This is a genomic window from Micromonospora parva, from assembly GCF_000718515.1.
Taxonomy (GTDB): domain Bacteria; phylum Actinomycetota; class Actinomycetes; order Mycobacteriales; family Micromonosporaceae; genus Micromonospora; species Micromonospora parva.
The window spans coordinates 1-100,536 of record NZ_JNZS01000031.1 but is presented as its reverse complement, the minus strand read 5'-3'; the positions used below and the strand labels follow the sequence as shown (position 1 = coordinate 100,536).

Annotated in this window: 96 protein-coding genes and 2 pseudogenes; 45 read left to right on the top strand and 53 right to left on the bottom strand. The window is 71.7% G+C overall.

The annotated features are described in order from the left end of the window. Positions 1 to 231: 231 nt before the first annotated feature. A complete protein-coding gene (locus tag IF22_RS0129450) occupies positions 232 to 762 on the bottom strand; it encodes a M48 metallopeptidase family protein (protein ID WP_030337586.1) in 531 nt (176 codons plus the stop codon). A 513-nt stretch (positions 763 to 1,275) separates the two neighbouring features. On the opposite strand from IF22_RS0129450, the gene IF22_RS35235 reads away from it, so the two are divergent. From IF22_RS35235 to IF22_RS0129435, 3 genes are all read left to right on the top strand, one after another. Further along, positions 1,276 to 1,446 carry a DUF5679 domain-containing protein gene (locus IF22_RS35235; RefSeq protein WP_167457767.1) on the top strand — a complete coding sequence of 57 codons (171 nt, stop codon included), beginning with the start codon at positions 1,276 to 1,278 and terminating at the stop codon, positions 1,444 to 1,446. 224 nt (positions 1,447 to 1,670) lie between these two features. Next, positions 1,671 to 2,783, top strand: coding sequence for a TOMM precursor leader peptide-binding protein (locus IF22_RS0129440; RefSeq protein ID WP_030337585.1), 1,113 nt, complete (start codon positions 1,671 to 1,673; stop codon positions 2,781 to 2,783). Further along, complete coding sequence (locus tag IF22_RS0129435) at positions 2,780 to 4,126, top strand: ABC1 kinase family protein (protein ID WP_030337584.1); 1,347 nt, start codon at positions 2,780 to 2,782, stop codon at positions 4,124 to 4,126. The genes IF22_RS0129440 and IF22_RS0129435 overlap by 4 nt, the downstream gene beginning before the upstream one ends. A 357-nt stretch (positions 4,127 to 4,483) precedes the next feature. Here the strand turns inward: IF22_RS0129435 and IF22_RS0129430 are convergent, their stop codons facing one another. The 3 genes from IF22_RS0129430 to IF22_RS0129420 form a co-directional block, all read right to left on the bottom strand. After that, complete coding sequence (locus tag IF22_RS0129430) at positions 4,484 to 4,849, bottom strand: WhiB family transcriptional regulator (protein ID WP_030337583.1); 366 nt, start codon at positions 4,847 to 4,849, stop codon at positions 4,484 to 4,486. Positions 4,850 to 4,979: 130 nt separating this feature from the next. Further along, a complete protein-coding gene (locus IF22_RS0129425; RefSeq protein ID WP_030337582.1) occupies positions 4,980 to 5,228 on the bottom strand; it encodes a hypothetical protein in 249 nt (82 codons plus the stop codon). A gap of 121 nt (positions 5,229 to 5,349) precedes the next feature. Then, a complete protein-coding gene (locus IF22_RS0129420) occupies positions 5,350 to 7,515 on the bottom strand; it encodes an ATP-dependent DNA helicase UvrD2 (RefSeq protein ID WP_030337580.1) in 2,166 nt (721 codons plus the stop codon). Positions 7,516 to 7,607: 92 nt separating this feature from the next. On the opposite strand from IF22_RS0129420, the gene IF22_RS0129415 reads away from it, so the two are divergent. Then, the gene (locus tag IF22_RS0129415; protein WP_030337579.1) at positions 7,608 to 7,850 is read left to right on the top strand and encodes a mycoredoxin; all 243 of its coding nucleotides are present in this window, start codon (positions 7,608 to 7,610) and stop codon (positions 7,848 to 7,850) included. A 9-nt stretch (positions 7,851 to 7,859) separates the two neighbouring features. Here IF22_RS0129415 and IF22_RS0129410 read toward each other — a convergent pair whose 3' ends face one another. Next, positions 7,860 to 9,212: an MFS transporter gene (locus IF22_RS0129410; protein ID WP_051708858.1), complete on the bottom strand. Its 1,353-nt coding sequence runs from the start codon at positions 9,210 to 9,212 to the stop codon at positions 7,860 to 7,862. A 213-nt stretch (positions 9,213 to 9,425) separates the two neighbouring features. Here IF22_RS0129410 and IF22_RS0129405 point away from each other — a divergent pair, with 213 nt between their 5' ends. The 3 genes from IF22_RS0129405 (at position 9,426) to IF22_RS0129395 (ending at position 11,229) form a co-directional block, all read left to right on the top strand. Beyond that, entirely contained in the window at positions 9,426 to 10,406 is a 981-nt protein-coding gene (locus IF22_RS0129405) for a helix-turn-helix domain-containing protein (RefSeq protein WP_030337576.1), read from the top strand. A gap of 72 nt (positions 10,407 to 10,478) precedes the next feature. Continuing rightward, positions 10,479 to 10,718, top strand: coding sequence for a DUF397 domain-containing protein (locus tag IF22_RS0129400; RefSeq protein WP_030337575.1), 240 nt, complete (start codon positions 10,479 to 10,481; stop codon positions 10,716 to 10,718). 235 nt (positions 10,719 to 10,953) lie between these two features. Continuing rightward, entirely contained in the window at positions 10,954 to 11,229 is a 276-nt protein-coding gene (locus IF22_RS0129395) for a hypothetical protein (RefSeq protein WP_030337574.1), read from the top strand. A 126-nt stretch (positions 11,230 to 11,355) separates the two neighbouring features. Here the strand turns inward: IF22_RS0129395 and nudC are convergent, their stop codons facing one another. Genes nudC through IF22_RS0129380 form a run of 3 tightly spaced genes read right to left on the bottom strand, consistent with a single transcriptional unit; the run spans position 11,356 to position 14,959 of the window. After that, positions 11,356 to 12,315 carry an NAD(+) diphosphatase gene (nudC, locus tag IF22_RS0129390; RefSeq protein WP_030337573.1) on the bottom strand — a complete coding sequence of 320 codons (960 nt, stop codon included), beginning with the start codon at positions 12,313 to 12,315 and terminating at the stop codon, positions 11,356 to 11,358. After that, on the bottom strand, positions 12,312 to 13,652 hold the full coding sequence (locus IF22_RS0129385; protein WP_030337571.1) for a M16 family metallopeptidase: 1,341 nt from the start codon (positions 13,650 to 13,652) through the stop codon (positions 12,312 to 12,314). Before IF22_RS0129385 ends, nudC begins: the two co-directional genes overlap by 4 nt. Further along, positions 13,649 to 14,959 carry a M16 family metallopeptidase gene (locus tag IF22_RS0129380; RefSeq protein ID WP_030337570.1) on the bottom strand — a complete coding sequence of 437 codons (1,311 nt, stop codon included), beginning with the start codon at positions 14,957 to 14,959 and terminating at the stop codon, positions 13,649 to 13,651. The genes IF22_RS0129385 and IF22_RS0129380 overlap by 4 nt, the downstream gene beginning before the upstream one ends. Positions 14,960 to 15,314: 355 nt before the next feature. On the opposite strand from IF22_RS0129380, the gene IF22_RS0129375 reads away from it, so the two are divergent. The 4 genes from IF22_RS0129375 to IF22_RS0129360 are packed head-to-tail and all read left to right on the top strand — an operon-like array spanning position 15,315 to position 18,477. Continuing rightward, entirely contained in the window at positions 15,315 to 16,379 is a 1,065-nt protein-coding gene (locus IF22_RS0129375; protein WP_030337569.1) for an ABC transporter substrate-binding protein, read from the top strand. Next, positions 16,376 to 17,155 carry an ABC transporter ATP-binding protein gene (locus IF22_RS0129370; protein ID WP_030337567.1) on the top strand — a complete coding sequence of 260 codons (780 nt, stop codon included), beginning with the start codon at positions 16,376 to 16,378 and terminating at the stop codon, positions 17,153 to 17,155. Before IF22_RS0129375 ends, IF22_RS0129370 begins: the two co-directional genes overlap by 4 nt. Then, a complete protein-coding gene (locus IF22_RS0129365; RefSeq protein ID WP_030337566.1) occupies positions 17,145 to 18,029 on the top strand; it encodes an ABC transporter permease in 885 nt (294 codons plus the stop codon). The genes IF22_RS0129370 and IF22_RS0129365 overlap by 11 nt, the downstream gene beginning before the upstream one ends. Before the next feature lies 1 nt (position 18,030). Continuing rightward, complete coding sequence (locus IF22_RS0129360; protein WP_030337565.1) at positions 18,031 to 18,477, top strand: RrF2 family transcriptional regulator; 447 nt, start codon at positions 18,031 to 18,033, stop codon at positions 18,475 to 18,477. Between the two features lie 245 nt (positions 18,478 to 18,722). Here IF22_RS0129360 and IF22_RS33440 read toward each other — a convergent pair whose 3' ends face one another. The 7 genes from IF22_RS33440 to IF22_RS0129320 form a co-directional block, all read right to left on the bottom strand. Then, positions 18,723 to 18,923 carry a hypothetical protein gene (locus tag IF22_RS33440; RefSeq protein ID WP_036412564.1) on the bottom strand — a complete coding sequence of 67 codons (201 nt, stop codon included), beginning with the start codon at positions 18,921 to 18,923 and terminating at the stop codon, positions 18,723 to 18,725. 228 nt (positions 18,924 to 19,151) lie between these two features. Next, the gene (locus IF22_RS0129350; protein WP_030337563.1) at positions 19,152 to 20,465 is read right to left on the bottom strand and encodes a DEAD/DEAH box helicase; all 1,314 of its coding nucleotides are present in this window, start codon (positions 20,463 to 20,465) and stop codon (positions 19,152 to 19,154) included. A gap of 223 nt (positions 20,466 to 20,688) precedes the next feature. Continuing rightward, positions 20,689 to 20,892 (bottom strand): transcription antiterminator/RNA stability regulator CspE, encoded by a 204-nt coding sequence (gene cspE, locus IF22_RS0129345; RefSeq protein ID WP_007464836.1) that lies wholly within the window; start codon positions 20,890 to 20,892, stop codon positions 20,689 to 20,691. 226 nt (positions 20,893 to 21,118) lie between these two features. Then, on the bottom strand, positions 21,119 to 24,610 hold the full coding sequence (locus IF22_RS0129340; protein WP_030337562.1) for an ATP-dependent helicase: 3,492 nt from the start codon (positions 24,608 to 24,610) through the stop codon (positions 21,119 to 21,121). Positions 24,611 to 24,696: 86 nt separating this feature from the next. After that, positions 24,697 to 28,251, bottom strand: a complete 3,555-nt coding sequence (locus tag IF22_RS0129335; RefSeq protein ID WP_036412555.1) for an ATP-dependent helicase — start codon at positions 28,249 to 28,251, stop codon at positions 24,697 to 24,699. Between the two features lie 138 nt (positions 28,252 to 28,389). Further along, entirely contained in the window at positions 28,390 to 28,833 is a 444-nt protein-coding gene (locus IF22_RS0129325; RefSeq protein ID WP_030337559.1) for an LOG family protein, read from the bottom strand. Next, a complete protein-coding gene (locus IF22_RS0129320) occupies positions 28,833 to 29,699 on the bottom strand; it encodes an LOG family protein (protein WP_030337558.1) in 867 nt (288 codons plus the stop codon). The genes IF22_RS0129325 and IF22_RS0129320 overlap by 1 nt, the downstream gene beginning before the upstream one ends. A gap of 154 nt (positions 29,700 to 29,853) precedes the next feature. Between IF22_RS0129320 and IF22_RS35230 the strand changes: the two genes are divergently transcribed. After that, positions 29,854 to 30,021 (top strand): hypothetical protein, encoded by a 168-nt coding sequence (locus IF22_RS35230; protein WP_156057972.1) that lies wholly within the window; start codon positions 29,854 to 29,856, stop codon positions 30,019 to 30,021. Between the two features lie 42 nt (positions 30,022 to 30,063). On the opposite strand, the gene dapE is transcribed toward IF22_RS35230, so the two are convergent. Then, on the bottom strand, positions 30,064 to 31,137 hold the full coding sequence (dapE, locus tag IF22_RS0129310) for a succinyl-diaminopimelate desuccinylase (protein ID WP_030337557.1): 1,074 nt from the start codon (positions 31,135 to 31,137) through the stop codon (positions 30,064 to 30,066). A gap of 78 nt (positions 31,138 to 31,215) precedes the next feature. Here dapE and dapD point away from each other — a divergent pair, with 78 nt between their 5' ends. Beyond that, complete coding sequence (gene dapD / locus IF22_RS0129305) at positions 31,216 to 32,175, top strand: 2,3,4,5-tetrahydropyridine-2,6-dicarboxylate N-succinyltransferase (RefSeq protein WP_030337555.1); 960 nt, start codon at positions 31,216 to 31,218, stop codon at positions 32,173 to 32,175. A gap of 51 nt (positions 32,176 to 32,226) precedes the next feature. On the opposite strand, the gene IF22_RS0129300 is transcribed toward dapD, so the two are convergent. After that, positions 32,227 to 35,583 (bottom strand): S8 family serine peptidase, encoded by a 3,357-nt coding sequence (locus IF22_RS0129300; RefSeq protein ID WP_030337553.1) that lies wholly within the window; start codon positions 35,581 to 35,583, stop codon positions 32,227 to 32,229. A gap of 138 nt (positions 35,584 to 35,721) precedes the next feature. Here IF22_RS0129300 and IF22_RS0129295 point away from each other — a divergent pair, with 138 nt between their 5' ends. Next, positions 35,722 to 36,279 (top strand): sugar O-acetyltransferase, encoded by a 558-nt coding sequence (locus IF22_RS0129295; protein ID WP_036412563.1) that lies wholly within the window; start codon positions 35,722 to 35,724, stop codon positions 36,277 to 36,279. Positions 36,280 to 36,324: 45 nt separating this feature from the next. Next, the gene (locus IF22_RS0129290; RefSeq protein WP_030337550.1) at positions 36,325 to 36,963 is read left to right on the top strand and encodes a dihydrofolate reductase family protein; all 639 of its coding nucleotides are present in this window, start codon (positions 36,325 to 36,327) and stop codon (positions 36,961 to 36,963) included. A 21-nt stretch (positions 36,964 to 36,984) separates the two neighbouring features. Here the strand turns inward: IF22_RS0129290 and IF22_RS0129285 are convergent, their stop codons facing one another. The 5 genes from IF22_RS0129285 to fdxA form a co-directional block, all read right to left on the bottom strand. Further along, complete coding sequence (locus IF22_RS0129285; protein WP_030337549.1) at positions 36,985 to 37,632, bottom strand: nucleoside/nucleotide kinase family protein; 648 nt, start codon at positions 37,630 to 37,632, stop codon at positions 36,985 to 36,987. Further along, on the bottom strand, positions 37,632 to 38,279 hold the full coding sequence (locus tag IF22_RS0129280; RefSeq protein ID WP_030337548.1) for an SIMPL domain-containing protein: 648 nt from the start codon (positions 38,277 to 38,279) through the stop codon (positions 37,632 to 37,634). Before IF22_RS0129280 ends, IF22_RS0129285 begins: the two co-directional genes overlap by 1 nt. Positions 38,280 to 38,289: 10 nt before the next feature. After that, positions 38,290 to 39,309 (bottom strand): prephenate dehydrogenase, encoded by a 1,020-nt coding sequence (locus tag IF22_RS0129275; RefSeq protein WP_030337546.1) that lies wholly within the window; start codon positions 39,307 to 39,309, stop codon positions 38,290 to 38,292. Between the two features lie 135 nt (positions 39,310 to 39,444). Next, positions 39,445 to 40,548: a succinyldiaminopimelate transaminase gene (gene dapC / locus IF22_RS0129270; RefSeq protein WP_036412562.1), complete on the bottom strand. Its 1,104-nt coding sequence runs from the start codon at positions 40,546 to 40,548 to the stop codon at positions 39,445 to 39,447. After that, positions 40,545 to 40,871, bottom strand: a complete 327-nt coding sequence (gene fdxA, locus IF22_RS0129265; protein ID WP_007464872.1) for a ferredoxin — start codon at positions 40,869 to 40,871, stop codon at positions 40,545 to 40,547. Before fdxA ends, dapC begins: the two co-directional genes overlap by 4 nt. Positions 40,872 to 40,950: 79 nt before the next feature. Between fdxA and IF22_RS0129260 the strand changes: the two genes are divergently transcribed. Then, on the top strand, positions 40,951 to 42,036 hold the full coding sequence (locus IF22_RS0129260; RefSeq protein WP_030337543.1) for a GNAT family N-acetyltransferase: 1,086 nt from the start codon (positions 40,951 to 40,953) through the stop codon (positions 42,034 to 42,036). Between the two features lie 192 nt (positions 42,037 to 42,228). Here the strand turns inward: IF22_RS0129260 and IF22_RS0129255 are convergent, their stop codons facing one another. From IF22_RS0129255 to mshB, 3 genes are all read right to left on the bottom strand, one after another. Beyond that, on the bottom strand, positions 42,229 to 42,693 hold the full coding sequence (locus IF22_RS0129255) for a hypothetical protein (RefSeq protein WP_030337542.1): 465 nt from the start codon (positions 42,691 to 42,693) through the stop codon (positions 42,229 to 42,231). A 105-nt stretch (positions 42,694 to 42,798) separates the two neighbouring features. Continuing rightward, positions 42,799 to 43,257: a hypothetical protein gene (locus IF22_RS0129250; RefSeq protein ID WP_030337541.1), complete on the bottom strand. Its 459-nt coding sequence runs from the start codon at positions 43,255 to 43,257 to the stop codon at positions 42,799 to 42,801. Next, entirely contained in the window at positions 43,254 to 44,180 is a 927-nt protein-coding gene (gene mshB / locus IF22_RS0129245) for an N-acetyl-1-D-myo-inositol-2-amino-2-deoxy-alpha-D-glucopyranoside deacetylase (protein WP_030337540.1), read from the bottom strand. Before mshB ends, IF22_RS0129250 begins: the two co-directional genes overlap by 4 nt. Before the next feature lie 86 nt (positions 44,181 to 44,266). On the opposite strand from mshB, the gene IF22_RS0129240 reads away from it, so the two are divergent. Continuing rightward, the gene (locus IF22_RS0129240; protein WP_030337539.1) at positions 44,267 to 46,411 is read left to right on the top strand and encodes a S9 family peptidase; all 2,145 of its coding nucleotides are present in this window, start codon (positions 44,267 to 44,269) and stop codon (positions 46,409 to 46,411) included. Between the two features lie 10 nt (positions 46,412 to 46,421). On the opposite strand, the gene IF22_RS0129235 is transcribed toward IF22_RS0129240, so the two are convergent. Next, a complete protein-coding gene (locus IF22_RS0129235) occupies positions 46,422 to 46,805 on the bottom strand; it encodes a nuclear transport factor 2 family protein (protein ID WP_245233763.1) in 384 nt (127 codons plus the stop codon). 96 nt (positions 46,806 to 46,901) lie between these two features. Then, positions 46,902 to 47,300, bottom strand: coding sequence for a winged helix-turn-helix transcriptional regulator (locus tag IF22_RS0129230; protein ID WP_030337537.1), 399 nt, complete (start codon positions 47,298 to 47,300; stop codon positions 46,902 to 46,904). Between the two features lie 107 nt (positions 47,301 to 47,407). Between IF22_RS0129230 and IF22_RS0129225 the strand changes: the two genes are divergently transcribed. Then, complete coding sequence (locus tag IF22_RS0129225; RefSeq protein ID WP_030337535.1) at positions 47,408 to 48,310, top strand: NADP-dependent oxidoreductase; 903 nt, start codon at positions 47,408 to 47,410, stop codon at positions 48,308 to 48,310. Positions 48,311 to 48,446: 136 nt separating this feature from the next. Here IF22_RS0129225 and IF22_RS0129220 read toward each other — a convergent pair whose 3' ends face one another. The 10 genes from IF22_RS0129220 to IF22_RS0129175 form a co-directional block, all read right to left on the bottom strand. Then, complete coding sequence (locus IF22_RS0129220; RefSeq protein WP_030337534.1) at positions 48,447 to 48,818, bottom strand: DUF805 domain-containing protein; 372 nt, start codon at positions 48,816 to 48,818, stop codon at positions 48,447 to 48,449. A 307-nt stretch (positions 48,819 to 49,125) separates the two neighbouring features. Continuing rightward, the gene (locus IF22_RS0129215) at positions 49,126 to 49,506 is read right to left on the bottom strand and encodes a VOC family protein (protein ID WP_030337533.1); all 381 of its coding nucleotides are present in this window, start codon (positions 49,504 to 49,506) and stop codon (positions 49,126 to 49,128) included. Continuing rightward, complete coding sequence (locus tag IF22_RS0129210) at positions 49,506 to 50,030, bottom strand: SRPBCC domain-containing protein (RefSeq protein ID WP_030337528.1); 525 nt, start codon at positions 50,028 to 50,030, stop codon at positions 49,506 to 49,508. The genes IF22_RS0129215 and IF22_RS0129210 overlap by 1 nt, the downstream gene beginning before the upstream one ends. Beyond that, the gene (locus IF22_RS0129205) at positions 50,027 to 50,344 is read right to left on the bottom strand and encodes an ArsR/SmtB family transcription factor (RefSeq protein WP_030337527.1); all 318 of its coding nucleotides are present in this window, start codon (positions 50,342 to 50,344) and stop codon (positions 50,027 to 50,029) included. The genes IF22_RS0129210 and IF22_RS0129205 overlap by 4 nt, the downstream gene beginning before the upstream one ends. Before the next feature lie 104 nt (positions 50,345 to 50,448). Beyond that, positions 50,449 to 51,318, bottom strand: a complete 870-nt coding sequence (locus tag IF22_RS0129200) for an AraC family transcriptional regulator (RefSeq protein WP_030337525.1) — start codon at positions 51,316 to 51,318, stop codon at positions 50,449 to 50,451. Between the two features lie 157 nt (positions 51,319 to 51,475). After that, complete coding sequence (locus IF22_RS0129195; protein WP_030337523.1) at positions 51,476 to 53,218, bottom strand: ABC transporter substrate-binding protein; 1,743 nt, start codon at positions 53,216 to 53,218, stop codon at positions 51,476 to 51,478. Positions 53,219 to 53,364: 146 nt separating this feature from the next. Further along, positions 53,365 to 54,351, bottom strand: coding sequence for an ABC transporter permease (locus IF22_RS0129190; RefSeq protein ID WP_030337522.1), 987 nt, complete (start codon positions 54,349 to 54,351; stop codon positions 53,365 to 53,367). A 10-nt stretch (positions 54,352 to 54,361) separates the two neighbouring features. Further along, on the bottom strand, positions 54,362 to 55,369 hold the full coding sequence (locus tag IF22_RS0129185; RefSeq protein WP_030337521.1) for an ABC transporter permease: 1,008 nt from the start codon (positions 55,367 to 55,369) through the stop codon (positions 54,362 to 54,364). Beyond that, positions 55,366 to 56,367: an ABC transporter ATP-binding protein gene (locus IF22_RS0129180; RefSeq protein WP_036412552.1), complete on the bottom strand. Its 1,002-nt coding sequence runs from the start codon at positions 56,365 to 56,367 to the stop codon at positions 55,366 to 55,368. The genes IF22_RS0129185 and IF22_RS0129180 overlap by 4 nt, the downstream gene beginning before the upstream one ends. Further along, positions 56,364 to 57,419, bottom strand: coding sequence for an ABC transporter ATP-binding protein (locus tag IF22_RS0129175; protein ID WP_030337518.1), 1,056 nt, complete (start codon positions 57,417 to 57,419; stop codon positions 56,364 to 56,366). Before IF22_RS0129175 ends, IF22_RS0129180 begins: the two co-directional genes overlap by 4 nt. Before the next feature lie 543 nt (positions 57,420 to 57,962). Between IF22_RS0129175 and IF22_RS0129170 the strand changes: the two genes are divergently transcribed. The 6 genes from IF22_RS0129170 to IF22_RS0129145 all read left to right on the top strand — a co-directional run bounded on the left by IF22_RS0129170 (position 57,963) and on the right by IF22_RS0129145 (position 65,349). Next, entirely contained in the window at positions 57,963 to 58,433 is a 471-nt protein-coding gene (locus IF22_RS0129170) for a Uma2 family endonuclease (protein WP_081884146.1), read from the top strand. Between the two features lie 31 nt (positions 58,434 to 58,464). Continuing rightward, a complete protein-coding gene (locus IF22_RS0129165) occupies positions 58,465 to 59,901 on the top strand; it encodes a TldD/PmbA family protein (protein WP_030337515.1) in 1,437 nt (478 codons plus the stop codon). Then, positions 59,898 to 61,295: a TldD/PmbA family protein gene (locus IF22_RS0129160; RefSeq protein ID WP_030337514.1), complete on the top strand. Its 1,398-nt coding sequence runs from the start codon at positions 59,898 to 59,900 to the stop codon at positions 61,293 to 61,295. The genes IF22_RS0129165 and IF22_RS0129160 overlap by 4 nt, the downstream gene beginning before the upstream one ends. A 245-nt stretch (positions 61,296 to 61,540) precedes the next feature. Beyond that, positions 61,541 to 62,347 carry a hypothetical protein gene (locus IF22_RS0129155; RefSeq protein ID WP_030337513.1) on the top strand — a complete coding sequence of 269 codons (807 nt, stop codon included), beginning with the start codon at positions 61,541 to 61,543 and terminating at the stop codon, positions 62,345 to 62,347. A 12-nt stretch (positions 62,348 to 62,359) separates the two neighbouring features. After that, positions 62,360 to 64,288: a fumarate reductase/succinate dehydrogenase flavoprotein subunit gene (locus IF22_RS0129150; protein ID WP_030337511.1), complete on the top strand. Its 1,929-nt coding sequence runs from the start codon at positions 62,360 to 62,362 to the stop codon at positions 64,286 to 64,288. Then, on the top strand, positions 64,285 to 65,349 hold the full coding sequence (locus IF22_RS0129145; protein ID WP_030337510.1) for a succinate dehydrogenase/fumarate reductase iron-sulfur subunit: 1,065 nt from the start codon (positions 64,285 to 64,287) through the stop codon (positions 65,347 to 65,349). Before IF22_RS0129150 ends, IF22_RS0129145 begins: the two co-directional genes overlap by 4 nt. A gap of 80 nt (positions 65,350 to 65,429) precedes the next feature. Here IF22_RS0129145 and IF22_RS0129140 read toward each other — a convergent pair whose 3' ends face one another. Beyond that, a complete protein-coding gene (locus IF22_RS0129140) occupies positions 65,430 to 65,870 on the bottom strand; it encodes a (deoxy)nucleoside triphosphate pyrophosphohydrolase (protein WP_036412550.1) in 441 nt (146 codons plus the stop codon). A 183-nt stretch (positions 65,871 to 66,053) separates the two neighbouring features. On the opposite strand from IF22_RS0129140, the gene IF22_RS0129135 reads away from it, so the two are divergent. After that, a complete protein-coding gene (locus IF22_RS0129135; protein WP_030337506.1) occupies positions 66,054 to 66,362 on the top strand; it encodes a 4a-hydroxytetrahydrobiopterin dehydratase in 309 nt (102 codons plus the stop codon). On the opposite strand, the gene IF22_RS0129130 is transcribed toward IF22_RS0129135, so the two are convergent. Both IF22_RS0129130 and IF22_RS0129125 read right to left on the bottom strand, forming a co-directional pair. Continuing rightward, on the bottom strand, positions 66,349 to 66,765 hold the full coding sequence (locus IF22_RS0129130; protein ID WP_030337505.1) for a VOC family protein: 417 nt from the start codon (positions 66,763 to 66,765) through the stop codon (positions 66,349 to 66,351). The two genes, IF22_RS0129135 and IF22_RS0129130, sit on opposite strands and share 14 nt — an antisense overlap. Then, complete coding sequence (locus IF22_RS0129125; protein ID WP_030337503.1) at positions 66,762 to 67,115, bottom strand: DUF1801 domain-containing protein; 354 nt, start codon at positions 67,113 to 67,115, stop codon at positions 66,762 to 66,764. Before IF22_RS0129125 ends, IF22_RS0129130 begins: the two co-directional genes overlap by 4 nt. 114 nt (positions 67,116 to 67,229) lie before the next feature. Here IF22_RS0129125 and IF22_RS0129120 point away from each other — a divergent pair, with 114 nt between their 5' ends. The 4 genes from IF22_RS0129120 (at position 67,230) to IF22_RS0129105 (ending at position 71,056) form a co-directional block, all read left to right on the top strand. Beyond that, entirely contained in the window at positions 67,230 to 68,150 is a 921-nt protein-coding gene (locus IF22_RS0129120) for a LysR family transcriptional regulator (RefSeq protein WP_051708855.1), read from the top strand. A 63-nt stretch (positions 68,151 to 68,213) separates the two neighbouring features. Continuing rightward, on the top strand, positions 68,214 to 68,576 hold the full coding sequence (locus tag IF22_RS0129115) for a PH domain-containing protein (protein ID WP_030337500.1): 363 nt from the start codon (positions 68,214 to 68,216) through the stop codon (positions 68,574 to 68,576). Between the two features lie 220 nt (positions 68,577 to 68,796). After that, on the top strand, positions 68,797 to 69,531 hold the full coding sequence (locus tag IF22_RS0129110) for a class I SAM-dependent methyltransferase (RefSeq protein ID WP_030337499.1): 735 nt from the start codon (positions 68,797 to 68,799) through the stop codon (positions 69,529 to 69,531). Positions 69,532 to 69,778: 247 nt separating this feature from the next. Continuing rightward, the gene (locus tag IF22_RS0129105; RefSeq protein WP_030337497.1) at positions 69,779 to 71,056 is read left to right on the top strand and encodes an MFS transporter; all 1,278 of its coding nucleotides are present in this window, start codon (positions 69,779 to 69,781) and stop codon (positions 71,054 to 71,056) included. Between the two features lie 18 nt (positions 71,057 to 71,074). Here the strand turns inward: IF22_RS0129105 and IF22_RS0129100 are convergent, their stop codons facing one another. Further along, the gene (locus IF22_RS0129100; RefSeq protein ID WP_030337495.1) at positions 71,075 to 71,422 is read right to left on the bottom strand and encodes an ArsR/SmtB family transcription factor; all 348 of its coding nucleotides are present in this window, start codon (positions 71,420 to 71,422) and stop codon (positions 71,075 to 71,077) included. After that, on the bottom strand, positions 71,419 to 71,877 hold the full coding sequence (locus IF22_RS0129095) for an SRPBCC domain-containing protein (protein ID WP_030337494.1): 459 nt from the start codon (positions 71,875 to 71,877) through the stop codon (positions 71,419 to 71,421). Before IF22_RS0129095 ends, IF22_RS0129100 begins: the two co-directional genes overlap by 4 nt. 116 nt (positions 71,878 to 71,993) lie before the next feature. Here IF22_RS0129095 and IF22_RS0129090 point away from each other — a divergent pair, with 116 nt between their 5' ends. Next, the gene (locus IF22_RS0129090; RefSeq protein ID WP_030337493.1) at positions 71,994 to 72,368 is read left to right on the top strand and encodes a VOC family protein; all 375 of its coding nucleotides are present in this window, start codon (positions 71,994 to 71,996) and stop codon (positions 72,366 to 72,368) included. Positions 72,369 to 72,407: 39 nt separating this feature from the next. Here the strand turns inward: IF22_RS0129090 and IF22_RS0129085 are convergent, their stop codons facing one another. The 3 genes from IF22_RS0129085 to ychF all read right to left on the bottom strand — a co-directional run bounded on the left by IF22_RS0129085 (position 72,408) and on the right by ychF (position 74,862). After that, the gene (locus IF22_RS0129085; RefSeq protein WP_156057966.1) at positions 72,408 to 72,752 is read right to left on the bottom strand and encodes an HflX GTPase family protein; all 345 of its coding nucleotides are present in this window, start codon (positions 72,750 to 72,752) and stop codon (positions 72,408 to 72,410) included. 48 nt (positions 72,753 to 72,800) lie between these two features. Beyond that, positions 72,801 to 73,571, bottom strand: coding sequence for a class I SAM-dependent methyltransferase (locus IF22_RS0129080; RefSeq protein ID WP_030337489.1), 771 nt, complete (start codon positions 73,569 to 73,571; stop codon positions 72,801 to 72,803). Between the two features lie 205 nt (positions 73,572 to 73,776). Next, complete coding sequence (ychF, locus tag IF22_RS0129075) at positions 73,777 to 74,862, bottom strand: redox-regulated ATPase YchF (RefSeq protein WP_030337488.1); 1,086 nt, start codon at positions 74,860 to 74,862, stop codon at positions 73,777 to 73,779. A 143-nt stretch (positions 74,863 to 75,005) separates the two neighbouring features. On the opposite strand from ychF, the gene IF22_RS0129070 reads away from it, so the two are divergent. Continuing rightward, positions 75,006 to 75,596: a hypothetical protein gene (locus IF22_RS0129070; protein ID WP_030337487.1), complete on the top strand. Its 591-nt coding sequence runs from the start codon at positions 75,006 to 75,008 to the stop codon at positions 75,594 to 75,596. 46 nt (positions 75,597 to 75,642) lie between these two features. Here IF22_RS0129070 and IF22_RS0129065 read toward each other — a convergent pair whose 3' ends face one another. Together IF22_RS0129065 and IF22_RS0129060 are read right to left on the bottom strand one after the other, a co-directional pair. Continuing rightward, the gene (locus tag IF22_RS0129065) at positions 75,643 to 76,377 is read right to left on the bottom strand and encodes a Type 1 glutamine amidotransferase-like domain-containing protein (RefSeq protein ID WP_030337486.1); all 735 of its coding nucleotides are present in this window, start codon (positions 76,375 to 76,377) and stop codon (positions 75,643 to 75,645) included. Between the two features lie 153 nt (positions 76,378 to 76,530). After that, positions 76,531 to 77,034 (bottom strand): hypothetical protein, encoded by a 504-nt coding sequence (locus IF22_RS0129060; protein ID WP_030337485.1) that lies wholly within the window; start codon positions 77,032 to 77,034, stop codon positions 76,531 to 76,533. 138 nt (positions 77,035 to 77,172) lie between these two features. On the opposite strand from IF22_RS0129060, the gene IF22_RS0129055 reads away from it, so the two are divergent. The 9 genes and pseudogenes from IF22_RS0129055 (at position 77,173) to valS (ending at position 88,357) form a co-directional block, all read left to right on the top strand. Further along, positions 77,173 to 77,682 carry a SigE family RNA polymerase sigma factor gene (locus IF22_RS0129055; protein WP_030337483.1) on the top strand — a complete coding sequence of 170 codons (510 nt, stop codon included), beginning with the start codon at positions 77,173 to 77,175 and terminating at the stop codon, positions 77,680 to 77,682. Further along, positions 77,679 to 78,179: a hypothetical protein gene (locus IF22_RS34055; protein WP_051708854.1), complete on the top strand. Its 501-nt coding sequence runs from the start codon at positions 77,679 to 77,681 to the stop codon at positions 78,177 to 78,179. The genes IF22_RS0129055 and IF22_RS34055 overlap by 4 nt, the downstream gene beginning before the upstream one ends. A 251-nt stretch (positions 78,180 to 78,430) precedes the next feature. Continuing rightward, on the top strand, positions 78,431 to 79,864 hold the full coding sequence (locus IF22_RS0129040) for an FAD-binding oxidoreductase (protein ID WP_081884143.1): 1,434 nt from the start codon (positions 78,431 to 78,433) through the stop codon (positions 79,862 to 79,864). A 78-nt stretch (positions 79,865 to 79,942) separates the two neighbouring features. After that, a pseudogene (locus tag IF22_RS0129035) lies at positions 79,943 to 80,965 on the top strand (bifunctional transcriptional activator/DNA repair enzyme AdaA); the annotation flags it as partial. A 72-nt stretch (positions 80,966 to 81,037) separates the two neighbouring features. After that, positions 81,038 to 81,421: pseudogene (locus IF22_RS36510) on the top strand (DNA-3-methyladenine glycosylase family protein); the annotation flags it as partial. Next, a complete protein-coding gene (locus tag IF22_RS0129030) occupies positions 81,418 to 81,927 on the top strand; it encodes a methylated-DNA--[protein]-cysteine S-methyltransferase (protein WP_030337477.1) in 510 nt (169 codons plus the stop codon). The pseudogene IF22_RS36510 and the gene IF22_RS0129030, both read left to right, overlap by 4 nt. A 38-nt stretch (positions 81,928 to 81,965) precedes the next feature. Further along, positions 81,966 to 83,822 (top strand): ABC transporter ATP-binding protein, encoded by a 1,857-nt coding sequence (locus IF22_RS0129025; RefSeq protein WP_030337476.1) that lies wholly within the window; start codon positions 81,966 to 81,968, stop codon positions 83,820 to 83,822. Next, positions 83,819 to 85,699 (top strand): ABC transporter ATP-binding protein, encoded by a 1,881-nt coding sequence (locus IF22_RS0129020; protein ID WP_051708852.1) that lies wholly within the window; start codon positions 83,819 to 83,821, stop codon positions 85,697 to 85,699. Before IF22_RS0129025 ends, IF22_RS0129020 begins: the two co-directional genes overlap by 4 nt. Positions 85,700 to 85,792: 93 nt before the next feature. After that, positions 85,793 to 88,357 carry a valine--tRNA ligase gene (valS, locus tag IF22_RS0129015; protein WP_030337474.1) on the top strand — a complete coding sequence of 855 codons (2,565 nt, stop codon included), beginning with the start codon at positions 85,793 to 85,795 and terminating at the stop codon, positions 88,355 to 88,357. A gap of 44 nt (positions 88,358 to 88,401) precedes the next feature. On the opposite strand, the gene IF22_RS0129010 is transcribed toward valS, so the two are convergent. The 5 genes from IF22_RS0129010 to IF22_RS0128990 all read right to left on the bottom strand — a co-directional run bounded on the left by IF22_RS0129010 (position 88,402) and on the right by IF22_RS0128990 (position 92,574). Next, positions 88,402 to 89,046 carry a hypothetical protein gene (locus tag IF22_RS0129010; RefSeq protein ID WP_030337473.1) on the bottom strand — a complete coding sequence of 215 codons (645 nt, stop codon included), beginning with the start codon at positions 89,044 to 89,046 and terminating at the stop codon, positions 88,402 to 88,404. Positions 89,047 to 89,139: 93 nt separating this feature from the next. Continuing rightward, positions 89,140 to 89,850 (bottom strand): ABC transporter permease, encoded by a 711-nt coding sequence (locus IF22_RS0129005; RefSeq protein ID WP_030337472.1) that lies wholly within the window; start codon positions 89,848 to 89,850, stop codon positions 89,140 to 89,142. Further along, positions 89,851 to 90,762: an ABC transporter ATP-binding protein gene (locus tag IF22_RS0129000; protein WP_030337470.1), complete on the bottom strand. Its 912-nt coding sequence runs from the start codon at positions 90,760 to 90,762 to the stop codon at positions 89,851 to 89,853. Further along, complete coding sequence (locus IF22_RS0128995; RefSeq protein ID WP_051708851.1) at positions 90,762 to 91,667, bottom strand: ABC transporter permease; 906 nt, start codon at positions 91,665 to 91,667, stop codon at positions 90,762 to 90,764. Before IF22_RS0128995 ends, IF22_RS0129000 begins: the two co-directional genes overlap by 1 nt. Next, positions 91,660 to 92,574 carry an ABC transporter ATP-binding protein gene (locus tag IF22_RS0128990; RefSeq protein WP_030337468.1) on the bottom strand — a complete coding sequence of 305 codons (915 nt, stop codon included), beginning with the start codon at positions 92,572 to 92,574 and terminating at the stop codon, positions 91,660 to 91,662. Before IF22_RS0128990 ends, IF22_RS0128995 begins: the two co-directional genes overlap by 8 nt. A gap of 237 nt (positions 92,575 to 92,811) precedes the next feature. On the opposite strand from IF22_RS0128990, the gene IF22_RS0128985 reads away from it, so the two are divergent. From IF22_RS0128985 to galT, 4 genes are all read left to right on the top strand, one after another. Next, on the top strand, positions 92,812 to 94,326 hold the full coding sequence (locus tag IF22_RS0128985) for a glycosyltransferase family 2 protein (protein ID WP_030337467.1): 1,515 nt from the start codon (positions 92,812 to 92,814) through the stop codon (positions 94,324 to 94,326). Between the two features lie 88 nt (positions 94,327 to 94,414). Further along, positions 94,415 to 95,944 carry an adenylyl-sulfate kinase gene (gene cysC, locus IF22_RS0128980; RefSeq protein ID WP_030337466.1) on the top strand — a complete coding sequence of 510 codons (1,530 nt, stop codon included), beginning with the start codon at positions 94,415 to 94,417 and terminating at the stop codon, positions 95,942 to 95,944. Positions 95,945 to 96,056: 112 nt separating this feature from the next. Continuing rightward, a complete protein-coding gene (locus IF22_RS0128975) occupies positions 96,057 to 96,866 on the top strand; it encodes a DeoR/GlpR family DNA-binding transcription regulator (RefSeq protein ID WP_030337465.1) in 810 nt (269 codons plus the stop codon). A gap of 12 nt (positions 96,867 to 96,878) precedes the next feature. Further along, the gene (gene galT / locus IF22_RS0128970) at positions 96,879 to 97,955 is read left to right on the top strand and encodes a galactose-1-phosphate uridylyltransferase (RefSeq protein WP_030337463.1); all 1,077 of its coding nucleotides are present in this window, start codon (positions 96,879 to 96,881) and stop codon (positions 97,953 to 97,955) included. Between the two features lie 316 nt (positions 97,956 to 98,271). Here galT and IF22_RS0128965 read toward each other — a convergent pair whose 3' ends face one another. Next, positions 98,272 to 99,489 (bottom strand): NADP-dependent isocitrate dehydrogenase, encoded by a 1,218-nt coding sequence (locus IF22_RS0128965; protein ID WP_030337461.1) that lies wholly within the window; start codon positions 99,487 to 99,489, stop codon positions 98,272 to 98,274. A 137-nt stretch (positions 99,490 to 99,626) separates the two neighbouring features. On the opposite strand from IF22_RS0128965, the gene IF22_RS0128960 reads away from it, so the two are divergent. Beyond that, positions 99,627 to 100,439, top strand: a complete 813-nt coding sequence (locus IF22_RS0128960) for an MBL fold metallo-hydrolase (protein WP_030337459.1) — start codon at positions 99,627 to 99,629, stop codon at positions 100,437 to 100,439. Positions 100,440 to 100,536 lie beyond the last annotated feature (97 nt).

Sequence of the window (100,536 nt, the reverse complement as noted above, 5' to 3'; positions counted from 1 at the left end):
CCCGACCCGACCCACCCGGCCCGACCCGACCCGACCCACCCGGCGCGGCCTGGCGGCATGATCGACTCGGTTTCATTGAAGTCGCGGTGTCCCAGGGCCATCAATAGCGCGATATTCAGGAACCCGAGTGGATCTAGGCTGATCGCGCCTCAGATGGTGTCCGGCGCGGCACCCGACGGGGCCTGGTGCGCCGGAACCCACGCGCCCCGGGGGGGGGTGGGAGGGTGTGGATCAGGTGGGGAGCGGTGCGCAGGAGGCGGCGGCGACCCCTTCGAGGTAGCCGCGGGCGCGTTCCGCCTTGGGATAGCGACCGACCAGCGCCCAGAACCGGGCGTTGTGGCTGGGCACGATGAGGTGCGCCAACTCGTGGAGCAACACGTAGTCGATCACCCACTCGGGCATCTCCTGGACGCGGTGCGAGATGCGGATGCTGCGGTCCGCCGGGGTGCAGGAACCCCACCGGCCGTTCTGGTTGGTGACCCACCGGACGCTGGCCGGGACCGCTTTCGCGGGGTACTCGGCGAGATAGAGGTCGATGAGCCGGTTGGCGCGGGCCAGCAGCTCGGCGTCGGAGCGGGCCAGTCGCCCCTCACGCGCGGCGAGTCGGGCGAGCATCCGGTCGACCCACTCGCTCTCCTCGGCGCGGGAGAACTGGTCGGGGATGAGGACGACCACTCGCTCACCGTCACGGTACGCGGACACCGTGCGTCGTCGACGCTGGCTGCGCCGCACCTCGACGACAGGCTTGCGCGTCCCCGCCATCACTGGCCCGCGCAGCCTCGGCTACGTGTCACGAAGGAAAGCTAATGCCCACTGACCAGGGGTCCGCAAGAGTCAACCGCACGACACGCGCCCAGAAAATGGTGATTGGTCGCCAGGCGTCCCGAAAATTTCTTGACGGATGCGCCATCGCGCCATCTCGTCACCCTTCGTGAACGCCGATGACGCGGGTACGCGGCACGTCCCCACCGTAGGTGATCACCGTCCCGGATGCCCCTGCGGGGGCACTCGCACGGGTGGCTGTCAGGGTTTGGTCGGCGTGTCCCCGCCAAACTGACTTATCCGACCTATTTCGCCATGCACACTCTCGACGTCGACTTGCTCACAGTGTCGATGCACAGCTGACATGGAACTGCCCAGACCTGGGTAGGGTCCGCGAACCAGCGGTCACGAAGGTGGCCGCGGAGTGAGACCCAGCGCCGGCGCCCCGTGTGGCCCGCCGCCGGGCACCCCGCCGGAACGGCATTGACCGGCGGACGAGACGAGGAGGGCACCGTGGCCGACCAGGCCCAGACGACCTACAACGGTTACTGCGTGAAGTGCAAGGAGAAGCGGGACTTCGAGGGGCACGTCGAGGTCTCGAAGACCGGAATGAACATGGCCAAGGGCAAGTGTCCGGTATGCGGAACAACAGTGAACCGCATCCTGGGCAAGGCCAAGGTCTGACCCGAACGGGGTGAACGGGGGTGGGGTGGCCGGTGGCCACCCCACCCCCGTTGCCGATCGGCGCTCGACGCCACCGGCGTCGGGGGCGGCCCTGTCGGTTGGCTGACAACACGGCTCGCGGGCTGTGGAAAACCCGCCAGATCCTGTGGATAGCGCTGGACAGCGGCCTGACCGCCTGTGGACAACGATCGACCGAGCGCGAAGACGCGGTCACGATTCGTGACATGAGCCGCACCGCACTGCTCCGCCCCACCCTGCTGCCCGGCCTCAACCGGCTCTGGCGGGACCGGCACACCCTCCAGCTCGGCGTCGGCCCCGGTCCGGCAGTCCTGCTGGAGTTGGCCAACCCCCGCGCGGCCCACCTGCTCGACCTGCTCGACGGCACCCGCAGCGAGCGCACCGTGCTGGCCGAGGCGACGACCGCCCAGGTCAGCGCCAACGACGCGCGTACCCTGCTCGACGCGCTGCAAGCTGCCGGCCTGTTGGTGCCGGCGCACAGCCTGGTCCCCCGCGACCTGACCGGCCCGGTCCGGGCCCGACTCGCGGCGGAGGCCGGCGCGCTGGCCCTGACCGCCACCCGGCTGCCCGGCACCCCGGCTCAGGTCCTGCGTCGGCGGCGGGCGGCCCGCGTCCTGCTCACCGGTGTCGGGGCGCTCGGCGGGCCCCTGACGGTGGCGCTGGCCCAGTCCGGCGTGGGCCAGGTGATTCCCCAGCTCACCGGCCCGGTACGCGCCGTCGACCTGATCGGCACGGGCATCCCCGCCGCCGACCTGGGTCGCCCGCTGGCATCGGCGGTACGGGCCGCGGTCGATCGCGTCGCGCCGGGCACCGGCACCCACCCGAGCCGCGCCGGGCGGGTCGACCTGGTGATCCAGCTCGGCATGGACCGGCCTCCCGCGCTGCTCGCCGCCGGTTTCGCCCAGCGCCGGCAGCCGCACCTGCTCGTCACACTCCGCGAAGGCGTACCGGTGATCGGGCCCTTGGTCCGCCCGCCCGCCGGGCCCTGCCTGCACTGCGTCGAGCTGCACCGGGCCGACCGCGACCCGGATTGGCCGCGGCTCGCCGCTCAACTCGCCGTCGCCGACCCGGTGGCCGCCGGAACGACCGGCACCCTGCTCGCGGCCTGCGGGTACGCGCTGGCCGAGGCGCTGACACAGCTGGACGGGGGCCAACCGGAGACGCTTGGTGGTGCCGTGGAGATCGCCGGTGCCGGCCGTTTCCGTCGTCGGGGTTGGCCGCCACACCCGGCGTGCGGGTGCTCGCAGGGTCGAGTGTCCGCACCAGCCCGGCCGCAGAGCAGCAGGGGGGCCCTCCGGTCGGTAACAATGACCGGGTGACCGACATCCCGCGCCGCGCCGTGTCCCGCACCGCCAAGCTCGCCGCCCTGCCGCTCGGCTTCGCCGGCCGGACCGTTCTCGGGATGGGAAAGCGCGTCACCGGGCTCGCCTCCGACGTGATCTCGGCGGAGATCCAACAGCGCACCGCCGAGCAGCTGTTCAGCGTCCTGGGTCAGCTCAAGGGCGGGGCGATGAAGTTCGGCCAGGCGCTGTCGGTCTTCGAGGCGGCTCTGCCGGAGGAGATCGCCGCGCCCTACCGGCAGGCGTTGACGAAGTTGCAGGAGGCCGCGCCGCCGCTGCCGGCCGCCAGCGTGCACAAGGTGCTGGCCGAGCAGCTCGGCCCCGACTGGCGGGACCTGTTCGTCGAGTTCAACGACGTTCCGGCCGCCGCCGCGAGCATCGGTCAGGTGCACCGGGCGCGCTGGCGCGAGCCGGGGTTCGACGCGGCGGGCGCACCGAACAGCCGCGACGTGGCGGTCAAGATCCAATATCCGGGGGCCGGCGACGCCCTGCTCGCCGACCTCAAGCAGCTCTCCCGACTGGGCGGGATGTTCCGGGCCATCCAGCCCGGCCTGGACGTCAAGCCGCTCCTGGCCGAACTGCGCGAACGGATCACCGAGGAGTTGGACTACGAGCTGGAGGCCGAGTCGCAGCGCGCCTTCGCGTCCGCGTACGCCGACGATCCGGAGATCTACATCCCGGAGGTGGTCAACGCCTCGCCGCGGGTGCTGGTCACCGAGTGGGTGACGGGCACCCCGCTGGCCGACATCATCCGGGAGGGCACCGAGGAGGATCGGAACGAGGCCGGCCGGTTGATGGCCACCCTGCACCTCTCCGCGCCGCAGCGGGCCGGGCTGCTGCACGCCGACCCGCACCCGGGAAACTTCCGGCTGCTGCCCGACGGTCGGCTCGGCGTGATCGACTTCGGGGCGGTGGCCCGTATGCCGGAGGGCACTCCGGAGCCGATCGGTCGGATCGCCGCGATGGCCCTGCGCGGCAACGCCGACGAGGTCGTGGCGGGGCTGCGGTCGGAGGGGTTCATCGGCTCGGCCGACGAGATCGACGCCGAGGGGGTGCTCGACTTCATCCGTCCCATGCTGGAGCCCATCGCGGCGGACGGCTTCCGGTTCACCCGAGCCTGGCTGCGGGCCGAGGCGGGTCGACTGGCCAGCCCTCGCTCCCCCACGTACCAGCTGAGCCGGCAGCTCAACCTGCCACCGTCGTACCTGCTGATCCACCGGGTGACGCTCGGGTCGATCGGGGTGCTCTGCCAGTTGGAGGCGAAGGCCCCCTACCGGAGCATCCTCGAGCGCTGGCTGCCCGGCTTCGCCCCGGTCGCCTGAGCAGGTCGAGGCCCGGTCGCCTGAGCAGGCCGATGCCCGGTCGCCTGAGAACGTGAGGGGCTGAGAACGTGAGGAAGGGCGGGTGCCGGTCGGCACCCGCCCTTCTGAGTGGAGTGGTACTAGAGAACGCCCAGGTCGCGAGCCGCCTGATTGCGGCCGGTCATGGCGACGGTACGGGCGGATCGGGTTGCCTCAGTGCTCGTGGTGGTACGACCGGCCTGAGGCCGGCGCATTCGAGCCCTGGTCAACGCTTCGTTGAGTAGTTGCATCTCGAAGGCTCCACTCGGAATGTTCAACATCGTTTTCTCACTCACTGCCGGTAGGACACCGGCGTCGTTGGAACGGGTCGGGAACATGTCAGGCTGCCAGCCGGACCGCGCCACGCACCTCGGACAGCCCACTGGCTGCCAGGCGCGCCTCGGCCTCGACCCGAAGCGCGGCGTCTCGGGCGACGTCCTCCTTACGCGGACGGCCACGGGGCCGCTTACGCGGGACAACCGCGCCACGCTCGAAGATCTCGCCGCCCCAGACGCCCCAGGGCTCCGCTCGCTCAACGGCTCCGGCCAGGCACTCGACGCGCAGCGGGCAGTCCCCGCAGAGCGACTTGGCCAGCTCGAGCTCGGTGGGCGAGTCGGAGAACCACAGGTCGGGGTCGAACTTCCGGCAGGGCAGGTTCGCCTCCATCTCGACGCTCATGTCGAGGGGGGCCAACGCCAGACTCATCTCCCGGTCACCTCTCTCTCACTTCGATCTCGTGGATCGCATTCCGACGTACTTACGGCGGGCAAAAAACTGAGGCCGCGGATCCCGGTAAGCGGGTTCCGCGGCCTCGAGGTGAGCCGGAGTCTGATGGTCAGACCGGTTTACCTCGAGGTGGAACGCCGCGGACATCCATGCGCTTCTTGACGTCATTGATGCCCATGCCCGTGAAGCCACTGGTCCCCTCGACTCCGACGGGCGCGACGGTCAGGGTCAGCTCGGCCTGAACCTGGTGCACCTGCGGAACCGACGGTCGTGCAGCCGTGAGGGCCACCCGGACAGCCGACAGCGGAGCGCAGACAGACGGCATCGCCGTCAGACGCTCATAGGTGAAGATCTTCACGGTGGCCACCTCCCTCACGTTCCTCGAATCGACTGGACCGCCCCCGTGAGCAGCCGGAATGGCGCCGCTCGCGTGGTGTGTCCTGAGGCTATTCCTCGCGCCGGGGCGAGGGCAAACGAATTTACGACGAGATTTCGAAAGTTTTCTCCGGGCAGACATCGTCCACCCCGGCACCTGCCACGAGGGCCAGCACCGACTCCCCGTAGAGGCCCAGCTTGCGGGGGCCGATACCGGCGATGGCGATCAGCTCCTCCGACCGGGCCGGTCGCCGCTCGGCCAACGCGACGAGCGTCGCGTCGGTGAAGACCACGTACGCCGGGACCTTCTGCGCACCGGCCACCCGCTGCCGCCACTCGCGCAGCCGTTCGTGCAGCTCATCGTCGATGTCGGACGGGCAGGTGGGGCAGCGGCCGAGCTTTCGGTCCGGGCCGGCGAGCAGGGTGGCACCGCAGATCCGGCAGGAGACGATCTGGGTGCGTCGCCGCTCGGGACGGCGGGCCGGACCGGTGCCGCCGCTGGCCCGTTCGGTGCCGCCGGAGCGGTCCAGTTGGGGCAGGAACCGCGACGGACGCCGGGCCCGTCCGCCCGGCGACCGCGCGGCCGCGTACGACAGCCAGAGCCACTCGCGTGCGCGGGTGATCCCGACGTAGAGCAGCCGGCGCTCCTCCTCGACCTGCTCGACGGTCTTCGCGTACGTGGTGGGCAGGGTGCCCTCGGCGAGACCGACCAGGAAGACCGCGTCCCACTCCAGGCCCTTCGCCGAGTGCAGGGACGCCAGCGTCACGCCGTCCACGGTCGGTACGTGCTGCTGGGCGGCCCGGCGGGCCAGTTCCTCGGTGAAGTCGGTGAGGGTGACCGGGCGTTCCACCGAGGCGGCCTCGCCGATCGGCACGACCTCGGGGGTCGCCGCGTACTCCTCGGCGAGCTGGACCAGCGCGGACAGCGCCTCCCACCGCTCGCGGGCGGCACCGCCGGTCGGTGGGGTGTCCGGGGTCCAGCCGACGGCGGTGAGCGCCTCGACGACGGCGGCCGGCAACGGTGTCTCTCCCGGGATCGAGCGGGTGGCGGCACGCAGCGCGACCATCGCCTGGCGCACCTCGGCTCGTTCGAAGAACCGCTCCGCGCCCTGCACGACGTACGGCACCTCGGCCTCGGTGAGCGCCTTCTCGTACGCCTCGGACTGCGCGTTGACCCGGAACAGCACGGCGATCTCCTTCGCCGGGGTGCCCGCGTCGATCAGGGACCGGCAACGCGCGGCCACCGCGTTCGCCTCCGCCGGCTCGTCGGTGAAGATCCGCAGATCCGGTTCGGGGCCCGGGGGGCGCTGGCCGCTCAGTTCCAGGCGCAGGCGCGCCTCGGTGCCCCGGGCCTGGGAGATCACCGCGTTGGCCAGCCCGACCACCTGCGGGGTGGAGCGGTAGTCACGGACCAGCCGGACCACCGTGGCGTTGCGGTGTCGGCGCGGGAAGTCGACCAGGTACGCCGACGTCGCCCCGGTGAACGAGTAGATCGTCTGGCTGGCGTCCCCGACCACTGTCAGGTCGTCCCGGCCGCCGAGCCAGGCGTCCAGCAACCGCTGTTGGAGGGGGTTGACGTCCTGGTACTCGTCGACGACGAAGTGCCGGTACTGGCCACGGACCTGCTCACCGACGTCCGGGTGCTCCTCGATCCCCCACACCGCGGCCCGCAGCATGTCCTCGAAGTCGATCACACCGTTCGAGCGCTTGAGCTGCTCGTACGCGGTGAACACGTCGGCCACCTTCGCCGGCTCGTGGGGTGTGTCGCGCAGCGCCCGGGCCGCGGCCACCACGTAGTCCGTCGGTTCGACGAGCGACGACTTCGCCCACTCGATCTCGCCGGCCAGGTCGCGGGCGGCGGCCCGGTCGGTACGCAGGCCGACCCGGGCGGCAGCGAGGGTGACCAGTCGTACCTTGCTGTCCAGCAGTTCGGGCATGGCACGCCCGGCCAGCAGCCGGGGCGCGAAGTACCGCACCTGACGCAGCGCGGCGGCGTGGAACGTCCGCGCCTGGACGCCACCCACCCCGAGCACCGTGAGACGACTCCGCATCTCGGCGGCGGCGCGGGCGGTGAAGGTGACAGCGAGCACGTGTCGGGGGGAGATCTCCCCGGAGAGCGCCCGGTGGGCGATTCGGGAGGTGATCGCGCGGGTCTTGCCGGTGCCGGCGCCGGCCAGGATGCAGACCGGGCCGGCGGGTGCGGTCACCGCGGCGCGTTGCTCCGGGTCCAGCCCGGCGAGCACCTGTTCCGACGCTGAGTGAACCGCCACAACCAGGAATCATCTCAGCTCCTCCCAGCGTTGCAGCGAACAGCCTCGGCTTGATCGGCAAGCCGCGGCCGGAGGAGTTGGAGGATCCGACCATGTTGACGATGTATTCCACCCCCTGGTGCGGCTACTGCCACCGGCTGAAGTCGCAGCTCGACCGGGAGGGCATCGGTTACGAGGTGGTCGACATCGAGCAGGACCCGAAGGCCGCGGAGTTCGTGATGAGTGTCAACGGCGGTAACCAGACGGTGCCGACGCTGCGCTTCGCCGACGGCAGCGCGCTGACGAATCCCTCGATCACCCAGGTCAAGCAGCACCTGGAAACCCTCAACGCCTGATCTGCCGGTTCATCCTCGGCGCACGGCCGCCCCATCGGGGCGGCCGTTCGTCGTGTCCGGGCACGAGTCACGGTGGCGACGGTCGGCGGGCGTTGGAAGCCCGGGTCGGTCGGTGTCCTCAACCGGTCGGCGGGGTGCCGGGAGCGTCGGGCGGGTGGGTGGCGTCGGTGCGGGTGCCCCGGGCGGCGCGCTCAGGTGGCGGCCCCGCCACAGGTAGCTACCGGCGGCCAGGGTGGCCACTCCGACCAGCGCGAACAGCAGCCGGTAGTCCAGTAACCCGACCAGCAGGGCACCCGCCCCGATGGAGAACGCCTGCGGCCCGCTGACCACCGCCTGGGTGGCCGCGGCGACCCGGCCGACCAGCGCGGGCGGGGTGCGGCGCTGGATCAGCGTGTGCAAACCCACCATCGTCAGCGGGAGCGAGACCCCGGCCAGCAGCACCGCCGCGAACCCGAGCCGCAGATCGGGGTACGCGAGCGCGAGCGCGGCCGGCGAGAAGAAGGCGACCCCGGCGGCCAGCGTGCCGACCTCGCCGAGCCGGCGGACCAGCGTCGGTGAGCAGAGTCCGCCGAGCAGACCACCAACGCCCTGCACGGTGACCAGCACACCCACGAACGCGGCATCCCGGTTCAGCCCCTGGTCCACGTAGGCGAAGATGAGCGACTCGCTGAAGCCCATCACCAGTGAGCCGAGCCCGTAGCCGAGCAGGGCCCGCCGCAGGGCCGGCTCGCCGGCCAGGTGCCGCAGGCCGGCGCCCAGCTCGGCCGGCCACCGCAGCCGTACGGTCGGCGGCACCTGTTGCGGGGCGGGCAGCGCGGTCACCACCGCAGCCGCGGTCAGAAATCCGACCATGCCGATTCCGGCCAGCGCCCAGCCGCCGAGCGCCGCGTAGAGAGCCGCGCCCACCAGCGGGCCGACCAGTCGTATCCCCTGGCGTACGGTCTGCAGCACGCCGTTCGCCTCGGCCAGCAGCTCGACCGGCACCAACTCGCGGATGAGCCCGCTGAGCGCCGCACCGAGCGTGATGGACGAGAGTCCGTAGAGGGCGGCCACCAGGTAGACGACCCAGACGTCGCCCGCGTCGTGGACGGTGAACAGCGGGGTGAGCAGGGCGGCGGTCGCCACGTTCGCGGCGACGAAGAACGGTCGGCGCGGGTAGCGGTCCACGACCCAGCCGACCAGCGGTGCCAGCGTCATCGGCGCGATGACCGCGAAGATCGTGGCACCGGCCAACCCGTTCGAGCCAGTCAGATCCTTGACCCAGATGGCGAGCGCCAGCAGCAGGATCGACTCGGCGGTCATGCTGGCCAGCAGGCCGCCGAAGAGCAGACGGAAGTCGGGTCGGCGCAGGATCGTGCGCATGGGTCCCTCCGGCGGGATGGCGTGCCCAGGTGGGCGAGGTCGACGGCCGCGACCGCGGGTCCGTCGTCGTCCGGCATTCCCGTGGTCCGATTTTCGCAAGACACGCCCTCGCCGGAACCTCCGACACCGGTCGCGCCGTCCATACTGACCGTGGGGGGCGAATTTCATACAGTTACCGTCGCGTCTGCGGCGGTCGACGGGAAAGAGGACACTGTGCCTCCTGCCGCACCCAGCCCGATCCTGCGTCGTCGCCGGTTGGGCATCGAGCTGCGCCGCCTGCGTGAGGCCGCGGGCCTCACCGGCGATCAGGTCATCGAGCGTATCGGTTGGGCCTCCGCGTCCAAACTGTCCCGCCTGGAGAATGGCCGCAGCCGACCGGACCCGCAGGACGTCGGCGACCTGCTCGACCTCTACGGCGCCGACCAGGCGCTGCACGACGAGCTGCTGGGCATCACCAACGAGGCCGGCGACATGCGCGGCTGGTTGAAGAACTTCCCGGTGATGACGCAGCAGCAGCGCGGCTGGGCCGAGTTGGAGGCGGGCTGCGCGGAAATCTCCGAGTACAACCCGGTGCTGGTGCCGGGCCTGTTGCAGACCCCCGGGTACGCCCAGCTGCGGATCGTGTCGGCCCGCCAGGTGAGCGCGGGCGCGGGCGAGCCGGAGCCCGGCGACGAGCCGGAGACCGAGGTGCAGGCGCGATTGGCCCGCCAGTCGCTGCTCACCCGGGAGCCGCACGCTCCCCGCTACACCGCCGTGCTGGAGGAGGCCGCTCTCGGCCGCCGGGCCGGGCCGCCGGAGGTGCTGCACGAGCAGCTGCTCCAACTCTGCGAGCTGGCCCTGCTGCCGAACGTGACCCTGCACGTGCTGCTCCGGGACACCCAGATCGGCAGTTGGTTCCTTCCGCCGACCGCGTTCTCGGTCTATCGGTTCGCCGATCCCCTCGATCCGGAGACATTGGCCATCGAAGGTGGCTTCACCGACGTCATGTCGACCGAGGCAATCACGCTAAATCGCTATAAAGTGGTGTTCGAGTGGCTATGCACGGCGGCACTTAACGCCTCGGACACCCTCTCCTGGCTGATCGAGGCGGCGGGACGGCTGACCGAGGCGACGCCCCCATCCACAGTGGCGTTCGGGCCGGCAACGGCGCCGACCCAACGCCGCCAGGGTTCGGGGCGACTGACGGACCGGTGATCCACGGGGGACCTCCGTCGGGCGTGCGGCACCACTCGTCCCATCGGATCGCTGCACATCAGGAGCAGAACCATGAACGACATCCGCAACACGCCGTCCGTCTCCGCCCACTCGTTGGCGGACGCCCCGTGGCGTACCAGCACCCGCAGCCAGACCTCCAACTGCGTGGAGGTCGCCCCGCTCGCCACCGGCCCGTCGGCGGTCGCCCTACGCGACAGCAAGGACCGGGGCGGCCCGGTGCTGCTGTTCAACCGCGCAGGGTGGCTCGGTTTCATCACCGGCGCCAAGAAGGGCCAGTTCGATCTGAACTGACCCGGTCATCGGGTACGGGGCCGTCGGCGTAGCGCCGGCGGCCCCGTCTCGTCACACCCGTCGACCCGTCGCCCGGTGACCCGCCAACCCTGCTGAGCAGCCATCGACTGATCGGACGAGGCTCGAAACCGATAGGCGCGTTTCAGTTGCTGAGACGAACACGGGGCGTAACATGGCCCTCGGATACGTGGAACTTCCACACTGCTCATCCGTCGCGGTTCATCCGGAGACCCACATGCGGTTCCTGATCGTTCGCACCGACATCCGCGCCGTCGCCGACGGGGACATCGCCGCCGCCTGGGCGGACGGCCATCGACTTCGCGACGAGACGACCGCGCCCGAGCCGCGACGGCAGATCGTGCACGCCGAGGACCGGGACGCCGCACTCCTGCTGGCCCGCGCCCTCGCCACGGTCGGCGCGGTCCGCGCCGGCAAGCAGCGGGTCAAGGTCCTCCCGCTGATCGAGCCACGGCCCGCCTTCCGACAGAGACCGGGCCGCCTCGGCACCTGATTCACAGGTCGTCCGTCGTGGTCGGATCGGCTCCCCCGCCGCGTTACTCGCACCCACCGACCACGACGGCCCGTGTTCCCGGCCCGTGACCGTCGCGGCAACGGCGGTCGCGGGCCGGGACCGCGCTCAGCGGTCGGCGTCCACCCAGCCGTCCAGCCACCGGTGAATGAGGAAGAGCGCGATCGACGACGGCGGCGGCAGGACCAGTCGGGCCCCGTCGCCCACGTCGACCGTCTGCCCGGCCAGTGCCGCCCCGATCTCCTGGCGGGAGAACCACCGGGCGTACGCGATCTCGGACGGGTCGACCCGCACCGGCTCGGCCGGGTTCGCGGTGGCAAGGAAGCCCAGCATCAGCGAGCCGGGGAACGGCCAGGCCTGGCTGCCCACGTACCCGATGCGCTCGACCCCGATGCCCACCTCCTCGCGGACCTCGCGCAGCACTGCCGCCTCCGCCGACTCCCCCGGTTCCACGTAGCCCGCCAGGCAGGAGTAGCGGCGACCACCCGGGGTGCCCTGCCAGCCGGCGTTGTTGCCGAGCAGGCAGCGACCGTCCGGGCCGTCCACGCCGTCATGGACGAGCACGATCATCGCCGGGTCGGTACGCGGCCAGATCCGCCCGCCGTTGCGGTCCACCCGGGACCAACCGGCCTCGTCCATCGCGGTCGGCGCACCGGTGCTGGTCGAGTAACCGTGCCGGGTGTGCCAGTTGACGAGTGCCAGCGCGGTGGTGAAGATGCCGGCCTCCCGGTCGGCGAGCAGGTGACCCACCTCGCGGAGGTGGACCGCCCGGGTCCCCGGGATCGCCGGCAGCGGCGCGTCGACGGCGAAGACCGGCACCCCGTCCGGCTCGACCCCCAGGAACATCGCCGCCGACTCGGAGCCGGCGGGCACGTCAGCCGCACCGAACAGCACCAACGTCGGCGGCGACGTCTCGGTGCGGGCCAGCGTCCGACCGTCGTCCGTCGAGTCGATCAGCAGCACCCGGGCGCGCAACCACGCCTCGGTCAACCACTGCGAGTCGCCCCGCCGGTGCGCCGCCCGATCCAGCGTGGACCGCGCCAACGGCGGCGCCGCCTCCCCGCTCACGCCTGTCGCTCGGTGTGGACAGCGGTCAGCGCGGCCAGCCCCGGGGTGATCCGCTCCGCGTCGCCGAGCACCACGATCGCCGCCCGAGCCGGTGCCAGGTACCGGGCCGCCGCCTGCGCCACGTCCTCGATGCTCGCCTTCGCCAACCGCGCCGCGTACTCGGCGAGGAAGTCCAGGCGCAGCCCGTTGCCCGCGTACGCGCTGGTCAACGCGGCCAGCCCGGCCTGGGTGGACATGCCGAGCTGAAGGGTGCCCAGAGCGTACTGCCGGGCCTGCTCCAACTCCTCGGGCTTCGGTGGCAGCGACGCCAACCGGCCCAGCTCGTACGTCGTCTCCAGCAGCGCCGGACCGGTGACCTCGGTGGCCACGTCGGCGGCGGCGACCAGCACCGACCCGGCGACGGAGTGCTCGATACCCGAGTGCGGGCCGTACGTGTAGCCCTTGTCCTCGCGGATGTTCTCCACCCACCGGGAGGAGAAGTAGCCGCCGAAGATCAGGTTGGCCAGTTGCAGCGGGGCGTGGTCCGGGTCGGTGCGCGACACCGCCGGAAGCGCGATCCGCAGCGACGACTGCACCGAGCCCGGCCGGTCGACAAGCAGCAGCGGCCCCGGCTCCAGCGGCGGGGTCGCCGGCAGGTCGGCCGTACGCCCGGCACCCGACCAGCCGCCGAGTGCCCGCTCGGCGGCGTCCAACGCCTTCTCCGGCTGCACGTCACCGACCAGCACCAACTGCGCGCCGGTCGGATGCACCCGCTCCGAGTGCAGGGTGCGCAGGGCCGCCGGTCGGACGGCCCGGATCTGGTCGGGCTCGGGCGTCTGCGTCGCGTACGGGTGCCGGCCGTAGATCCGCTTGAGCAGCGCCTCCCGGGCCAGGTGCGCCGGTTGACTCTGCGCCACCTGGATCCGGTCGACCAGTCGGTCCCGTTCGGTGGCCACCTCGTCGCTGGGGTAGCTGGCGCCCATCAGCACCTCGGCCAGCAGCTCCAGCATCCGGTCCAGACCGGTGACCAGGCCGGCGCCGGAGAGCATCAGCCGGTCCGGGTCGACGCCCGCGGAGAGCCCGCCGCCCACCTTCTGCAACTCGGCGGCGATCTGCACGCTGGTCATCGACCCGGTGCCGGAGAGCATGGTCTGCGAGAGCATCGCGCCGCGGGCCAGGTGCACCCGTCCGAACGGCACCCAGAGCCGCAGTTCGACCAGGGGCACGGCGGGCCGGCGTACCGCGATCACGGTGAGCCCGTTGGGCAGCGTCCGCTCGGCCTGCTTGGGCACCTTGAGCTTGCGGGTCGGACCGAGCGGGGGAAGCGTGCGCGGCGCGGCGGCCACAGTCCCGGTCATCGGGCACCTCCGGGGATGACTTCGATGGCGGCGCGACGCTCCGGGCGCACTGTGGCCGCGGCGGCCCGGACCTGCTCCTCGGTGACCTCGCCGACCAGCCGGGGCAACTCGTTGAGCAGGCCCGGCTCGCCGCGTTGCTGCTCCAGCACTGCCATCCGCAGCGCCCGACCGAGCACCGCGTCGGTGTCCCGCAGCAGGTGGGTCGCCATCCGGGCCTGGGTGCGGGCCAGCTCACCGTCGGTCAGCCCGTCGGTGGCCAGCCGGTCCAGCTCCTCGTCGATGGTGCGCAGCACCTTGTCCACGTCACCCCCGGGCGGCAGGTGCGCCTGCAACAGCAGCGCGGTGGGGTCGCGGACGTCGAACGGGTCGCCCATGAAACCGAGGTATCCGCCGAGGCTGGTCACGGTGCGGTCGCGCTGCACCAGCCGCTCGACCAGCCGCGACGCGTCGCCGTCGGTGAGCACCTCGGCCAGCACCACGTACGGCAGGTAGCCGGCGAAGTCGGTGACCGGGTCGGGCACCCGCCACGCGCCGGCCACCGCCGGCAGCGGCGCCAGGGCGTCGGTGTACGAGGTGCGCCGCTCGGCGCTCAGGTCGGGTTCGGTGAAGTCGGGCCGTTGCGGTGCCGGCCGGGCCGGCACGTCGCCGAAGTGCCGGCTGACCAGCTCGGTCGCCTCGGCCACGTCGATGTCACCGCTGACGGCGAGCACGGCGTTGCCGCTGGCGTAGTAGCGGCGGAAGAAGTCCGCTGCGTCAGCGACGGTCGCCGACTCCAGGTCGTCGAAGGAGCCGTAGCCGTCGTGGGCGTTGGGGAAGGTGTCGAACATGACCGGCGGCAGGGTCAGCCAGGGGAAACCGCCGTACGGCCGGTTGAGGACGTTGACCCGGATCTCCTCCTTGACCACGTCGACCTGGTTGCGCAGGTTCTCCTCGGTCAGCCGGGGGCCGCGCATCCGGTCCGCCTCCAGGAACAGTGCGCGTTCCAGCGCGTTGCTCGGCAACGTCTCGAAGTAGTCGGTGTAGTCCAGGTGGGTGGAGCCGTTGAAGGTGCCGCCCGCGCCCTGCACGTGCCGGAAGTGAGCCAGCTTCTCCAGGTTTTCCGAGCCCTGGAACATCAGGTGCTCGAAGAGGTGGGCGAAGCCGGTGCGCCCCTCGGGCTCCGAGCGGATGCCGACGTCGTAGACCACCGCCACCCCGATCACCGGGGCACTGCGATCGGGGGTGAGCACCACCCGCAGGCCGTTGTCGAGGGTGAACCGCTCGACCGGATACTTCGTCGCTGGAATTCTGGATCTCCGCGCCGCCACGGAGTCGACCCTAGCGCGTCGACACGGTCGCCACCCGCGACCTTCCCGGAGCCGCCGCGACGGGGGCGGTCACCAGGGTCAGCACCTCGTTGGCGACCCGTTCGGCCTCCTCGCGGTGCGGCCGAGTCGATCCGACGGAACCGGGCCTTTGCGGCGGCGAGCCCGCTCCGGGCTCGTCCCGGCCAGCAGCCGGTCGCTCCCCGCCAACGCTACGCCGCTTATCACAGCAAGCTGGTAGGAAATGCCGACATAACTGAGACGCGCCATCCCGCCATGTGGATGGGTCTTGACGCTGACCACGGCCTGGCCCACTCTTCCTACCAACTAAGTAGGAATACTGCGGATTGGATGGACGATGAGACGGCTCCCCCTGCACCGGACGGTCACGCTGATGACCCTCGCCGCCCTCGGCGCGGCGACCCTGGGCAGCACCGCCGGGTGCGGCGACGACAGCGGGGGCGCGGGCGGCAGCTCCGGCCCGGTGACGCTGCGCCTCGGCTACTTCCCCAACATCACCCACGCGCCAGCGGTCGTCGGCGTGGAGAAGGGCATCTTCGCGGAGAAGCTCGGCACCGACGTCAAGCTGGACCCGAAGACCTTCAACGCCGGGCCGGCCGCCATCGAGGCGGTCTTCTCCGGCGCGCTGGACGCCACCTACATCGGTCCGAACCCGACAGTGAACGCCTTCTCCAAGTCCAAGGGCGAGGCTGTCCGGGTCATCTCCGGAGCGGCGTCCGGCGGCGTGGCGCTGGTGGTCAAGCCCGGCATCACCGGGGCGCAGGACCTGAAGGGCAAAAAGATCGCCACCCCGCAGCTGGGCAACACCCAGGACGTGGCGGTCCGGTACTGGCTCAAGCAGCAGGGCCTCACCACCACCAAGGAGGGTGGCGGTGACGTCAAGATCGTGCCGCAGGAGAACGCCCAGACCATCGAGACGTTCACCAGTGGCGCGATCGACGGCGCCTGGGTGCCCGAGCCGTTCGTCTCCCGCCTGGTCAACGCCGGCGGCAAGGTGCTGGTCGACGAGCGCGACCTGTGGCCGGACAAGAAGTTCGTCATCACCAACCTGCTGGTGAGCACGAAGTTCCTCAAGGCGCACCCGGACGTGGTGCAGAAGCTGGTCGACGGCCAGGTGGCCGCCAACGAGTTCGTCAACACCAAGCCGGAGGAGGCGCAGCAGGCCATCTCCGACGCGATCGGCAAGATCACCGGCAAGCCGCTGGACCTGAAGCTGATCAAGCAGGCGTGGCCGACGTTGGAGTTCACCAACGACCCGATCCCGTCCTCCCTCAAGGCCGGGCTCGACCACGCCGTCGACGTGCAGCTGACCGAGCCGGTGGACCTCAAGGGCCTGTACGACCTGAAGTACCTCAACAACGCGCTGAAGGCCGCCGGCAAGCCCGAGGTCGTCCAGCCATGACGTCGACCACGACGACGCCGCGGAGCGCGACCACAGCCGTCGCGCTCTCCGGCGTGACCAAGGTGTACGGACGCGGGTCGAGCGCCGTCCTGGCCCTGGACGGTGTGTCGCTGGACGTCGCGCCCGGCGAGTTCGTCTGCCTGGTCGGCGCGTCCGGCTGCGGCAAGAGCACCCTGCTCAACCTGGTGGCCGGGCTGGACCGGGTCAGCGGTGGCCAGATCACCCTGGCCGGCGACGTCAACCCGGGCCTGATGTTCCAGGAACCGGCGCTCTTTCCGTGGCTGACCGTCGACGCCAACGTGGAGGTCCCCCTCAAGCTGCGCCGGCTCCCCCGGGCCCAACGCCGCGAGCGGGTCGCCGAACTGCTGCGGACGGTGCACCTGGGCGACTTCGGCCGCAAGCGCCCGCACGAACTCTCCGGCGGGATGCGGCAACGGGTCGCGCTGGCTCGCACGTTGGCCCTGGACACCCCGGTGCTGCTGATGGACGAGCCGTTCGGCGCGCTGGACGCGATGACCCGGGACATCCTGCACGACGAGCTGGAACGGATCTGGTCCGAGCGCCAACTCTCGGTGCTCTTCGTGACGCACAACGTCCGCGAGGCGGCCCGACTGGCCGACCGGATCATCCTGCTCTCCAGCCGACCCGGCCGGATCATCTACTCCACCGAGGTGACCATCCCGCGCCCCCGTCGGATCGACTCCCCCGAGGTCGCGGCCATCGCCGCCGAGGTCACCGAGCGGCTCCGTACGGAGGTGGGTCGCCATGGCCAGTGACACCCTCACCAGTTCGGCGCGTACCGACGCCGAGATCACCGGCCTGGACGCGCTGGAGATCGCCGGTCGGGACAAGGACGTCTCCCGGGGCACCCGCCTCTGGGCGGCCACCTGGCCCAAGCTCGCCGCGCTGGCCATCGCCATCGCCGCCTGGCAACTCGTGGTCCTCTCGGGCTGGAAGCCGCCGTACTCGCTGCCCGGCCCGCTGGAGGTCGGCCGCGAGCTGATGGCCCAGGCCCAGAGCCCGCAGCTCTGGGACGGCCTGGTCACCACGTTGCGCCGGGCCGCCCTCGGATACGTCTTCTCGGTCGCCGTCGGCCTGCTGCTCGGCCTCGCGGTGGCCCGGTCCACCGTGCTGCGCGCCGCCATCGGCTCGATGATCACCGCGTTGCAGACCATGCCGTCGATCGCCTGGTTCCCGCTGGCCATCCTGCTCTTCGAGCTGAGCGAGAAGGCGATCTTCTTCGTGGTGGTGCTCGGAGCGGCACCGTCCATCGCCAACGGGGTGATCTCCGGAGTGGACTACGTGCCGCCGCTGCTGCTGCGCGCCGGCCGCAACCTGGGCGCCCGTGGGCTCAACCTCTACCGGTACGTCATCGCTCCGGCCGCCCTGCCGGCGATCGTCGCCGGGCTCAAGCAGGGCTGGGCGTTCTCCTGGCGCAGCCTGATGGCCGGCGAGCTGCTCGTGGTCGGCATCTCGCAGACCTCACTCGGCGCCCAGCTCACCTACTCCCGCGAACTGTCCGACGCGCCCTGGCTGCTCTCCACGATGATCGTCATCCTGGTCGTCGGCCTGGTCGTGGACGCCGCGTTCGGCGCTGCGGACAAGGCGATCCGGCGCCGCTGGGGCGTACTGGACCAGGCTGGTCAGTGACGTGTTCGTCTCCGCGCGCAGCGACTACGCGCTCCGGGCGATGCTCGCTGTCGCCGCCGCCGGTGGTGGCGACGGCGACGGCGACAGGGCCGGCGAGTTGGTGAAGGCTGCCAGCCTGGCCGAGGTGCAGGGCATCCCGCTCAGCTTCCTGCAGGGCATCCTGCTCGACCTGCGCCGGGCCGGTCTGCTGCACAGCCACCGCGGTGCCGACGGCGGGTACGCGCTGACCCGCCCGCCCCACGAAATCACCGTCGGGGACGTGCTGCGCGCGGTCGGCGGTTCGCTCACCACGGTGCGCGGCCTGCCGGCCGAGCGGGCCGACTATCACGGAGTGGCCGCGGGGCTCACCGACGTCTGGCTGGCGGTGCACGGGGCGATCGCCACCGTCGTCGACAGCACCACCCTCGCCAACCTGCTCACCCAAACCCAAACCCCCACAACCCCCTAGCCCGCCCCGCCCCGCCCCGCGCCCCCGCGCCCCCGTGTCCCGTCGATCTTGCACTTTCTGTCGCGGCAAAAGGGACGTATCCTGCTGAATTGACAACCGAAAGCGCAAGATCGGCGCATGCGTGGGTTGCGGTGGGTTGCGGCGACGGTGATGTGGTCGGGCCGGTGCCCCGCCGACCCGACCACACCTCGCACCGATCCTGACCGGGCCTGCCCCTCCGCCGGCACCGGTAGGCCGGTCGCTGCTCAGCCCACGTGTGCGTCCGCCGGGCCGGAGCCCGGGCCGCCAGGACTGTGCAGCTCCACCAGACCGGCGGGAGCATTGCCCGCCGGGGTGGCATGCCAGGGCGCGAAGGCCGCGACCATGGCGAGCAACAACCCGGCGAGCGCGACCGCGACCACCAGGATCAGTTCACGCAGTGCGCCCGAGCCGGCTTCGCCCGCCATGGTCACCCCTCCCGTGTCGGGCCCCCCGCCCGACTTCCCCCGTCCGTCAGCCTCGACCACCACCGGCTGCGGCGCAGTCGGCCAGCCGACCCAGCGGAGGCTGATTACCGACTCAGCCGAACGGGTGACCGAGCCCTCATCACGAGGCGGCCCCGAGGGCGCGCGATGGGCGGGAACGACACCGACCCGCCCAGCCGAAGCGGGACGGGTCGGTCGACGAGCGGAAAATCAGACGGTACGGGGGCGACGCGGGCGCCGGGAGCGTCCCGACGCGCGGTGCGCCGGCCGGGCGCCGCCGTCGGAGGCCGAACCACCGGAGGTACGCGTCCGAGAGGCGGGCACCGGCGGCGCGACGATGGTCACCGGCACACCGGACGGCTCACGGGCACCGGTCACCCGGGCCAACGCCGCGTCACCGGGGCGCACCTGGACCGACTCGGGTCGGATGCCGGCAGTGGCCATCAGCCGGGACACGTCCCGGCGCTGCTCCGGCAGGACCAGGGTGACCACGGAACCGGACTCGCCGGCCCGGGCGGTACGGCCGCCCCGGTGCAGGTAGTCCTTCGCCTCGGTCGGCGGGTCCACGTTGACCACCATGTCCAGGCCATCCACGTGGATGCCACGGGCCGCCACGTCCGTGGCGACCAGGGCGGTCACCTGACCGTTGCGGAACTGCTCCAGGATCCGGGTGCGCTGCGGCTGGGACTTGCCGCCGTGCAGCGCGGCAGCGCGTACGCCCTTGGAGAGCAGCTGACGGGCCAGCCGGTCGGCGCGGTGCTTGGTGCCCATGAACAGGATGGTGCGGCCCTCACGGGCGGCGATCCGGGTCAACGCGTCGGGCTTGTCGGCGGCGTCGACGTGCAACACGTGGTGGGTCATCGCGGTGACGGTCGCGGTGCCCGGGTCGACCGAGTGGGTGACCGGGTTGCTCAGGAAGCGGCGGACCAGCCGGTCCACGCCGCCGTCCAGGGTTGCGGAGAAGAGCATCCGCTGCCCCTGCGGCGCGACCTGCTCCAGCAGCTTGGTGACCTGCGGCAGGAAACCCATGTCGGCCATCTGGTCGGCCTCGTCGAGCACGGTGATCTCGACCTGGTCGAGCCGGGCGTCGCCACGGTTGATCAGGTCGTGCAGCCGGCCGGGGGTGGCGACGACCACCTCGGCACCGGCACGCAGCGCGTCCGCCTGCCGTTGCAGCGACAGCCCGCCGACGACGGTGGCGCAGCGCAGCCCGACGGCGCGGGCGTACGGGGCCAGGGCGGTGGTGACCTGCTGGGCCAGTTCGCGGGTCGGCACCAGCACCAGGGCCAGCGGGCGACCCGGCCGGGCCTTACGGCCGGCGGTGCGCGACAGCAGGGGAAGCCCGAAGGCGAGGGTCTTGCCGGAGCCGGTACGGCCCCTTCCCAGCACGTCCCGGCCGGCGAGCGAGTCGGGCAGCGTCGCCGACTGGATCGGGAACGGCTCGGTGATGCCCTGCGCGGTCAGCGCGGTGAGCAGCGCCGGCGCCAGACCGGTATGGGCGAAAGAGGGAATAACTGTGGTCATGCGGAAGCCTTCCTCGACGCGGCACGTGTCGAGGGAGGGCGCCGAAGTCGGCGCTGTCAACCAGCGGAAAGAGACCGCCAGGACTCACAAGCACGAACCGAAGGGAGTACAGGCCGGCCCGCCGCCGGGCCGCCGCCTGCGGACGCAGGCGGCGGCGGGGCGGGCCGGTCCCGTCACCGTCACACCCGGAGGGCGCGACAGGTAATGCTGACCGATCCGAAGATCAGAGCGGGCGGATGTTCTCCGCCTGCGGGCCCTTCTGGCCCTGGGTCACCTCGAACTCGACCCGCTGGTTCTCGTCCAGGCTCCGGTAGCCGGAGGACTGGATCGCCGAGAAGTGGGCGAAGACGTCAGCGCCGCCGCCGTCCGGGGTGATGAAGCCGAAGCCCTTGTCAGCGTTGAACCACTTCACGGTGCCAATAGCCATGTGTTTCGTCTCCTTGACGGAACGTCGGACGCGCACTTGTTGCACGCCCGAAGAGGAGCGCTCCGCGCGGGGATGCGCGAATCGCCTGTCGCTTCTGGTCGCCCCGCCCGGAGAACTCCGGACACAACAAAGAGCGCCTGGGGCCACAATCCCGCCAGGCGCACACAGAGTCTCTGGTAACCAAAACTGCAACCCGGTCAACCTACCACGGTTTTCCCCGCAGTGGTCAATGTTGGGCAGAATCCTCGGGCAACTGGGCGATCATGGCCGTGAGGCCCGCCACATCCAGCAGGTCGGCGGGCCGTACGGTCACCCCGTGCCGGACGTAGTGGAACGCCGCGCCCACCCGCTCGACCGGCACACCGGCCAACTCCGCCCAGGCCAGCCGGTACACGGCCAGCTGCACGGAGGCCACCTCAGCCGCCGGCCCGGTGGGCTGCGCGCCGGTCTTCCAGTCGACCACGTCGAACCGGCCACCCGGCCGGGCGAAGACCGCGTCCATCCGGCCCCGTACCACCACCCCGGCGATCACCGTGGCGAACGGCACCTCCACCTCCACCGGTGACCGGTCGGCCCACTCGCTGGCCAGGAACCGCTCCTGAAGCTCGACAAGCGCCTCGTCGGGTGCGGCATCGGCATCGGCAGCGCCGGGCAGTTCGTCCAGGTCCAACAGGCGGTCCGCGCCGAAGCGCTGCTCCAACCAGGCGTGGAAGGCGGTGCCCCGACGCGCGTACGGGTTGGGTTCGGTCGGCACCGGCCGGCGCAGCGTACGGGCCAGCGCCGCCGGATCGCGCCGCAACGCGACGAGCTGGGTGACGCTCAGCGCCCCGGGCAGCGCCACCTCTACCGCGCCGGAGAGCCGGGTCAGCTCGGCGCGCTCGGCCAGCAGCAGATCCGCCTCACGCTGCCAGCGCGCCACCTCCGGGTCCACCTCCGGCTCGGCCGCCTCGACAGTCGGCCCGCCCGGCATCACCGACCCGGCGGGCGCCGAGCCGGCCGCCGCCACCGATCCGGCGGGCACCGAGCCACTCGACCCGACCGGCCCGGGGAGGACCGGCCCGACCGGTCCCGGGAGCGCCGCCGCCGGACCGTCGGCCATCAGGCGACGCACCAGCCCGGCAGCCTCGGCCAGCGCCGGCCGGCGACCACCCAACGGGTCGGCCGGCCACTCCGCGCGGAGCACCACCTCGGCCGTGGGGTTCGTCGCGTCCGGGGTCGGCTCCGGTGCCCACACGTCGATCAGGTGCCCCGGCCCACCGTCGAGGCAGGCGTCGTACACCTCACGCAGGAAGACCGACGGACCTCGCGGTCGCTTCGTGCCCTCCCCCCACCAGTAACCGGAGCAGAGCAGCAGCCGGCGCGGCCGGGTCACCGCCACGTACGTCAGCCGGCGTTCCTCCCGCTCGTCGTGGGCCCGCCACGCGTCGGTGAAGTCGGTCACCGCCCGCGCCACGGCCCGCTGGTCGCCCGCCTCGTCGAGCGCCAACTCGGGCAGCCCGTCGGCGTCACCGCGCAGCGGGAACGGCAGCACGCCCAGCCCGCCCAACCAGTGGTCGGAGTTGCGGACCGGCCCGGGCCACAGCCCGCGACTGAGCCCGGCCACCGCCACCACGTCCCACTCCAGACCCTTGGCGGCGTGTGCGGTGACCACCTGCACCGCGCCCTCCACCACTTCGACCTCGCCCGGCGCCAGACCACGCTCCTCGTCCTCGGCGGCGGTCAGATAGGACAGGAAACCGGACAGGGTGGCGCCGGGCGTCTCCCCGCTGAACCGGGCCGCCACGTCGCCGAGCGCGTCCAGGTGCCCCCGGGCCAGGCCCGCGTCGCCGGCGCCGTCGCGGCCGGCCCGCACCGCGACCTCCACGTCCAGGCCGATGGTCCGCTCGATGTCCGCGATCAGGTCCGGCAGCGCCTGGTCCAGTCGGTAGCGCAGCAGCGCCAACTCCCGGCCGTACGCGCGCAGCCGCGCGAACCCCTCCGCCGAGTACGCCTGCGCCGGCCCGAGGTCGGCCAGCGCCTCCACCAGAGTCGCCTCGTCCAACAGGTCGGGGCTGATCTCCGCGTCGTCGTCGGCGGCCACCTGCCGTCGAGCTGTAGCGATGGCCCGAGCCCGGCGGTGCAGGGCCACCAGGTCACGCGGCCCGATCCGCCAACGGGCACCGGTGAGCAGCCGCAACAGCGCGGCCCCGTCGGTCGGGTCGGCCAGCACCCGCAACGTGCACACCACGTCGCGCACCTCGGGAGTGTCCAGCAGGCCGCCCAGCCCCACCACCTCGACCGGCAGACCACGCTCGCGCAGCGCCGACTCGATCGCCGGGATCTGGCTGCGTACCCGAACCAGCACGGCGGTCGTCGGGCGCCGCGCCACCGGGATGTGCTCCGGGGCCACGCCCGGCATCCCGGCCGCCCCACGCCAGGCGGCCAGCACGCTGTCGGCGATCCAGTCGGCCTCGTCGGCGTACGTGGGCAGCATCGCGCAGTGCACGGTGCCCCCGGCCGCACCGGCCGGGCTGCGGTGCGGGATCGGGTCCCGGACGGTCAACGCCGAGCGCAGCTCCGGCACCCGGGCACCCGCCGCCCGCAGCGGGGTGGAGAGCGCGTTCGCCACCCGGAGGATCTCCGGACGGTTGCGCCAACTCGTGGTGAGCCCCAGCGCCGGGGCCGGCTCACCGTCGGCGCGGGCGAACTCGGTGGGAAACCGGTCCAGGGTGCCCGCGCTGGCCCCCCGCCAGCCGTAGATCGACTGGCACGGGTCGCCCACCGCGGTCACCGGGTGCCCCCCACCGAACAGCGCGTTGAGCAACACCACCTGGGCGTGGCTGGTGTCCTGGTACTCGTCGAGCAACACCACCCGGAACCGGTCCCGCTCGATCGCGCCGACCGCCGGATGGTCCCGGGCCACCCGCGCCGCCCGGGCGAGCTGGTCGGCGAAGTCCATCGCCTCGAAGTCCACCTTGCGCCGGGCGTACGCCCGCACCAACGGCAGCAGCCGCAACCGGGTCTGCTGCAGGGTGAGCGCCTTGCGCACGTCGGCGTACACCCGACCCGGCCGGGACTGCACCTCGGCGAAGAACCGACCGGTCCAGGCCGCCAACTCGTCCGGCGCGACCAGGTGCTCGTCCAACTCCCCGGCGAGCGCCAGCACCGCGTCGGTGATGGTGCTCGGCATCCGGTCCACCTCGGACATGTCGCCGTCGTAGTTGCGCACCAGCAGGTCCACCAACTGCCAGCGGGACGCTTCGGTGAGCAGCCGGGTGGACGGCTCGTAGCCAGCCCGTAGCCCGTGCTCGGTGACGATCCGCCCCGCGTACGAGTGGTAGGTGGAGACGGTGGGCTCACCGGCGAGCGGATCGTCCAACGGGTCCCGCCCCTGCCGGCCGACGCGGCGGATCAGCTGGTCGAGCCGGGTGCGTACCCGATGGGCCAACTCGCCGGCCGCCTTGCGGGTGAAGGTCAACCCGAGGATCTGCTCCGGCCGCACGTACGAGTTGGCCACCAGCCAGACCACCCGCGCGGCCATCGTCTCGGTCTTGCCCGACCCGGCACCGGCGACCACCAGCAGCGGCTCCACCGGAGCGGCGATGATCGCGGCCTGCTCCCGGGTCGGTGCCGGCAACCGCAGCAGCTTGGCCAGCTCCACCGGCGTGTACCGGGGGCCGGAGTCCGCGAGCCGGGGCGTCGGTGCGGGACCCGCGCCGAACAGGGTGGGCTGACTCACGGTGTCGTCACAGGCTGCAACACCGGCTCACTCCTCGCCCTCACTGTGCCGTCTTGGTTCGTGACTGCGGGGCTCGCAACACCGGCTCACTCCTCGCCCTCACTGGTGCGCCGGACGGTGGGCGGCTCGACGACCTGGCGCCCCTGCCCGGAGACCGGGCAGCTGGTGCGCACCGGGCAGACCCGGCACTTCGAGTTGGCCACCGCCGCGAACGTGGCGGCTGCCATCGTATCGGCGGTTCGCCGGACCAGCGCGGTCGCCCAACCGGCCGCCGGCCCCTCGCTGGCCGCCGGTTGGTTCTGCTCCCTGGCGTCCTTGGCGGTGGTCCCCAGCTGCACCAGCGCGGCGCCCCCGGACTCGTCACCGAACTCGGCGAACGCCCCCGCCTCCACCGCCGCCTGGTAGGCGCCAAGCTGCGGGTGCTCCGCCAGGTCGGCGCCGGTGACAGCGGTGGACTTGCCGGTCTTCAGGTCGATCACCACCAACCGCCCGGCCTCGTCGACCTCCAGCCGGTCGACCCGACCGGTCAGCTCGACGGGCCGGTGGGGATCGTCCAGGCGGACGGCGAACTCGTGCTCGATGGCGAGCAACCGACGCGGGTTGGTGGCCAGCCAGCGCAGCAGCTTGTCGACCATCGCCTCGGCGCGCTCCCGCTCCGGCCCGGCCATCCACCGGGCCGCCAGCTCGATCGCGTCGAACCGGGCGGCCACGTAGTCGAGCAGCGCGCCCCGGTCGGCACTGGCGTCCTCGGCGAGCATCGCGGCGGCGTGCACCAGGTTGCCCACCCCCTGCGCGGTGCTGGTCGGCCCGCTGCCGCCATGCCGTTCCAACAGCCACCGCAGGCTGCACCGCAGCGCGCTCTCCATGGCCGACGGGGTGACCCGCACCGGGTCGCCGTCGTCGACGAGCGGCCGGTCGTCGGAGAGCGCCCGCAACCCCCACCAGTCGTCGGGGTGCGCGCCGGGCACTCCGGCGGCGGCAAGCCGGGCCAGTTCGGCCGCCGCGGCGCGCCGCCGGGTCGCCGGGGCGGCCGGGTCGGTGATGGCGGTACGGAGTTCCGCCACCAACGCCGGCAGGGTGAGCGCCCGGGGTGGACGGGTCACCGGCAGCGCCCCCGGATGGTCCGGCCCCTCGTCGCCGGCCTCACCCGCGGTGGTGCCACCGGAGGACGGCTCGGTGCGGGGACCGGGCGGCGGGCCCGGCGCTGTCGGCGGGGTGCCGGGCGGCGGCGTGCCGGGCGGGGTGTTCGGGATCAGCTCGTGCAGGAACCGGCTCGGCTGCTCCTCGTGATCGTCACCGCCGACGGCGGCCGACGCCACCGCGCTGACCAGCAACCGGTGCCGGGCCCGGCTGACGGCGACGTGGAAGAGCCGACGCTCCTCGTCCAGCAACGCCGAGGTCTGACCCACCACGTTCGCCGCTCTCGCGCCGTCGACCGACCGGCCGGCCAGCACGTCGACCAGCCGCTCGGAGCCGAGCAGGCTGCCGCGCAGCCGCAGGTCCGGCCAGATGCCCTCCTGCACGCCGGCCACCGCGACCAGGTCCCATTCCAGGCCCTTCGCCGCGTGCGCGGTGAGCAGGCGTACCGCCGCACCCCGGTCGGCGGTCGGCGCGATGGTGTCGGCCGGCAGATCCTGGGCGAGCACGTGATCGAGGAACACCTCGGTACGGGCACCGGGCAGCCGGTCGGTGAACCGGGCCGCCGCGTCGAAGAGGACCAGCACGGCGTCCAGGTCACGGTCGGCCGCCTCGGCCCGCCGTCGCCGGGCCAGGTCACCCTCGCCGGCCTCCGGGCGGCCCTGGTTGATCGCGCCGGCCCAGCGTTCGGCGAGACCACTGGCCTGCCAGACGGCCCAGAGCACGTCCTCGGCTGTCGAACCCGGCCGATCGGCGGCCTCGCGTGCGATGGCCAGCAGCCCGGCCACCGCCTGCGCCGGTTCCGCCCAGCGACGGTCGATGCCGGCCAACTCCTCCGGATCGCGCAACGCCTCGACGATCAGCTCACCGGAGGGACGTCGGTCACCGGCAGCCAGCGCGAGCGCCCGCAGGCCCTGCCGCAGTCGCCGCTCGGCCAGCGGGTCTGCCCCACCCAGCGGCGAGTGCAGCAGTGCGACAGCCGACTCCTCGTCGAGGCGTTCCGGCTCCAGTGCGCACCGCAGCAGGAGCAGCAGCGGCGCGACCGCCGGTTGCAGGTGCAGGGGCAGATCCTCACCGTGCACCACTGTGGGCACCCCGGCCGCGTGCAACGCCCGTCGCAGGGTGGGCAGCTGCAACGCGGTGGACCGCACCAGCACCGCCATCCGGGACCAGGGCACGCCGTCGAGCAGGTGCGCCGAGCGCAGCGCGTGGGCCAACCAGGCGGCCTCGCTGGTCGCCGAGCGGAACGTGTGCACCTCGACCACACCAGGCGGCGCGTCCGGCAGCGGGTGCAGCCGGCGGTGCGCGGCCGGACCCCGCAACCGGCGACCCAGCCGGGCGATCGCCGCGAGCAGACCCGGCCCGGCCCGGTACGACGTGGACAGCAGCACCTGTGCGGCGGGCGCACCGGAGGCCGTCCGGAACCGGTGCGTGAACGTCGTCACCCCGGCCGGGTCGGCGCCCCGGAAGGCGTACGTGGACGAGTCGGGGTCGGCGAACGCGACAAGCGACTTGCCGCCGCCCGCGATGACCGAGAGCAGCTCCAGTTGGGCAGGGTCGGTGTCGGCCAACTCGTCGAGGTAGACGTGGGCGAGCCGGCGGCGCTCGGCGGCCAGCAACTCCTCGTCGTCGCGCAGCAGCCCGGTGGCCGCCCGGACCAGCTCCGCCGGGTCGTACGCGATGGAGCCGCGGTTGCTGACGTCGCGCAGGGCGAGCACTGCCACGTACTCCCGCAGGAAGCGGGCGGCAGCGGGCCAGTCGGCGCGGCCGAGCTTCTCACCCAGCCGGGCCAGGTCGGCCGAGCCCACCCCGCGTTCGGCGGCGCGCATCAGCAGGTCACGCAGCTGGCCGGCGAACGCCCTGGTCCGCAGGGCTGGGCGCAGGTCGGTCGGCCAGCCGACCGGGTCGTCCTCGGGCTCCTCGCCCACCACGTCCAGCAGCTCACGGATGATCAGATCCTGCTCGGGGCCGGTGAGCAGCCGGGGCGACGGTTCCCCCCGCTCGGCGGCGGCGCGGCGGAGCAACCCGAAGGCGTACGCCGGGAAGGTGCGCACCAGCGGCTCCCGCAGCACCCGGTGGCCGTCCTGCGCGATGCGGGCCTCGATGCGCTGCCGCAGTGCGGTGGCGCCTCGGCGGCCGAAGGTCAGCACGAGGATCCGTTCGGGGTCGACCCCCTCGGCCACCCGGGCGGCGACCGCCTCGACCAGCGTGCTGGTCTTGCCGGTGCCCGGACCACCGAGCACGAGCATCGGCCCGTCGGTGTGCCCGACCACCTCGGCCTGCACCGGATCGGCCCGCCAGCCGCCGCCGACCGCCACCTCAGGCCCGACCACACGCTCGGCCCCACCGACGCCGGTGGACCCACCCGGGCGCGCGGACCCACCCGCCGCCCCGACACCGCCGCCGGACGTGCCGTCGCTGGCAGGCACGGAAGCGCCGTCAGGCGTCGCCCCGTCCCCCCGCGCCGGCCCACCGGGCCGCCGCACCAACCGGTACGCCTGCATCAGCTCATCCCATCAGACCCATCCGACACCAACCCACCCACACCCCAACCCACCTCGTCGATCATGAAGTTAGCGGCGCGACACGCCGACAGCGACGTCGACAACTTCATGATCACCGCAGGGGCGGAGGGGTGCGGGTCAGGTCAGGTGGGATTCGAGGATGTCCAGGGCCTCGGTAACGGTGGTGGTCACGGTCAGCAGGTCGCGGCCGGCGGGCTTCAGGAAGGTCTGATCGGCCAGCGCGTCGAGCCAGTCCAACAGGGGGCGGTAGAACCCGTCGGTGTCGTCCGACTTGTCGATCATCACGGTCTTGCGGGTGGCCATCGAGTCGGTCACCAGCAGCTCGTCCGAGGCCAGGTCGGCGACCTCCAGGTCGACCAGCGACTGCGGGATCACGCCGAGGGTGCGCCCACCGGCGGAGCGGGCGCCGTCGGCCAACGCGCCCATCATGCCGACGCAGCCACCGCCGCTGACCAGCGTGTGCCCGCGCCGGGCCAGCTCCGCACCGGTCTCGGCGGCCAGGTCCAACCAGCGCTGGTCGAGGGTACGAGAGGAGGCGCAGAAGACGCAGATCGCCGCCATCAGTCGTGATCCCGGGGCTGCTCGGTGGCCTGGACGGCGGCGGCCTGCTGGTCCGCCCCGGTCCGGGCGACGGCCTCCTCGCGGACCGCCTCCTGCTCGGCGGAGAGCACGGCCTCCGCCTCGACGATGTACCGGACCGCCTCGTTGACCTCGTCGGTGAGACAGATCAGGTCCAGGTCGACCGGCCCGATCTTGCCGGTGGCGGCCATCGTGTCGCGCAGCCAGTCCAGCAGGCCCTGCCAGTAGGCGACGCCCATCAGCACCACCGGGAACCGGGTGACCTTGCCGGTCTGCACCAGGGTGAGCGCCTCGAACAGCTCGTCCATGGTGCCGAACCCGCCGGGCAGCACGACGAACGCCTGGGCGTACTTGACGAACATCGTCTTGCGGGCGAAGAAGTAGCGGAAGTCGATGGCCAGGTCGACCCACTCGTTGATGCCCTGCTCGAACGGAAGCTCGATGCCGAGGCCCACGGAGAGCCCGCCGGCCTCGCTGGCGCCGCGGTTGGCGGCCTCCATCACTCCGGGCCCACCTCCGGTGATCACCGCGTAGCCGGCTCGGGCCAGCGCGCCACCCAACTCCTCGGCCAACTGGCACTCGGCGCTGTCCGGCGCGCTGCGCGCGGAGCCGAAGACGCTGACCGCCGACGGCACGTCGGCGAGGGTGTCGAAGCCCTCGACGAACTCGGCGAGGATGCGCAGCGCGCGCCAGGCGTCCTTGGTCTTCCAGTCGCCGCGCCCCCGCGAATCCAGCAGACGCTGGTCGGCGGTGCTGCTCGGGATCGCCCCCCTGCGCAGGGTGACCGCACCGCGATGCCGCTCCTGGCCCGGACCGCGACCGGCCTCCCGCCCGTTGCTCTGGCTCATGGAGCAACCGTAGTGGAGCAGCACCGGCCGGGTGCGCGGGGCGGGGACGCCGAGAAATTGTTCGCGATCAAGGGCAACTATTCGACGCTCCCGTACGTCTTACTATTCACATACCGGGTATGCCCCGGCGCGCGCCTTCGGGGGAGGAGACAGCGTGATCAGCAACAGCGAGATGATCCGGATCCGTCGCCAGATGCAGCGACGGATCCGAGACGTGGTGGCCGAACGCCGCCGCACCCGCCAGCAGAACCCGATCCCCACCTCCCCCACCCCGTCCGGAGCCGATCAAGAGGTTTGCGTCGCCGACAACGGGCCAGGCTGACGCAAACCTCTTGATCACCGACGGAAGCCGGGCCGCGACCGGTCAGGCTGGGGCTAGCCAGCGGTGCAGGGTTGCCGCGCCGTCGCGGATCTTGCTGATCTCGACGTGCTCGTCGGGGTGGTGGGCCAGGTTCGGGTCGCCGGGGCCGAAGTTGAGCGCGGGGATGCCCATCGCCGCGAACCGGGCCACGTCCGTCCAGCCCAGCTTGCCGATCGGCGCGGCGCCGACCGCCGCCAGGAACTCCTTCGCGGGGGCCGCTTCGAGCCCGGGCGCGGCACCGGCAGCCATGTCGGTGACCGTCACCTCGAAGCCGTCGAAGACCTCCCGCAGGTGCGCCTCCGCCTCGGCCGGCGTACGGTCCGGCGCGAACCGGTAGTTGACCTCGACCTCGCAGTGGTCGGGAACCACGTTGCCGGCGACCCCGCCGTTGATCCGTACCGCGTTCATGCCCTCGCGGTAGTCGCAACCGTCGATGGTGACCCGGCGGGCCTCGTACGTCTGGAGACGCCGCAGCACCTCACCGGCGGCGTGGATGGCGTTCACCCCGTGCCAGGAGCGCGCCGAGTGGGCGCGTACCCCGGTCGTGGTGACCACCGAACGCATGGTGCCCTGGCAGCCCGCCTCGACGATGCCGTAGGTCGGCTCCAGCAGCACCGCGAAGTCCGCCTGCAGCCACTCCGGGAACGCCTGGGCGACGAGGTTGAGACCGTTGTACCGGGACTCGATCTCCTCGGCCTCGTAGAAGAAGTACGTCACGTCGTAGCGCGGCTCGGGCAGGGTGACCGCCAGGTGCAGTGCGTACGCGGTGCCGGACTTCATGTCGGAGGTGCCGCAGCCGTACATCAGGTCGCCGCGCATGGTCGACGGGAAGTTGTTGTTCAACGGCACCGTGTCGAGGTGCCCGGCCAGCACGACACGCTGCGGCCGACCGAGGTCGGTGCGCGCCATCACCGTGTTGCCGTGCCGGTGGGTGGTCAGGTGCGGTACGCCCCGCAGCACCTCCTCGACACAGTCGGCGATCGCCTTCTCGTTGAGGGACACGGACTCTATGTCGACCAGAGCGCGGGTCAGCTGCACCGGATCGGCGAGGACCTCGGGGGTCAGCGGGTTCTCCATGGTTCGCACGGTACCTTCAGGTCTGTCAGTGCGAGGAGCGAGCCGAGGTCAGCCCGGCCGTGACCGAGAGGTGTAACAGTGACGTCCGCAGATTCCGCCTGGGGCATCGGCCTGGCTACGGTCACCGCAGACGAGCAGGTGCTCGACACCTGGTACCCGACCGGCAAGCTGGGCCTGGGCGAGCTGCCGCTGGTCGCCGGCGAGGACAAGGCGGACGTGCTCGACCTGCCGCCGGCCGCGCTCGGTGACCGGCCGCTGCCCGGTCTGCGTACCGTGCAGGTGGTCACCGTGATCGGCTCGCTGGACGACCCGATCAAGGACGCCTCCGACGCGTACCTCCGGTTGCACCTGCTCTCGCACCGCCTGGTGCGACCCAACCAGGTCAACCTGGACGGCATCTTCGGCAAGCTGGCCAACGTGGCCTGGACGTCCGCCGGGCCGTGCCCACCGGAGCGGGTGGACGAGCTGCGGGTGATCGAGCGGGCGGCCGGCCGGCACCTGTCGGTGTACGGGGTGGACAAGTTCCCCCGGATGACCGACTACGTGGTGCCGTCCGGGGTGCGGATCGCCGACGCCGATCGCGTCCGCCTGGGCGCGCACCTGGCGGCCGGCACCACAGTGATGCACGAGGGCTTCGTCAACTTCAACGCCGGCACCGTGGGCACCTCGATGGTCGAGGGGCGGATCGTGCAGGGCGTGCTGGTCGGCGACGGCTCCGACATCGGCGGCGGGGCCTCCATCATGGGCACCCTCTCCGGCGGCGGCACCGACAAGATCAGCATCGGTGAGCGGAGCCTGGTCGGCGCGAACGCCGGCGTCGGCATCTCGCTCGGCGACGACTGTGTGGTCGAGGCCGGCTGCTACATCACCGCCGCGTCGAAGATCACGCTCCCCGACGGCCGCGTCGTCAAGGCCCGGGAGCTGTCCGGCGTCGACGGGCTGCTGTTCTGGCGCAACTCGGTCACCGGCGGGCTGGAGGCCCGGCCGCGCACCGGCCGGGGCATCGAGCTGAACGCCGCCCTGCACGCCAACGACTGACGGCCCCGCCGGGTCCGCGGCGTTCGGCCGCGGGCCCGGACGGGGTACGCCTCAGCGCAACCGGTACGCCTGGATGATCCGTTGGGTCACCGTGTTACCGGCGGTGTCCCGGGCGGTGGCCCGCAGCGACACGTGGCCGGTGCCGGCCGGATGCCGCAACAGCGCCGACCAGCCGTCGGCCGAGGTGCGGACCAGCTTCGCCCTGCCCCAGGTCTTCCCGCCGTCATAGGAGACGTCGACGGTGAGCTTCTCCACCCGGGCGCTCGGCGCGCCGGGCTGCCGCTGCACCCGTACCGGGATGACGAAGCCCTGACCGGCCGGAGCGCTGTTGTCGACCCGCAGCGGCGGCGCGAAGCGCACCACCGACAGTGGCAGTCGGGCCGGCGTGTCACCGGCGACGTGCCGCGACCGGAAGGTCCAGCTGGACTCCACCTCGGTGCTCAGGTCGGTGAAGCTGCGCTTCGCCGACGTGACGAGCCGGTAGTCCGCCTTGCCCGGCGGCACTGCGAACTCGCCGTAGCCGGCGTACTCGCTCTCGCCGACCAGCTTGCCGTTGCGCCAGAGCTTGGTCTGCTCGCTGTCGTTCAGTGAGCCGCCCGGGTGCCCGGCCGCGTCGCTGTGGATCGGCACGTCGACCACTATCGTGTCGCCGTCGCGGGTGACGCTCTGGTGCGGCCAGCGCGGCTTCGGGAACGACGGTCCGTACGGGCCCTGGTTCCAGATCTCCTGCACCGTCCGCCCAGCCCGGTACGCGGTGGGGACGGAGAACAGCACCGTCTGCGGGTTCAACCAGCCTTCGTCGTCCACCGTCCCGAAGGAGACCTCGGATTCCCACGTCACCCCCTTGGTGTTGTAGTGCTCGACCCGCTGGCCGGGCACGGCGGTGGGCAGGATCAGGGCGGAGCCGCCGACGTTGTACTCCAGTACGGGGTACACGATCCGCTCGGCCTGCATGCCCGGGTAGCCGCCACGGAACCGGTGCACGACGGTTGCCAGGTCCCGTCGGGTGTAGTCACGGACGAACCCGGTCGGCATCCGGCCGGGGATCGCCTCGGCCAGCGCGTACAGGTACGGGCTGTTGGTCGGGTCCGGCGTGGTCCACTGGCTGCTGACGGTGGCGACGAACCGGTCGGCGGGGCTCGGCTTGCCGAGCTGACCGCTGGTCAGGTCGGCGAACGTCTCGGCCCAGAGGCCGACGGTGTACGCGCTGCCGTCGTCGGCGGTGAAGTTGCCGCTGACGTCGATCAGGAGCGGTACGGCGGTCCGGTCCGGAATGGTCGTCCGCACCGGCTTGGCGCGGCGGGCGTCCACCACGATCCGGGTGTCCCGCTCGACTGTCACCTCGGGCTGCGCCAACAGGGACATCCCGCGCGGCTCATCCTCCGGACCGGGCTCGAAGACCAGACCGCTGAGGCCGTAGCGCCCCTTCGGCACCCGAACGCTGGCCACCCCGTCGGAGCTGACGACGTCCCAGGCGCCGAAGGTGTCCATCCCGAGCAGCAACGTCCAGTGGTCAGCGGTGCGCTCACCGGCCCGGTTCAGGTGCTCCACTGTCAGCGTGTAGCTCTCCACCTCCCGGTTCACTGCCAACGGGGTGACCGCGACCGCCGCCCCGGATCGGGCCACGATCCGCCCGGTCCAGTAGCCGTCGGCGTCGCCGAGGCGGGTGTCGGTGGTGACGGTCGTGGCGGCCGTGCCGCCGGCCGGCACGGTGAGTTGGTTGGCACCCAACTGGAACAGGCCGGCTGGCAGCGCGCGACCGCCGGGGCCGGCGCCCTCGACGCTCAACTCCAGGGTGACCGCCGCCGGACCGTCGTTGCGCCAGGTCACCGTGCGGGTGATCGGCGCGTCGTCACCGTGCGGCCAGAGCGCACGCCCGAACGAGACACTCACCGGGTCGGTGGTGACCTGCTGGGTGATCGCGTGCGCGACGTCGACCCGCCCGGCTCCCTGCTGGTAGGCGGTCTGCTCCGGGTGCGGCTTGGCGGCGGCCATCAGGGTGGCCTTGATCCGGTCGGCCCGCCATCCCGGGTGCTGCTGGGCCAGCAGCGCGGCCGACCCGGCCACGTGCGGGGTGGCCATCGAGGTGCCGGAGATGGTGACGTAACGGTCGTCGACCGGATCGCCGATGAAGCCGTTGGCGGACCGGGCGGCGACGATGTCGACGCCGGGCGCGGTGATGTCCGGCTTCACCGCGTCGTCGCCGACCCGGGGACCCCGGCTGGAGAAGTCGGCCAGTTCGTCGTCCCGGTCCACCGCGCCCACGGCGAGCCCGGCGTCGGCGCTGGCCGGGGAGCCCACCGAGCCGTCCGAGCCGTCGTTGCCGGCGGCGAGGACGAAGAGGGTGCCGGTCTGCGCGGTCAGCGTCTGCACGGCCTCCTCCAGCGGGTCCACCTCGGGGGTGTCCCAGCCGCTGAGGCTCATGTTGACCACGGCGGCCTTCTTCTCGACAGCGGCCCACTGCATCCCGGCGAGGATCGCCGAGTCACTGCAGCCGGCGTCCTCACAGACCTTGCCGTCCAGCAGCGTCGCGTCCGGCGCCACACCCCGGTACTTGCCGCCGGAGGCCGCGCCGCTGCCCGCGATGGTCGAGGCCACGTGGGTGCCGTGACCGACCGTGTCCCGAGCGTCGGTGGCCTCGGTGAAGTTGCGCGCCTCGGCCACCTTGCCGGCCAGGTCGGGGTGCGTCGCGTCGACGCCGGTGTCCAGCACCGCGACGGACACTCCCGCGCCGGTGAACCCGGCCGCCCAGGCGGCGGGCGCGCCGATCTGCGGCACGCTGTGGTCGAGGGTCACCCGTCGACGGCCGTCCAGCCAGATCCGTTCGACGCCCCCTGCCGCGTCGAGCCGGGCCCCAGCGGGACCGGTGGTCACCGTCTCCCAGACCGCGCCCAAAGAGGATTTGTCGCTGGCCAGCGCGGCGCCGCGAATCACCGGCAGGTCGCGGGTCTGCCGGGTGCCGGGCAGCGCGGCCGGGGCACGCCGGGCGGCACCCGTCGCGCCGTACGTCACCAGGAGCGGCAGGGTGTCCCGGTGGGCGTCGTCGTAACCCGCCTCGACCAGCCCGGTGACGTCGAAGAGTCGCCGGTCCACCCGGCCCGAACGCAGCAACGGCAGCGCGTCCGTCGGCGTCACCGAGAGGCGTCCGCGCTCGCGCCGGACGAGGAACTGCACGCTCTCCCGGCCGGCGCCGGGCCGGACCGCGGCGCCGGAGGCGGTGACGGTGACCCGGTCACCGGTGATCAGCGTGACGGTGGTCGAGCGGTTGGCGGTGGGTCCACCCGGCGTGGTCTGGCCGGTGCCGCCGGGTGAGGCGGGCGCGGCGGCCGTGGCTGAGGCGGGAGCCGGCGCGGAGAGCGCCAGCGTGAGCACGAGGCCGACGGCGGCCAATCTTCTTGTCTGATGCAACGGATCCTCCTGGTCAAGCGTCTTTGATACATGGGAGTCGCATTGACATCCCACAATTACATACTGGGTATGCAAAATGAAGTACAAAAAATGACGGACCCGCCACGAGCCGACGAACCGGGCCGGCATGATCGGGCGGTGACCTCCATGAAGGACAAGATGCTCGCCGGCGAGCCGTACCTGGCCGACGATCCGGACATCGTCGCCGACCTGGCCCGGGCCGCCCGGCTGATGGAACGCTTCAACACCAGTCCCGCCGACGACCCCCAGGCCCGGATCGCGGCGCTGCGGGACCTCCTCGGCGAACTGGGCGAGGACACCTGGATCCGCCCGCCGTTCTACTGCGACTACGGCTGGCAGATCCGAATCGGCCCGCGCAGCTTCGTCAACTACAACGCCGTCTTCCTCGACGTCGGCCGGATCACCCTCGGCGCGGACGTCCAGGTCGGCCCGAACGTGCAGCTGCTCACCCCGACACACCCGGTCGAACCCGGCCCGCGACGGGACAAGTGGGAGGCGGCCCGACCGATCACCATCGGCGACAACGTGTGGCTCGGCGGTGGCGCGATCGTGTTGGCCGGCGTGACGATCGGCGTGAACACCGTCGTCGGGGCGGGCGCCGTGGTCACCCGGGACCTGCCCGCCAACGTCGTGGCGGTCGGCAACCCCGCCCGACCCGTCCGTCAACTCGACTAGGGTGCGCCATCGAGGGCTAACTCGAGCGGGAACACGGAGGACAGCATGGGCACGATCCACATTGACCTGTTCGCGACACTCGACCTGGTCGCCCAGGCCCCGGGTGGTCCCGAGGAGGACCCCGAAGGCTTCCCGTACGGAGGGTGGCAGGCGCCCCTGTTCGACGAGACGGGCGGCCGCCAGGTCATGGACGGCATGCGGGGCATGGACGCGCTGCTCCTGGGCCGCCGGACCTACGACATCTTCGCCGCGTACTGGCCGCACCAGGCCGACGGCGTCGACGGCGGAATCGCCACCCTGTTCAACAGCATCCCGAAGTACGTCGCCTCACGCGGCAACCCGGATCTGGGCTGGGAGGGCTCGACACACCTCGGACCCGACCTGGCGACCGCCGTCCGGGCGGTGCGGGACAAGCACGAGAAGGTCCACGTGATCGGCAGCCTGAACCTGGTGCAGACGCTGCTGCACGAGCGCCTCTTCGACCAGCTCAACCTGTGGATCTTCCCCATCGTGCTGGGCGTCGGCAAGAAGGTGTTCGACGGCGGCGCGGTGCCCGCGAACCTGACCCTGCTCGAACCGCCAGCCACCTCCGGCAGGGGCGCGGTGCTCCTGCGGTACGGCCTCGCCGCCGGGACGCCCGGCACCGGGGACATGAGCCGCCCGGGACGCGGCGTCGAGCAGTAGCGCGTCCCGGCTGGCCCGTGGTCAGGCCGGCGGGGGCTCCGACAGACGGACCACCAGGTCAGCCCGGTCGGCGGTGGGGGTGATCAGGGCCGCGTTCGCCTCGTCGCTGCCCAGCGCCCACGCCCGCGCCTGCTCCGGGGACCTACCGAACGCCTCGTGCCGGGCGGTCAGCCGGCGGTGCCGCACCTCGGCCTCCAGGTCGAGAAACCACGCCTCGTGCAGCAGCGGTCGGATCTCCTGCCAGGGGAAATCCCGCAGCAACAGGTAGTTGCCCTCGGTCACCACCAGCCGGACCGAGGGCAGCACCTCGATGGCGCCGGCCACCGGCTCCTCCAACTCCCGGCGGAACTCCGGGGCGTAGACCGACGTCGGCTCCAACCGGTGCAACCGGCGCAGCAGCGAGACGTACCCGTTGACGTCGAAGGTGTCCGCCGCGCCCTTGCGGTCGGCGCGGCCCAGGCGGACCAGCTGCGCCTGCGCCAGGTGGAAGCCGTCCATCGGCACCAGACAGGCGGCCGACCCGACCTCGGCGACGATCCGTTCCGCCAGGGTGGATTTCCCGGCCCCCGGCGCGCCGGCGATGCCGAGCAGTTGTCGCGGGCCCGCCTCGGCGAGCGCCTTCGCCCGCGCCACCAGCTCGTCGACGGAGAGCACCCGGGCCGGCGGCATCAGCCCAGAACCGGGTCGCTGATGGTGAACCGCGCCTGCACGGCCGCCTGCACGGTCTGCGGCTGCGGGTCCAGCTGAAGCTCCGGCGGACCGCCCGCGTCGGCGGCCCCGGCGAAGGCCGCACGGGCGAACATCGGCCGGTCGACGGGGCCCGCGTCGGCCAGCTCGATCAACGAGGTGACCCGCGCGCCCAGCGCCTCCGCGTACTCCCGGGCGCGCAGCAGCGCGTCGCTGATCGCGGCGTGCCGGGCCGCACGATGGGCGGGGCTGTCCGGACGGAGCTCCCACCACGGGCCGGCCACCTCGACCTGGTCCTGGTCGGCGAGCCGGAGCATCAGCTCACCCAGCGCGGTGAAGTCGGTGACGGTGACGGTGGTGGTGACACTGCCGTGCCAGGCGACCACCCGCTCACCCGAGCGCCGGGTCTCCGGCCACACCCGCAGGTCGCCGGTCTCCCGCCGGGCCACCGCCGGCCCGGAGCCGTCCAACAGCACCCGGACCGCCGCGGCCCGCTCGGCCAACCGGGTCAGCGTCGCCTCCCGGTCCCGGTCGCGGGCTGTCGCGGTGACCGCGAACCGGGCCAGCTCGGGCGGCACCTCCTGGTACGCCTCGCCGCGCACCTGCACCACCGGACCGTCCACCGCCATGCCCCTCAGCCTAGTCAGCCACGGGACGCCGCGCCGCGTAGGAGACAGTGTCCGCGTCGACGTGCAGACCGCTCAGATGGCCGCCGCTCACCCCCAGCTCCCGCAGCCAGGACACCTCTGCGGCGTGGTCACCACCGGCCGGGAACCGCCTGTCGTCCGCGTCGAACCGCCGGTCGCGCAGCGCCGCGCGGGCGGCGCGCGCCTCGTCGTACCGGGCGGTGAGCCCGGCGGCGTCGTCGGCGCGCAGCGCGGTGGTCAGGTCGTCCAGGAACCTGGTGACCTCGGCCAGCTCCCGCAGCACCTGGTCCCGGTTGCCCAGCAGCATGTTGGCGGTCCGATCGGCCGGGGTCCCGGCGACCCGGGTGCCGTCGGAGAAGCTGCCGGCGGCGAGCGCGAGTATCGCGTCGCGCAGTGGTGCGCGCTGCACAGCACCGGCCAGCGCGCCGGCGAGCAGGTGCGGCACGTGTGAGGCGAGCGCGGCGGCCGAGTCGTGCTCAGTGGCCGACATCGGCACCACCCGGGCCTCGAAGTGCTCCACCAGCAGCGCGGCCAGCCAGCGGAACGCGGTGATCGCCGGCCCGGGGGCCGGACAGAGCACCCAGGCCGCGCCGGTGAGCAGGTCCGCCCGCGCGGCGGTCAGCCCGGCCCGGTCGGTGCCCGCCATCGGGTGGCCGGGCACGAACCGGTGCGTCAGCCCCTGCGCGGCGGCGAACGCCGCCACCTGTTCCTTGGTGCTGCCGACGTCGGTCAGCACACACCGCTCACCGGTCATCGCCGCCACCTCGACCAGCGTCGACGGCAGGGTGGGCAGCGGCCCGCACAGGAAGACCACGTCCCGGTCGGCCACCGCCTCGACCAGCCGGTCCGGCGCGGGTACGCCCGCCCGTCGGGTCTCCCGCCGGGTGGCCTCGTCCGGGTCCCACCCGACCACGTCGACGCCGGCGGCCACCAGCCGGAGCAGCAGCGAACCACCGATCAGGCCGGTGCCGACCACCGCCGCCCGCACCCGCGCACCTGGCCTGTCCACCATCCGCACACCTCGATGTTCCTGCTGGGCTCGCGGGGCCGCGACGGCCCCGACCAGGTCCGGCGCCGAGGATATCGGTCGGCGCGGGCCGGTCGTCGCGCCGCGGACCCGGGACGGCTCGACCCGCCCGGACCGCGATCAGGCCAGGCGCGCGGCGACGGCGGCGACGTGCTCGTCGGACTCGGTCAGGGCGACGCGGACATGCTGCCCGGCCGTGGGGCCGTAGAAGACGCCGGCGGCGACCAGGATGCCGCGTCGGGCCAGCCAGTCGACCGTCTGCCAGCAGTCCTCACCTCTGGTCAGCCAGAGGTACAGGCCCGCCTCGGAGTGCTCGACGGTGAACCCGGCACCGGTGAACGCCGCGGTGAGCACCTCCCGCCGGGCGCGGTAACGCTCCCGCTGCTCCTCGGCGTGTCGCTCGTCCTCCAGCGCTGCCACCATGGCCGCCTGCACCGGCGCGGGCACGATCATGCCGGCGTGCTTGCGCACCTTGAGCAGCTCGGCGACGAGCGCCGGGTCGCCGGCGACGAACCCGGCCCGGTAGCCGGCGAGGTTGGACCGCTTGGAGAGCGAGTGCACGGCCAGCACCCCGGCGTAGCTGCCCCCGCTGACCTGCGGAGACAGCACCGAAACCGGGTCGGCCGACCAGCCCAGGGGCAGGTAGCACTCGTCGCTCGCGACGACGGCGCCGCGCTCGCGGGCCCAGTCGACCACCTTGCGCAGGTGCGCCGCTGGCAACACCCGGCCGGTCGGGTTGCCGGGCGAGTTGACCCAGACCAGCCGGACCCGTGGGGTCGGCCCGAGCGAGGTGAGCGAGTCGGTACGGACGACGGTGGCGCCGGCCAGCCGGGCACCGTCCTCGTAGGTGGGGTACGCGATCGACGGCACCACCACCACGTCCCCCGGGCCGATCCCGAGCAGCGTCGGCAGCCAGGCCACCAGCTCCTTCGAGCCGATGGTCGGCAGCACTCCGAGACCGTCGACGCCAGCGCCACAGGCCCGGGACACCCACGCCGCGATGGCGGCCCGCAACGCCGGGGTGCCGGCGGTCAGCGGGTAACCGGGAGCGTCGGACGCGTCAGCAAGCGCCCGCCGGATCACCTCGGGCACCGGGTCGACCGGCGTACCCATGGAGAGGTTGATCAGGCCCTCCGGATGCGCCGCGGCCAGTGTGGCCGCGGCGTCCAGGGTGTCCCAGGTGAACTCGGGCAGCCGCGACGAGACCGGCGCGGGCCGGTTCAGTGGCCCTCGCCGCGCGGCGGCTGCGCGGCGACGAAGGTGGCGTCCTTCTCCACCTTGCCGATCTTCGAGGCACCACCGGGCGAGCCCAGATCCTCGAAGAACTCGTAGTTCGCGCCGGTGTAGTCCTTCCACTGCTCCGGGACGTCGTCCTCGTAGAAGATCGCCTCCACGGGGCAGACGGGCTCACAGGCACCACAGTCGACGCACTCGTCGGGGTGGATGTAGAGCATCCGGTTGCCCTCGTAAATGCAGTCGACCGGGCACTCCTCGATGCATGCCTTGTCGAGCACATCTACGCACGGCTCGGCGATGATGTAGGTCACCGGTCTTCTCCTCCGCAAGACTCGCCGCGATCTCCCGCGACGGTAAGAGCCTAGTATCTCGCCGGGGAGGGGGTCGATCGTGCTCCGACAGCAGGATGTGGGACACCGAATCGTGGTCCGCCGGATTGTGGGGATTCGCGAGGGCCGCCCGCTATTCTCCGACGCTCTCGGCGAGCTGGTCGAGCTGAGCGAGACTCATCTCACGCTGGCCACCGCGCAGGGGCAGCTTCGGGTTCCGGTGGCGCAGGTCCACCGGGCCAAGCGCGTACCGCCGACCCGTCGGCCGACCGCCGCCGCGGTGGTGGCGCTGGAGCGGGCCGCCGACGAGGCCTGGCCGGCACCGACCCGGGGCCGGCTGGGTGACTGGCTGCTCCGGTCGGCCGAGGGCTGGACCGGGCGCGCCAACTCGGCACTGCCGATCGGCGATCCGGACCGGCCGCTGGCCGCCGCTGTCGACGCCGTGCAGCGCTGGTACGCCGAGCTGGGCCAACCCGCGTTGGTCAACACGCCGCTGCCGCTCGCCGCCCCGGTCGGCGCCGAACTGGACGCCCGCGGCTGGGGCACCCGCCCACCGACGCTGGTGCAGACCGCGCCGCTCCCCCGGCTCGCGTCGGCCTCCGCCGACGAGCACTGCGGCACGGCCACCGACCAGGGCGACGCCAGGGGTGCACCGACCGATACTGCCGACCCCGCCTCCGGCACACCGGACGCCGCCGCTCGGATCGACGCCGCCGCCGGTGCGCCAGCCGGCGGGAGCAGTGCGGTCGTCGATCTGGCCGCCACGCCGAGCGACGAGTGGCTGGCCATCGCCGCCGGGCGCAAGGGCGGCCTACCGGAGGCCGCCCGGCACGTCCTCTCCGCGGTGGACCAGGTCCGCTTCGCCCACGTGTACGCCGACGGCACCCTGGTGGCGATCGGCCGTGGCACGGTGACCGGCCAGGGGCGCTGGCTGGGCCTCAGCCTGATCGAAGTGCTGCCGGTGGCCCGCCGACAGGGACTGGCTCGCCGTGTGATCAACGAACTGGCCGGCTGGGGGGCGTCCGGCGGCGCAACGCACGCCTTTCTTCAGGTCGAGCAGCGCAACGAAGCGGCGGTCGCGCTCTACCAGCGGCTCGGGTTCGTCACCCACCACACCTACCTGACCCGGGTCGCCCCGGACAGATGATCGACTCGACTGTCAACAAGTCGCGGCGTCCCGGCGGTGGTCGACTCGACTTTCCGGAAATCGCGGCATTCCGGCGCCCGGGACACCCCGACTTCACGGAAACCGAGTCGATCAAGCTTGGGGGCGTGGGACGGACCGCCACACGTACCGCCGGACGGGCCGAGGCTGGCGCGGGTCGGGCTGGGCCGGTGGTCAGCGGCGCACGACCCGGCGCGGCTTGGCGGCCTTGACCTCCGCGTACCGCTTGAGCTGCTGAGAGCGGTAGTCACGGCCGAGCGCGGTGAGCACCAGGTAACCGACCAGCACCCCCGCGCCGGTGGCGAGCAGGTAGAGCCAGATCTGGGCGAAGAACGTCCCCGCGCCACCGGCGAACGGGTTGTGACCGACCAGCAGGGGCCCGACCAGCACTGTCAACACCATCGCCACCGGCACCACGAGGGCCATGTCAGCCGCCCAGTCCGCCAACGGCCGGCGTCGACCCCAGCGGAAGGCGACAACGGCGAGGATCAACCCGATCACCGCGAACATCGTCAGCGACACCCGGTCGGCGGCGGTGTCGTCACCGTCGAAGCCGAACTCGGTGATCAGCCGGGCGACCACGTTGACCGCGAACAACGCTGCTACGAGCACCCCGATGTCACGCCACCGCTTGTCCATCGCCGGACCCTCCTGCCGTACGCCCCGTCGTGGGGTTCGCATCCCTGGCAGGAATATCTACCACCCTTACCTGGGATCCGTCATCAGCCGGCAGCAGCCACGGCGTCAGCCGCCGAGCATGGGCGGCTGCGGGGCGAGAATCTGCCGGAAACCCATCACCGCGAACGTCATCGCGCCCGCCACGATCATGGCCAGCCCGACCCAGTTGTCGCCGGCCAGCAGCAGGTCGCCCTCGCTGGTCCGGATGGCGGCGACCGCCATCAGCGCGAACCACGGCACCGCCGGCAGCGCCACCGCCCAGCGACGGCCGACCGCCTCGTGCGCGAACCAGCTCAACACGATGTTGGCGCCGATGGCGAGGAGCACCGACACACCGACCAGTTGCCCGCCGACGCGGACCGTGGCGAGCAGCAGCTCCAGCACGCCGGTCACCACCCCGGCGACGGCCACGACGAGCGCACCGACCAGCCGCAGACCCAGGTCCACCAGTCGCGGCGGTGGCCCCGCCGGGGGCGGGGCTTCCTGGTCGTCCACGACCGTCACCGGTGCGGCCGGCAGCGTCACCGCAGACCCGCCGCCGCGACCGGGGAACGGTCCGGGGCGGGCTGCGCGGGCAGACCGGCGAAGAGGTCGTCCTCCCAGCCGTACGGCCCGGCGCCCGGACCCTTCTCGCCGACCGCGAGGGTGAAGAACTCCACACCCATGAACTCGCCGCCGAAGTTGCCGGCGATCGAGTAGAGCCAGGAGTTGGCCGGGATCTGGGTGGCGTGCGCCCGCATCGCGGCCTCCTTGGCCAGGTGCTGGTCGGTGCCGTCGATCCGGGCGGCGATCTGGGCGTCCGGGGTGCCGAAGGGCAGGTCGGCGATGTCCTCGATGCCGCCGAACGGGTTGTCGGACGACTCGGCGAAGTGCGCCATGCCGGCTTCCAGGACGCTGAGCGGCATGGCCGTCCAGTAGACCTTCGCCGGGGCGCAGCCCTGCGCGGCGGCCAGCTCGACGGCGCGCATGGCCACCCGGTGCGCCTGGATGTGGTCGGGGTGGCCGTAGAAGCCGTTCGGGTCGTACGTGACGAGCACCTGTGGGCGTACCTCCCGCATGATCTCCACGAGATGCCCGGCGGCCTCGTCGAGGTCGGCCTGCCAGAAGGCCCGGGGGTGCTCGTTGGTCGCGAGCCCCATCATCCCGGAGTCGCGGTATCGGCCCGCGCCGCCGAGGAAGCGGTGGTCGCGGACGCCGAGCGCGGCACACGCGGCAGCCAGCTCGGCGATGCGGTACCCGCCGAGCTGGTCGGCCTCGGCGGCGGCGAGCTGGGCCAACGCGGGCACGTGGATCTCGCCCTCCTCGCCGAGCGTGCAGGTCACCAGGGTGACGTGCGCGCCGGCGGCGGCGTAGTGAGCCATCGTCGAGCCGGTGCCGATCGACTCGTCATCGGGGTGCGCGTGGACCAGCAGCAGGCGGCGGTCGGGCAGCATCGTCACGACGGTCACTCTAACTGGCAGTTCTCCCCGGCCGAGGCTGACGCGTCCGCCCAGGTCGGCCACATCACCTCCGCTGCGGCTCTACGATTTGGCGTGTGGACTTTCCGGAGCTGGCCGCCCGCACCCGCCGGTTCAGCCACGGCGCGCCACGCGCTGTCTCGGTGGCTGAGGACGGCTCCCGGGTGATCTTCCTGCGCTCCGCCGGCCCCGAGGATCCGGCGGACGCGCTCTGGCTGCTGGACGTCAGCACCGGCGAGGAGCGGCTGGTCGCCGATCCGGCGACCCTGCTGGGCGAGGGCGGGGACGTCCGGTCCCTCTCCCCCGGCGAACGGGCGCTGCGCGAGCGTCTGCGGCTCAGCGCCGCCGGCATCGGCTCGTACGCGTTGGACGCGGCCGGCCGGGTTGCGGTGTTCGCGCTGGCCGGGCGGCTGTTCCGGGCCGACCTGGTGCACGGCGACGTGGTGGAGGTGGCGGCCGTCGGCCCGGTGCTGGACCCCCGTCCGGACCCGAGCGGGCAACGCCTGGCGTACGTGACGGACGCCGCCGACGGTGTGCGTCGGGGTGAGCTGCGGGTGATCGACAGCGACGGCACCGACACCCTGCTGGCCGGCGAGGACGCCGGGGTGAGCTGGGGGTTGGCCGAGCACATCGCGGCGGAGGAGTTCGGCCGGTACCGGGGGTACTGGTGGGCGCCGGACGGCCGGATGGTGCTCGCCGCCCGGGTCGACGAGTCCCGCCTGGAGCGGTGGCACCTGCACGACCCGGCGCAGCCGGCGAGCCCGCCGACGGCGGTGGCGTACCCCCGGGCCGGTGGGCCGAACGCGGAGGTCAGCCTGCACCTGCTGGACCTGGACGACGGCTGGGTCGACGTGCACTGGGACCGGGAGACCTACCCGTACCTGACCGGGGTCAGCTGGGGCGAGGGCAGCCCGTTGATCACCGTGCTGCGCCGCTCGCAGCAGCACGGGCTGGTGCTGGCCGTGGACCCACGAACGGGTGAGACGCAGGTGCACGCCGAACTGGCCGACCCGCGCTGGGTCGAACCGATCGCCGGCACCCCCGCCCACCTGCCCGACGGCCGGGTGCTGGTCGGTGGGGAGCTGGCCCACGACGGGTACGACGCCCGGTGCCTGTTCGCGGACGGCACCCTGCTGACCCCGCCGTCGCTGTACGTGCGGCGGGTGGTGGGTCGGCTGCCGGCCGCCGCCGGCCCGGCCGACCTGCTGGTGGAGGCGAGCGACGGCGAGCCGAGCGAACGGCACCTGTTCCGGGTCCGCACCACCATCGGCGGTGGGGTGGACGCGCGCCGGCTCACCACCGACTCCGGCTGGTACACCGCAGCGGTGGGTGGGGACGTGCTGGCCGTCGGCGTCGCGTCACTGGACCACGCCGGGGTGCGCTGGACGGTCCGCCGCGGCAACGAGGAGATCGCCGAACTGCAGTCGTTCGCCGCCACCCCGCCGTACTCCCCACTGCCGCTGCTGGAACGGGTGACTGATCGACGGCTGCCGGCGGCGGTGCTCTACCCGGACAACCACGTGACGGGCCGACGGCTGCCGGTGCTGCTGGACATCTACGGCGGCCCGGGGCACCAGGAGGTCGTGGCGGCGCGGGCCGCGTGGTTGGAACGGCAGTGGTGGGCCGACGCCGGGTTCGCGGTGGTCACCATCGACAACCGGGGTACGCCGGGCGTCGCCCCGTCGTTCGAGAAGGCGATCCACCGGCGGGTCGCCGACGTGATCCTGACCGACCAGATCGACGCGCTGACCGCGCTCGCCGGCAAGCACCCGGATCTGGACCTGGGTCGGGTGGGGGTGCGCGGTTGGTCGTTCGGCGGGTGGCTGGCCGGGTTGGCGGTGCTGCGCCACCCGGAGCTGTTCCGGTGCGGGATCGCGGGTGCGCCGGTGACCGACTGGGCGCTGTACGACACCGCGTACACCGAGCGTTATCTGGGGTTGCCGGAAGACGGCATGGACATCTACGCGCACCACTCGCTGGTCGAGTTGGCCGGCGAGCCGGTCACCGGCCCGGACCAGGCCCGCCCGTTGCTGCTGGTGCACGGCATGGCGGACGACAACGTGGTGGCAGCGCACACGCTGCGGCTCTCCGCGGCCCTGCTGAGCGCCGGCCGGCCGCACGCCGTGCTGCCGTTGACCGGGGCCACCCACATGGCCTCCAATGGCACCGCCGAGCGGCTACTCCCCCTGGAGCTGGATTTCCTCCGCACCCACCTGCTGTAAAGGGCCGCGATCACCAACGCTCCACGAGGTGTTCCCGGCCCGGCGGCGGGTCGTACGGCTCGGGCCAGTAGTCGATGATCTTGCTGATCAACCAGTGCTCGGACAGCTCCAGCCAGACGCACGCGTCCTGCTGCTCCACGCCGACGCGGACGTCGAGCCACAGGGCAGCGAGGCGGCCATCGACGATCACCCGTCGTGGCCGGAGGTGCCAGTCTCCGGGATACTCGGTGTTGAACCGCACGAACGCGTCCTTGCCGCGAATCCGCTCCCGGGTCTGCGGCATCTCGTAGACCACATCGTCGGTGAGCAGAGCCGCCAACCCAGACCAGTCGCGGCGCTCCAAGAGATCAACGTAGGCGTGGGCGGCCCGCCGGGCCGTCGAGGTGTCATCCACGGCGCGGACCCTAGCCGCCACCCACGACACGACGGCGCGCCCTCGGCGGGCGCAGGCAAGCCGGCGAGCGATACGTCAGGACGGTCCGCGGTGCCTTCAGGGGCGGGCGTCGAACTGGGTCCGGGCTTCGAAGACGCGGTCCATGTGTGTCTCCGCCCAGTTCTTGATCGCGACCATGACCGGGAACAGCTCATGGCCGAGCGGGGTGAGCGCGTAGTCGACGCAGACCGGCACCGAGAGGGTGACCGTACGGGTGACCAGGCCGTCGCGCTCCAGCGTGCGCAGGGTCTGGGTGAGCATCTTCTGGCTGACACCGGCGATGCGGCGGGCGAGTTCGCCGTGCCGCAGCGGGCCGCCGGCGAGCGCCGGAATCACCAGGGCGACCCATTTGTCGGTGAGCCTGCTCAGCAGCTCACGGGTAGGGCAACCCTCCAGGAACGCGTCGTAGTCGCGTTTGGCCTGCTCGCGGCGTTGCGCCGCGGATGTCGTCGCCATCGATTCCCCCTCGGGTGCCCTAGGCACTTTACGGTACCTACTTACTGACAGTGCCTGTGATTCGTACGGTCGTGGTGATCAGAAAAAAAGCCACGAAGGAGACGGCGATGCGCGCGGTCAGTTATGCACAGTTCGGAGGGCCGGAGGTCCTGCAGGTGGTCGACGTGCCGATGCCCGAGCCCGGGCCGGGGCAGGTGCGGGTACGGGTCGCGGCGTCGGTGATACATCCGGTCGATCTGATGATCCGCTCCGGTCGGTTCCCGGCCCCGCTGCCGACCGGCCTGCCGTACACGCCCGGCTGGGACGTCGCCGGCAGCGTCGACGCGGTCGGCCCGTCGGTCGAGGAGTTCACCATCGGCGACGAGGTCATCGGCTTCTCGCCGTGGCTACAGACCACCGTCGGCACCCACGCGGAGTACGTGGTCCTCGACGTCGCCTGGCTGACCTCCGCGCCCACCGGTGTCCCCGCCACCGAGGCGGCGACGCTGCCGACCAATGGCCTCGCCGCCGCCCAGGCCCTCGACCTGCTCGCGCTCCCCGCGGGGTCGACAGTGCTCGTCACCGGCGCCGCCGGGCAGGTTGGCGGGTTCGTGCTGGCGCTGGCCCGGGCGACCGGTCTGCACGCCACGGGACTCGCCGGGGCCGACGACAGAGAGTTCGTCGAGTCGCTGGGCGCGGCGTTCCTGTCGCGCGCCGACGACCCGACCGGGACGTACGACGCGGTCATCGACCTGGCGGTGATCGGCCCCTCGCTGCTGGACCTCGTTCGGGACGGCGGCGGCTACGTGGCCGCGTCACCCCCGCTGCGCCCGGAGCCGGTGCGGGGAATCCGGACCTCCGCGCTGGAGGTGCAACCGGACGGATCCCGGCTGGGCGAGTTGGTCAAACTCGTCGCCACCGGCGACCTCCCGCTCCGGGTCGCTCACGTGTACCACTTCGCCGACGCGGCGACCGCCCACGAGCGGGTGGCCCAGGGCGGCGTGCGCGGCGGAGTGGTGCTCGTCCCCTGATCCGCCGCGCCGCCGCCAGACGGAAGGGTCCCCTCCCGCCAAGAATGTCGAGAAGGGACCCTCCCCTGCCCGCGGTCAAGCTACCGCCTGACGTGCGCGTTCGGGATGTTCACGCGATGCTGGGCGCGGACAGCGGTCAGCCCTTGGGACTGGGGCCAAAGCGGTTCGCTCCGGGGGTGCTGTCCGATACGAAGAACACGATCAGGACGATGGCGCCCACGAGCGGCACCACGCCGATCAGCAACCACCACCCCGTCCGGTCGGTGTCGTGCAGGCGCCGCACCGCGACCGCCAGCGCCGGCAGCAGCAGCGCCAGGGAGGCGACAAGACCGATGAAGCCGGTCGACGAGCCCTCGAAGGTCAATCCCAGCGCGCTGTCCAGGATGGCGGCGGCAATGCTGACAAGGAATGTGAACAGGGTGAACCACCAGTACTCAGATCGGCGGGCCCGACCCGAGAATCCGACGTACTGGCTGAGGACCGACTTGATTGCGGCACCGAAGGACATGACTATCTCCCGTTGTTTGAGGGGTTCTCAAGGTCATCGCGAAGGCAGCCAAGCAGATCGATATCCCGGGGTCAACGGCCGAGCAGCCGAGGAGCAGTAGCCGCAACGCCCACACTCTGAGAGGCGCAGCCAACATCACCGGGAGCGCCCGCACCGAAGTACACAGATTCCCCTCAACAGGCCACTGCGTCGCCTCACAATCACATTGGCACGAGGAACTGATTCGTGGCTTCGATGAGCAGGCTGCGGGTGCGGGTTCGGAGCCGCTGTGGCCCGCGCCTGAAGACCGATGCCCGAACGAGCTGAGTCAGTCGCCGACTCTCGGTGCCCCCCACATCGACAGGCAGAACGGGTGCCCGGCCGGGTCTGCGTACACGAAGCAGTGGTCCGCGTTGGGCTGATGCTCGAATCGGGTGGCACCGGCTGCCAGCACACGCGCTCCGGTCGCTTCCAGGTCGTCGACGAAGAACTCGAGGTGCATCTGCATCCCCACCTCGCCATCCGGCCAGGTGGGGGGCCGGTAGTCGTCGACCTGCTGGAAGCCGATGTCACCGTTCGGCCCTTCCACCAGCGCCCAGCACTCGTCACCCTTCGCGACCCCGCCGGTGATCTCTGCGTAGAACCGCGCGAGCGCGATGGCGTCGGGAGCATTTACCGTCGTCAGGCTGAGCCTGATCAGGTTCGACATCAACCGATCCCTATCTTTTGGTATGTCGGCGTGAGTTCTTCCCAGCGCTCCGTCCAGCCGGGCGCTCGGGAATCGGAGTTCCAGCCCTCCGGATGGACCGGTCCGTCGACCTCCAGCGACCGACCGAGATCCTCGAGGTGGACCCGCCAACCAGAGGCGTGGGACGGGAGGTGCCCCGTCGGCAGGCCGCGCTCCTCGACCACCAGCCGAGTCCTGGAGCCCTCCTCGGTCAGCCACGCCTCGATCTGCCCCTCGTCGTCCGCACCCGGCTTCGTCGTCAGCAGCAGGTGGTGAGGCGCATCGCACAACTCGATGCGCGCGGGACCGGTCCAACTGCTCGTGAAGACGGCCTGGATGGTGCCGCCGACCCGCATGTCGCCGTCGACCCGGGCGATCCAGCGGGCCAGCCGCTCGGGCGTCGTACACGCCTCCCAGAGGTCGTCGATGCCCGTGTCGTAAAGGGTCTCGACCCGGACTGCTCCGCGGTTTTCATCGAGCGTCCGCATCGTCGCGATCGTGGTCATCGTCGCGCCTTCTTTCCTCGTGCGATCTCGGTCTGAAGAGCGCCGAGCCGGTTCTCCCAGAGCCGGCGGTACTCCCCCAGCCACTCGTCGACCTCGACGAGCGCCTCCGGGCGGAGGGTGTAGATCCGGCGCTGCGCGTCCTGCCGTACGTCGACCAGCCCGGCTTCCCGCAGTACGCGGAGATGCCGGGAGACGCCCGGACGAGCGATCGGGAGGGCCTCGGCCAGCTCTCCCGCACTCGCCGGGCGGTCGCGGAGAATATCGAGAACCGTGCGCCGACTCTCGTCTGCCAGCGCGTGCAACACGGCGTCCATGGCAGCTAACGTAACCGGATGGGTACGTATCCACAAGGTTACATTCAGCCCTCTCATGGCGCAGGTTGCAGCCGACTCACGCCGGTCTGGCCCTGGGTCTCACGTCACGCCGGCTCGATGGGCAACCACAGTTCGCAGGTCGCGGTGCTGAAGTCGGCAGCGCGTTCGAGGATGGCAACCATCGATGGGCCCGGCCGCAGCCGCCACGGGTTGGACGGGAACCACTCGGTCGCGGTCGCGGCCCAGGTGTCCTGCAGGGCCTGCGGATGGGGTCCGGCGGTGCGGAAGACCGCCCACTGGCCGGCCGGCACCTCGATGGCGTCCAGGTCGTCGGGGACCGGGGTGTCCCGGGACACCGCGACCCCGTGCAGGTACGTCAGTTCGGTGCCCTCGGTGGCCTCGGCGTCGACGTCGTCGCTGACCTGCAGCAGCCCGGCGGGCTCGGTGTCGCTGAGCGCCTTGAGCCGGACATGCTCCTGCGGTGCCAGCCCGGCGATGTGCTGCTGGATGTGCGGGTTGATGCCCTGGTGGATGAGTGGTACCCGGGCGGCGTGTCCGACGAGCCGGAACGCGGGGCGGTCGGCGATGCGGGTGTCCATGGGGGTGCTCCCTTCGACGGTCAGGCGGAACCTGAGCTGCGGTTGTGTGCGAAGGGGGCCTCCATCGCGGCGTACGTCACCGGGGCTGGCACCGTGGACCGCCCGGAACGCCCGCCCGAACGCCTCGGTCGAGCCGTATCCGTGCCGGACGGCGATGCCCAGCAGATCGTCCTCGCCCCGAACGACGTCGGCGGCGGCGACGGTCATGCGGCGTCGGCGCACGTACTCGGACAGCGGCATGCCGGCCAACGAGGAGAACATCCGGCGCAGGTGGTACTCGGTGGTGCCGAGCGTCCTGGCCACCGCGTTGACGTCGAACTCCTCGGCAAGGTGCTCTTCGAGCAGGTCGACAAGCCTGTTGAGTGCCGCGATCACGAGGCCTCCTTTCGACGTCAAGCCTGACCGAAGGACCCTGCCCCGCACCCGACCGTAGCGGTCCGATCCGATCGGGGGCGCGGCTTCCCGGACGACGACAGGGGTCCCCTCCCGACGGCGTTGTCGGAAGGGGACCCCTGAACTTCTGCGCTGCGCCTTACGGCTTGACGTGCGCGTTCACGAACGACGGGTAGCCGAAGACGCTGGAGATGAAGACTCCGCCGGCCTTGGACCCGTGCACGTTGTACGCCACGTCCACGTAGAGCGGCACCACCGGCGCGTGCTCCTTCATGATCCGCTCGTCGAGCTTGGCCCACTCCGGGCCCTGGTCGGCCGGGGCGAGCGCCAGGATGCGGTCCATCTCGGCGTTGACGGCCGGGTCGTTGAAGAAGGACTGGTTGCTGTTGCCCTCGGCCTTGATGGTGCGGCCGTCATAGAGCACCGGCAGGATCGACGCCCCGCTCGGCCAGTCGGCAGCCCAGTTACCGATGTACAGGTCCCAGGGGTTGTTCTTCTTCTTGATCTCGTCGAGCTTGGCGTCGTCGGAGATGTTCCGCAGCGTGATCTTGAAGCCGGCCCGCTCCAGGTTGGCCTTGAGCTGGGCGCCCTGCTGCTGCTCGGTGGAGTTGTCGGCGACGCCGAGGACCAGCTCCGGCGTCTTGCCGCCGAGCAGCTCCTTGGCCTTGTCGACGTTGCCGTTGGGCCCGGCCGGGTACGCCTCGTACGCCTTGTAGCCGATGGTCGACGACGGCATCAGCGTGGTCAGCGGTGCGGCGACGTTCTGGCCGCCGAGCACCTTGATCATGCCTTCGCGGTCGATGGCGTAGTTGAGCGCCTGCCGGACCTTGAGGTCGGTGACCCGTTGGTTGTTGATGACCAACTGGTTGGCGCTCGGGGTCGGCGAGAGGATCGTCCGGGACTTGAGCGCGGCGTCTCCGGCCACCTTGGCGACCAGCGAGGCGGGCACGGTGTTGAACGCCAGTGCGCTCTGGTCAGCGCCGTTGTCGGCGATCACCCGGTTGTTGGCGGCGTCCGCGGTCGGCCCGAAGGTCCAGACGAACCGGTCCGGGTACTGGTGGCGCACCGGGTCGGTGTTGGCGTCCCAGTTCGGGTTGCGCTCCAGGGTGAGCTGGACGCCCACCTGGTTCTCGGCGACCCGGTACGGGCCGGACGAGAACGGCTGCTTGTCCACGTTGATGCCGGTGTCCTTGTCGGCGGGCAGCGGCGCGGTGGTCGGCAGCGAGGCGGCGAACGGCAGGTCGCAGCGGGGCTTGGCGAACTCGAAGCGCAGCGTCTTGGCGTCCGGCGTGGAGAGGCCGGGCGGCAGCGACGTCTTGTTCTTCTTGAAGTCCCACTTGGTGTCGAACTGCGCGGTGTCGGCCAGCCACTCCTGGATGTAGGTGGGGCCGCCGGCGAGGTCGGGGTCGAAGGACCGGGCGATGCCGTACGCGATCTCCTTGGCGGTGATCGGCCGGCCGTCCTCGAACTTCACCCCGTCCTTGATGGTGAATTCCCAGACCTTGCAGTCGTTGTTGACGTTCTTGCCCGGGGTCTCGGCCAGGTCACCCACCAGGACCAGGCCACCCTTGCCGTCGTCCTTCCAGGTGGTCAGGTAGCGGGACCAGAGCGGGTTGGCCATGAGACCGGCGAACGAGTACGTCCGTTGCGGGTCGAGGTGGGAGATCGGCGATTCCCGGATGACGGTGAAGGTGCCGCCCTTCGCGGCGCCGCTCACCTCGGCCGCCGGCCCCTGCGAGTCCTTGGGGTCGGTCGCGATGACCCCGGTCTGCTTCCGGTCGGTGTCCACCGTCGTGCCCTCGCCCGTGTTCTTCGAGCACGCACCCAGTGCCACAACCAGAGCAATCGCGCCGCCTGCGGCAACCGCCACGCGTGGTCGCATGAAGTACCTCCTTCAGCCATGTGCCGTGCGGTTTCGTCGGGGCGAGAACCGCCGACGTCCCGAGGATCGTAAGGAAGAAAACCTACGAGTTGTGTAACAGTTGTCGATAAATTTCGCCATCCGTCGGCGTGGCGGGCACCGTGGGGTCAGCGCAGCCGGACCCGGGGGTCGATCACCGCGTAGAGCAGATCCACCAACACGTTCGCCAGGACGACGAAGACGGCCGCGATCAGCACGGTGGCCATGATGGTGGGCAGATCGCCCGAGCGCACCGCGTCCACCGCCGTACGCCCCAACCCCTGGATGCCGAACGTCGTCTCGGTGATCACCGTCCCGCCCAGCGCCCCGCCCACGTCCAACCCGGCGATCGTCACCACCGGAGTGATCGCCGCGCGCAACGCGTGCCGCCCGTACACGGTGGGTTTGGCCAGGCCCTTGGCCCGCGCGGTCCGGACGAAGTCCTCCGACAGCGTCTCCAACATCTGCGCCCGGGACAGCCGGGCGTAGATGGCCGAGAACAGGAACGCCAGCGACACCCAGGCGAGCGCCAACCCACTGGCCCATTTCGCCGGGTTCTCGAACACCGACGTGTAGCTGGGCACCGGCAGCAGCCGCAGGTTGTAGACGAAGACCATCAGCAGCACCGCGCCCACGAAGTACAGCTGCAACGACGCGCCGGTCAACGAGAAGCCGATGGCGGCCCGGTCCAGCCAGGTGCCCCGACGCAACGCGGAGATCATGCCAAGACCGACACCGAGCAGCAACCACAGGATCGCCGCCGGGATCACGATGCTCAGCGTCACCGGCAGCACCCGGGCGATGGTGTCCGAAACGGCCTCGTTGGTGACGTACGACCAGCCCAGGCAGGGCGCGTCGCATCGACCACCCTGGGCGCTGCCCAAGTCCCGGCCGGTCACGATGCCCTTCATGTAACCGGCGTACTGGCTGATCAGCGGGTCGTTGAGGCCCAGGTCGTCGCGGACCCGTTCCAACCGCTCCGGGTTGCAGTTCTTCGAGCAGATGCTGCTCACCGGGTCACGCGGCAGGGCGAAGAACATCAGGAAGGTCAACACGCTCACCGCGAACAGGGTCAGCGTGGCCGAGAAGAGCCGCTTGAGCAGAAACCGCGCCATGGGGTACCCCCTACCGGGACGACTTCGGGTCGAGCGCGTCCCGCAACGCGTCGCCGAAGAGGTTGAAGGCGAACACCAGGGCGAAGATCATGACGCCCGGGAAGAACACGTACGCCGGGTCGGTCTGGAGGTAGTCCAGACTGTCGTAGATCATTCGGCCGAAGCTCGGCGTCTCATCACTGAGCCCGACGCCGATGAACGACAGCGCCGCCTCGCTGGTAATGAACTGCGGCACCGCCAGCGAGAACGAGACCAGGATCGGCGCCCAGATGTTCGGCAGCAGCTGCCGGAAGAGCATGTGCCCCAACCCGGCGCCACTGGCCTTGGCCGCCTCCACGAACTCCCGCTCCCGCAGCGCGATGACCTGCCCACGGACCAACCGCGCGGTGCTGGTCCAGCCGAAAATGGCGAAGACGGCGATCAGCACACCCACCCCGAACGCGGACGACACCTGCCCCCGCTCGCCGTAGAAGCGCAGCGTGATGGCGGGGGTGAGGGCCAGCGCGATGATCAGGAAGGGCATCGCCAGGGTCAGGTCGGTGATCCAGTTGACCACCGCGTCGAGCCAGCCACCGAGATAGCCGGCGAGCGTGCCGAGCGTGACGCCGATCGTCGCGGTGATCAGCGCGGCGGCGAGCGCGATGAACAGCGACGTGCGCAACCCGTAGATCAGCCGGACAAAGATGTCCCGTCCCAGCCCCGGTTCCAGCCCGAACCAGTGGTCACCGGTGACACCGCCGGCGTACCCCAGCGGCATGCCGTTGCCGTCCAGCAGATTCTGGAACTGCTCCCGCGGCCCGACCCCGTAGAGCATCTCGATCAGCGGCGCGGCCAACCCCAACACCATGAAGAACACCAGGAGTACGCCGCTGACCACTGCCGTCCGGTCACCGCGCAGCCGCAGCCAGGCGAGCTGCCCGGGTGAGCGGCCGACGACACCCCTGGCGGCGGTCGTGCTCGCGTCCGGGTCGGACTCGATCTCGGCCAGCGCCACACCCTCCACCGGGGAGAGACTCACGACGACACCTCCTCGTCGATCGGAGCCGCCACCTCGGGGAAGTGACACGCGGTGGCCTGCCGGCCGCCGTCGCGCGGGACCAGCGCGGGCTCCTCGGTGGCGCAGATGTCCTGCGCCTTCCAGCACCGGGTGCGGAACCGGCAGCCCGACGGCGGGTCGAGCGGGGTGGGCACGTCACCGGTCAGCCGGATCCGGCCCGCCGGGCCGAGCTGGGTGACGTCCGGGATCGCCGAGAGCAGAGCCCGGGTGTACGGGTGCTGCGGGCGCTCGTAGATGTCCTCCCGGTCGCCGATCTCCACGATCCGGCCCAGGTACATCACCGCGACCCGCTGGCAGAAGTGCCTGATCACCGCCAGGTCGTGCGCGATGAAGACGAACGCCAGGCCGAGTTCCCGTTGCAGGTCACGCAGCAGGTTGACGACCTGCGCCTGGATCGACACGTCCAGCGCGGAGACCGGCTCGTCGGCGACGATCAGCTTGGGCCGCAGGGCCAGCGCGCGGGCGATGCCGATGCGCTGGCGCTGGCCGCCGGAGAACTCGTGCGGGTACCTGTTGTAGTGCTCCGGGTTCAACCCGACCAGCTCCAGCAACTCCTGCACCCGCGCCTTGATCCCGCCCGGCGGCTTGATCCCGTTGACCTGCAACGGCATCGCCACGATCCGGCCGACGGTGTGCCGAGGGTTCAGCGACGCGTACGGGTCCTGGAAGATGATCTGGAGTTCCTGACGCAGCGGACGCAACTCCCGGCGGCCGGCGTGCGTGATGTCCCGGCCGGCGAACTCGATGCTGCCGCTGGTCGGCTCCAGCAGCCGCACCAGCATCCGACCGGTGGTGGTCTTGCCGCAGCCCGACTCCCCCACCAGGCCGAGCGTCTCGCCCGGGCGCACGTCGAAGTCGAGCCCGTCCACCGCCCGCACCAGGCCGGTGGCGCGCAGCCCCTGCCGTACCGGGAAATGCTTGGTCAGGCCGCGGACCCGCAGCAGTGGTTCGTCGGTCATCGGGCCACCCCCACGGATGCGACGTCCTCGGCGTAGAACGTGGCACGCTCCTCTTCGCCGAGGTGGCAGGCGACCAGGTGACCGGCCGCGCCGGCCGGGCGCAGCTCCGGCACGTCGGTGCGGGAGCGACTGCCGGCCCGGTCGGCGTACCGGCAGCGTGGGTGGAACGCGCAGCCCTGCGGCAGGTTGATCAGGCTGGGCGGGTTGCCGGGGATGGGCACCAGGTCCGCGTCCGCGTCGCCGTGCAGCGACGGCACGCTGGAGAGCAACCCCCAGGTGTACGGGTGCTGCGGCGAGCGGAGCACCTGCTCGACGCTGCCCCGCTCGACGGCCCGCCCGCCGTACATGACCAGCACGTCGTCGGCGACCTGGCCGACCACGCCGAGGTCGTGGGTGATCAGGATGATCGCGGAGTGGAACTCGGCCTGCAGGTCGGCGAGCAGGTCCAGGATCTGCGCCTGCACTGTCACGTCCAGCGCGGTGGTCGGCTCGTCGGCGATCAGCAGCGCCGGGTCGTTGACCAGGGACATCGCGATCATCGCCCGCTGTCGCATGCCGCCGGAGAACTCGTGCGGGTACTGGTCGAAGCGACGCGCCGGCTGCGGGATGCCCACCCGGTCCAACATGTCGACAGCCCGCTGGCGGGCCTCCCGCCGGTTGGCCTTCGGGTGGTGCACCCGGTACGCCTCGGCGATCTGCCGGCCCACCGTGTAGTACGGGTGCAGCGCCGACAGCGGATCCTGAAAGATCATCGCCATGTCCCGGCCGCGCAGCCGGCGTACCTCCTCGTCGGCGAGACCGACCACCTGCCGGCCGCCCACGGAGATCTCCCCGGTGATGGTGGTCCGTTTCGGGTCGTGCAGGCCGAGGATGGCCAGCGAGGTGACGCTCTTGCCGGAGCCGGACTCACCAACGATGCCGAGGGTGCGACCCCGGTCGACGGAGAACGACACCCCGTCGACGGCGCGCACCACGCCGTCCGAGGTGTCGAACCGGACCCGAAGGTCATCCACCCGCAGGTAGGCGTCCTGGTCGGAGCGTTGTGCCGGCACGGCGGGACGGTCGTCCGGTTCGCCGGACGGCAACGGTTCCGAGCTGTCCACGGCCACCTCCCTCAGTGACGAAGGGAACTTACAGGAAAGTCCCGAGGGTGAAAATAAGCTACAAAGTCGGCACGTGTCAGCGGGCCCGAGCGTAACGAGTCGGCATCGCGCCCCGCGCCCCGCGCCCCGCGCCCCGCGCCCCGCGCCAAGATCCGAGCAACTTCCCCGAAGTTGCTGTCTCCGACAGGCAGGAGACAGCAACATCCCCGATACTGCGCGGATCTTGACGACGAACACCGCCCCCGACAGACCGGAAGCGGAGTTTGGCGCGCCCCCTGCCGCCAAGGTCACGCTCGAACCAGGATGTAGTGGCATCGCCGACGCGCCGATACCACTACATCCAAGATCGGGCGCGATCTTGTAACTCAGCTGAGTTATCTGCACCATCCCCGATGCGCCTTGCCCTTCGACAGCAGGGACTGCCGCGACTCAGGGGCGATCAGGTGAGGTGCAGATAGTCGGCGGCGTGGCCCCCCTTCACCGACCGCGCGCATCGAACTCCTCGACGGCGGCCTGCTCATCGGCCCGTCTCCGTCCGTCCGACACCAGGTGATCGTCGGTGGCCTGCTAGTCGCTCTGGAACGAGGTTGCGCCAGGACGAGTCGCACCGTGCTCCCGGTGATCAACCTGCGGCTGAACGCCGTGCGGATCCTCAACCCTGACCTCGTGGTGGCCACGGAGCTGGATTTCGAGGCGTCCTGCGTACCGGCAGACGCGGTCCTCCTGGTCGGTGAGGTCGCCGCGCCACACACCGCCGTCATCGACCGGGTGTTGAAGCCGCACCTGTACGCGGCGGCCGGGATCGAGTGGTATCTGCTCGTTGACCAGGAGAGCCTGACCGTGCGTCTCCACCAACGGCAGGGCGGCCACTACCTGGAGAGGGCAACGACCAAGCGCGGCGAGGTTCTGGAACTGACCGAGCCGGTGCGGGCGACCATCCGGCCGGAGGAACTGCTTCCCTGACAGGTGTGGGCGGCTGGCCTAGGGTCGGTCCATGACCGAGTTCGACGCGGCGACCGCCGCCGTACAGGCCGCCCTCGACGCGGGCGCGCGGTACGCCGACGCCCGGGTGATGCACCGCCGCTACGAGTCGATGACCGCGCGCAACGGTGACGTGGAGGAGCTGACCCAGGACGAGAGCATCGGGCTGGGAGTCCGCGCGTTGGTCGGGGCGAGCTGGGGCTTCCACGCCGTACCCGATCTGTCGGACGCCGCCGCCCGCGACGCCGGCCGGCGCGCGACCCGGACCGCGATGGCGAGCGCGCGGGTGCCGGGCCCTCCGGTCGACCTGGTGCCGGTCGAGGCGGTCACCGCGAGCTGGGCCTCCGGCTGCCAGATCGACCCGCTCGGGGTGCCCCTGTCCGACAAGGGCGATCTGCTGGTCGACGCGACCCGCACGATGGCCGAGCACGGCGCGGATCTGGCCGAGGGCCTTTACCAGATCTGGGACACCGCGAAGTGGTTCGTCTCCAGCGAGGGCCACCGGATCGACCAGCGCATCCGCGAGTGCGGTGGTGGCATCTCGGCCACCTCCATCGGCGACGGCGAGACGCAGCGCCGGTCCTGGCCCAGCTACCGCGGCCAGTACGGCACGACCGGGTGGGAGCTGGTCGAGTCGCTGGACCTGGCCGCGCACGCCGCGCAGATCGCCGAGGAGTCCCGGGCGCTGCTCACCGCGCCGCAGTGCCCGGCCGGTGAGACGGATCTGATCCTCGGCGGCGAGCAGTTGGCCCTTCAGATCCACGAGTCGGTGGGGCACGCCATCGAACTGGACCGGATCCTCGGGTGGGAGGCGGCGTTCGCCGGCACGTCCTGGCTGGACCTGGCCCAGCTCGGTTCGCTGCGCTACGGCTCGGAGCTGATGAACATCACCATCGACCCGACGATCCCGGGCGCGTTGGGCAGCTTCGGTTTCGACGACGAGGGCTCCCCGGCGGTCAAGCGGGACGCGGTCCGCGACGGTCGCTGGGTGGGGGTGCTGGCCGGCCGGGACTCCGCAGCGATGGCCAGCCTCGACTACGGCGGCAGCGTACGGGCCGACGGGTGGGCGCGGCTGCCGATGGTGCGGATGACCAACGTCGGCCTGGAACCCGGCCCGCACACCCTGGAGGAGATCATCGCGGCCACCGACGACGGGGTGCTGATGGACCTCAACCGGTCCTGGTCGATCGACGACAAGCGTCTCAACTTCCAGTTCGGCTGCGAGGTCGGCTGGGAGATCAAGAAGGGGCGGCGGGGGCGGATGCTGCGCAACCCCACGTACACCGGGATCGGCCCGCTGTTCTGGCGCTCGATGGACATGCTCTCCGGTGAGACGGTCTCCTGGGGGACGCCCAACTGCGGCAAGGGCCAGCCCGGCCAGATCGGGCACACCGGCCACCCGGCCGCGCCGGCCCGGTTCCGCAACGTCCGGGTGGGGGTGTCGGCATGACCGAGCTGGAGCTGGCGGGGCAGGTTGTGGAGTTGGTGCGGCGGCTCGGCGGGCCGGCCGCGCAGGCGGAGGCGGTGGTGACCCGGGCGGACCTGGCGTTGACCCGGTTCGCCAACTCGGGCATCCATCAGAACGTTTCCGAGTCGACAGTGGGGGTCCGACTGCGGGTGCACGTCGACGGTCGGACGGCTGCCGGCGGCGGCAGCGTGGTCACCGCCGACGGGTTGTCCGCACTGGTGGAGCGCACCCTGACGGCGGCGCGGCTGTGCCCACCTGACCAGGGCTGGCCGGGGTTGACCGCGCCCGTGCCCATGCCGCAGGCGCCGCCCGTCGACGAGGCCACCGCGCAGGCCGAGCCGGATCAGCGGGCCGACCGGGTGGGGGCGTTCGTGGCCGCCGCCGGGGGCCTGAGCACCGCCGGTTACTGCCGTACCGCGCACCGCTCGTCGGCGTTCGCCAACTCGGCCGGGCACTCGGCGTACGGCCGCTCGGTGGAGGCGGCGATGGACGGCATCGCCCGCCGCGACGGCGCGGACGGGGTGGCCCGGCGCAGCGCTGACCGGCTGTCCGACCTCGACGGCGCCGAGTTGGGCGCGCAGGCGGCGGCGAAGGCGCAGGCGGCGGCCGACCCGGTCGAGTTGCCGCCGGGGCACTACGAGGTGGTGTTCGAGCCGGCCGCCGTGGCGGACCTGTTGCAGAATTTGTCGTTCTACGGCTTCAACGGCAAGCGGTACAACGAGCGGCAGTCGTTCGCCGAGCCGGGCGCGGCCCAGTTCGACAGGGCGGTGACAGTGGTGGACGATCCGCTGGGCGGGTCCGGGTTGCCGTTCGACGCGGAGGGCACCGGCCGGGGGGCGTTGACGTTGGTCGAGGCGGGCACCACCAGGGCGGTGGCCCACGATCGCCGGACCGCCGCCGAGGCGGGCACGGAGTCCACCGGGCACGCTGTCGCGGGGGGTGCCACCTGGGGCCCGATGCCCCGCAACCTGCGGCTGAGTGGTGCGGCGGCGGGCCCGGCCAGTGCCGCGGGCCGGAGCACCACCGGCGCGGCGGCCGGCGCTGTCGTCGACGCGGACACCGCCGCGCTGGTGGCTGGGGTGCGCCGGGGCCTGCTGGTCACCGACCTCTGGTACACGCGGGTGCTCGACCCGAGGAGCCTCGTCGTCACCGGGCTGACCCGCAATGGTGTCTGGCTGATCGAGGACGGCACTGTGGTCAGGGCGGTCCGTGACCTGCGGTTCACCGAGTCGTACCCGAGGGCGCTGGGGCCGGGGGCGGTGCTCGGGCTGGGTGCGCGGGCGGTGCGTCAACCGGATCGGGTGGACGGTGCCTGGTGGGCGGCGCCCTCGTTGCGGCTGGCGTCCTGGCACTTCACCGGAGGCGCCTCCGGTTGATGGTCAACCGGCGCACGGAAAAACCGGCTCGCTGGGGGCTTTTCCGCAGGCCAGACACACGGGACACTCCCTTGCGCGGACGGCCCGCAGAGATCGGCGTAACGTGTGTCACTTAGCTGCGTCGGTCGATCCGGCGCGGTCGTTGGTGTGCGCATGACGTGGCAGCGGGTGCGGGTTCGCCGGTCCGCGTGCCGACCGGAGAGAGATCAGCCCGCCCGTACGGGCCCGTCGAGGAGACGACTCGAATGACTTCAACGGCAACGAGGCCGAGGGGGGCGCGGGCGCGCGCCGCCATCGCGGCGAAGACGTTGCGTACCGACCGATGGTGGTTCGCCCCGCTGATCACCGTGATCGGGCTCAGCGCCTGGGTCGTGTACGCGACGGTCCGTGTCTTCATGCACGACTTCTACTGGGTCGCGGATTACCACTACCTGACCCCGTTCTACTCGCCCTGCGTCACGGAGCGGTGTATCGAGGGCGCCTCGCACTTCGGCCGTTTCCTGCCCGGCTGGTGGATCATCCCGGACGCCGCGCTGACGCTGCCGTTCCTGCTGCTGTTCCGGCTCACCTGCTACTACTACCGCAAGGCGTACTACCGGTCGTTCTGGCTGTCGCCGCCGGCCTGCGCCGTCCCGGACGGGCACAAGGAGTACAGCGGTGAGACCCGTTTCCCGCTGCTCGGGCAGAACCTGCACCGCTACTTCTTCTACGCCGCGGCGGTCATCTCGCTGATCAACACCTGGGACGCGATCCTCGCGTTCCACTCGCCGAAGGGCTTCGGCTTCGGGCTGGGCAACATCATCCTGGTGCTCAACGTGGTGATGCTCTGGGCGTACACGATTTCCTGCCACTCCTGCCGGCACATCATCGGCGGCCGGCTCAAGCACTTCTCCAAGCACCCGGTGCGCTACCGGGCCTGGACGTTCGTCTCGGCCCTGAACGTCCGGCACATGCAGCTCGCCTGGATCACCCTCGGCACCCTGGCGCTGGCCGACTTCTACATCATGGCGCTCGCTGCCGGCTGGTTCTCCGACCTGCGGTTCATCAACTAAAGGGCCCCTGACATGACCACAACCACTCGCATCGAACGACACCACTACGACGTCGTCGTCATCGGGGCCGGCGGCGCCGGTCTCCGCGCGGCGATCGAGGCCCGGCTCGCCGGCAAGAAGACCGCGATCATCTCCAAGTCGCTGTTCGGCAAGGCGCACACGGTGATGGCCGAGGGCGGCGCGGCCGCCGCGATGGGCAACGTGAACAGCCGGGACAACTGGCAGGTGCACTTCCGCGACACCATGCGCGGCGGGAAGTTCCTCAACAACTTCCGGATGGCCGAGCTGCACGCGAAGGAGTCGCCGCAGCGGATCTGGGAGCTGGAGACGTACGGTGCGCTCTTCGACCGCACCAAGGACGGCAAGATCTCGCAGCGCAACTTCGGCGGCCACGAGTACCCGCGTCTGGCGCATGTGGGCGACCGGACCGGCCTGGAGCTGATCCGCACCCTCCAGCAGAAGATCGTCTCCCTCCAGCAGGAAGACCAGCGCGAGTTCGGCTCGTACGACGCCCGGATCCGGGTGTTCTCCGAGACGACCATCACCGAGCTGCTGCTCGACGGTGACCGGGTGGCCGGCGCATTCGGCTACTACCGGGAGTCGGGCGAGTTCATCCTCTTCGAGGCGCCGGCGGTCGTGTTGGCCACCGGCGGTGTCGGACGCTCCTACAAGGTCACCTCGAACTCGTGGGAGTACACCGGGGACGGGCACGCGCTGGCGCTGCGCGCCGGGGCGACGCTGATCAACATGGAGTTCCTCCAGTTCCACCCCACCGGCATGGTCTGGCCGCCCTCGGTGAAGGGCATCCTGGTCACCGAGTCGGTGCGCGGTGACGGCGGTGTCCTGAAGAACTCCGAAGGCAAGCGGTTCATGTTCGACTACGTCCCCGACGTCTTCCGCAAGCAGTACGCGGAGACCGAGGAGGAGGCGGACCGCTGGTACACCGACCCGGACAACAACCGGCGTCCGCCGGAGCTGCTCCCCCGCGACGAGGTGGCCCGCGCCATCAACAGCGAGGTCAAGGCCGGTCGGGGCTCCCCCGCCGGTGGTGTCTTCCTGGACATCGCGAGCCGACGCTCCGCCGACGAGATCCGCCGGCGGCTGCCGTCGATGTACCACCAGTTCAAGGAGCTGGCCGACGTCGACATCACGGCCGAGCCGATGGAGGTGGGGCCGACCTGTCACTACGTGATGGGCGGCGTCGAGGTGGACCCGGATTCGGGTGCCGCCTTCGGCCACGTACGCGGGCTGTTCGCCGCCGGTGAGGTCTCCGGCGGCATGCACGGTTCCAACCGACTCGGTGGCAACTCCCTGTCCGACCTGCTGGTCTTCGGCAAGCGGGCGGGCGGGCACGCCGCCAGCTACGCCGACGGGCTGACCACCCGGCCGAAGGTGGCGGTGCACGAGGTCGAGGCCGCCGTGGAGACCGCCCTCGCTCCGCTGCAGCGGGACACCGGCGAGAGCCCGTACACCCTTCAGCAGGACCTCCAGGCGGTCATGGGGGATCTGGTGGGCATCATCCGCCGGGAGGGTGAGCTGGCCGACGCGCTGGTCCGGCTCGCCGAGCTGCGGGAGCGGGTGGCCAAGGTGAGCGCGGCCGGCGGCCGACGCTACAACCCGGGCTGGCACCTGGCCCTGGATCTGCGCAACATGCTGGTGGTCTCGGAGTGCACAGCGAAGGCGGCGCTGGAGCGGCAGGAGTCGCGCGGCGGGCACACCCGGGAGGACTACCCGGCGATGGAGCCCAAGTGGCGGCAGGTCAACCTGGTCTGCGCACTGGACGGCGACACCGTGCAGCTGACCCGCAAGCCGCTGCCGAAGATGCGGCCGGAGCTGATCGGCCTCTTCGACCGGGCCGAGCTGGCCAAGTACCTCACCGACGAGGAGCTCGCCGACTTCGACGCCCTCGTCGCCGACGCTGGAGAGGCGGACAACCGATGAGCGCGAAGCGTCAGTTCCGGATCTGGCGGGGCGACGAGAGCGGCGGTGACCTCCAGGACTACATGGTGGAGGTGAACGAGGGCGAGGTCGTCCTCGACGTCATCCACCGTCTGCAGGCCACCGACGCGCCCGACCTGGCCTGCCGGTGGAACTGCAAGGCCGGCAAGTGCGGCTCCTGCTCCATGGAGATCAACGGCAAGCCGCGGTTGGGTTGCATGACGCGGATGTCGACCTTCGGCGACGACGAGACCGTCACTGTCACCCCGCTGCGCACCTTCCCGGTGATCCGGGACCTGGTCACCGACGTCTCGTTCAACTACGAGAAGGCACGGGAGACCCCGGCGTTCGCGCCTCCGGCGGACGTCGCTCCGGGCGACTACCGGATGCAGCAGGTCGACGTCGAGCGCTCGCAGGAGTTCCGCAAGTGCATCGAGTGCTTCCTGTGCCAGACGGTCTGCCACGTGATCCGCGACCACGAGGAGAACAAGCAGGCGTTCTCCGGCCCGCGGTACTTCATCCGGGCGGCCGAGCTGGACATGCACCCGCTGGACGCGCGGACCGACCGCAAGGAGTACGCGCAGGCCGAACAGGGCCTCGGCTTCTGCAACATCACCAAGTGCTGCACCGAGGTCTGCCCCGAGCACATCAAGATCACCGACAACGGGATCATCCCCATGAAGGAACGGGTCGTCGACCGCAGGTACGATCCCCTTGTGTGGCTTGGTAGCAAGATCTTCCGTCGGGGCGAGACGCCCCAGACCAGCGTGACCACCGCCCGTCAGGGCTCGGCGACGCCGGGCTCCGCCCGGGGTGGGGTGCACTCGCACGCGGGTGGCTCCCACGACTCGCGGGCTGAGGCGCAGGCGCAGAGCGGCGTCAACTGGCACCGGGAGGTGCCCCACCCGACCGCTCCGGCGGTCGACGACCGGGGCAAGCTGCCGCTGACCGAGCTCACCTTCGACCGGGCCGCCGCGCCGTCGCCGTTCGGCGACGACGTGACCTTCCCGCTGCCTCCGGAGCACCTCAACTTCGCCCACCCGGAGCAGGACAACAAGCACTAATCACCCGGAACAACAACGGGGGCCGTGGCAGTTGCCACGGCCCCCGTCCCACTTGCGTGATCAACGGGGGCTGGGCGTGATCACCGGGGGGTGAGGAGGGGGCGGAGGGCTGCCACGATGGGGGCGTCGGCGGGGAGCCAGGTGACCGAGTCCAGTTCGTCGGCGGCGAGCCACCGCAGCGCCTCGTGCTCCAGCGCCTGCGGTTGGTCGCCGCCGAGCAGGCGGGCCGCGTACACCTTGAGCACCGAGCGGCCGTGCGCCATCCGTACGTTGCGGCCGACCCGGTCGCCGATCTCGACGCGTACGGCCAACTCCTCGGCGCACTCCCGGATCAACGCGTCGGTCTCGGCCTCCCCCGGCTCGACCTTTCCGCCCGGAAACTCCCACATGCCCGCTACCTCGGGTGGCGCGGAACGCGCACAGGCGAGCACCCGCCCATCCCGGATGATCGCCGCGCCGACGATCACCTTCAGGTCCCGTCGCTCGGCCTGCCCGCCACCATTCGCCCGTTCGGTCCGCACGGGCGTCCAGGGTGCCAGATCAATCGGCGGTTTGGGTACCGTAGCCGTCCGCTAGGCCAATAAGACACGGAAGTGTGGGCGTGGACACCCCCTCCGAGCAGCGAGAGACTAGGGGACACCGACAAGACACGGGATGGCGACGATTTGGCCACGAGCCGGCAACGGCGCTTGGGGGGTGCGGTGATGCGCGTGCTGTTCAACAGCAGGGCCAAGCACGACTACCTTTCCGACGCGTTGACCTTGCTATCTGGTTGGACACGCGAGGGCGAGCAGATCCGACGGACGCTCATGATCGACGATACCCAACACGCCGCACTAACTGAACGGGTCAAGGTCGTCGCGGACGCGCTGCATCTGCGGCCCGAGATCAGCCGCCGGGCCGACAGCACCCAGATCCGGGTCGGGCACGGCAGCGGCGAGCCCCTGACCGAGGGCGAGGTCCTGTTGGCCGCCCGCATCGAGGACGCGTACCGGGCGGTCACCGAGGGCTGACGACCGACGCCGACTCCGCGTCCTGCGGGTACCAGCGCAGCTCCACCGAGTTGCCGTCCGGGTCCCGCACGTAGATCGAGGTCGCCGAACCGCGGGCGCCAAACCGGCTGACCGGCCCCGTCAGCACCGTGAAGACTTCCGACCCGATCACCTGCGCCCAGTCCAACGGCGCCACCACCAGGCAGAAGTGGTCCACGTTCGCGCCCTGCGGTTCACCTCGAACGAGGTCGATGATGCTGTCGGGGCTGATCCGCACCGACGGAAACGGGACTGCGCCCGCCCGCCACTCGTCGACCCGTACCGGCGCCAGCCCGAGCCGGCCGCAGTAAAAGTCCAGGGACCGTTCCACGTCGGCGACGGTCAGCACCAGGTGGTCGAAACCGGTGACCCGCACCGCGCTCATGCCTGCTCCAAGTCGGCCGCCGCGCGCAACCAGCCGCTGAACAGCGCCGGGTCGACGTCGGCGAGGTCGCGCAGCTTCACCGCCGCCATCGAGCGCGCACCGGGCACCAACCGTCCTGACGGGTCGGCGATCTCCTGTCCCCGCCACAACCCGAAGGTGACAAAGGACCCGTACGCCTTGATCAGGCAGACCGGGCGCTGGCCGGGCCGGTCGCCCAGGCCCCAGACCGGGTGCCCGTGCCACATCGCCCCCGTCGCCGCCGGCAGGGCCGCCGCGATGATCGGCCTCAGCTTCTCGCCGATCTCGCGCAGTGGGCCGGCCAGGCCGGCCAGGTAGTCGTCAACGCTCACGTTCTCGCCTTTCGCTCGGTGTTCCCTGCCGCGTTCACGATCCCCTGACGAGGGACACCGACCAAGACCTGATGTCGCTACGATCGTTGCCCACAGGTCAACGATGGGGGCGGTGTGCTGGAGCGGTACGAGGTCGAGACCTTCCTGACGCTCGCGAAGGAACTGCACTTCGGCCGTACCGCCGAGCGGTTGACAGTCAGCACCGGTCGGGTCAGCCACATCGTGAAGAAGCTGGAACGCCGGATCGGGGCACCGCTGTTCGCCCGTACCAGTCGGGTCGTCCAGCTCACCCCGATCGGCCGGCAGCTCGCCGAGGAACTGGCCCCGCTGGTTGCCGGGATGGACGAGGCCGTCCGCCGCGCGACCGACGCCGCCCGGGGTGTGACCGGGACGCTACGGGTGGCGTTCCTCGGCGAGTGGACCGCGCCGGTGCTGCTCCGGGCGGTGGCCTTGTTCGGCGAGCGGCATCCCGACTGTCGGGTGGAGGTGCACGAGGCACAGTTGTCCACCACCCGCTCCGGGCTGCTCGACGGCTCGACGGACGTGTTGATCGCCTCGTACCCGTTCGACGGGATGGCCACCGGCCCGGCGCTGCTTCGCGAGGCTCGGGTGCTGGCGGTGGCGGCGGGTCACCCGCTCACCCGGGAACGGTCGGTGTCGTTGGAGGTGCTCGCCGACCACCCGGTGGTGCAGTACCCGAGCGTGACCTCGGCGGAGTTCAAGCGGGACCGCACCCCGGAGCGCACCCCCGGCGGCCGTCCGGTGCCGAAGGGACCCGCCGGGAACACCTTCTCCGAGATGCTGTCACTGGTCGCGCTGGGCCGGGGTGTGCTGCCGGTGGGCGAGCACACGCGGCGCTACTACCCGCGTCCCGACGTGGCGTACGTGCCCATCCACGACGCACCACCGATCGAACGGGGGCCGGTCTGGCTGCCCGGCAACACCACCACCCGCGTGCGCGAGTTCGTCCGCGCCGCGACCGACGCGAACCCCCGACGAGACACGCCGAGTGGGCGCTTACCCCCGCCGAGCTGACCCGGACGCTCGGGGTCCTCGCCCGGGTGGGCCCGTTGGCATCGGTTTTCTAGCCTGAACGGCATGGCGAACATCGCGTACGACCGCAAGGAGCAGGTCCAGCAGATCGAGAGTGGCCTCCTCGAAGGCGAGCAGATCATCGCCGTCTACGACGCCGTCGGCACCGGCACCGGGTTCATCGGGCTGACCGACCGCCGGGTGATCATCCAGGACCGCTCGTTCGTCGGGAAGCGGTTCGCGATCACCAGCATCCCGTACTCGAAGATCACCAGCGTGAGCGTGGTCAGCAACAAGTCGTGGGGTGGTTCGTTCTTCTCCACCGGCGCCATCGCCATCCACGTCGGCACGCACACCTACGAGGTGGAGTTCCGTGGCGCGCAGAAGAGCCACCACGTACACAACGTGATCCTGCACCACATCTCCTGACGGCACGTCCCGGCGTGGGCCCGGCTGGCGTAATTGCCTTGCCGGGCCCGCGGTGTCTCTGGTGTCCTCGGTCGACAGCCGCGCGAAGGGAGCAGCCGCCATGCCCGACACGACGAAGTCCCCCGAACCCACCGTCATCCGATCTGACGAATCGAGACTTCGTGAGCAGCACCGTTCCCCTGGCGCTGGGCGCCACTGACGCCAACCCCGGAGGCCGCTGATGTCGGTCTTCGACGATCCCGGCCTCTTCGGCCGGCTGTGGGCCGCCGACTACGACGACGGCGACACCAACCCTGACCCGGCCCCCGCCGTGGATTTCCTGGCCGACCTGGCCGACGGCGGCCCGGTTCTCGAACTGGCGATCGGCACCGGCCGGGTCGCGCTTCCGCTGGCCGAACGGGGCCTCGACGTGCACGGCGTCGAGGCGTCCGAGGAGATGCTGGCGCTGCTGCGGGCGAAACCCGGCGGCGAGCGGATACCGGTGGTCGTCGCCGACATGGCGGACGTCCCGGTGACCGGTGAGTTCCGGCTCGCGTACCTGGTCTTCAACACCCTGTTCAACCTGGTGGACGCCGAGCGGCAGGCGGACTGCTTCCGCAACGTCGCCCGGGTGCTGTCGCCCGGCGGCGCGTTCGTCGTCGAGACGTTCGTGCCCGACCCTCGCGGCTTCGACTCGGACGAGCAGGTGCAGGTGCGTGAGGTGACCGAGGATTCCGCGACGATCCGGCTGCACAAGTACGACCGGCCGGCGCAGCGGTTCATCCGGCAGACCATCACGTTCGACGCCGACGGTGTGCACCTGAAGCCGTTCGCCATGCGGTACGCCTGGCCACACCAGATCGACGAGATGGCGCAGCAGGCAGGGCTCCGGCTCACCGAGCGGTACGCCGACTGGCACCGGCGACCGTTCCAGGCCGACAGCCCGTCGCACATCTCCGTCTACCGGGCGGAGTAGCGGTTTGATCGACTCGGGTTCCGGAAAGTCGGGGTGTCATCGCCACGACGACACCCCGATTTCAAGGAACCCGAGTCGATCTCCCGCCGCCCGAAGGCGGCCATCGACTTGTCCTTCCCGGCCTCCCACGACAGCGGCTGCCCAGACCGGGGCGTGGCTGAGATCCGGCCACGTTCCGCCTTGGGCGGATTCTGCTGAGAGCAGGTTTTGCTGGTCTGCGAGGGCCACACCGGGGTGAGCTGACGGCATGCCGTACGCCTCCCGATTCCCACGCTCCTCGCCGTACTGGCCGGTGGTCAGTCACCCTCAGCTCCGGCGCGTGCTGCCCGGGCTCGCCGTCTCCGCGTTGGGCGACGGGATGGCGGTTGTCGCGGTGTCCTGGCTCGTCATCCAACTCGTCCCGCATGATCAATGGGGCCTTTGGATCGCGGTGACCATGGCGGCGTACACACTGCCCAGCGCGGCCGGAACTGTCGTCTTCGGCCGGCTGCTGCGCGGTCGCGGCGGCGCCCAGCTCGCCGGGTGGGACGCGATCCTGCGGGCCACGGCACTCGCGGCGATACCCGTCGCCTACCTCTTCGGCGCGCTCACCATCGGGCTGTACGTCGTGCTGCTGGCCGCGTCCGCACTGCTGCACTCGTGGGGTTCCGCCGGGCGGTTCACATTGATCGCCGAACTGCTGCCGCAGCGACACCATCTGCCGGCCAACGCGGTGCTCTCCACCATCGGCGGGTTCGCCACCATCGTCGGTCCACCACTGGCGGGCCTCCTGATCGCCTGGGTCGGGCCGGTATGGGTGATCGCCATCGACGCCGCCACCTTCGCCGCGCTGGCCCTCACCTACCGCTTCGCGGTGTCCGCCGCGGACAGCGACCACCGGCACGAACGCGGCGCGTCGCGGACCGCCGGGTTCGCTGTCATCCGCCGCAATCCCGCCCTCCTGGGCCTGCTGGCGCTGAGCCTCGCGTTCTTCTTCCTGTTCGGGCCGGTGTACGTGGCCATGCCGATCCACATCACCGATGACCTGCACGCCTCGGCGACGCTGTTGGGCGCCTACTACACCGCGTTCGGCGTCGGCGGCCTCGTCGGAGGGCTGATCACCGGACACCTGCGCCGCTGGCCGCTGCGGGCCACCACCATCACCATCGTCGTCGCGTTCGGCGTGGCCATGTTGCCGCTGGGCCTCGGTGCGCCCGTCGGCGTGTCGCTGCCGGCGTTCGCCTTGGCGGGCCTGATCTGGGCACCGTACATGTCCACGTCGATGGCGCTGTTCCAGCGCAGCACGTCCATCGCGCAGCTACCGGCGGTGCTCGCCGCCAACGGCGCGGTCCTCGTGGTGGCGGTGCCCCTGGGCACCATGCTGGGTGGGCCACTGGTGGGTGCCATCGGTGCCCGGCCGACGATGCTGCTCTGCGCCACGGCGATCGTGACCGTCGGCCTGGTCGCCGGAGGATTCGCGATTCCCTGGCGGAAGACACGATCCTCCGGCGACCCGGCAGTCACCGAGGTCAGTGCCCGTCGCTGAGCTGGACGTCGACCACTGTCAGCTTCCCTCGTTGGTGCGGTGGCGTTCGACCGTCTCGGCGATGCGCTTGATCCGGCGGAGTCGGGCGTCCCAGGTGGAGCCCACCGCCGACAGCTGGGCCACCGCGCGGGCGAGTTGCGCCTCGTCGACCTGGTAGTGACGCTCGCGACCGGCCGGCTCGGCGTGGATCAGCCCAACGCGGTCCAGCACCGCCAGGTGTTTCGAGACGGCCTGCCGGGTGACGGGTAGCTGCCTGCTCAACGAGGTGGCGGTGCCCGGTCCGTCGGAGAGCAGAAGATCGATCATCGTACGCCGAATCGGGTCGCCGATCGCCGACCACAGCTCGTCGTCGACCACAGTGCTCACGCGGTCGCGACCAGCCGCGAAACGTACACGCCCAGCCGGGGAATGTAGTGGTCCCAACCGTTCTCGTGGTCGCGGTACTGCTCCTCCAGGACGGCGACCTCCCACCCCTGCTCACGGAACCCGGTCTCGGTCATCCGGATCTGCGTCCCCGTGCCGTTGGGGATCAGGTCGAAGGTGACGAGCAGCGCCTGCCCGCCGCGGTCCGGCTCGGTGAAGCACCACCGGAAGGAGAACCGCTTCGGCGGGTCGACCTCGACCACGGCGAACGCGACGGTCGTCGTCTCGCCGGTGTCGGCGTCGCGCCACACCAGTTCGCCGGGCGCACCGGCGACCGACTCGAACCGCGCGTCGTCTGGCCACCACTCCCGCATGTGCTCGGGCTGGCTGACCACCTCGAAGACCACCTCGGGGGACGCGTTGACGTGGATGTCGCGTTCGATCGTTCCCTGTTCCATACCCACCACCTTTCGCAACCTTTGGTTGCACTCAACCTACGACAGCCGAACGCCGTCGCGCAACCTTTCGTTGCATGTCGCGGAATCCGTCGTACCCGGGATGCACAATGCCGGGCATGTCTGAGCCGTCGCCGCACCGCCACCACGCCATCGACTACATCGAGCTCACGGTGACCGACCTCGCCGTGGCCAAGCGCTTCTACGCCGACGCGTTCGGCTGGCAGTTCACCGACTACGGGCCGGAGTACGCCGGCATCCGCAGTCCACACGGCGACGACGCACCCGAGGTGGGCGGTCTCCGGCTGGACGCGGAAGTGCGGGCGGGCGGCCCACTCGTGCTGCTCTACTCCACCGACCTGGACCGGTCGGTGCAGGCCGTCAAGGAAGCCGGCGGCCAGGTGGTGAACGGGCCGTACGAGTTCCCCGGTGGCCGGCGGTTCCACTTCACCGACCCCAGCGGCAACGAGCTGGGTGCCTGGGCCGAGCAGTAGGACGCGTTCCTGACGAGAAGGCTCTCCGTCCCTGACCTGTCAGAGGTCCTCGCCGCTCAGGACGAGGCAGCCGAACATGTCCGTGAGGACGGCCCGCTGGTGGTCGGTCAACGGGTTCACGAAGACCGCAACGCCAACCCCGAACTGCTGGCACGCGTCGGCTACGTCGCGGGCCCTACCGGGGCTGAGCAACGTCCGCCGCGAGAACGGGTCGCCCATCTTGTCCGCGCCGCCGGATGAGACACCCCGCCGCTGCACGTGCCGGCTCACGACCCGGCCACCACGGGCTTCCACCAAGCCGGCCAGCAGGTCGAGCTTGCTTTCGAACTCCTTGTCCTTCGCCGAGAACAGGCCCACCAGCGCCACGTCGGTGCCTGCCAGCACAGCTTTCAACGCCCCCGTCCCGATATCTGCTCGCCGGTTCGCCGGCTGTCAGCGTCGCCGGGCGCGCAGCACGCCGGTCAGCATGGGCACTGTGAACTCACCGTTGGCGGTCTCCGGTCGACTCCCGAGGAAGGCGCGGACCCGGTCGAGTGTGGCCGCTCGTTCCGCGCCCGGCATCACCAGCATCCCGGCCCGCGTCGCGAGCGTCGCGACGAGCGAGTCGGCGGTACGCCGCTGACCGTGCGGGAACTCGACCTGCTCCGCCGACCCGAACCGGGCGATCAGGCCGGTGCGCGCAACGACCATGTCCGCCGTCGCCGCGCGCCAACTACTCAACGTGTCACGCGGGCCGATGGCGGCACTCCCGCTGACGCGTTCGAGCCCGGCAACCCAGTCGATCCGGTCGTCCATGATGTTCCACAGACCGGCCAGGACACCGCCCGGTGCGAGGACTCTGGCGACTTCCGCCCCGGCGACGGTCATGTCGAACCAGTGCAGGGCGTTGCCGGCCAGCACGGCGTCGACGGACGCGTCCGGCAACGGGATCGCCTCCGCGCTACCCGGCAGGGCACGGACGGCCGGCAGCGCACGGCGTAGCTCGGCAAGCATCGCCGGGTCGGGCTCGACCGCGACGACGTCCGCGCCCACCGCGATCAGCGTCGCCGACAACTTGCCGGTGCCGGCGCCCAGGTCGAGCACACGCAGGCCGGGCGCGGGCTCCAGCGCCCACCGCACCGCGGCCTGCGCGTAGTCCGGGCGGTGCTCGGCGTACGCGGCAGCGGCCGCGCCGAACGACGATCGCAGCAGCTGTTCGGCCATGCGGTCAACCTACCGCCGCTCGTGGGCATCGACTGCCCCGTGGCCGGCGTGCAGATCCTGCGGAGCCGGTGGGGCGTCCCGCCAGCCCGTCTACGTGCTCGGCATCCCGGTCAGGTTGATCATGATCCACTCGCCTTCCTGAATACCGCGCTATCGAGGTCGGAGGGACACCGCGACATCAATGAAGCCGAGTCGATCATGCATGTCAGACGTTGAAGCGGAACTCCACCACGTCGCCGTCCTGCATGACGTACTCCTTGCCCTCGATGCGGACCTTGCCCGCCGCCTTGGCCGCCGCCATCGAACCGTGCTCGACCAGGTCCTGGTACGAGACCACCTCGGCCTTGATGAAGCCGCGCTGGAAGTCGCTGTGGATGACGCCCGCGGCCTCCGGCGCGGTGGCGCCGATCGGGACGGTCCAGGCGCGCGCTTCCTTCGGGCCGGCCGTGAGGTACGTCTGGAGGCCGAGGGTGCGGAAGCCCACCCGGACCAGCTGGTTGAGGCCGGGCTCGTTCTGCCCGATCGACTCCAGCAGTTCGCGGGCCTCCTCCTCGGGCAGGTCCACCAGCTCGGACTCGATCTTGGCGTCCATGAAGATGGCCTCGGCGGGGGCGACGAGGGCGCGCAGCTCGTCGAGGAACGTCTCGTTGGCCAACTCGGCCTCGTCGACGTTGAAGACGTACAGGAAGGGCTTGGTGGTGAGCAGGTGCAGCTCGCGCAGGTGCTCCAGCTCGATCTTGGCGGCGGCGGCCCCGGAGTAGAGGGTGGTGCCACCGTCGAGCACCTCGATCGCGGCCTTCGCGGCGGCGACGGCGGCGGCCCGGTCCTTGCGGAGCTTGGCCTCCTTCTCCAACCGGGGCAGCGCCTTGTCCAGGGTTTGCAGGTCGGCGAGGATCAGCTCGGTGTTGATCGTCTCGATGTCGTCGGCCGGGGAGACCTTGCCGTCGACGTGCACCACGTTCGGGTCGGAGAAGGCCCGGACGACCTGGCAGATCGCCGAGGCGTCCCGGATGTTGGCCAGGAAGGCGTTGCCCCGGCCCTGCCCCTTCGACGCGCCACGGACCAGGCCGGCGATGTCGACGAACGACACCGGCGCCGGCAGCACCTTCTGCGAGGAGAAGATCTCGGCCAGCTTGCCCAGCCGCTCGTCGGGGAGCCCGACCACGCCGACGTTGGGCTCGATGGTGGCGAACGGGTAGTTCGCCGCCAGCACGTCGTTCTTGGTCAACGCGTTGAAAAGCGTGCTCTTGCCGACGTTGGGCAGGCCGACGATGCCGATGGTGAGACTCACGACGGGCCAGCTTACGCCGGTCCCGGCCGGGCCGGTCCAGGCGGCTCCGATTCGGCGGTCGGCAGGTGGTCGATCGTCGGGCCCGCCGGGCCCCGGTTGGCGTTGCTACCCTGCCGGTTCGATCTTCCACCGATGGAGGTGAGATGACCTCGACGTTGCCTGAGCTGTACATCGCCGTCGATGTGGAGGCGGACGGGCCGATCCCCGGGCCGTACAGCATGATCTCGCTGGGCATGGCCGTGGCCGGCCGCCCGGACCTGACCTTCTACACCGAGCTGCGTCCCATCTCCGACGAGTTCGTCCCGGCGGCGCTGGCCGTCTCCGGCCTGGACCGGGACCGTCTGCTGCGGGAGGCGCCCACCGCGCAGGAGGCGATGTCCGCCGCCGCGGCCTGGGTCAACGGGCTGCGGCGGGTCGGCCGTCCGGTCTTCCTGGCCGCCCCGGCCGTCTGGGACGGCATGTTCGTGCACTGGTACTTCGTCCGCTTCGTCGGGCACAGCCCGTTCGGCGCGACCGGCTCCGGCGTCGATCTGCGCAGCTACTGGATGGGGTTGACCGGCAGCGAATGGGTCCAGACCCGCAAAGGCACGATCAAGCACGAGCTGGGCCTGCACGACGTGTCGCACACGCACCACGCCGGTGAGGACGCCGCCGAGCTGGCCCAGGTCTTCGACGCGGTGCTCCGCCGCCGGCAGCCCGCCGAAGAGGCGTCACCCCCGGCCGAGCAGGCGTGACGCCCTGACCGACCGAGCAGGCGTAACGCTCAGCGAGGCGTGACGCTCAGCCGAGCAGGCGAGGGGCGATGACCGCCTCCCGGACGCTGCCGTCCACGCCCCGGCTGACCTCGTACGCCGAGACGCCCTCGCGGTCCGCGATTGCCTCGACCAGCCGGGTGCCCCGGTAGACCAGGCCGACGCCGTCGTCGGTGCAGTGACTCGTGGGGAGCGTGCCGTCGCCGACCAGCTCGTGCATGAGCGGGCGGCGCTGGCCCTCACTGTCGTAGTGCACCCCGTTGCCGTACGGCAACCAGGCCAGGCCGTCGGTGAAGCCGCGCAGCCGCGGCCCGAAACTGTCGGTGGCACCGCCGACGTGCCAGCAGATCGAGCCGGCGGAGACACCGGCCAGCACCACACCGGCCTGCCAGCACTCGTGCAGGATCTCGTCGAGCCCGTGCACCCGCCACACGGCGACCAGGTTGGCGACGCTGCCGCCACCGACCCAGATCACGTCCTGGGCGAGCAGGTGGGCGCGGACGTCCTCGACGTTCGGCATCGGGAACAGCGCGAGGTGTGACGGCTCGAACCGGGTGCCGGCGAACGCGCCGTAGACCCCGGTCAGCGAGGTGGGCTGGTCACCGACGGCTTGCCCGAGGTAGCAGATTCGCGGCCGCGAACCGGCCTCAGCCAGCTCGGCCGCCAGCTCGAAGACCGGGCCGGGGCGCAGGTCGTAGGGCCCACGGTCGCCCCGGAGGAAGCCCATGCTGGTGGCGATGATGGTCGGTTCGCTGGCGGGCATCGGGGCGTCCTTCCGTTGCGGGCGGTGCGGCGTCCATCCTGCCGCAGCCGGCCTCCCGCCCGTTGCGTTCCGGCGCGGGGCCCGACCTCCACCCGTGGCGATCATGGTGGTGGCGGGGTGTCCGACAGTCGCAGCCCCCGCCAACTTCCATGATCAACCAGACTGGTCGGGACGCCGTTGCCGGGGCACCTCGACGTCGGGCCACAGCCCCAGGGCGGGACGGTCGGCCGGCGGCAGTTGCCCTGCGGCGGCCCGGGGCAGGGTGAACCGGTCGGCGGCGGCCGGTCCGGCCGAAGCCGACTCGCGCAGCATCCACCGCACCTCGTCGGCCGTCCAGCCCAGCCCCGGCCGGGCGGCGAGCTCACGGATCAACCGCCGACCAACAGTCGTGTCGTCGTCGTAGAAACGCATGCACCAGTGGTGCGTCCACATCCCGAGCGCCCGCAGGCCGGCGTCGTCCAGCGAGCCCACCAACCGGCCGCAGGCGGTGTCGGGGAAGCGCTGCTCGGGATCGCCCGTCCGGTCCCGTTCGATGGCGCCGACGGCGGCCGGCGCGACGGCCCGCATCCGGCGGTAGAAGGACTGCGCCACCGCGCGGGGCAGCGGGGGGAACGCACCCGGTGTCGACGCCGTCGTCCAACCCGCCACGCTCGTCATTCGCCGCACCCCTTCTTCAGTTGGTGGCCGGACGCTACCCGGCGCGACCGACACTTTCGGGCCGAAAAACCCCACCGATCGTGGATAGCGACGATGACCTGGGACGTCTGTATCTGTGACAACGAAACGGGGTGGTGGGTGGACGAGGACGAGCGCGCGCGGCTGGCCGAGTTCGTCGGCAGCCGTACTCCGGCGCTGATGCGGGTCGCGTACCTGTTGACGGGGGACCGCAACGCCGCCGAGGACCTGTTCCAGTCGGCGTTGGCGCGGGCCATCCCCAAGTGGGACAGCATTCGACACGCCGATCCGGAGGGCTATCTGCGGGTGGTGATGTACCGCGAGCAGATCAGCTGGTGGCGGCGGTTTCGACGGCGGCGGGAGACCCCGCTCAACCCGGCGGACGAACCGGTCGGCGGTGACCCCAGCGGCGGCTCCGACGTGCGGTTGGCGATGCGTGCCGCGCTGCGTCACCTGCCACCGACACAGCGGGCGGTGGTGGTCCTGCGCTACTACGAGGACCTGCCCGAAGCCCGGGTGGCCGAGTTGCTCGGCTGCTCGGTGGGCACCGTGCGCAGCCGTACCCATCGAGCGGTGCAGCGACTGCGGGAACTACTGCCCGACGTCGACATGCTGGAGGTACGGCGATGACGGACCCCTTCGAGCACCTCATCCGCTCCACCCTCACCGACCTGGCCGAGGAGGCACCGATCGTGCATGACCAGTTGAGCCGAGCGGAACGGCGGGTGCGCAACCGACGCCGCGCCACGGTGACGGTGGGGGCGGTGAGCACCCTGGCGGCGATCCTGATCGCCACTCCGCTCGCAGTGGCCGCGACCGGCTCGGACGAACCGCCCCCGGCCGTGCCCAGCCCGGCCGGCCCGGCGGCCGTACCCAGCCCGTCGGCACCCATCCCGTCCGCGCCCACCGCGGTGCCGACGGTCGAGCCCAGCCCCGGTGGCGGACTGGCCAGCCCGGTGGGTCCGCCCGGCGTCCCCGGCCGGCCGACTGTGTCGCCGACCCCGTTGACGCCGCCGGGCGTGCCGGGCAAGCCGGGCGGACCGACCGTCTCACCGAGCCCGTCGAGCTCGGCGGGCCCGCCCGGTGTGCCGGGCCGGCCGACGGCTTCGCCGAGCCCGTTGTCCTGAGCACCACCGGTCCGGTCGGCGGTCACCGCACGCCGGCCGGACCGGCCGTCTCACCGTCACCGCCGGAGGCGGGAGCCGGCCGGTCGGAGATTCCGGTCACCTTCGCGCGCCACTCCCCCGCACCGGCGAGCGTCGTGCGGCGCGGCGACCAGCGGGCACCGGCGCACCAGATTTGTCGACGCCGACGTGCCCGCTCATCCTTGGGCCATGACCGATCCCGGACACCCGAGGCGCGCGCCGCGGGGGCACCGATGAGCACCGCCATGGCCCGGGTGCCCGACTCCCTCCGAGGGCAGATCGTCACGCCCGGCGACCGCCGGTACGCCAACCTGCGCTCGACGTACACCAGGTCGGCGTCGCCGGCCGCCGTCCTGCTGCCGAAGACCACCGCCCAGGTGGTCGACGCGCTCCGCTACGCCCGCGAGCAGCGGCTGCCCATCGCGGTCCGCAGCGGCGGGCACGGCCTGTCCGGGGCCTCGTCGAACAACGGTGGGATGGTCATCGACCTGTCCATGCTCAACCGGGTTCAGGTGATCGACGAGCGGGCCGGGCTGGTCCGGGTCGAGGCCGGTGCCCGCTGGGCGAACGTCGCGAAGGCGTTGGCCCCGTACGGCCTGGTGATCAGTTCGGGTGACTACGGCGGCGTCGGGGTCGGCGGCCTGGCCACCGGCGGTGGTGTCGGCTGGCTGGTCCGCGCGCACGGCCTGACCGTCGACCGGGTCCGCGCCGTCGAGGTGGTGCTGGCGGACGGGACGCTGGTACGCGCGGACGCCGACCACGAGCCGGAGCTGTTCTGGCTGGTCCGCGGGGCCGGAGCCGGCGCGGGGATCGTGGTGGCCTTCGAGATCGAGGCGGCCGAGCAGCGCAACGTCGGTGTCGCGCAGCTGGTCGTCGAGGCGCATCCGGACGGTCGCACGGTCCGGGAGTGGACGAGCTATCTCGCGCAGGCGCCCCGGGAGTTGTCCGCCGCCGCTGTGGTGTTCGCGGAGGGCCGATCGGTGCTCATGTCCATCACCGCCGTGGTCGCCGCCGAGAGCCTGCGTCGGGCCCGACCGGCGGTGGAGCCGCTGCTCGCCATCGGCAAGGTGCTCGAACACCGGACCGACCTGTTGCCCTACCCGACGCTGGTGCCGACCGCGCACCTCAACCCCAACGTCGGGCAGCAGCGTGGCACCACCACCAACGGGCTGTTTGCCGCGCTGGACGACGCCGGGGCGCGGGCCGTGACGCGAGCGGTGACCGGGCCGGGGCGGGCCGTGGTCCAACTCCGCTCGTTGGGCGGGGCGGTCAACGACGTCGCCCCCGACGCGACCGCGTACCCGCATCGCCACCAGGACACCCTGATCGTGGCGTCGGTGTTTCCGCCGCAGGCCGACGCCGCGTTGAACGCCGCCTGGCGGGCGGTCGGAGCGCGGGCCGACGGTGCGTACGTCAATTTCGAGAGCCGGCCGGACCCGGCCGCGTTCGCCCGGATCTACCCGGGCGAGACCGGGGCCCGGGTCCGGCGGCTGTGGAAGCGGTACGACCCGGACGGCGTGTTCCGACCGGCCCTGCTGACCGGCCAGCCCAACCGCACTGCCCAGCCCAGCCGATCCGGCCAGGCGGACCGCGCCGGTCAGCCCGCCCGATCCGGTCAGCCCAGCGGATCTGGTCAACCACACCGGCGTCGTCGACGCCCCCGCTGACCGGGCCGCCTCGCACCGGCACGCCCAGGTCCGATTCCCGCCAGCCGATGACCGGTCGAGCGGGGCATCATCGGTGACATGGAGTTGGACTTCGAGCGGTGTTACCGGGCCGTGGACAGCCGTGACCAGCGGTTCGACGGCTGGTTCTACACCGGTGTGACGTCCACCGGCATCTACTGCCGGCCGTCCTGCCCGGCGATCACCCCCAAGCGGAAGAACGTCCGGTTCTTCCCGTCCGCCGCGGCGGCGCAGGGCGCCGGGCTGCGCGCCTGCCGCCGCTGCCGGCCGGACGCCGCGCCCGGCTCACCGCAGTGGGACGTCCGCGCCGACGTGGTCGGCCGGGCGATGCGGTTGATCGCGGACGGGGTGATCGACCGGGACGGCGTGCCGGGGTTGGCCTCCCGGCTGGGGTACACCGAGCGGCACCTGCACCGGATGCTCAGCGCCGAGATGGGTGCCGGGCCGCTCGCGCTGGCCCGGGCGCAGCGCGCCCAGACCGCCCGGATCCTCATCGAGACGACCGACCTCGGGATGGCCGAGATCGCGTTCGCCGCGGGCTTCGGCAGCGTGCGGCAGTTCAACGACACGCTCCGCGAGGTGTACGCGAGCGCCCCGTCCGACCTGCGCACGGCCCGTGGTCGCCAGCGGACGGCGGTCGGGGCGGGGACGATCACGCTCCGGCTGGCGTACCGCCCGCCGCTGCACGCCCGGGCGCTGCTGGACTTCCTCGCGGTGCGGGCGTTGCCCGGTGTGGAGGAGGTCCGCGACGGGACGTACCACCGGGGTCTGCGGTTGCCACACGGCACCGGCCAGGTGGCCCTGACCCCGGCGGACGGGCACGTGGCGGCGACGTTGCGGCTGACCGACCTGCGCGACCTGGCGCCCGCTGTGGCCCGCTGCCGCCGGCTGCTCGACCTGGACGCGGACCCGGTGGCCATCGACGCCACGCTGGCCGCCGACCCGGCGCTGGCCCCGGCGGTCGCCGCTGAACCCGGCATCCGCGTTCCCCGGTCGGTCGACGGCTTCGAGGTGGCCGTCCGCGCCATCATCAACCAGCAGGTCTCGATCACCTCGGCAAGAACCACCCTCACCCGCCTCCTCTCCCACCGCGTTGATCATGAGGTTGACGAGGTCGATAAAGATCAAACCCCAGGTCAACCTCATGATCAACGGGGTGGGCTGCGGGGGTTCTTGGGGGCGGAGGAGCTCTTGTCGCTGCCGGATTCGGCGTTCGGAATGCCGGTGGGGCGGCGGGAGTCCTTGCGGGGGTTGGCCCGGGCCGTGGTGGACGGGTCTGTCGACCTCGCCCCCGGGGTGGATCGGGGGGAGGCCGTCCGAGGGCTGCTCGCGCTCCCGGGCATCGGCCCGTGGACCGCCAACTACCTGGCCATGCGCGCCTTCGGCGACCCGGACATCCTGCTCAGCTCCGACCTCGCGGTCCGGCGCGGTGCCGCCGCGCTCGGCCTGCCCGACACCCCGACAACCCTCGACCGGCACGCCCAGCGATGGCGTCCCTGGCGGTCCTACGCCACGATCAGACTCTGGAGAACGGCATGACCATCGACAGCACTGTACTGCGCACACCGGCCGGTCCACTGAGCATCCTCGCCGGCCCCGACGGTGCCGTTCGGGCGGCCGGCTTCACCCCGGACCCGGCGGCACTGCTGCCCCTGGTCCACCCGACCCTGCGGGCACCGCTGCGGGAGCGCACCGACCTCGGGCCGGTCAGCGCGGCGGTCACCTCCTACCTGGACGGTGACCTCGCCGCCATCGACGCGGTGCCGGTCCAGCAACGCACCGGCGGCGAGTTCATGGCGCACGCCTGGCAGGTGCTGCGCGAGGTGCCGCCCGGCACCCCGGTCACCTACACCGGGTACGCCGCGCTGGCCGGTCGGCCACCGGCGGTGCGGGCCGCCGCGGCGGCCTGCGCCCGGAACGCGGCAGCCCTCTTCGTGCCGTGCCACCGGGTTCTTCGCACCGACGGCACGCTCGGCGGTTACCGCTGGGGGCTGGAGGTGAAGGAGTGGCTTCTCGGTCATGAGCGCCGCTTGACGGCAAGCTGACAGAAGCATCGACACCTGTTAGACGCTACCGTCTGGTAGTGCCTGTGGAGAGCGACGGCGACCCGGCCACCCGGGCCGCCGCGGGAACCCGCCCCGCGCACAACCTCTGGCGGCTACGCCGCTACCTGCGCCCGTACGCCGCCGAGTTCGCCTGGCTGCTCGTCGCGGGGCTCGCCGGCACCGCCGCCGGGATCGCCGTACCGCTGGTCGTGCAGCGGGTCGTGGACGGGCCGGTGGCCCGACACGAACCGGCCGGGCTGCTCCAGCTCGGCGGCCTGGCGCTGCTGCTGGGTGTGGTCGAGGCGGTGCTCATCTTCATCCGCCGGTGGGTGCAGTCATCCTCGGCGGTGGGCATGGAGGCGGCGCTGCGCGCCGACGTCTACGCCCACCTGCAACGGCTGCCGACGAGCTTCCACGACCGCTGGCAGTCCGGCCAGCTGCTCTCCCGGATCACCAGCGACCTGTCGGTGATCCGCCGGTTCCTCTCCTTCGGCGTGTTCTTCCTGGTGCTCAACCTGACCACGTACGTGGTCGTGGTGCTGCTGCTGATCAACCTGCATCCGGTGCTCGGGGTGCTGGTAGCGGCCAGCGCGGTGCCGCTGCTGCTGATCAGTCGCCGGTTCGGGCGGCACTACCACGCCGCGTCCCGCCGGATGCAGGACCTGCAAGGCGACGTGGCGACCCTGGTCGAGGAGACCGCACAGGGTCTGCGCACCATGAAGGCGTACGGGCGGGGGCCCGAACTGGCCGCCCGCTTCGCCGGCGCGGCCCGGCGGCTGCACGACACCGGGGTCGGCAAGGGGCGGCTGCTGGCCAACACCTCGGCGCTGCTCGACCTGGTGCCCAACGTGACACTGGGCGTGGTGCTGGCGGCGGGGGCGGCCGCCGCCGCGCACGGGGCGCTCACCATCGGCGAGCTGGTCGCGTTCGTCAGCCTGCAACTGATGCTCATCTGGCCGGTGCAGTCACTGGGTTGGATCATCGCCAACGGTCAGGAGGCGGCCACCGCCGCCGACCGGATCCAGGAGGTGCTGGACACCCCACCGGAGATCGTGGATTCTCCCGGCGCTGTCGCTCTGCCCCGCGACGCGGTGCGCGGCCGGCTGCGCTTCGAGCGCGTCGCGTTCAGCTATCCGGGTGCCAGCACGCCGGTGCTGCGTGAGATCGACCTGAGCATCGAGCCGGGCGAGACACTGGCCCTGGTCGGCGCCACCGGCAGCGGCAAGAGCACACTGCTCTCCCTGGTGCCCCGGCTGCACGAGGTGACCGCCGGGCGGATCACAGTGGACGGCCACGACCTGCGCGACCTGCGGCTGGCCTCGCTGCGCCGGCTGGTCGGGGTGGCGTTCGAGGAACCCACGCTCTTCTCCATGTCGGTGCGCGAGAACCTCACCCTGGGTCGCCCGGACGCCGGCGACGACGAGGTCCGCGCGGCCCTCGCGCTGGCCCAGGCCGACTTCGCGTACGACCTGCCCTGGGGGTTGGCCACCCGGGTGGGCGAGCAGGGGTTGTCCCTCTCCGGCGGGCAACGGCAACGGCTCGCGTTGGCGCGGGCCGTGCTCGGCCGGCCGGCGGTGCTGGTGCTGGACGACCCGCTCTCCGCCCTCGACGTGCACACGGAAGCCCTGGTCGAGGCGGCGCTTCGCCGGGTCCTGCGCGACAGCACCGCGCTGCTGGTGGTGCACCGGCCGTCGACGATCGCGCTGGCCGACCGGGTCGCCCTGTTGGAGGACGGGCGGATCACCGCGACCGGCACACACTCCGACCTGCTGGCCACCGTCCCGGCGTACCGGGCGCTGCTCGCCGCCGAGCCCCCCGCCGGGCATCCCCCACCGGCCGGGGCCGGCGGGCCCAGCCCGTCCCCTTCGGACGGGTGGGGACTGGTGCGTTCGTGAGCGTGCCCAGGCAGGCCGACCCACCTCCGGAGGAGGAGCCCGAGCTCACCCGCTGGCGCGGAACCGCCACCGACCCGGAGGCCGACCGCAGTCGAGCGGAGGACACCAGCCCCGAGGCGGTGGCCCGGCTGCGCCGGCTCAGCCGCAGCCTGCTGGGCGACCTGCTGCGCGGGCACCGGAAGCGGCTCGCCGCGGCGGTCGCCCTGCTGCTGGTCCAGAACGCCGCCGCGATGGCCGGCCCGTACCTGGTCATGATCGGCATCGACCGGGCCATCCCACCGTTGCGCGCCGGCGACCCCGGGCTGCTGATCGCCGTCGCCGGGGCATTCGCGGTGGCCTCGGTGACCGAGTACGCGGCCCGCCGCGGCTTCCTCGCCCTGTCCGCCCGGATCGGCCAGGCCGTCCTGCTCGACCTGCGCAAACAGGTGTTCGGGCACTTCCTGCGGCTGTCGGTGGACTTCCACGAGCGGTACACGTCCGGCCGGATGGTGTCCCGGCTCACCAGCGACCTGGACTCGATCGCCGAGCTGGTCGACGGTGGGATCGACAGCCTGGTGCTGGCCGGGCTCTCGATCCTGTCGGTGGCCGCCATCCTGCTCTGGCTGGACCTGCCGCTGGCGGGCGTGACGCTGTTCGCGTTTCCGTTCCTGTTCTCGCTCTCCCGCTGGTTCGCCCGGTCGTCGGCCAGCGCGTACCGACGGACCCGGGACGCTGTCGCGCTGGTCATCGTGCACTTCGTCGAGTCGATGCGGGGCATCCGGGCGGTGCAGGCGTTCCGCCGGGAACCCCGCAACCAACGGATCTTCGTGGCGCTCGGCGACGACTACCGACGGACCAGCCTGCACGCGTTCCGGCTGATCGCCACGTACTCGCCGGCGATCAAGCTGATTGGCAACGTCACGGTGGCCGTGGTGCTCTGCTACGGCGGGTGGCGGGTGCTCGGCGGGCAGACCGAGATCGGTGTGCTCGCCGCGTTCCTGCTCTACCTGCGCCGCTTCTTCGAGCCGATGCAGGAGCTGAGCCAGTTCTACAACTCGTTGCAGTCGGCCACCGCCGCCCTGGAGAAGCTGGCCGGGGTGCTCGACGAACGACCGGCCGTCGCCGAACCGGCCCGGCCCACACCACTGCCGACCGGGCCCGGCCGTGGCGAGCTGACCTTCCGGGCGGTCAGCTTCGGCTACCGGACCGACACCCCGATCCTCCGCCGGCTGGAGTTGACGGTGCCGGCCGGGCAGACCGTCGCGCTGATCGGGCCCACCGGGGCGGGCAAGTCGACAATCGCCAAGCTGGTCGCCCGATTCCACGACCCGGACACCGGCACCGTCACGTTGGACGGGGTCGACCTGCGCGACGTACGCGACGCCGACCTGCGCCGGGCGGTGGTGCTGGTGACGCAGGAGAACCACCTGTTCAGCGGCACCGTCGCGGAGAACATCCGGTTCGGTCGCCCGGGGGCCGACGACGCCGCCGTGCAGGCCGCCGCGCGGGCGATCGGCGCGCACGACTTCATCGCCGCGCTACCCGACGGGTACGCCACCCAGGTGCACCGACGAGGCGGGCGGCTCTCCGCCGGGCAGCGGCAGCTCGTCGCGTTCGCCCGCGCGTTCCTGGCCGACCCGAGCGTGCTCATCCTGGACGAGGCGACGTCGTCGCTGGACGTGCCGACGGAACGTCTGGTGCAGCGGGCACTCGGCACCATCCTGCGCGACCGGACCGCACTGGTGATCGCCCACCGACTCTCCACGGTGGAGACCGCCGACCGGGTGCTCGTCATCGACGGCGGGAAGGTCGTCGAGGACGGCCCACCCGCCGTGCTGGCCCAGGCCGGCGGCCGGTACGCCGCCCTGCACCGCCAGTGGCGCGACTCGCTGATCTAGCCGGGCCGCCCCGGTGGTGGCCGTTCCCCGCCGGCCGGTGTGTTCGGCCGCAACTACGTCGCCCCGCACCCGGCGGATGCCTACGATCGCAGGATGACCGACACGGCGAGGACGGCCCGCGCCGGCGTTCCCGAGCGTCCGACCCTGGACGGGCTCGAGGAGAGCTGGGCGCGCCGCTGGCAGGAGGAAGGCACGTACGCGTTCGACCGCTCGAAGGAGCGCAAGGACGTGTACGCGATCGACACCCCGCCGCCGACCGTATCGGGCGAGCTGCACATGGGGCACGTGTTCTCGTACACGCACACCGACACCTCGGCGCGCTACCAGCGGATGCGCGGCAAGGCCGTCTTCTACCCGATGGGCTGGGACGACAACGGCCTGCCCACCGAGCGTCGGGCGCAGAACGTGTACGGGGTGCGACCCGACCCGGCGCTGCCGTACGACCCGGTGTGGCGGCCACCGGCGGCCCCGGTCGACGACGCGGCCCGCCGCGACCCCACCCCGATCTCCCGGCGCAACTTCATCGAGCTGTGCGAACGGCTGACGGTCACCGACGAGCAGGCCTTCGAGGCGCTGTGGCGGCGGCTGGGGCTCTCGGTGGACTGGTCCCTGACGTACACGACGATCGGCCGGATCGCCCGGACCACCAGCCAACGGGCGTTCCTGCGCAACCTGCGCCGCGGCGAGGCGTACCAGTCGGAGGCGCCGACGCTCTGGGACGTCGGCTTCGCCACCGCTGTCGCCCAAGCGGAGCTGGAGGACCGGGAGCGCCCCGGCGCCTACCACCGGCTGCGGTTCGCCACTGCCGACGGGCGTGCGGTGCTCATCGACACCACCCGGCCCGAGCTGTTGCCGGCCTGCGTGGCGCTGGTCTGCCACCCCGACGACGAGCGGTACGCCGACCTGGTGGGCGGCACGGTGCGCAGCCCGCTGTTCGACGTCGAGGTGCCGGTGTACGCCCATCCCCTCGCCGAACCCGGCAAGGGCACCGGCATCGCGATGGTCTGCACCTTCGGTGACCTGACCGACGTGACCTGGTGGCGTGAGCTGGGGCTGGCCACCCGGGTGGTGATCGGCCGGGACGGTCGACTGCTCCCCGAGCCGCCGGACGGGGTGCCCCCGCAGCCGTACGCGGCGCTGGCCGGGCAGACCGTCAACGGTGCCCGCCGGGAGATCGTCGGGATGCTGGCCGACGCCGGTGACCTGATCGGCGAGCCGCGCCCGGTCACGCACCCGGTCAAGTTCTACGAACGCGGTGACCGGCCACTGGAGATCGTCTCGACCCGACAGTGGTATCTGCGCAACGGCGGCCGGGACGAGGCGCTGCGCGCCACCCTGTTGGGTCGCGGCGAGGAGCTGCACTGGGTGCCGGCGCACATGAAACACCGCTACGACAACTGGGTGGGCGGCCTCAACGGGGACTGGCTGGTCAGCCGTCAACGCTTCTTCGGGGTGCCGGTGCCGGTGTGGTACCGGCTCGACGACGCTGGCGAGCCGGACTGGTCCCACCCTCTCACGCCGGACGAGTCCGCGCTGCCGGTCGATCCATCCAGCGATCCGGCGCCGGGGTACGACGAGTCTCAGCGCGGCCAGCCGGGCGGTTTCATCGGCGACCCGGACGTGCTGGACACCTGGGCCACGTCGTCGCTGACCCCGCAGATCGTCGGTGGCTGGGAGACCGACCCGGACCTGTTCGCCAGGGTCTTCCCGATGGACCTCCGCCCGCAGGGGCAGGAGATCATCCGGACCTGGCTCTTCGACAGCGTGGTCCGTTCCCACTTCGAACACGGGGTGCTGCCCTGGCGGGACACCGTGCTCTCGGGCTGGATCCTCGACCCCGACCGCAAGAAGATGGCGAAGTCCAAGGGGAACGTGGTGACCCCGCTGGCCCTGTTGGAGCAGCACGGCTCGGACGCGGTGCGCTACTGGGCGGCCAGCGGCAAGCCCGGCATGGACCTGGCGTTCGACCCGGCGCAGATCAAGGTGGGCCGGCGACTGGCCACCAAGCTGCTCAACGCGTCCAAGTTCGCGCTCGGGCTGGGCGCGGCGGACGCCCTGCGCGCCCCGGCGACCACACCACTGGACCGGGCCATGCTCGCCGAGCTGGCCACCGTGGTCACCGCCGCGGGTGCCGCCTTCGACTCGTACGACCACACGGCGGCGTTGCAGGTGACCGAGGCGTTCTTCTGGCGGTTCTGCGACGACTACATCGAGCTGGTCAAGGAGCGCGCCTACGGCACCGGCGCGGCGGCCGACTCGGCACGGGCCGCGTTGGCCTCGGCGCTGTCGGTGCAGCTGCGGTTGTTCGCCCCGGTGCTGCCGTACGTGACCGAGGAGGTCTGGTCGTGGTGGCGGTACGGCTCGGTGCACCGGGCACCCTGGCCCACCACCCACGAGGTGGCCCGGACGATCGAGGGGTCGGGGGACCCGGCGCTGCTGCGGCTCGCCGGTGACGCGTTGAGCCAGGTGCGCCGGGCCAAGTCGGAGCGGAAGCTGTCGATGAAGGCGGAGGTGCCGTTGGCCGAGGCGCTCGGCCCGGCGGCGCTGCTGGAGCAGCTCACCCTGGTCGCCGACGACCTACGAGCGGCGGGCCGGATCGGCAAGCTCGACCTGCTCCCGGACCGCGCCCCGGAGCTGGTCATCGCCTGCGCCTTCTGAGCCGGGTCCGCCGCCGCCCGTCCGGGCGGCGGCGGACCGTCGGGTCACCAGCCGCGCAGGAACCGCAGCCCGAGCAGGAACGCGACCACGGAGGGCCCCACCAGCAGGGTGATCGCCTGGAGTCGGTACGGCATCCGGTGCCGGGTCAGCTCCCCCGCGTTGCCCAGCACGATCGCCCCGGCCAGCATCAGGAAGGCGCCCCACCAGCCGGTCTTGAGGTGGATCAGATCCACCCGGATCAGTTGCAGGGTCACGCCGAGCAGCGCGCCGGTCAGCGCGAGCAGGGCGACCGCCCGATGCAGGCCGCGGGCCAGCGGGTGAGCCGCCCGCCAGCCGTAGGTGCCGGCGACGGCCAGGCAGGGCAGCACCACCAGCAGCGGCCAGCCCCGCCCCATCACGCCGAACATCAGCAGCGCGCCGACCGCGAAGACGATCGTGCCGACGCAGGCCAGCACGTACCCGGCGAAGGACCGGCCACCCCCGCGGGCCAGCAACGGCCCACCGCTGGCCGCGATCAACGCGGCCGGAATCAGGATGAACACGGCCCACCAGTGGAACTGGCCGCTGCCCTGGGCCGCCGTGGCGACCGTGGCACAGGCCAGCCCGGCGACGGCCAGGCTGGTCAGCCACGGCCGGCTGCTCCGGGAGTACGGCTCAGCCAACGACGTCCGCTCCGCTTCGACGCTCACGCCCGTCAGCCTGACCCGAGCGGGCCCGACCGGTCCATCCGGCCAGCCCTACCGCCGGGCGGGGGCTGGCCGGAACAGCGGCTCGCACCGCTGTCAACTCGTCTCGCCGGCCACGCTGAACGAGCGCAGGCGGTCGATGGCGAGCACTGTGAAGCCGACGCTGACCAGCGCGGTCATCACCGACGCCACCGACACCGACACGCTCGCCTCCAACAGCCCGGTGGGGGCGATCCGGTCGGCGAGGGCGATCACGTACTGCTGGATGGAGAGCACCTTGGTGCCGCTGACGAAGTTGCCCAGCAGACCCTCCCAGATCAGCACGTAGACCAGGCCGAGGAGCACCGGCCGCCTGGTGACCAGGCTGAGCGCGAGGAAGAACGCCGAGTACGCCAGCGCGCCGAGCGCCGCCGCGGCGGCCAGCGCCAGACCGAGGCGTACCGAACTGGCGAGCACGCCCGCGACGTAGAGCGGCACCGCCACGGTGACCGCGGTGACCCCGGCGGCCACCGCGAGCTTCGGCAGCACGATCTGCCAGCGCGGCAGCGGCTTGGTCAGGATGTGCACCACGGTGCCGTCGTCGATCTCGGCGCCCAGCACGCCCGTGCCGATGATCAGCGCGACCACCGGTAGCACCACGGCGAGCCCGAGACCGACGAGCACCGGCGGCCCCCACTCGCGCGGGTCCACCCCCAGCGACCGACAGAGCACGGCCAGGCCGAGCAGCACCAACGGCAGCGGCAACAGCAGCAGGAACCGACGTCGGCCGAACAACCCGCGCGCGGTGATCCAGGTAACCGTGGACATCTATGCCTCCACCAGGTAGGAGAAGACGCTCTCCAGGGATTCGTCGGACGGCACCAGTTGCCGCACCCGGATGCCCTTGCTCAGGGCGATCCGGGGTAGCGCCCGGGTGAACGCGCCGTAGTCACCGGCCCGCACGGTCAGGCCGGTCGGTTCCAACTCGACCCCGCTCACCGACGCCTCGGCGATCAGCGCGACGGCCAACGCCCGGTCGTCGGTGGAGCGCACCGCGAAGACGTGCGGGCGGTTGGTCATCAACCGACGGATGGTCCGGAAGTCGCCGGAGGCTGCCAACCGGCCGGCCACCATCACCTGCACCGTTCCGGAGACCTGCTCGACCTCCTCCAGGATGTGCGAGCTGAACAGGATCGTCCGGCCGGCGTCGCCCAGGGTGTGCAGCAGCTGCATCATGTGCAGCCGCTGGCGGGGGTCCATGCCGTTGAACGGCTCGTCGAGCAGCAGCACCTGCGGCTCGTGCACCAGTGCGGCGGCCACTCGGGCGCGCTGGCGCATGCCCTTGGAGTACGTGCCGATCCGGCGGTCCTGCGCCGATTCCAGCTCCACCAGATCGATCGCCCGTCGGGCCGCGGCCGCGGGGTCGGGCAGCCGGTGCAGCTTCGCGCTGGCCAGCACGAACTCGTACGCGGTCAGGAAGCCCTGCACCGCTTCCCGTTCGCTGACCAGCCCCAACCGCCGGTAGACGTCGGGGTTGCGCCAGGTCGGCTCGTCGTCGAGGGTGACAGTGCCGCGCGACGGGGCGAGGAACCCGGCCATCATGTGCAGCAGCGTGGTCTTGCCGGCGCCGTTCGGGCCGAGCAGCCCGGTCACGCCCGGCCCCAGGGCCATGCTGATGTCGTTGACGGCGACCACGTTGCCGTACCACCGGGACACCCCGGTCAGGCTCAGCGTGCTCATCAGGAGGCGACCTTCCGGTAGCGGGCCAGCAGCAGAGCGGTCGCGCCGGCGACCAGCAGCACCGCGGCCAGGGCGTAGACCGGGCCGAACCCGCCGATGGACGGGCCGCCCTGGTCACCTTCGACGAGCAGGTCACCGAGCGACCAGATGCCCACCCCCTGCACCAGCGTGGACGGGGAGGCGAGCCCGGCCAGTTCGTTGGCGGCGCGCGACGGCAGGATGCTCAGCACGCCCACGATCGGGGTGGTCATCAGAAAGACCGCGACCACACCGCCGGCGGCGAAGGCACGCTTGCCGGTCAGCGACGCGACGAGCAGGCCGACCGAGGCGAAGACCACCGCCCACAGGCCGGCGTAGAGCAGCCCGGGCAGCAGGTCGAGCAACTCGTTCCACACCCCGCGCATGCCCTGCTTGGTGGTGAACGCGGCGCCCAGGAACATCAGCAGCTGCGGCCCGCCGAGCAGCAGCCAGAGCGCGGTGGCCAGCGCCAGCAGCTTGGCCAACGCGTAGTCGCTGCGCGGCAGCGGCCGGGAGAAGTACAGCGGCAGTACACCGCTGCGCAGATCGCGGGAGACCAGCTCCGGGGCGACGACCGCGACGAAGAAGATGACCAGCCAGCTCATCGAGTCGGCGAACTGGGCGTACGTGGCGACCGGCTCGCCGATCTGGCTACGGATGGCGGCCAGGGCCACCGCGACCAGGGTGACGATGCCGACCACCAGCCACGGGAAGATCTTGGCCTTGGCGCTGCGCCCGAACCCGAACGCGGTGCGCAGACCGTGCAGGTAGAGCGCGCCGAAGACCTGCCGACGGCCCAGCCTCGGGCCCTCGTAGCGCTGGTAGCCGATGTCGTGGATGACTCCGGTCGGCGTCTGCCGGGCGGTGGTGGTGGACGGCTCAGGCATGAGTGAGCTCCCTCGTGGCGAAGAGTTCGGCCACCCGGTGCCGGCGCTGGTCGAGTCGGTGCAGTGGCAGGTCGAGGTCGGCGACCGCGCCGAGGATCAGGTCGTAGGTGCCGTCGTCGGCGAGCGGCACGAGGAGCAGCCGCCCGTCCCGGGCGACCGGCAGCTTCAGCTCGGCGAGTCGGGCGGCGAGCTCCTCGGTGCCCTCACTGACCTCAACGGCGAGCACGTCGGTGGCCGTGGTCATCGCGGAGATGTTGTCGGCGCGCAGCAACCGGCCACCGTCGATGGCGATCAGCGTGTCGCAGATCCGCTCGACCTCGCCGAGGAGGTGTGAGCAGACCAGGACGGAGATGCCGAACTCGGTGCCGATCCGGTGCACCAGGGCCAGCATGGCGTCGCGGCCGGCCGGGTCCAGACCGTTCGTCGGCTCGTCGAGCAACAGCAGGTCGGGGTCGTGCACGAGCGCCTGGGCCAGCTTGACGCGCTGCTTCATGCCGGTCGAGTAGCCACCGACCGGCCGGTAGCGCTCCTCGTAGAGCCCCACGTGCCGCAGCGCCTCCGAGGCCCGCTCGCGGGCCGCGGTGCGGGGCAGGCCGCTCATCCGGCCGAGGTGGGTGACCAGCTCGGCGGCGGACAGGTCCGGTGGGAGGCAGTCGTGCTCCGGCATGTAACCGACCCGGTTGCGGACGGCCGCCGGGTCCGCGGTCGGGTCGATGCCCAGCACCGAGACCTGGCCGCTGGTTGGTGCGATCAGGCCGAGCAGGATCTTGATCAAGGTGGATTTGCCGGCGCCGTTCGCGCCCACCAGGCCGATGATCCCGGGCTCGACGGCGACGGTGAGGTCGGCCAACGCGGTGACCCGACCTCCGTACGTCTTGGTGAGCGACTGGGTCGCGATCAGTGTCACGCGCCCAGCGTAGGGAGTCGATGCCCAGCATGGACACCGGCACGCCCCCGGCGCTCCCCTGATCCTTTCCCGGCCGGCCCCCTAAGGTCCGCGGCGGGCTCTCGCGGCGTTTTCGCCGGTCCCGCGTTCGGTCGGACCCCGCTTCCGGAAAGACCCATCCGAGGTGACACCATTCACCTCTCGTTCACCGGGCATCGATCCGCCTGGCGATCGACCGACGACGCGGGAGGGATCCTGATGGCCGAGGTGGGCGTCCCGAAGGTGAGCGTCGTGGTGCCGGCGTACAACTGCGGCCCGCACATCGAGAAGCTCGTCGCCTCACTGCTGCGCCAGTCACTGCCCGCCGACGAGTTCGAGATGATCTTCGTCGACGACGGCTCGACCGACGAGACGGCCGAGCGGCTGGATCGGCTGGCCGCTGAGCACCGACACGTCACTGTGCTGCACATCGAGAACTCCGGCTGGCCGTCGCGTCCGCGCAACCTCGGCATCGAGCAGGCCCGCGGCGAGTACGTCTTCTTCGCCGACGACGACGACTGGTTCGCCGACGAGGCGTTGGAGCGGCTGTACGCCTGCGCGAAGGCGAACGACGCCGACATCGTGATCGGGAAGATGGCCGGGTACGGCCGGCCCGTGCCGCGGGAGCTGTTCCGGAAGAACCGCTTCGACGCGACGCTCAGCAACTCACCTCTGATCGACAGTCTGACCTGCCACAAGCTGTTCCGGCGGTCGTTCCTCAACGAGCACGGTCTGCGGTTCCCGGAGGGCGGCAAGCGTCGGCTGGAGGATCATTCGCTGGTGGTCCGGGCCTACTTCCTGTCCCGGCGGACCTCCGTGTTGTCCGACTACATCTGCTACCACCACGTTCAACGGGGCGACGCACGCAACGTCACCGCGGCCCCGCTGGACCCGTCGAGCTACTACGCCAGCGTGCGGGAGGCGCTGGACGTGGTGGACGCCCACACCGAGCCGGGTGCGCTGCGGGACCGGCTGCACCGGCGCTGGCTGCGCAACGAGATGCTCAGCCGGCTGCGCGGCAAGCGGCTGCTGAACGCCCCTGAGGCATGGGTGGAGCAGGTCGCGCTGGAGGTCCAGAAGATCATGCAGGACCGCTTCGCCCCTGGCGTCGCCGGTGGACTGCCGCCGATGCTCCGGGCGATGGCGTACCTGGCGGAGCGGGGCCGGGTCGCGGACCTGCGCAGGCTTGCCCACTGGGAGGCGGGCATCGGCGCCCACGGCACCGTCGGTGAGCTTCGGCGCGCCGATCACGCCGTCACGGTGACCGTCGCCGCCGAGCTGCGCTCCGCGGACCAGCCGGTCAGCTTTCGCGCCGACGGTGACCGCGACGTGCTGATGCTGCCGATGGAGGAGATCGAGCCCGAGGTGCTCGACGCGACCGCGCAGGTGCGCAAGGCCCGCCTGGACCTGGTGGCCCGCCACCGGGAGACCGGCGCCGAGATCTTCCTGCCGAACACCTTCGAGACCGAACGGATCACCGGTACGACAGCGGCGGACACGGTCCACCTGGTGCACCGGGCCACCGCCACCATCGACTTCGCCGCCCTCAACGGCGGCCGGACGCGGGGTAGCTGGCTGCTCAAGGCCCGGATCACCAACGTGGGCTGGACCGAGGACGCGCGACTGCCGCTGGTGTTCATCTGCCGTGCCGACGGCTCGCGACCGCGCATCCGCGACGAGCGGAAGGTGTGGAACCGGCTGCGGTCGGCGGTGGGCCGGCGGATCAAACGCTGACCCGTCGGCGGGGGTCTTGGAGTGGCACCCTCGACCGATCGGCGGTCGGCTGCGAAACTGTGTGCCGGTCAGCGAGTGGGGAGCGTGAATGAGCAACGGCTGGGTGCTGCCCGACGAGGTGCTACGGGACGCGCCGGCGTACACGCCACGTCCCGGTGAGCTCGCGGATCTGGAGCTGCTGCTGACCGGCGCGTACGCCCCGCTGACCGGCTTCATGACCCGCGCTGACCTGGTCTCGGTGAGCCGGCGCGGCCGGCTGGCCGACGGCACCCCGTGGCAGGTGGCGGTGGTTCTCCAGGTGCCGACCGCGCTGGCGCAGAGCTTCGATCCGCGCGACCCGGCCCGCCGGGCGCTCGTGTTGACCGACGGGGAGGGTGCCCCGGCTGCGGCCCTGGACGTGGCCGACGTCTGGCCGATCCGCGAGGGTGTGGCGGGGGTGGGCGGCCAGGTCCGACGACTGGGCGACGGTGGGCACGGCCCGTTCCAGCGGCTGCGTCGTGACCCGGAGGAGGTCCGCGCGCTGCTGCCCCCGGGCCGGGTGCTCGGGGTGATCGCCGATCGGCCGTTGCATCGTCCGCAGCTCGCCCAGATCGCCCATGCCGCCCGCACCCTGGCCGCTCATCTGCTCGTGATGATCCCGGTCGGTGAGGGCGGCGTCGGTGGGCTCCCGCCGGAGGCGCTGGTCCGTACGATCTTCGCCGCCCGGGACCGGATGCCGCCCGCCACGCTGGTCGCGGTGCCGCTGTCGCACCGCCACGAGGAGATCAGCGACGCGTTGCTGCGCGCCCGGGTCTCCGCCGCGTACGGGGTCACCCACCTGCTCTCCACCGGGGAGATGCTCTCCGGTGCCGGGCTGCGGGTGCTGGTGCCCCGCGAACTCGCCTACGACAACCGGGACGGGCAGTGGCGGTGGCGGGAGGACATCCCACCGCGCAACCGCCGGCTCGCGCTGACCCAGGCGGAGATCGACGACCTGCTCGACAGGGGTTTCCCGCTGCCGGAGTGGCACACGCCGCCCGCTGTGGCGCGGGAGTTGGCCCGGGCCCGGCCGCCGCGCCGGCAGCGAGGGCTGGTGGTCTTCCTGACCGGCCTGTCCGGCTCCGGCAAGTCGACTGTCGCCCGGGGGCTGGCGGACGCGTTGCGGGAGAGCGGCGACCGGACGGTGACCCTGCTCGACGGGGACGTGGTGCGCCGGGAGCTCTCCGCCGGGTTGAGTTTCAGCAAGGCCGACCGGGACCTCAACGTCCGGCGGATCGGCTGGGTGGCCGCCGAGATCGCCCGGCACCGTGGGGTGAGCATCTGCTGCCCGATCGCCCCGTACGCGGCGGCCCGCGCCACCGCCCGGGAGATGGCTCTCGCCGCCGGGGCGGGTTTCGTGCTGGTGCACGTGGCCACTCCGCTGGAGGTGTGCGAGCGCAGGGACCGCAAGGGCCTGTACGCGCGGGCGCGGGCCGGCCTGCTCACCGGGATGACCGGCATCGACGACCCGTACGAGGAGCCGACCGACGCGGATCTGGTTCTCGACACCAGTGACGTGAGCGTGGCGGACGCGGTTCAGGCGGTGCTGCACCATCTGACCGAGACCGGTTGGGTGGAGCTGACCATCCCGTCCACCTGAGGCGTCGCCGTACCCCGTTTCTTCCGCCGCTGACCGGCACGCGCTAGTGTTCATCTTTGTTGGAACACGTTTGACCGCGTGAGGGTACGTGGACCCCGGGGAGGCACGGCGGATGCTCGCTCAGCAGCGGCAGGCGGCCATCCTGGAGCGGGTCCGCTCGACCGGCGGCGTCCGGGTCAGCGAGCTGGCCGGCGAGTTCGGCGTGTCCGACATGACCATCCGGCGTGACCTGGACGCGCTGCACGAGCGCGGCCTGCTGGCCAAGGTGCACGGCGGTGCCACCACGACCGGGCCGAGCGCGACCGACGAGCCGGGCTTCCGCGCCAAGTCGGTCCGCCAACTGCCGGAGAAGGCGGCCATCGCCGATCGGGCCGCCCAACTGGTCCGGCCCGGCGCGGCGGTCGCGCTCTCCGCCGGCACCACCACCGCCGAGCTGGCCCGCCGGCTGGTGGACGTCCCCGACCTGACCGTCGTGACGAACTCGCTGCCGGTGGCCGAGATCATGCACGCGGGCGGTCGTCCGGACCAGACGGTGGTGCTCACCGGCGGGGTACGCACACCGTCGGACGCGCTGGTCGGCCCACTCGCGGTGGGGGCCGTCCGGTCACTGCACCTGGATCTGCTCTTCCTGGGCGTGCACGGCATCACCGAGCGGGCCGGCTTCACCACCCCGAACCTGATGGAGGCGGAGACCGACCGGGCGCTGGTGGCCGCGGCGGACCAACTGGTGGTGCTCGCCGACCACACCAAGTGGGGCACCGTGGGCATCTCCTCGATCGTCGAGTTGGCGGCGGCCCACGTACTGGTCAGCGACGATCGGTTGCCCCCAGCCGCACGGCGGGTACTCGACGAACGGGTGGGCGAACTGATCATGGTGAAGGCGACAGGGGGCGGGCCGCGTGACGCGCACGCCGACAACTGAGGGGACGGCGCCGTGAAGCGCACCGCGATCGACCTGGCCGACGGCCGGGAGCTGATCTACTTCGACGAGCGCGACGACGCGGTCCGCGACCAGCCGGACCGCCGGGACCTGCCACCGCCTCCCCCCGCGTCGCAACTGCGCTACGACCCGCTGACCGACGAGTGGGTGGCGGTCGCCGTGCACCGGCAGACCCGCACCTTCCTCCCACCGGCGAACGAGTGCCCGCTCGACCCGTCGGTGGGCGACCGGCTGACCGAGATCCCCGCACCCGACTACGACGTGGTGGTCTTCGAGAACCGGTTTCCGTCGCTGAGCGGTCGGGTGGCCGAGGAGCCCGGGGAGATCACCCCGTTCACACCGGTCCGGCCGGGCGTCGGCCGGTGCGAGGTGGTCTGCTTCACCTCCGACCACAACGCGTCCTTCGCCAGCCTGCCGCCGCGCCGGGTCCGCACCGTGTTGGACGCGCTCGCCGACCGCACCGAGGCGCTCGGCGCGCTGCCCGGCGTCGAGCAGGTCTTCTGCTTCGAGAACCGGGGCGTCGAGATCGGTGTCACGCTGCACCACCCGCACGGGCAGATCTACGCGTACCCCTTCGTGACGCCGCGCACCCGCGCGATGCTGGCCGCGGCCCGCCGGCACGCCGAGCGGACCGGCGGGGGCAACCTGTACGCGGACGTGCTGGCCGCCGAGCGGGCCACCGGTGACCGGGTGGTCGCCGAGAACGAACACTGGACGGCGTACGTCCCGGCGGCCGCGCGCTGGCCGTTCGAGGTGCACGTCGCGCCGCACCGGGTGCTGCCGGACATCCCGGCGCTCAGCGACAGCGAGCGGGAGTCGTTCGGTCCGCTCTACCTGGATCTGCTGCGCCGCTTCGACGGCCTGTTCGACATGCCGATGCCGTACATCTCGGCCTGGCACCAGGCCCCGGTACGGATCGATCGCGAGTTGGGTTACCTGCACCTACAGCTGTTCAGCTTCCGGCGGGCCACCGACAAGCTGAAGTTCCTGGCGGGCTCCGAGTCCGGGATGGGCGTCTTCATCAACGACATCGCCCCGGAACGCGCCGCCGACCTGCTGCGTGCCGCCTGAGCGGGCCCGCTGTGGCCGTTGGGGCTGAGCACGGCCGGGCCGACGTTGCGGGAAACAGGGCGCGGGGGGCCCGGGACAGGGCCCCCCGCAGGGAAGGGACGGCTGGCTGTGCACGGCACAGCCGGGAAGGCTGGCTGATCGGCGCACGGTGCCGCGGGTCGACCGTGGTCAACCTTCCTGGACGCGACTGGCATCTCGTCCATCCTGGTCAACGAGGCGCGCCGGCAGCAGTGACGCCGGCCGGCGTGGCGGCCCCGGACACACCGGAGCCCGCCGGCAGGGTGCCGGCGGGCTCCGATGACGCGGTACGCCCGGATCAGGCGGCGAGCTTGCGGGCCAGGTTCTCGTCGAGAGCGTTCATGAACTCGTCGGTGGTCAGCCACGGGGCGTCGCGCGAGATGAGCAGCGCGAGGTCCTTGGTCATCTGGCCACCCTCGACGGTGTCGACGATGACCTGCTCCAGCGTGTTGGCGAACTCGGTGACCGCCGGCGTGCCGTCCAGCTTGCCCCGGTGGGCCAGGCCCCGGGTCCAGGCGTAGATCGACGCGATCGGGTTGGTCGAGGTCTTCTCGCCCTTCTGGTACTGCCGGTAGTGCCGGGTGACAGTGCCGTGCGCGGCCTCGGCCTCGACGGTACGGCCGTCCGGGGAGAGCAGGACGGAGGTCATCAGACCCAGCGAGCCGAAGCCCTGCGCCACGGTGTCGGACTGCACGTCACCGTCGTAGTTCTTGCAGGCCCAGACGTAGCCGCCCTCCCACTTGAGCGCGGCGGCGACCATGTCGTCGATGAGCCGGTGCTCGTAGGTGAGGCCGGCGGCGTCGAACTCGGCCTTGAACTCCGCCTCGAACACCTCGGCGAAGATGTCCTTGAAGCGGCCGTCGTACGCCTTGAGGATGGTGTTCTTGGTCGACATGTAGACCGGGTAGTTGCGGTCCAGGCCGTACCGGAACGAGGCGCGGGCGAAGTCCCGGATCGACTCGTCGTAGTTGTACATGCCCATGGCGATGCCGCCGCCGGGGAAGTTGGCGACCTCCATCTCCATCGGCGTGCCGCCGTCGGCCGGGGTGTAGGTGATGGTCACCGTGCCCGGGCCGGGGACGACGAAGTCGGTGGCCTTGTACTGGTCACCGTGGGCGTGCCGGCCGATGATGATCGGCTTGGTCCAGCCGGGGACCAGCCGCGGCACGTTGGACATGATGATCGGCTCACGGAAGACGACGCCGCCGAGGATGTTGCGGATGGTGCCGTTGGGCGACCGCCACATCTTCTTCAGGCCGAACTCCTCGACCCGGGCCTCGTCCGGGGTGATGGTCGCGCACTTGACGCCGACGCCGTGCTCCTTGATGGCGTTGGCGGCGTCGATCGTGACCTGGTCGTCGGTCTCGTCGCGGTGCTGGATCGACAGGTCGTAGTAGTGCAGGTCGACGTCGAGGTAGGGCAGGATCAGCTGCTCCCGGATCTGCTTCCAGATGATCCGGGTCATCTCGTCGCCGTCGAGTTCTACGACCGGGTTGTTTACCTTGATCTTCGCCATCGGCCGGCGCTCCTCTCGGGGGACACGTGCTCAAGCAGTACGAGCGTACTGCAATTGGACCGGCAGCCCCCAGCCGGCCTCGACCGGCCGGCGGAACCGGACTGCGCGGAACAGGAATGCCCTGGAATCATCGTCCGATGCCACTGAACCGCACCCTCGGGTCTATCACGGTCACCGCGCTCACCGACGGTGAGGGTCAGTTCTTCCAGCCTCGCGCGGACGCGTTTCCGCAGGCCACAGCCGCTCACTGGGCGGAGGCCGACCGACGCGACCCCGGCTCGGTGACCGCCGACGGGCAGTGGTGGCTGCCGTTCCGCAGCTTCGCGATCCGGGTCGACGACGGGCCGGTGACGCTCGTCGACGCCGGCATCGGGCCGTCGGACTCCCTCGCCGCGAGCTGGGCGCCGGTGCCCGGCCGGATGCCCGCCGAGCTGGCCGCCGCCGGCATCGACCCGGCCGACGTCGACACGGTGGTGCTGACCCATCTGCACAGCGACCACATCGGCTGGGCGGTCACCGGCACGCCGGGGCAGCCGTACTTCCCGAACGCGAGCTACCTGGTGCAACGCGCCGAGGTCGACGCGGCGGAGACGCTGAACCCGGGGCTGCCGGCCGGCGTGATCGGGCCGTTGCGCGCCGCCGGCCAGCTCCGGGTGGTCGAGGGCGAGACCACCCTCACCCCGGCGGTACGTCTGCTGCCCACCCCCGGCCACACCCCTGGCCACCAGTCGGTGCTGCTGACCGCAGCCGACGAGCGGATGCTGTTCACCGGCGACCTGCTGGTGCACATGGTGCAGCTGGTCGATCCCGACCTGGCGTACGCCCACGAGGTGGACCAGGAACAAGCCCGCCGCTCCCGCCAGACCGCCCTGGCCACGGCGAACCCCACCCTTTTGGCCACCCCCCACCTGGCCACCCCCTTCACCCTTCACCCCCTGCCCACCGCCTGACCCCACCCCCTGATCGGTTGATCATGAGGTTGGCGGGCTTTTCGATCTCCACGCCTGCCGCTAACCCCATGATCGACCGGCGGGGGTGGGGTGGGGT

Bases quoted from the DNA above. Each gene is read 5' to 3' on its own strand.
- IF22_RS0129450 (WP_030337586.1), bottom strand. From the start codon at position 762: ATGGCGGGGACGCGCAAGCCTGTCGTCGAGGTGCGGCGCAGCCAGCGT.
- IF22_RS0129440 (WP_030337585.1), top strand. From the start codon at position 1,671: ATGAGCCGCACCGCACTGCTCCGCCCCACCCTGCTGCCCGGCCTCAAC.
- IF22_RS0129430 (WP_030337583.1), bottom strand. From the start codon at position 4,849: ATGAGTCTGGCGTTGGCCCCCCTCGACATGAGCGTCGAGATGGAGGCG.
- IF22_RS0129415 (WP_030337579.1), top strand. From the start codon at position 7,608: ATGTTGACGATGTATTCCACCCCCTGGTGCGGCTACTGCCACCGGCTG.
- IF22_RS0129410 (WP_051708858.1), bottom strand. From the start codon at position 9,212: ATGCGCACGATCCTGCGCCGACCCGACTTCCGTCTGCTCTTCGGCGGC.
- IF22_RS0129400 (WP_030337575.1), top strand. From the start codon at position 10,479: ATGAACGACATCCGCAACACGCCGTCCGTCTCCGCCCACTCGTTGGCG.
- IF22_RS0129395 (WP_030337574.1), top strand. From the start codon at position 10,954: ATGCGGTTCCTGATCGTTCGCACCGACATCCGCGCCGTCGCCGACGGG.
- IF22_RS0129385 (WP_030337571.1), bottom strand. From the start codon at position 13,652: ATGACCGGGACTGTGGCCGCCGCGCCGCGCACGCTTCCCCCGCTCGGT.
- IF22_RS0129375 (WP_030337569.1), top strand. From the start codon at position 15,315: ATGAGACGGCTCCCCCTGCACCGGACGGTCACGCTGATGACCCTCGCC.
- IF22_RS0129370 (WP_030337567.1), top strand. From the start codon at position 16,376: ATGACGTCGACCACGACGACGCCGCGGAGCGCGACCACAGCCGTCGCG.
- IF22_RS0129365 (WP_030337566.1), top strand. From the start codon at position 17,145: ATGGCCAGTGACACCCTCACCAGTTCGGCGCGTACCGACGCCGAGATC.
- IF22_RS33440 (WP_036412564.1), bottom strand. From the start codon at position 18,923: ATGGCGGGCGAAGCCGGCTCGGGCGCACTGCGTGAACTGATCCTGGTG.
- IF22_RS0129350 (WP_030337563.1), bottom strand. From the start codon at position 20,465: ATGACCACAGTTATTCCCTCTTTCGCCCATACCGGTCTGGCGCCGGCG.
- cspE (WP_007464836.1), bottom strand. From the start codon at position 20,892: ATGGCTATTGGCACCGTGAAGTGGTTCAACGCTGACAAGGGCTTCGGC.
- IF22_RS0129335 (WP_036412555.1), bottom strand. From the start codon at position 28,251: ATGCAGGCGTACCGGTTGGTGCGGCGGCCCGGTGGGCCGGCGCGGGGG.
- IF22_RS0129325 (WP_030337559.1), bottom strand. From the start codon at position 28,833: ATGGCGGCGATCTGCGTCTTCTGCGCCTCCTCTCGTACCCTCGACCAG.
- IF22_RS0129320 (WP_030337558.1), bottom strand. From the start codon at position 29,699: ATGAGCCAGAGCAACGGGCGGGAGGCCGGTCGCGGTCCGGGCCAGGAG.
- dapE (WP_030337557.1), bottom strand. From the start codon at position 31,137: ATGGAGAACCCGCTGACCCCCGAGGTCCTCGCCGATCCGGTGCAGCTG.
- IF22_RS0129290 (WP_030337550.1), top strand. From the start codon at position 36,325: ATGGGCACGATCCACATTGACCTGTTCGCGACACTCGACCTGGTCGCC.
- IF22_RS0129285 (WP_030337549.1), bottom strand. From the start codon at position 37,632: ATGCCGCCGGCCCGGGTGCTCTCCGTCGACGAGCTGGTGGCGCGGGCG.
- IF22_RS0129280 (WP_030337548.1), bottom strand. From the start codon at position 38,279: ATGGCGGTGGACGGTCCGGTGGTGCAGGTGCGCGGCGAGGCGTACCAG.
- IF22_RS0129275 (WP_030337546.1), bottom strand. From the start codon at position 39,309: ATGGTGGACAGGCCAGGTGCGCGGGTGCGGGCGGCGGTGGTCGGCACC.
- IF22_RS0129255 (WP_030337542.1), bottom strand. From the start codon at position 42,693: ATGGACAAGCGGTGGCGTGACATCGGGGTGCTCGTAGCAGCGTTGTTC.
- IF22_RS0129230 (WP_030337537.1), bottom strand. From the start codon at position 47,300: ATGGCGACGACATCCGCGGCGCAACGCCGCGAGCAGGCCAAACGCGAC.
- IF22_RS0129225 (WP_030337535.1), top strand. From the start codon at position 47,408: ATGCGCGCGGTCAGTTATGCACAGTTCGGAGGGCCGGAGGTCCTGCAG.
- IF22_RS0129220 (WP_030337534.1), bottom strand. From the start codon at position 48,818: ATGTCCTTCGGTGCCGCAATCAAGTCGGTCCTCAGCCAGTACGTCGGA.
- IF22_RS0129215 (WP_030337533.1), bottom strand. From the start codon at position 49,506: ATGTCGAACCTGATCAGGCTCAGCCTGACGACGGTAAATGCTCCCGAC.
- IF22_RS0129210 (WP_030337528.1), bottom strand. From the start codon at position 50,030: ATGACCACGATCGCGACGATGCGGACGCTCGATGAAAACCGCGGAGCA.
- IF22_RS0129205 (WP_030337527.1), bottom strand. From the start codon at position 50,344: ATGGACGCCGTGTTGCACGCGCTGGCAGACGAGAGTCGGCGCACGGTT.
- IF22_RS0129195 (WP_030337523.1), bottom strand. From the start codon at position 53,218: ATGCGACCACGCGTGGCGGTTGCCGCAGGCGGCGCGATTGCTCTGGTT.
- IF22_RS0129190 (WP_030337522.1), bottom strand. From the start codon at position 54,351: ATGGCGCGGTTTCTGCTCAAGCGGCTCTTCTCGGCCACGCTGACCCTG.
- IF22_RS0129180 (WP_036412552.1), bottom strand. From the start codon at position 56,367: ATGACCGACGAACCACTGCTGCGGGTCCGCGGCCTGACCAAGCATTTC.
- IF22_RS0129165 (WP_030337515.1), top strand. From the start codon at position 58,465: ATGACCGAGTTCGACGCGGCGACCGCCGCCGTACAGGCCGCCCTCGAC.
- IF22_RS0129160 (WP_030337514.1), top strand. From the start codon at position 59,898: ATGACCGAGCTGGAGCTGGCGGGGCAGGTTGTGGAGTTGGTGCGGCGG.
- IF22_RS0129155 (WP_030337513.1), top strand. From the start codon at position 61,541: ATGACTTCAACGGCAACGAGGCCGAGGGGGGCGCGGGCGCGCGCCGCC.
- IF22_RS0129150 (WP_030337511.1), top strand. From the start codon at position 62,360: ATGACCACAACCACTCGCATCGAACGACACCACTACGACGTCGTCGTC.
- IF22_RS0129145 (WP_030337510.1), top strand. From the start codon at position 64,285: ATGAGCGCGAAGCGTCAGTTCCGGATCTGGCGGGGCGACGAGAGCGGC.
- IF22_RS0129135 (WP_030337506.1), top strand. From the start codon at position 66,054: ATGCGCGTGCTGTTCAACAGCAGGGCCAAGCACGACTACCTTTCCGAC.
- IF22_RS0129130 (WP_030337505.1), bottom strand. From the start codon at position 66,765: ATGAGCGCGGTGCGGGTCACCGGTTTCGACCACCTGGTGCTGACCGTC.
- IF22_RS0129115 (WP_030337500.1), top strand. From the start codon at position 68,214: ATGGCGAACATCGCGTACGACCGCAAGGAGCAGGTCCAGCAGATCGAG.
- IF22_RS0129110 (WP_030337499.1), top strand. From the start codon at position 68,797: ATGTCGGTCTTCGACGATCCCGGCCTCTTCGGCCGGCTGTGGGCCGCC.
- IF22_RS0129105 (WP_030337497.1), top strand. From the start codon at position 69,779: ATGCCGTACGCCTCCCGATTCCCACGCTCCTCGCCGTACTGGCCGGTG.
- IF22_RS0129095 (WP_030337494.1), bottom strand. From the start codon at position 71,877: ATGGAACAGGGAACGATCGAACGCGACATCCACGTCAACGCGTCCCCC.
- IF22_RS0129090 (WP_030337493.1), top strand. From the start codon at position 71,994: ATGTCTGAGCCGTCGCCGCACCGCCACCACGCCATCGACTACATCGAG.
- IF22_RS0129080 (WP_030337489.1), bottom strand. From the start codon at position 73,571: ATGGCCGAACAGCTGCTGCGATCGTCGTTCGGCGCGGCCGCTGCCGCG.
- IF22_RS0129070 (WP_030337487.1), top strand. From the start codon at position 75,006: ATGACCTCGACGTTGCCTGAGCTGTACATCGCCGTCGATGTGGAGGCG.
- IF22_RS0129065 (WP_030337486.1), bottom strand. From the start codon at position 76,377: ATGCCCGCCAGCGAACCGACCATCATCGCCACCAGCATGGGCTTCCTC.
- IF22_RS0129060 (WP_030337485.1), bottom strand. From the start codon at position 77,034: ATGACGAGCGTGGCGGGTTGGACGACGGCGTCGACACCGGGTGCGTTC.
- IF22_RS34055 (WP_051708854.1), top strand. From the start codon at position 77,679: ATGACGGACCCCTTCGAGCACCTCATCCGCTCCACCCTCACCGACCTG.
- IF22_RS0129040 (WP_081884143.1), top strand. From the start codon at position 78,431: ATGAGCACCGCCATGGCCCGGGTGCCCGACTCCCTCCGAGGGCAGATC.
- IF22_RS0129030 (WP_030337477.1), top strand. From the start codon at position 81,418: ATGACCATCGACAGCACTGTACTGCGCACACCGGCCGGTCCACTGAGC.
- valS (WP_030337474.1), top strand. From the start codon at position 85,793: ATGACCGACACGGCGAGGACGGCCCGCGCCGGCGTTCCCGAGCGTCCG.
- IF22_RS0129005 (WP_030337472.1), bottom strand. From the start codon at position 89,850: ATGTCCACGGTTACCTGGATCACCGCGCGCGGGTTGTTCGGCCGACGT.
- IF22_RS0129000 (WP_030337470.1), bottom strand. From the start codon at position 90,762: ATGAGCACGCTGAGCCTGACCGGGGTGTCCCGGTGGTACGGCAACGTG.
- IF22_RS0128995 (WP_051708851.1), bottom strand. From the start codon at position 91,667: ATGCCTGAGCCGTCCACCACCACCGCCCGGCAGACGCCGACCGGAGTC.
- IF22_RS0128985 (WP_030337467.1), top strand. From the start codon at position 92,812: ATGGCCGAGGTGGGCGTCCCGAAGGTGAGCGTCGTGGTGCCGGCGTAC.
- cysC (WP_030337466.1), top strand. From the start codon at position 94,415: ATGAGCAACGGCTGGGTGCTGCCCGACGAGGTGCTACGGGACGCGCCG.
- IF22_RS0128975 (WP_030337465.1), top strand. From the start codon at position 96,057: ATGCTCGCTCAGCAGCGGCAGGCGGCCATCCTGGAGCGGGTCCGCTCG.
- IF22_RS0128965 (WP_030337461.1), bottom strand. From the start codon at position 99,489: ATGGCGAAGATCAAGGTAAACAACCCGGTCGTAGAACTCGACGGCGAC.
- IF22_RS0128960 (WP_030337459.1), top strand. From the start codon at position 99,627: ATGCCACTGAACCGCACCCTCGGGTCTATCACGGTCACCGCGCTCACC.